This window comes from Enterobacter sp. ENT03 (genome assembly GCF_019218745.1).
GTDB lineage: Bacteria > Pseudomonadota > Gammaproteobacteria > Enterobacterales > Enterobacteriaceae > Enterobacter_D.
This window is the reverse complement of record NZ_JAHUXA010000003.1, coordinates 111,220-223,721: the sequence shown is the minus strand read 5'-3', so window position 1 is coordinate 223,721 and position 112,502 is coordinate 111,220. Positions and strand designations below refer to the sequence as shown.

At 54.0% G+C, this 112,502-nt stretch carries 122 protein-coding genes, 3 pseudogenes and 1 riboswitch (2 of these 126 only partly in view); of the genes and pseudogenes, 33 read left to right on the top strand and 92 right to left on the bottom strand.

Annotation, left to right across the window (positions count from 1 at the left end):
- Positions 1-348: the 3' end of a SpoVR family protein gene (locus tag KW828_RS07815; RefSeq protein WP_218335849.1), read on the top strand. 1,185 nt of this gene lie to the left of the window's left edge; the window shows 348 of its 1,533 coding nt (coding positions 1,186-1,533); the start codon falls outside the window, past its left edge; it ends in the stop codon at positions 346-348.
- Between the two features lie 39 nt (positions 349-387).
- Here the strand turns inward: KW828_RS07815 and fadR are convergent, their stop codons facing one another.
- The gene (fadR, locus tag KW828_RS07810) at positions 388-1,107 is read right to left on the bottom strand and encodes a fatty acid metabolism transcriptional regulator FadR (RefSeq protein ID WP_218335848.1); all 720 of its coding nucleotides are present in this window, start codon (positions 1,105-1,107) and stop codon (positions 388-390) included.
- Positions 1,108-1,403: 296 nt separating this feature from the next.
- On the opposite strand from fadR, the gene dsbB reads away from it, so the two are divergent.
- Entirely contained in the window at positions 1,404-1,934 is a 531-nt protein-coding gene (dsbB, locus tag KW828_RS07805; RefSeq protein ID WP_218335847.1) for a disulfide bond formation protein DsbB, read from the top strand.
- A 61-nt stretch (positions 1,935-1,995) separates the two neighbouring features.
- Here dsbB and KW828_RS07800 read toward each other — a convergent pair whose 3' ends face one another.
- From KW828_RS07800 to KW828_RS07790, 3 genes are all read right to left on the bottom strand, one after another.
- The gene (locus KW828_RS07800; protein WP_218335846.1) at positions 1,996-2,442 is read right to left on the bottom strand and encodes a YcgN family cysteine cluster protein; all 447 of its coding nucleotides are present in this window, start codon (positions 2,440-2,442) and stop codon (positions 1,996-1,998) included.
- A gap of 94 nt (positions 2,443-2,536) precedes the next feature.
- Positions 2,537-3,196 carry a fumarylacetoacetate hydrolase family protein gene (locus KW828_RS07795; protein ID WP_218335845.1) on the bottom strand — a complete coding sequence of 220 codons (660 nt, stop codon included), beginning with the start codon at positions 3,194-3,196 and terminating at the stop codon, positions 2,537-2,539.
- A gap of 36 nt (positions 3,197-3,232) precedes the next feature.
- Positions 3,233-3,508, bottom strand: coding sequence for a YcgL domain-containing protein (locus tag KW828_RS07790; RefSeq protein ID WP_218335844.1), 276 nt, complete (start codon positions 3,506-3,508; stop codon positions 3,233-3,235).
- A 122-nt stretch (positions 3,509-3,630) separates the two neighbouring features.
- Between KW828_RS07790 and minC the strand changes: the two genes are divergently transcribed.
- The 3 genes from minC to minE are packed head-to-tail and all read left to right on the top strand — an operon-like array spanning position 3,631 to position 5,437.
- Positions 3,631-4,332 (top strand): septum site-determining protein MinC, encoded by a 702-nt coding sequence (minC, locus tag KW828_RS07785; protein WP_218335913.1) that lies wholly within the window; start codon positions 3,631-3,633, stop codon positions 4,330-4,332.
- 22 nt (positions 4,333-4,354) lie between these two features.
- On the top strand, positions 4,355-5,167 hold the full coding sequence (gene minD, locus KW828_RS07780; RefSeq protein ID WP_218335843.1) for a septum site-determining protein MinD: 813 nt from the start codon (positions 4,355-4,357) through the stop codon (positions 5,165-5,167).
- A 3-nt stretch (positions 5,168-5,170) separates the two neighbouring features.
- On the top strand, positions 5,171-5,437 hold the full coding sequence (gene minE / locus KW828_RS07775; protein WP_072568733.1) for a cell division topological specificity factor MinE: 267 nt from the start codon (positions 5,171-5,173) through the stop codon (positions 5,435-5,437).
- Between the two features lie 108 nt (positions 5,438-5,545).
- On the opposite strand, the gene rnd is transcribed toward minE, so the two are convergent.
- The 5 genes from rnd to KW828_RS07750 form a co-directional block, all read right to left on the bottom strand.
- Positions 5,546-6,673 (bottom strand): ribonuclease D, encoded by a 1,128-nt coding sequence (rnd, locus tag KW828_RS07770; RefSeq protein ID WP_218335912.1) that lies wholly within the window; start codon positions 6,671-6,673, stop codon positions 5,546-5,548.
- 69 nt (positions 6,674-6,742) lie between these two features.
- Positions 6,743-8,428, bottom strand: a complete 1,686-nt coding sequence (fadD, locus tag KW828_RS07765) for a long-chain-fatty-acid--CoA ligase FadD (protein ID WP_218335842.1) — start codon at positions 8,426-8,428, stop codon at positions 6,743-6,745.
- Between the two features lie 204 nt (positions 8,429-8,632).
- Complete coding sequence (locus tag KW828_RS07760) at positions 8,633-9,214, bottom strand: Slp family lipoprotein (protein ID WP_218335841.1); 582 nt, start codon at positions 9,212-9,214, stop codon at positions 8,633-8,635.
- 38 nt (positions 9,215-9,252) lie between these two features.
- The gene (tsaB, locus tag KW828_RS07755) at positions 9,253-9,948 is read right to left on the bottom strand and encodes a tRNA (adenosine(37)-N6)-threonylcarbamoyltransferase complex dimerization subunit type 1 TsaB (protein WP_218335840.1); all 696 of its coding nucleotides are present in this window, start codon (positions 9,946-9,948) and stop codon (positions 9,253-9,255) included.
- A 59-nt stretch (positions 9,949-10,007) separates the two neighbouring features.
- Positions 10,008-11,933, bottom strand: coding sequence for an ATP-dependent DNA helicase (locus KW828_RS07750; protein WP_218335839.1), 1,926 nt, complete (start codon positions 11,931-11,933; stop codon positions 10,008-10,010).
- Between the two features lie 124 nt (positions 11,934-12,057).
- On the opposite strand from KW828_RS07750, the gene KW828_RS07745 reads away from it, so the two are divergent.
- Complete coding sequence (locus KW828_RS07745; protein ID WP_088218737.1) at positions 12,058-12,402, top strand: RidA family protein; 345 nt, start codon at positions 12,058-12,060, stop codon at positions 12,400-12,402.
- 6 nt (positions 12,403-12,408) lie between these two features.
- Here KW828_RS07745 and KW828_RS07740 read toward each other — a convergent pair whose 3' ends face one another.
- Positions 12,409-12,594, bottom strand: a complete 186-nt coding sequence (locus KW828_RS07740; protein WP_218335838.1) for a YoaH family protein — start codon at positions 12,592-12,594, stop codon at positions 12,409-12,411.
- 82 nt (positions 12,595-12,676) lie between these two features.
- On the opposite strand from KW828_RS07740, the gene pabB reads away from it, so the two are divergent.
- From pabB to KW828_RS07720, 4 genes are all read left to right on the top strand, one after another.
- Positions 12,677-14,038 carry an aminodeoxychorismate synthase component 1 gene (gene pabB / locus KW828_RS07735; RefSeq protein ID WP_218335837.1) on the top strand — a complete coding sequence of 454 codons (1,362 nt, stop codon included), beginning with the start codon at positions 12,677-12,679 and terminating at the stop codon, positions 14,036-14,038.
- A 2-nt stretch (positions 14,039-14,040) separates the two neighbouring features.
- Complete coding sequence (locus KW828_RS07730; RefSeq protein ID WP_218335836.1) at positions 14,041-14,619, top strand: CoA pyrophosphatase; 579 nt, start codon at positions 14,041-14,043, stop codon at positions 14,617-14,619.
- Positions 14,620-14,803: 184 nt separating this feature from the next.
- A complete protein-coding gene (sdaA, locus tag KW828_RS07725; RefSeq protein WP_218335835.1) occupies positions 14,804-16,168 on the top strand; it encodes an L-serine ammonia-lyase in 1,365 nt (454 codons plus the stop codon).
- A 135-nt stretch (positions 16,169-16,303) separates the two neighbouring features.
- A complete protein-coding gene (locus tag KW828_RS07720; protein WP_218335834.1) occupies positions 16,304-17,902 on the top strand; it encodes an EAL domain-containing protein in 1,599 nt (532 codons plus the stop codon).
- Between the two features lie 2 nt (positions 17,903-17,904).
- On the opposite strand, the gene yoaE is transcribed toward KW828_RS07720, so the two are convergent.
- Positions 17,905-19,464, bottom strand: coding sequence for a CNNM family cation transport protein YoaE (gene yoaE, locus KW828_RS07715; protein ID WP_218335833.1), 1,560 nt, complete (start codon positions 19,462-19,464; stop codon positions 17,905-17,907).
- A 453-nt stretch (positions 19,465-19,917) separates the two neighbouring features.
- On the opposite strand from yoaE, the gene manX reads away from it, so the two are divergent.
- From manX to mntP, 5 genes are all read left to right on the top strand, one after another.
- A complete protein-coding gene (gene manX, locus KW828_RS07710) occupies positions 19,918-20,886 on the top strand; it encodes a PTS mannose transporter subunit IIAB (protein WP_218335832.1) in 969 nt (322 codons plus the stop codon).
- Between the two features lie 59 nt (positions 20,887-20,945).
- Positions 20,946-21,746, top strand: a complete 801-nt coding sequence (locus tag KW828_RS07705) for a PTS mannose/fructose/sorbose transporter subunit IIC (RefSeq protein ID WP_218335831.1) — start codon at positions 20,946-20,948, stop codon at positions 21,744-21,746.
- Positions 21,747-21,758: 12 nt separating this feature from the next.
- Positions 21,759-22,610, top strand: a complete 852-nt coding sequence (locus KW828_RS07700) for a PTS mannose transporter subunit IID (RefSeq protein WP_072568749.1) — start codon at positions 21,759-21,761, stop codon at positions 22,608-22,610.
- Between the two features lie 52 nt (positions 22,611-22,662).
- The gene (locus KW828_RS07695; RefSeq protein WP_218335830.1) at positions 22,663-23,121 is read left to right on the top strand and encodes a DUF986 family protein; all 459 of its coding nucleotides are present in this window, start codon (positions 22,663-22,665) and stop codon (positions 23,119-23,121) included.
- 198 nt (positions 23,122-23,319) lie between these two features.
- Positions 23,320-23,430: riboswitch (yybP-ykoY riboswitch) on the top strand.
- Positions 23,431-23,509: 79 nt separating this feature from the next.
- A complete protein-coding gene (gene mntP / locus KW828_RS07690; protein ID WP_218335829.1) occupies positions 23,510-24,073 on the top strand; it encodes a manganese efflux pump MntP in 564 nt (187 codons plus the stop codon).
- Here the strand turns inward: mntP and rlmA are convergent.
- From rlmA to mgrB, 7 genes and pseudogenes are all read right to left on the bottom strand, one after another.
- Positions 24,070-24,885 (bottom strand): 23S rRNA (guanine(745)-N(1))-methyltransferase, encoded by an 816-nt coding sequence (gene rlmA, locus KW828_RS07685; protein ID WP_218335828.1) that lies wholly within the window; start codon positions 24,883-24,885, stop codon positions 24,070-24,072. The genes mntP and rlmA overlap by 4 nt on opposite strands.
- 62 nt (positions 24,886-24,947) lie before the next feature.
- Positions 24,948-26,690, bottom strand: coding sequence for a peptidoglycan glycosyltransferase FtsI (ftsI, locus tag KW828_RS07680; RefSeq protein WP_218335827.1), 1,743 nt, complete (start codon positions 26,688-26,690; stop codon positions 24,948-24,950).
- A 212-nt stretch (positions 26,691-26,902) separates the two neighbouring features.
- A complete protein-coding gene (gene cspE, locus KW828_RS07675; RefSeq protein WP_001062678.1) occupies positions 26,903-27,112 on the bottom strand; it encodes a transcription antiterminator/RNA stability regulator CspE in 210 nt (69 codons plus the stop codon).
- A 21-nt stretch (positions 27,113-27,133) separates the two neighbouring features.
- A pseudogene (locus tag KW828_RS07670) lies at positions 27,134-27,269 on the bottom strand (DUF2627 domain-containing protein).
- A gap of 509 nt (positions 27,270-27,778) precedes the next feature.
- Entirely contained in the window at positions 27,779-28,783 is a 1,005-nt protein-coding gene (locus KW828_RS07665; RefSeq protein ID WP_218335825.1) for an MBL fold metallo-hydrolase, read from the bottom strand.
- A 20-nt stretch (positions 28,784-28,803) separates the two neighbouring features.
- The gene (locus KW828_RS07660) at positions 28,804-29,088 is read right to left on the bottom strand and encodes a YebO family protein (protein WP_218335824.1); all 285 of its coding nucleotides are present in this window, start codon (positions 29,086-29,088) and stop codon (positions 28,804-28,806) included.
- Positions 29,089-29,162: 74 nt separating this feature from the next.
- Positions 29,163-29,306, bottom strand: coding sequence for a PhoP/PhoQ regulator MgrB (mgrB, locus tag KW828_RS07655; protein WP_218335823.1), 144 nt, complete (start codon positions 29,304-29,306; stop codon positions 29,163-29,165).
- A gap of 157 nt (positions 29,307-29,463) precedes the next feature.
- On the opposite strand from mgrB, the gene KW828_RS07650 reads away from it, so the two are divergent.
- On the top strand, positions 29,464-29,697 hold the full coding sequence (locus KW828_RS07650) for a YobH family protein (protein ID WP_218335822.1): 234 nt from the start codon (positions 29,464-29,466) through the stop codon (positions 29,695-29,697).
- A gap of 43 nt (positions 29,698-29,740) precedes the next feature.
- On the opposite strand, the gene kdgR is transcribed toward KW828_RS07650, so the two are convergent.
- From kdgR to KW828_RS07625, 5 genes are all read right to left on the bottom strand, one after another.
- A complete protein-coding gene (kdgR, locus tag KW828_RS07645) occupies positions 29,741-30,532 on the bottom strand; it encodes a DNA-binding transcriptional regulator KdgR (RefSeq protein WP_218335821.1) in 792 nt (263 codons plus the stop codon).
- Positions 30,533-30,714: 182 nt separating this feature from the next.
- Complete coding sequence (gene htpX, locus KW828_RS07640; protein ID WP_218335820.1) at positions 30,715-31,596, bottom strand: protease HtpX; 882 nt, start codon at positions 31,594-31,596, stop codon at positions 30,715-30,717.
- 192 nt (positions 31,597-31,788) lie between these two features.
- Positions 31,789-33,837: a carboxy terminal-processing peptidase gene (prc, locus tag KW828_RS07635; protein ID WP_088218755.1), complete on the bottom strand. Its 2,049-nt coding sequence runs from the start codon at positions 33,835-33,837 to the stop codon at positions 31,789-31,791.
- Between the two features lie 19 nt (positions 33,838-33,856).
- Complete coding sequence (gene proQ / locus KW828_RS07630; protein WP_218335819.1) at positions 33,857-34,552, bottom strand: RNA chaperone ProQ; 696 nt, start codon at positions 34,550-34,552, stop codon at positions 33,857-33,859.
- A 97-nt stretch (positions 34,553-34,649) separates the two neighbouring features.
- Positions 34,650-35,147, bottom strand: a complete 498-nt coding sequence (locus KW828_RS07625) for a GAF domain-containing protein (RefSeq protein ID WP_218335818.1) — start codon at positions 35,145-35,147, stop codon at positions 34,650-34,652.
- A 130-nt stretch (positions 35,148-35,277) separates the two neighbouring features.
- Here KW828_RS07625 and yebS point away from each other — a divergent pair, with 130 nt between their 5' ends.
- From yebS to KW828_RS07595, 6 genes are all read left to right on the top strand, one after another.
- A complete protein-coding gene (gene yebS / locus KW828_RS07620) occupies positions 35,278-36,561 on the top strand; it encodes a membrane integrity lipid transport subunit YebS (protein WP_218335817.1) in 1,284 nt (427 codons plus the stop codon).
- A complete protein-coding gene (locus KW828_RS07615; protein WP_218335816.1) occupies positions 36,530-39,163 on the top strand; it encodes a PqiB family protein in 2,634 nt (877 codons plus the stop codon). Before yebS ends, KW828_RS07615 begins: the two co-directional genes overlap by 32 nt.
- Before the next feature lie 79 nt (positions 39,164-39,242).
- Entirely contained in the window at positions 39,243-40,682 is a 1,440-nt protein-coding gene (gene rsmF / locus KW828_RS07610; protein WP_218335815.1) for a 16S rRNA (cytosine(1407)-C(5))-methyltransferase RsmF, read from the top strand.
- 113 nt (positions 40,683-40,795) lie between these two features.
- On the top strand, positions 40,796-41,035 hold the full coding sequence (locus KW828_RS07605; protein ID WP_218335814.1) for a YebV family protein: 240 nt from the start codon (positions 40,796-40,798) through the stop codon (positions 41,033-41,035).
- Between the two features lie 102 nt (positions 41,036-41,137).
- On the top strand, positions 41,138-41,329 hold the full coding sequence (locus KW828_RS07600) for a YebW family protein (RefSeq protein ID WP_218335813.1): 192 nt from the start codon (positions 41,138-41,140) through the stop codon (positions 41,327-41,329).
- A 114-nt stretch (positions 41,330-41,443) separates the two neighbouring features.
- The gene (locus KW828_RS07595; protein WP_218335812.1) at positions 41,444-41,884 is read left to right on the top strand and encodes a hypothetical protein; all 441 of its coding nucleotides are present in this window, start codon (positions 41,444-41,446) and stop codon (positions 41,882-41,884) included.
- Positions 41,885-41,928: 44 nt separating this feature from the next.
- Here KW828_RS07595 and KW828_RS07590 read toward each other — a convergent pair whose 3' ends face one another.
- From KW828_RS07590 to yobA, 4 genes are all read right to left on the bottom strand, one after another.
- Positions 41,929-42,825: a diguanylate cyclase gene (locus KW828_RS07590; protein WP_218335811.1), complete on the bottom strand. Its 897-nt coding sequence runs from the start codon at positions 42,823-42,825 to the stop codon at positions 41,929-41,931.
- 513 nt (positions 42,826-43,338) lie between these two features.
- Positions 43,339-43,677, bottom strand: coding sequence for a YebY family protein (locus KW828_RS07585; RefSeq protein ID WP_088218766.1), 339 nt, complete (start codon positions 43,675-43,677; stop codon positions 43,339-43,341).
- 16 nt (positions 43,678-43,693) lie between these two features.
- Complete coding sequence (gene copD / locus KW828_RS07580; protein WP_218335810.1) at positions 43,694-44,563, bottom strand: copper homeostasis membrane protein CopD; 870 nt, start codon at positions 44,561-44,563, stop codon at positions 43,694-43,696.
- 3 nt (positions 44,564-44,566) lie between these two features.
- The gene (gene yobA, locus KW828_RS07575; RefSeq protein WP_218335809.1) at positions 44,567-44,941 is read right to left on the bottom strand and encodes a CopC domain-containing protein YobA; all 375 of its coding nucleotides are present in this window, start codon (positions 44,939-44,941) and stop codon (positions 44,567-44,569) included.
- Positions 44,942-45,077: 136 nt separating this feature from the next.
- Between yobA and KW828_RS07570 the strand changes: the two genes are divergently transcribed.
- Both KW828_RS07570 and exoX read left to right on the top strand, forming a co-directional pair.
- Complete coding sequence (locus KW828_RS07570) at positions 45,078-45,308, top strand: DNA polymerase III subunit theta (protein WP_072568775.1); 231 nt, start codon at positions 45,078-45,080, stop codon at positions 45,306-45,308.
- 29 nt (positions 45,309-45,337) lie between these two features.
- Positions 45,338-46,000, top strand: coding sequence for an exodeoxyribonuclease X (exoX, locus tag KW828_RS07565; protein ID WP_218335808.1), 663 nt, complete (start codon positions 45,338-45,340; stop codon positions 45,998-46,000).
- On the opposite strand, the gene ptrB is transcribed toward exoX, so the two are convergent.
- The 4 genes from ptrB to KW828_RS07545 form a co-directional block, all read right to left on the bottom strand.
- Entirely contained in the window at positions 45,987-48,053 is a 2,067-nt protein-coding gene (gene ptrB, locus KW828_RS07560; protein WP_218335807.1) for an oligopeptidase B, read from the bottom strand. The two genes, exoX and ptrB, sit on opposite strands and share 14 nt — an antisense overlap.
- Positions 48,054-48,144: 91 nt before the next feature.
- Entirely contained in the window at positions 48,145-48,801 is a 657-nt protein-coding gene (locus KW828_RS07555) for a tellurite resistance TerB family protein (RefSeq protein WP_218335806.1), read from the bottom strand.
- A gap of 96 nt (positions 48,802-48,897) precedes the next feature.
- Complete coding sequence (gene yebF / locus KW828_RS07550; protein WP_218335805.1) at positions 48,898-49,245, bottom strand: protein YebF; 348 nt, start codon at positions 49,243-49,245, stop codon at positions 48,898-48,900.
- 65 nt (positions 49,246-49,310) lie between these two features.
- Positions 49,311-49,613: a YebG family protein gene (locus tag KW828_RS07545; protein ID WP_218335804.1), complete on the bottom strand. Its 303-nt coding sequence runs from the start codon at positions 49,611-49,613 to the stop codon at positions 49,311-49,313.
- A 163-nt stretch (positions 49,614-49,776) separates the two neighbouring features.
- Here KW828_RS07545 and purT point away from each other — a divergent pair, with 163 nt between their 5' ends.
- Positions 49,777-50,955, top strand: coding sequence for a formate-dependent phosphoribosylglycinamide formyltransferase (gene purT / locus KW828_RS07540; RefSeq protein ID WP_218335803.1), 1,179 nt, complete (start codon positions 49,777-49,779; stop codon positions 50,953-50,955).
- Positions 50,956-51,001: 46 nt separating this feature from the next.
- Here purT and KW828_RS07535 read toward each other — a convergent pair whose 3' ends face one another.
- From KW828_RS07535 to zwf, 3 genes are all read right to left on the bottom strand, one after another.
- Entirely contained in the window at positions 51,002-51,643 is a 642-nt protein-coding gene (locus tag KW828_RS07535) for a bifunctional 4-hydroxy-2-oxoglutarate aldolase/2-dehydro-3-deoxy-phosphogluconate aldolase (RefSeq protein ID WP_218335802.1), read from the bottom strand.
- Between the two features lie 39 nt (positions 51,644-51,682).
- The gene (gene edd / locus KW828_RS07530; protein WP_218335801.1) at positions 51,683-53,494 is read right to left on the bottom strand and encodes a phosphogluconate dehydratase; all 1,812 of its coding nucleotides are present in this window, start codon (positions 53,492-53,494) and stop codon (positions 51,683-51,685) included.
- Between the two features lie 225 nt (positions 53,495-53,719).
- Positions 53,720-55,195 carry a glucose-6-phosphate dehydrogenase gene (gene zwf, locus KW828_RS07525; RefSeq protein ID WP_218335800.1) on the bottom strand — a complete coding sequence of 492 codons (1,476 nt, stop codon included), beginning with the start codon at positions 55,193-55,195 and terminating at the stop codon, positions 53,720-53,722.
- Positions 55,196-55,540: 345 nt separating this feature from the next.
- Here zwf and KW828_RS07520 point away from each other — a divergent pair, with 345 nt between their 5' ends.
- Both KW828_RS07520 and pyk read left to right on the top strand, forming a co-directional pair.
- Positions 55,541-56,416 carry a MurR/RpiR family transcriptional regulator gene (locus tag KW828_RS07520; protein ID WP_218335799.1) on the top strand — a complete coding sequence of 292 codons (876 nt, stop codon included), beginning with the start codon at positions 55,541-55,543 and terminating at the stop codon, positions 56,414-56,416.
- A 118-nt stretch (positions 56,417-56,534) separates the two neighbouring features.
- The gene (gene pyk, locus KW828_RS07515; protein ID WP_218335798.1) at positions 56,535-57,977 is read left to right on the top strand and encodes a pyruvate kinase; all 1,443 of its coding nucleotides are present in this window, start codon (positions 56,535-56,537) and stop codon (positions 57,975-57,977) included.
- A 339-nt stretch (positions 57,978-58,316) separates the two neighbouring features.
- On the opposite strand, the gene lpxM is transcribed toward pyk, so the two are convergent.
- From lpxM to znuA, 3 genes are all read right to left on the bottom strand, one after another.
- On the bottom strand, positions 58,317-59,288 hold the full coding sequence (gene lpxM / locus KW828_RS07510) for a lauroyl-Kdo(2)-lipid IV(A) myristoyltransferase (protein ID WP_218335797.1): 972 nt from the start codon (positions 59,286-59,288) through the stop codon (positions 58,317-58,319).
- 123 nt (positions 59,289-59,411) lie between these two features.
- Positions 59,412-60,740 carry a murein DD-endopeptidase MepM gene (mepM, locus tag KW828_RS07505; RefSeq protein ID WP_218335796.1) on the bottom strand — a complete coding sequence of 443 codons (1,329 nt, stop codon included), beginning with the start codon at positions 60,738-60,740 and terminating at the stop codon, positions 59,412-59,414.
- Between the two features lie 15 nt (positions 60,741-60,755).
- On the bottom strand, positions 60,756-61,700 hold the full coding sequence (gene znuA, locus KW828_RS07500) for a zinc ABC transporter substrate-binding protein ZnuA (RefSeq protein WP_218335795.1): 945 nt from the start codon (positions 61,698-61,700) through the stop codon (positions 60,756-60,758).
- Between the two features lie 78 nt (positions 61,701-61,778).
- Here znuA and znuC point away from each other — a divergent pair, with 78 nt between their 5' ends.
- Positions 61,779-62,534 (top strand): zinc ABC transporter ATP-binding protein ZnuC, encoded by a 756-nt coding sequence (gene znuC, locus KW828_RS07495; RefSeq protein ID WP_218335794.1) that lies wholly within the window; start codon positions 61,779-61,781, stop codon positions 62,532-62,534.
- Positions 62,531-63,316 (top strand): zinc ABC transporter permease subunit ZnuB, encoded by a 786-nt coding sequence (gene znuB, locus KW828_RS07490; RefSeq protein ID WP_218335793.1) that lies wholly within the window; start codon positions 62,531-62,533, stop codon positions 63,314-63,316. The genes znuC and znuB overlap by 4 nt, the downstream gene beginning before the upstream one ends.
- 167 nt (positions 63,317-63,483) lie before the next feature.
- Here znuB and cobO read toward each other — a convergent pair whose 3' ends face one another.
- The 14 genes from cobO to btuC all read right to left on the bottom strand — a co-directional run bounded on the left by cobO (position 63,484) and on the right by btuC (position 79,276).
- Entirely contained in the window at positions 63,484-64,080 is a 597-nt protein-coding gene (gene cobO / locus KW828_RS07485) for a cob(I)yrinic acid a,c-diamide adenosyltransferase (RefSeq protein ID WP_218335792.1), read from the bottom strand.
- Between the two features lie 6 nt (positions 64,081-64,086).
- The gene (locus tag KW828_RS07480) at positions 64,087-65,736 is read right to left on the bottom strand and encodes a FumA C-terminus/TtdB family hydratase beta subunit (RefSeq protein ID WP_218335791.1); all 1,650 of its coding nucleotides are present in this window, start codon (positions 65,734-65,736) and stop codon (positions 64,087-64,089) included.
- A 30-nt stretch (positions 65,737-65,766) separates the two neighbouring features.
- Positions 65,767-66,780 (bottom strand): glutaminase A, encoded by a 1,014-nt coding sequence (gene glsA / locus KW828_RS07475; RefSeq protein WP_218335790.1) that lies wholly within the window; start codon positions 66,778-66,780, stop codon positions 65,767-65,769.
- A 54-nt stretch (positions 66,781-66,834) separates the two neighbouring features.
- Positions 66,835-68,133 carry a dicarboxylate/amino acid:cation symporter gene (locus KW828_RS07470; RefSeq protein ID WP_218335789.1) on the bottom strand — a complete coding sequence of 433 codons (1,299 nt, stop codon included), beginning with the start codon at positions 68,131-68,133 and terminating at the stop codon, positions 66,835-66,837.
- A 55-nt stretch (positions 68,134-68,188) separates the two neighbouring features.
- Positions 68,189-68,509: a DUF4387 domain-containing protein gene (locus KW828_RS07465; RefSeq protein WP_218335788.1), complete on the bottom strand. Its 321-nt coding sequence runs from the start codon at positions 68,507-68,509 to the stop codon at positions 68,189-68,191.
- Entirely contained in the window at positions 68,509-69,870 is a 1,362-nt protein-coding gene (locus KW828_RS07460; protein ID WP_218335787.1) for an acyclic terpene utilization AtuA family protein, read from the bottom strand. Before KW828_RS07460 ends, KW828_RS07465 begins: the two co-directional genes overlap by 1 nt.
- Positions 69,863-71,113 carry a methylaspartate ammonia-lyase gene (locus KW828_RS07455; RefSeq protein WP_218335786.1) on the bottom strand — a complete coding sequence of 417 codons (1,251 nt, stop codon included), beginning with the start codon at positions 71,111-71,113 and terminating at the stop codon, positions 69,863-69,865. The genes KW828_RS07460 and KW828_RS07455 overlap by 8 nt, the downstream gene beginning before the upstream one ends.
- Positions 71,110-72,558, bottom strand: a complete 1,449-nt coding sequence (locus tag KW828_RS07450; RefSeq protein ID WP_218335785.1) for a methylaspartate mutase subunit E — start codon at positions 72,556-72,558, stop codon at positions 71,110-71,112. The genes KW828_RS07455 and KW828_RS07450 overlap by 4 nt, the downstream gene beginning before the upstream one ends.
- Positions 72,545-73,957 carry a methylaspartate mutase accessory protein GlmL gene (gene glmL, locus KW828_RS07445; protein WP_218335784.1) on the bottom strand — a complete coding sequence of 471 codons (1,413 nt, stop codon included), beginning with the start codon at positions 73,955-73,957 and terminating at the stop codon, positions 72,545-72,547. The genes KW828_RS07450 and glmL overlap by 14 nt, the downstream gene beginning before the upstream one ends.
- Positions 73,957-74,397: a methylaspartate mutase subunit S gene (gene glmS, locus KW828_RS07440; protein WP_218335783.1), complete on the bottom strand. Its 441-nt coding sequence runs from the start codon at positions 74,395-74,397 to the stop codon at positions 73,957-73,959. The genes glmL and glmS overlap by 1 nt, the downstream gene beginning before the upstream one ends.
- A gap of 298 nt (positions 74,398-74,695) precedes the next feature.
- Positions 74,696-75,517: a vitamin B12 ABC transporter substrate-binding protein BtuF gene (gene btuF, locus KW828_RS07435; RefSeq protein ID WP_218335782.1), complete on the bottom strand. Its 822-nt coding sequence runs from the start codon at positions 75,515-75,517 to the stop codon at positions 74,696-74,698.
- Positions 75,518-75,576: 59 nt separating this feature from the next.
- A complete protein-coding gene (locus KW828_RS07430) occupies positions 75,577-77,394 on the bottom strand; it encodes a TonB-dependent receptor domain-containing protein (protein WP_371316093.1) in 1,818 nt (605 codons plus the stop codon).
- A gap of 83 nt (positions 77,395-77,477) precedes the next feature.
- Positions 77,478-78,236, bottom strand: a complete 759-nt coding sequence (gene btuD, locus KW828_RS07425) for a vitamin B12 ABC transporter ATP-binding protein BtuD (protein WP_218335780.1) — start codon at positions 78,234-78,236, stop codon at positions 77,478-77,480.
- Positions 78,233-79,276: a vitamin B12 ABC transporter permease BtuC gene (gene btuC, locus KW828_RS07420; protein ID WP_218335779.1), complete on the bottom strand. Its 1,044-nt coding sequence runs from the start codon at positions 79,274-79,276 to the stop codon at positions 78,233-78,235. The genes btuD and btuC overlap by 4 nt, the downstream gene beginning before the upstream one ends.
- Before the next feature lie 223 nt (positions 79,277-79,499).
- On the opposite strand from btuC, the gene KW828_RS07415 reads away from it, so the two are divergent.
- The gene (locus tag KW828_RS07415; RefSeq protein WP_218335778.1) at positions 79,500-80,390 is read left to right on the top strand and encodes a LysR substrate-binding domain-containing protein; all 891 of its coding nucleotides are present in this window, start codon (positions 79,500-79,502) and stop codon (positions 80,388-80,390) included.
- Between the two features lie 194 nt (positions 80,391-80,584).
- Here the strand turns inward: KW828_RS07415 and ruvB are convergent, their stop codons facing one another.
- The 6 genes from ruvB to aspS all read right to left on the bottom strand — a co-directional run bounded on the left by ruvB (position 80,585) and on the right by aspS (position 85,851).
- Positions 80,585-81,595 carry a Holliday junction branch migration DNA helicase RuvB gene (gene ruvB / locus KW828_RS07410; RefSeq protein ID WP_218335777.1) on the bottom strand — a complete coding sequence of 337 codons (1,011 nt, stop codon included), beginning with the start codon at positions 81,593-81,595 and terminating at the stop codon, positions 80,585-80,587.
- Between the two features lie 11 nt (positions 81,596-81,606).
- Positions 81,607-82,218 (bottom strand): Holliday junction branch migration protein RuvA, encoded by a 612-nt coding sequence (gene ruvA, locus KW828_RS07405; protein ID WP_218335776.1) that lies wholly within the window; start codon positions 82,216-82,218, stop codon positions 81,607-81,609.
- 82 nt (positions 82,219-82,300) lie between these two features.
- Positions 82,301-82,822 (bottom strand): crossover junction endodeoxyribonuclease RuvC, encoded by a 522-nt coding sequence (ruvC, locus tag KW828_RS07400; protein WP_129362828.1) that lies wholly within the window; start codon positions 82,820-82,822, stop codon positions 82,301-82,303.
- A gap of 34 nt (positions 82,823-82,856) precedes the next feature.
- Positions 82,857-83,600: a YebC/PmpR family DNA-binding transcriptional regulator gene (locus tag KW828_RS07395; RefSeq protein ID WP_088218789.1), complete on the bottom strand. Its 744-nt coding sequence runs from the start codon at positions 83,598-83,600 to the stop codon at positions 82,857-82,859.
- 27 nt (positions 83,601-83,627) lie between these two features.
- A complete protein-coding gene (gene nudB / locus KW828_RS07390; protein WP_072568799.1) occupies positions 83,628-84,071 on the bottom strand; it encodes a dihydroneopterin triphosphate diphosphatase in 444 nt (147 codons plus the stop codon).
- A 1-nt stretch (position 84,072) separates the two neighbouring features.
- Positions 84,073-85,851 (bottom strand): aspartate--tRNA ligase, encoded by a 1,779-nt coding sequence (gene aspS, locus KW828_RS07385; protein WP_088218791.1) that lies wholly within the window; start codon positions 85,849-85,851, stop codon positions 84,073-84,075.
- Between the two features lie 266 nt (positions 85,852-86,117).
- On the opposite strand from aspS, the gene KW828_RS07380 reads away from it, so the two are divergent.
- Positions 86,118-86,684: a hydrolase gene (locus KW828_RS07380; RefSeq protein WP_088218792.1), complete on the top strand. Its 567-nt coding sequence runs from the start codon at positions 86,118-86,120 to the stop codon at positions 86,682-86,684.
- A pseudogene (locus KW828_RS21895) lies at positions 86,681-86,779 on the top strand (hypothetical protein); the annotation flags it as partial. The gene KW828_RS07380 and the pseudogene KW828_RS21895, both read left to right, overlap by 4 nt.
- Before the next feature lie 162 nt (positions 86,780-86,941).
- Here KW828_RS21895 and KW828_RS07375 read toward each other — a convergent pair.
- From KW828_RS07375 to KW828_RS07325, 11 genes and pseudogenes are all read right to left on the bottom strand, one after another.
- Positions 86,942-87,271, bottom strand: coding sequence for a hypothetical protein (locus tag KW828_RS07375; protein WP_218335775.1), 330 nt, complete (start codon positions 87,269-87,271; stop codon positions 86,942-86,944).
- Between the two features lies 1 nt (position 87,272).
- Complete coding sequence (locus KW828_RS07370; RefSeq protein ID WP_218335774.1) at positions 87,273-87,512, bottom strand: DNA polymerase V; 240 nt, start codon at positions 87,510-87,512, stop codon at positions 87,273-87,275.
- 176 nt (positions 87,513-87,688) lie between these two features.
- Positions 87,689-87,820 (bottom strand): annotated as a pseudogene (locus tag KW828_RS07365) (helix-turn-helix domain-containing protein); the annotation flags it as partial.
- Between the two features lie 24 nt (positions 87,821-87,844).
- Positions 87,845-89,107 carry a tail fiber domain-containing protein gene (locus tag KW828_RS07360; protein ID WP_218335773.1) on the bottom strand — a complete coding sequence of 421 codons (1,263 nt, stop codon included), beginning with the start codon at positions 89,105-89,107 and terminating at the stop codon, positions 87,845-87,847.
- Between the two features lie 56 nt (positions 89,108-89,163).
- Positions 89,164-89,394, bottom strand: coding sequence for a cor protein (locus KW828_RS07355; protein WP_218335772.1), 231 nt, complete (start codon positions 89,392-89,394; stop codon positions 89,164-89,166).
- Between the two features lie 107 nt (positions 89,395-89,501).
- Positions 89,502-90,152 carry a hypothetical protein gene (locus tag KW828_RS07350; RefSeq protein WP_218335771.1) on the bottom strand — a complete coding sequence of 217 codons (651 nt, stop codon included), beginning with the start codon at positions 90,150-90,152 and terminating at the stop codon, positions 89,502-89,504.
- Positions 90,152-90,463: a hypothetical protein gene (locus KW828_RS07345; protein WP_218335628.1), complete on the bottom strand. Its 312-nt coding sequence runs from the start codon at positions 90,461-90,463 to the stop codon at positions 90,152-90,154. The genes KW828_RS07350 and KW828_RS07345 overlap by 1 nt, the downstream gene beginning before the upstream one ends.
- A complete protein-coding gene (locus KW828_RS07340) occupies positions 90,463-94,029 on the bottom strand; it encodes a host specificity protein J (protein WP_218335770.1) in 3,567 nt (1,188 codons plus the stop codon). Before KW828_RS07340 ends, KW828_RS07345 begins: the two co-directional genes overlap by 1 nt.
- Before the next feature lie 13 nt (positions 94,030-94,042).
- Positions 94,043-94,657 (bottom strand): tail assembly protein, encoded by a 615-nt coding sequence (locus KW828_RS07335; protein WP_218335769.1) that lies wholly within the window; start codon positions 94,655-94,657, stop codon positions 94,043-94,045.
- Positions 94,635-95,366, bottom strand: coding sequence for a C40 family peptidase (locus KW828_RS07330; protein ID WP_218335768.1), 732 nt, complete (start codon positions 95,364-95,366; stop codon positions 94,635-94,637). The genes KW828_RS07335 and KW828_RS07330 overlap by 23 nt, the downstream gene beginning before the upstream one ends.
- 2 nt (positions 95,367-95,368) lie before the next feature.
- Complete coding sequence (locus KW828_RS07325; protein WP_218335767.1) at positions 95,369-96,106, bottom strand: phage minor tail protein L; 738 nt, start codon at positions 96,104-96,106, stop codon at positions 95,369-95,371.
- A 170-nt stretch (positions 96,107-96,276) separates the two neighbouring features.
- Here KW828_RS07325 and KW828_RS07320 point away from each other — a divergent pair, with 170 nt between their 5' ends.
- Positions 96,277-96,825 carry a hypothetical protein gene (locus KW828_RS07320; protein ID WP_218335766.1) on the top strand — a complete coding sequence of 183 codons (549 nt, stop codon included), beginning with the start codon at positions 96,277-96,279 and terminating at the stop codon, positions 96,823-96,825.
- 36 nt (positions 96,826-96,861) lie between these two features.
- On the opposite strand, the gene KW828_RS07315 is transcribed toward KW828_RS07320, so the two are convergent.
- From KW828_RS07315 to KW828_RS07200, 24 genes are all read right to left on the bottom strand, one after another.
- On the bottom strand, positions 96,862-97,203 hold the full coding sequence (locus KW828_RS07315) for a phage tail protein (RefSeq protein ID WP_218335765.1): 342 nt from the start codon (positions 97,201-97,203) through the stop codon (positions 96,862-96,864).
- A 25-nt stretch (positions 97,204-97,228) separates the two neighbouring features.
- Entirely contained in the window at positions 97,229-99,685 is a 2,457-nt protein-coding gene (locus KW828_RS07310; protein ID WP_256350068.1) for a phage tail tape measure protein, read from the bottom strand.
- Positions 99,686-99,726: 41 nt separating this feature from the next.
- Positions 99,727-100,194, bottom strand: a complete 468-nt coding sequence (locus KW828_RS07305) for an LPXTG cell wall anchor domain-containing protein (protein ID WP_218335764.1) — start codon at positions 100,192-100,194, stop codon at positions 99,727-99,729.
- Between the two features lie 67 nt (positions 100,195-100,261).
- The gene (locus KW828_RS07300; RefSeq protein ID WP_256350067.1) at positions 100,262-100,480 is read right to left on the bottom strand and encodes a phage tail protein; all 219 of its coding nucleotides are present in this window, start codon (positions 100,478-100,480) and stop codon (positions 100,262-100,264) included.
- A gap of 17 nt (positions 100,481-100,497) precedes the next feature.
- Positions 100,498-100,905 carry a phage tail assembly chaperone family protein, TAC gene (locus KW828_RS07295; protein WP_218335763.1) on the bottom strand — a complete coding sequence of 136 codons (408 nt, stop codon included), beginning with the start codon at positions 100,903-100,905 and terminating at the stop codon, positions 100,498-100,500.
- Between the two features lie 50 nt (positions 100,906-100,955).
- Positions 100,956-101,459 (bottom strand): phage tail tube protein, encoded by a 504-nt coding sequence (locus KW828_RS07290; RefSeq protein ID WP_218335762.1) that lies wholly within the window; start codon positions 101,457-101,459, stop codon positions 100,956-100,958.
- A 58-nt stretch (positions 101,460-101,517) separates the two neighbouring features.
- Complete coding sequence (locus KW828_RS07285; RefSeq protein ID WP_218335761.1) at positions 101,518-101,883, bottom strand: DUF3168 domain-containing protein; 366 nt, start codon at positions 101,881-101,883, stop codon at positions 101,518-101,520.
- Positions 101,880-102,365, bottom strand: coding sequence for an HK97-gp10 family putative phage morphogenesis protein (locus tag KW828_RS07280; protein ID WP_218335760.1), 486 nt, complete (start codon positions 102,363-102,365; stop codon positions 101,880-101,882). The genes KW828_RS07285 and KW828_RS07280 overlap by 4 nt, the downstream gene beginning before the upstream one ends.
- A complete protein-coding gene (locus KW828_RS07275; protein WP_218335759.1) occupies positions 102,358-102,690 on the bottom strand; it encodes a phage head closure protein in 333 nt (110 codons plus the stop codon). Before KW828_RS07275 ends, KW828_RS07280 begins: the two co-directional genes overlap by 8 nt.
- Positions 102,691-102,692: 2 nt before the next feature.
- A complete protein-coding gene (locus KW828_RS07270) occupies positions 102,693-102,878 on the bottom strand; it encodes a hypothetical protein (RefSeq protein WP_218335758.1) in 186 nt (61 codons plus the stop codon).
- 60 nt (positions 102,879-102,938) lie between these two features.
- Complete coding sequence (locus KW828_RS21890) at positions 102,939-103,448, bottom strand: head-tail connector protein (RefSeq protein ID WP_256350065.1); 510 nt, start codon at positions 103,446-103,448, stop codon at positions 102,939-102,941.
- 160 nt (positions 103,449-103,608) lie between these two features.
- Positions 103,609-104,772, bottom strand: coding sequence for a phage major capsid protein (locus KW828_RS07260; protein ID WP_218335757.1), 1,164 nt, complete (start codon positions 104,770-104,772; stop codon positions 103,609-103,611).
- Between the two features lie 11 nt (positions 104,773-104,783).
- Positions 104,784-105,452, bottom strand: coding sequence for an HK97 family phage prohead protease (locus KW828_RS07255; RefSeq protein WP_218335908.1), 669 nt, complete (start codon positions 105,450-105,452; stop codon positions 104,784-104,786).
- A gap of 17 nt (positions 105,453-105,469) precedes the next feature.
- Entirely contained in the window at positions 105,470-106,747 is a 1,278-nt protein-coding gene (locus KW828_RS07250) for a phage portal protein (protein WP_218335756.1), read from the bottom strand.
- Positions 106,748-106,749: 2 nt separating this feature from the next.
- The gene (locus KW828_RS07245) at positions 106,750-108,282 is read right to left on the bottom strand and encodes a terminase large subunit (protein ID WP_218335755.1); all 1,533 of its coding nucleotides are present in this window, start codon (positions 108,280-108,282) and stop codon (positions 106,750-106,752) included.
- A gap of 13 nt (positions 108,283-108,295) precedes the next feature.
- A complete protein-coding gene (locus KW828_RS07240; protein ID WP_218335754.1) occupies positions 108,296-108,730 on the bottom strand; it encodes a hypothetical protein in 435 nt (144 codons plus the stop codon).
- Positions 108,731-108,851: 121 nt separating this feature from the next.
- The gene (locus tag KW828_RS07235; RefSeq protein ID WP_218335753.1) at positions 108,852-109,061 is read right to left on the bottom strand and encodes a serine acetyltransferase; all 210 of its coding nucleotides are present in this window, start codon (positions 109,059-109,061) and stop codon (positions 108,852-108,854) included.
- A 12-nt stretch (positions 109,062-109,073) separates the two neighbouring features.
- Positions 109,074-109,364 carry an HNH endonuclease gene (locus tag KW828_RS07230; RefSeq protein ID WP_218335752.1) on the bottom strand — a complete coding sequence of 97 codons (291 nt, stop codon included), beginning with the start codon at positions 109,362-109,364 and terminating at the stop codon, positions 109,074-109,076.
- Between the two features lie 63 nt (positions 109,365-109,427).
- On the bottom strand, positions 109,428-109,631 hold the full coding sequence (locus tag KW828_RS07225) for a hypothetical protein (RefSeq protein ID WP_218335751.1): 204 nt from the start codon (positions 109,629-109,631) through the stop codon (positions 109,428-109,430).
- Positions 109,632-109,694: 63 nt separating this feature from the next.
- On the bottom strand, positions 109,695-110,753 hold the full coding sequence (locus KW828_RS07220; protein ID WP_218335750.1) for a RelA/SpoT domain-containing protein: 1,059 nt from the start codon (positions 110,751-110,753) through the stop codon (positions 109,695-109,697).
- 108 nt (positions 110,754-110,861) lie between these two features.
- On the bottom strand, positions 110,862-111,329 hold the full coding sequence (locus tag KW828_RS07215) for a lysis protein (protein ID WP_218335749.1): 468 nt from the start codon (positions 111,327-111,329) through the stop codon (positions 110,862-110,864).
- Positions 111,326-111,952 carry a glycoside hydrolase family 19 protein gene (locus KW828_RS07210; protein ID WP_218335748.1) on the bottom strand — a complete coding sequence of 209 codons (627 nt, stop codon included), beginning with the start codon at positions 111,950-111,952 and terminating at the stop codon, positions 111,326-111,328. The genes KW828_RS07215 and KW828_RS07210 overlap by 4 nt, the downstream gene beginning before the upstream one ends.
- Positions 111,949-112,233, bottom strand: coding sequence for a phage holin family protein (locus KW828_RS07205; RefSeq protein ID WP_072568830.1), 285 nt, complete (start codon positions 112,231-112,233; stop codon positions 111,949-111,951). The genes KW828_RS07210 and KW828_RS07205 overlap by 4 nt, the downstream gene beginning before the upstream one ends.
- Positions 112,220-112,502 carry the 3' portion of a phage holin family protein gene (locus KW828_RS07200; RefSeq protein ID WP_218335747.1) on the bottom strand. 98 nt of this gene lie beyond the right edge of the window, so 283 of the gene's 381 nt are visible here — the last part of the coding sequence; its start codon lies off the right edge, out of view; its stop codon occupies positions 112,220-112,222. Before KW828_RS07200 ends, KW828_RS07205 begins: the two co-directional genes overlap by 14 nt.

Sequence of the window (112,502 nt, the reverse complement as noted above, 5' to 3'; positions counted from 1 at the left end):
GATTTCCGCCTGTTCAGCGTGCTGGATGACGATCGCAATAATTATCTGGAGATTGCCGCTATCCATAACGAGGATGGCTACCGGGAGATCCGCTCGAAACTGTCAGCCCAGTACAATCTGAGCAATCTGGAGCCGAATATTCAGGTATGGAATGTGGATCTGCGCGGGGATCGCTCGCTGACGCTGCGTTATATTCCGCATAATCGCGCGCCGCTGGATAAGGGCCGCCGGGAAGTGTTAAAGCATGTGCATCGTCTATGGGGATTTGATGTCGCGCTGGAGCAGCAAAATGAGGATGGTAGCGTGGAGCTGTTAGACCGCTGCCCGCCGCGTCCGAACAGCCTGTAAAACAAAACCCCTCTCGGATGAGAGGGGTTTTTCTTCGTCTTAACGTCCGTGCATTGAGATGCCGCCAGGCAGCGTTTTTTGCATGCGGTGCCAGATCTCGCCGCTCTCGCGTCCATAGCGACGAACCGTGTCATACACCTGATCCAGTTCACCCTGCTCGCACACCTGCGCCAGCTTGTGATAAAAGCCGAGCGCCAGGCTGCGGGCTTCCGGATTGGCAAAGTAGTGACGGCCAATGCGCGTGTACAGGCCTTTCATGCCGTTGATGATCAAGCCGTAAATCGGGTTGCCTGAGGCAAACGCCAGCCCGCGAAAAATGTTGTAATCCAGCTCGGCAAACGCATCGGCGTGATCTTCAATGGCATTCGCCGTGGCAAGCACCTTCATCGCATCTTCAGGATGTTGACGGAAAGCCGTGCGGATAAAAATAGTCGCGATGTTGGTACGGACGGAAAGCAGGTTGTCGATCAGCTGAGGAACGCTTTCATGATCGAGGCGTGCCAGCGTTTCAAGGATATTCAGCCCCGATGTTTCCCAAAAATTGTTCACTTTGGTGGGTTTACCATGCTGAATGGTCAGCCAGCCATCACGGGCGAGACGCTGTAACACTTCACGCAGGGTGGTTCGAGTGACACCAATCAGTTCAGAAAGCTCACGCTCGGCAGGCAGAATGGTCCCTGGGGCGAAGCGGTTATTCCAGATACTTTCGATGATATATTCTTCAGCGAAACCCGCCGGGCTTTGCGCCTTAATGACCATAGTGAGATTTCCATTACGCAACGAAACAAAGGCACTCATCATACCAGAGCGATACAGGCGCAGATAGCGCCAGGGGTGAAGAAAAAGGGATCAGGACTTCATTTTTAGGATTTTATCAGGGGCGGTTTTCTGGTGATTAAATCCAGCAAACAGACTTAAAGGATGCACTTATCCTGGCGCGACCTGGCGGTGTTTTGCGGCAACCCGTTCCCGCAGTTATTTTTTTATTGGACGGGTGGCGTAGGGAGTGAATTCGTTTACACTGCGGTGTCCACGTTAGTCTCAGGGAAATGATTATGTTGCGATTTTTAAACAAGTGCTCTCACGGACGCGGTGCCTGGCTGTTAATGGCACTGACCGCGCTGGCGCTTGAAATGGTGGCGTTGTGGTTCCAGCATGTGATGCTGCTCAAACCTTGCGTCCTGTGTATTTATGAACGAAGCGCGCTGTTTGGCGTGATGGGCGCAGGGCTTGTGGGAGCCATCGCACCTAAAACGCCGCTGCGCTTTGTGGCTATGGGGATCTGGTTGTACAGCGCCTGGCGGGGGATCCAGCTGGCCTGGGAACACACTAACATCATGCTGCACCCGAATCCGTTTGCGACCTGTGATTTTGCCGCCCGCTTCCCGACCTGGCTGCCGCTCGATAAGTGGCTGCCGCAGGTGTTTGTGGCGTCCGGCGACTGCGCAGAGCGTCAGTGGTCGTTCCTGTCACTGGAAATGCCGCAATGGTTGCTCGGTATCTTTATCGCGTACTTTGCGGTTGCCGTGCTGGTCGTCATTGCACAGGCGTTCAAACCAAAGAAACGCGATCTGTTCGGGCGCTAGTCTTTACGCAGAACGTGACAGAAATCCGGAAATGCCTGGCGTTTCCGGATTTTTTTTGTTTTTAGTCCGCCCACTCGGGTTTATTCAAAATATGGTCCTGCCAGTCGTTTACCTCTGACTCTTTAACCGCAATGTGACGCACGGAAATACGTTCGGCATGCATGGCAGCTTTGGAGCCGGTACGCAGCGGGTGCCATACTGGCAGACTTTTTCCTTCCGCCAGCAGACGGTAGGCGCAGCTCGGCGGCAGCCATTCGAACGTCGGCAGGTTATCACGGGTCAGTTTGATGCAATCGGGTTCGTACTCAAAGCGGCGCTCATAATTACGACACTGGCAGGTTTTGATGTTCAGCTGACGGCAGGCGACGTTGGTGAAATAGATTTCATCCGTGTCTTCGTCCATCAGTTTGTGCAGGCAGCACTGCCCGCAGCCATCACACAGCGATTCCCACTCGGCGTCGGTCATCTGCTCAAGTGTTTTGCTTTGCCAGAAAGGAATGTCAGTCATAAGCGGATCCGCCAGTAGAAAATCAAGCTGCACCTTATAACCAGTCTGGCACGTCGATGCAAGCTTTGCCGCCCTTATGGACGGCATTTCGCACTCAGAGTATGCGGGTATTGATGGTTAGCCCGTTGAGGCTGACTTCCAGCGCATCACCACTGTGCAGCGGGCCAACGCCTTCCGGCGTACCGGTGAGGATAATATCGCCGGCGCGTAAGGTGAAAAAACGGCTCATGTAGGCAATCAGCGGCACGATCTTGTGGATCATATCGGCTGTGGTGCCCTGCTGGCGTACTTCACCATTGACCTTCAGGCTGAGCGGCGTGTTCTGCGGATCGCCCTGGAATTCGGATACCGGGATAAAACCGGAGATCGGACAAGAATTATCAAAGCCTTTCGCTTTCTCCCACGGCTGCCCCGCTTTCTTCATTTGCCCCTGAATATCGCGCAACGTCAGATCCAGCGCCACGCCGTAGCCAGCAATCGCCTGCGCAACGTGCTCTTCGCTCGCCTGACGCAGGGTGGCACCAATCAGCACGGCCAGTTCGACTTCATGATGCACCGAACCCAGGCCTTGTGGCAGGGCCAGCGGCTGATGCAGATCGCACAGTGCGGTTTCCGGCTTAATAAACAGCACCGGCTCCGTCGGCGTGGCGCTGCCCATTTCCTGGATATGCTTTGCGTAGTTACTGCCGACGCAGACAACCTTACTGACCGGCATTTCCAGCAGTGCGCCCTGCCAGTGGTGATGTTGATACATGAATCCCCCTGATTGACACGCAAATCGCGTATGAGGTTAACCTTTACCCGCGCTCGCCAGATGTTGTTTCAGCAAATCTTCCGGCGGTGGGGGCAGCTGTAAATAATAGCCCTGGGTTTTCAGCGCTTCTTTCACTTTTTCCAGATCGGCGTTGACCAGTTTTTTACGCCCGTCGAGGGGTAACAGCATCGCCAGTTGCGGTTTGCCAAATCCCTGCATCAGGGCGTCCGGCACACGGGAAAAATCGTCTTTTTTTTCAACGTAAAGGTAGGTCTGTTCACGTCGTGGGCTTTTATAGATCACACAAAACATTCTTTTGCTCTTATTTGTCGGGAGGTGACTTGCCTCAATATAATCCTGACTATAACATGCCTTCTGGTCTTCGGAATATTACCCGCTGTACGGGTGATAATAGCAAATTGAGTAAGGTCAGGATGTCAAACACGCCCATCGAGCTAAAAGGCAGTAGCTTCACCTTATCAGTGGTTCATTTGCATGATGCAAAGCCCGAGGTAATTCGTCAGGCGTTGAAAGACAAAATCGCGCAGGCTCCCGCTTTTTTACAGCACGCGCCGGTGGTGATCAATGTTGCTGATGTGGAAGGAAGTATTTCCTGGTCCACGCTGCAAAAAGTGATCGCCAGTACGGGTCTGCGTGTGGTCGGGATCAGCGGCTGTAAAGATGTCGCCCTGAAAGCCGAAATCGAACAAGCCGGTTTGCCGTTACTCACGGAAGGCAAGGAGCAGGCGGTACGTCAGGCCCCTGCCCCCGTCGCAGTAGTAGAAGAACCCGCTGCCACGCCGCACACCATCACACGATTAATCGATACGCCGGTGCGTTCAGGCCAGCGTATATATGCCCCGAACTCTGATTTGATCGTTACCAGTCATGTCAGTGCCGGTGCCGAATTGATTGCCGATGGCAATATTCATGTCTACGGCATGATGCGCGGACGTGCGCTGGCTGGTGCCAGCGGCGATCGTGAAGCACAAATTTTTTGTACCCATCTCACCGCGGAACTGGTGTCTATCGCGGGAGAATACTGGCTGAGCGAGAATATCCCGGCCGAATTTTATGGCAAAGCGGCGCGTCTGCTGATTGCAGAAAACGCTTTGACTGTTCAACCATTGAACTAAGCCCTTTTAACAAGGAATACCTATGGCACGCATTATTGTTGTTACTTCGGGTAAAGGGGGCGTCGGCAAGACCACCTCCAGCGCGGCCATCGCGACAGGTTTAGCCCAGAAGGGGAAGAAAACCGTCGTTATCGATTTTGACATCGGCCTGCGTAACCTGGATCTGATTATGGGTTGCGAGCGCCGCGTTGTGTATGATTTCGTTAACGTCATTCAGGGCGATGCTTCGTTAAATCAGGCGCTTATCAAAGATAAGCGTACTGAAAATCTCTTCATTCTGCCTGCTTCACAAACGCGAGACAAAGACGCGCTGACCCGCGAGGGCGTGGAAAAAGTTCTCGACGATCTGCAGAAAATGGACTTTGATTTTATTGTCTGTGACTCACCGGCAGGTATCGAAACTGGCGCGCTGATGGCGCTCTATTTCGCTGACGAAGCGGTGATCACCACCAACCCGGAAGTCTCTTCCGTGCGTGACTCTGACCGAATTCTGGGTATTCTCGCGTCAAAATCACGCCGTGCAGAACGCGGCCAGGATCCCATCAAAGAGCATTTGCTACTGACCCGCTACAACCCGGGCCGCGTCAGCAAAGGCGACATGTTGAGCATGGAAGACGTGCTGGAAATTCTGCGTATCAAGCTGGTCGGTGTGATCCCGGAAGATCAGTCGGTACTGCGCGCATCAAACCAGGGGGAGCCGGTGATCCTGGACGCCGCGTCAGACGCGGGCAAGGCCTATGCAGATACCGTGGATCGTCTGTTGGGGGAAGATCGTCCTTTCCGCTTCGTAGAAGAAGAGAAGAAAGGTTTCCTCAAACGCCTGTTCGGAGGATAAATTATGGCTTTACTCGACTTTTTTCTCTCACGAAAGAAAAGTACCGCCAACATCGCGAAAGAACGTTTACAGATTATCGTTGCTGAGCGTCGTCGTAGCGATGCTGAACCGCACTACCTGCCGCAACTGAGAAAGGACATTCTCGAAGTCATTTGCCGCTATGTGCAAATCGATCCGGAAATGGTTTCAGTGCAACTGGAACAGCGCGATGGCGATATTTCTATTCTGGAGCTGAACGTTACGCTGCCGGAAACCGAAGACAGTAAATAAACATTTCTTAGTCGTTAAAATATAAGAAATAAAAAAAGGCAGCCTCATCGCTGCCTTTTTATTTACCTGCAATTACCCCTGTAATTAATTACAGGGGTAAAAGTAAAATCACTGCGGGTATTCCACCAGCAATGCGTTAAGTTTTTGCGCCATTAAATCGCCGCGCCAGCCGGAAATTAATTCCGGCTGCACGTTCTGCGGTTTTAATTGCCAGTGCCAGTTGAGTAACTGATTAATCTGGCGACGGGACGCCAGCAGTTCGGCGCTGATACCGCTTGCAGCGCTCACCTCCTGCACCAGCGCTTTAATGGCTTTGAACGCTTTACGATAGCCCGGCATATCCACCAGATTGACCAGCGGCTCAGGCAGCGCCTCTTCCGGCAATTCCTGCGCTTTCGCCACCAGCGCCAGCAGCGTTTTGCCATGGAAACGGATCTCGCTGCCGGACAGACCAATGCTGTCCAGCTCGCCCATGCTGCCCGGCATATAGCGAGCCACGGCCCACAGGTGCTCTTCACGAACCACGAAGTTTACCGCCAGATCGCGTTCACGCGCTTTACGCAGACGCCAGTCGGCGAGCAGACGCAGACAGGCCAACTGGCGAGTGCGCAGTTGCCAGGCGTTGCTGATGTCACGCCAGGCGTCTTCCGGGGCCAGTACTTCCTGACGACGCTGCTGCATCAGGCGGCACTCGTCCAGCGCCGCCTGCAACCAGCCTGCGGCTTCCGCTTCTGCCATCAGCTTGTGGGCGATAGGTAACAGGTACCAGACATCCGCCGCCGCATAAATGCACTGGCGCTCGGTTAGCGGGCGCGCGAGCCAGTCGGTGCGGGATTCGCTCTTGTCGAGCGCCGTACCGGTGTACTCCTCGACCATCGCCGCAAAACCCCAGGACATCGGGCGTCCGCTGAAGGCAGCGAGGATCTGCGTGTCGATCAACGGCTCCGGCAGTTCGCCAAAGACGTTAAGGAACACCTCCAGATCTTCGCTGCCCGCATGCAGAAATTTGGTGATGCTGCGATCCTGTAACAACGCGCGGAACGGCGTCCAGTCGGTGATGGTCAGGGGATCGATCAGCGAAACCTGTTCGCCGTCAAACACCTGGATCAAACCCAGTTGTGGGTAATAGGTGCGGGTACGGACAAATTCGGTATCAAGGGCGATTGCGGGAAACGCACGCGCGGCCTCGCTCATGGCGGCCAGCGCGTCGTTGTTGGTGATCATCTGGTAATTCAAATCGGGTTCTCTCAGGTTTGCGCCCATAAAAAACGCCGGCTAACCGGCGTCGGGCGACTTACTCAAAGCTCAGACTTTATTGTCTACTTTGGCGCGAGCTTCGTCACGCAATTCTCGTCGCAAAATTTTGCCAACGTTCGATTTCGGCAGTTCATCGCGGAATTCCACCAGTTTTGGCACTTTATAGCCAGTTAACTGACGGCGGCAGAAGGCGATCAACGCCTCGCCGTTCAGGGCCGGATCTTTTTTGACCACAAACAGTTTCACCGTTTCGCCGCTGCTGCCGGACGGGACACCCACCGCCGCCACTTCCAGCACGCCAGGATGTTGCATTACCACGTCTTCGATTTCGTTAGGGTAAACGTTGAAGCCGGAAACCAGAATCATGTCTTTTTTACGATCGACAATGCGCAGGAAACCTTCGTCGTCCATTACCGCAATGTCGCCGGTGAGTAACCAGCCGTCTTTGAGGATCTGATCGGTATCGGCGGGACGCTGCCAGTAACCGAGCATCACCTGCGGGCCTTTCACGCACAGCTCGCCGGGCTGACCGTGTTCCACTTCATTGCCCTCATCGTCAATCAGTTTAGCTTCGGTAGAGGGCACCGGCAGACCGATGCTGCCGCTGTGGTAGTCAATATCGTGCGGGTTGACGCTCACCAGCGGCGAGCACTCCGTCAGCCCATAGCCTTCCAGCAGGTATTGCCCGGTCAGCTTCACCCAGCGTTCAGCCACCGCCTGTTGCACCGGCATGCCGCCACCGGCGGAGAGATGCAGCGAGGAGAAATCCAGTTGCTGGAACTCTTTGTTATTAAGCAGCGCGTTAAACAGCGTATTGACGCCGGTCATCGCGGTAAAAGGATATTTCGCCAGCTCTTTGACCAGCCCCGGAATATCGCGCGGATTGGTGATCAACAGGTTCTGCCCGCCCAGCTCGATAAACAGCAGGCAGTTCATGGTCAGCGCAAAGATGTGATACAGCGGCAGTGCAGTGACCACCAGCTCTTTGCCGCGATGGAGCAACGGGCCGTAGGTGGCGTTCACCTGTTCGAGGTTCGCGAGCATGTTACGGTGCGTCAGCATCGCGCCTTTCGCCACGCCGGTGGTGCCGCCGGTATACTGTAAAAAGGCCAGATCGTCAGTCACCACGTCCGGCTTAATGTACTGCATGCGGTAGCCGTTATGCAGCGCCTGACGAAACGAAATCGCATCCGGCAGGTGATATTTCGGCACCAGCTTTTTGATGTATTTGACGACGAAGTTCACCAGCGTGCCCTTTGCCGGCGAGAGCTGGTCGCCCATGCGCGTGAGGATCACATGCTGGACCTGGGTTTTTTCCACCACTTTTTCCAGCGTGTGGGCAAAGTTGGAGACGATGATAATTGCCGCCGCGCCGCTGTCATTGAGCTGATGCTCCAGCTCACGCGGGGTATAGAGCGGATTGACGTTAACCACCACCATGCCTGCCCGCAAAATTCCAAACAGCGCGATCGGATATTGCAGCAGGTTGGGCATCATCAGCGCCACGCGGTCGCCCTTTTTCAGCCCCAGGCCCTGCTGGAGATAAGCGGCAAACGCCCGGCTGCGCTCTTCGAGTTTGCGGAAGGTCATCACCTCCCCCATGTTCACGAATGCTGGCTGATCGGCATAGCGCGCCGCGGAGTGCTCAAACAGCTCTACCAGCGACTGGTAGCGGTCGGGGTTGATCTCTGCTGGCACGTCGGCGGGATAACGGTTAAGCCAAACCTTCTTCAATGCATCACCTCTGAATTGAGTATTTGTTGTCATCGCAACCCCGGTTAATAAACAAGTCGTTAACATTATATTAACTCAGCGTACCAGTTTAATAATTAAACGGATTTAAGGTTGCGAAGCGCGTCACTATTTATTTTTCTTATGATCGTCAAAACGCAGAAACAGCGGACCGGCCGCTGTTTCTTCTCTTTTCGTAACAGGGAGTTACTCGGTTACGATCGTCTGAACCTGTGCCGGGCCGGGGTTATACCATCCACCGTAACCGTAGCGCCACGGATGCGGGCCAGGCCCCCAGAACCAGGGATCGATAGGCTGCGGCGGCATCATGACCTGCTGGGTAATACGCCAGCGTTTGTAGCCGTTAGCCTGCATCACCATATATTTATACGGCGTGTCGCCCACTTTGCCGTCGGCAGTGCCGGTGATCGGCCCGACGACGGTGACCAATTGACCACGGAAATCAACCGGGTCGAGGAAACCGCTGACATCGGCATAAATGCGCCCACGGGACGGCTCGCCCAGCACCGGACGCGCGGCGCTGTCCAGCGGCACGGCGGCGATCTCAAGGCGGGTTTTACCCTGCTCGTTTTTCACGTCGATCACTTTGCCGCCAAAACGGGCTTCCTGACCCACATAGAGCTGCGGCGCGTTCATCACGCGAACCAGATCCTGCTGCGGCGTCGGGCTGGTGCCCTTAATGGCATCCGGTACGGTGACGCAGCCACTAAGCGCGACGGCCACCAGCGCGGCGACGGCCCCGCGTACAACTCGTTTATTCAGTGCCATGTTGTGACTCCCGTTATTAACGTCCTGTAATCTAAGATTCACTCGCGGCCAGGAAGTTTCTTCCACGCCACCTCGTTTCGTAAATAAACAGGTTCGGCTGTGTCGGCGGTGACGGTTTTTCCCGCCGCCAGCAGCTGACAGGCGAGCGGCAGCATATCTTCCGCAGCCGGTAACAGTACCTCACCGTCCGTTAACGTGAGATCGCTGCCTGCGGCCAGATCGGGCCATGCCGGCCAGCCGGTGCCCACGGTAGCCCATGCACCGTCCAGCTGTGCCAGTCGCTCACGCACGGCATCGGGTTTCAGTACCGCTTCCGCCTCTTCGCCATGCCAGACGCCATTCTCATCGCGCTCGTACTGCGCCCAGTAAACTTCGCCCATGCGGGCGTCAATGGCAGCCAGCACGCGCGTTGCGCCGGTTTTACGATATGCGCCCTGCGCCATGGTAGCGAGGGTGGAGACGCCGATCATCGGCAGTTCTGCGCCCAGCGCCAGCCCCTGCGCGATGCCAATGCCGATACGGACGCCGGTGAAACTTCCCGGCCCGCGGCCAAACGCCAGCGCGTCGAGATCGCGCAGCGCCACGCCGCTGTCGTTCAGGATCTGCTGAACCAGCGGCAGAATGCGCTGCGTGTGCTCTCGCGGGCAGAGTTCAAAATGGGCATGGGTGGTGTCGTTATGCAGCAGCGCAACTGAACAAGCTTCAGTTGCGGTATCGATAGCCAGAATTCGCATGGGTCTTCGCGCGCTCTCGGTAGAAAAATGGCGCGCATAATACCACACTCTGCGGCAAATTACTGCGTCGGCGGGACGGCGAGAAAGCGCACCGCGCGGGAGATGTCGCGCGTGCGTGGTGTGGGCGGCAGACTGGCGAGGAACGTCGCGCCGTAGGGCCGCATCACCAGCCGGTTGTCGCAGATCACCAGCACACCGCGATCGTCAATGTCGCGGATCAGGCGGCCGACGCCCTGTTTCAGGGTGATCACCGCATCCGGCAGCTGGACTTCATCGAAGGGATCGCCGCCGCGCAGACGGCAATCTTCCATGCGCGCTTTCAGCAGCGGATCGTCCGGGGAGGTAAACGGCAGTTTGTCGATGATCACCAGCGACAACGTGTCGCCGCGCACATCCACACCTTCCCAGAAGCTGCTGGTCGCCACCAGCAACGCATTGCCTGCGGTGACGAACTGCTGCAACAGCTGGCCTTTGCTGGTTTCACCCTGAAGCAGCACCGGCAATGACAGCGTGGCGCGGAACTGCTCCGCCAGATCGCGCATCATGGCGTGGGAGGTGCAGAGCATAAAGCAGCGGCCATTGTTAGCTTCGATAAGCGGCCGCAGCATCGCCGCCAGCTGACGGGCCGCGCCCGGCTGATTGGTCTGCGGCAGATTGCGCGGCACGCACAGCAGTGCCTGGCGGGCATAATCGAACGGACTGGGTAGCAGCAGCGAGTGCGCGTCTTCAATGCCCAGCCGGGCGGTGAAGTGGTGCAGCTCGTCGTTCACCGACAGCGTAGCGGAGGTAAATACCCAGCTGCCCGGCTTTTGCGCCATGACTTCTTTGAATTTATCCGCCACCGACAGCGGCGTCAGCGCCAGCGTAAAATGCCGCGAGGTGCATTCGTACCAGTAGCTGAAGCCGGGCTGGTTGATCTCTTTTAAGCGTTTTAAGCGGGCGCGGTAGAGGGTGGCGCGCTCAAAGGCGGCATCCAACAGGGCTGAACGGCCAAGGGAAAGTTTTGCCACGTCGTAACACAGCTCAAGGGTGTCATCGAGCAGCAGAAAAGCGCGCTGAATGTGGCTGTCTGCCAGCAGTTCGCGCAGATTACCGCGATAGCCCGGCTCGCCCAGTTGCAGACGAAAATCCTGGGCGCTTTGCGCCAGCCGGTCGGCACATTTTTGCAGCTGTTGGGTATCGCGCAGCTCGGTGCGATAAGCGATAGTGAAATCTTTCGCCAGGTCGATCAGCTGACGACTGGAGAGGGACTGGCCAAAATACTGGCTGGCGATGTCCGGCAGCTGGTGCGCTTCATCAAAAATCATCACCTCAGCTTCGGGGATCAGTTCACCAAATCCGCTGTCTTTCACTACCATATCCGCCAGAAACAGGTGATGGTTCACCACCACCACATCAGCATCCATGGCTTTTTTACGCGCCTTCACCACAAAACAGTCTTTATACAGGGGGCAGTCACTGCCAAGGCAGTTGTCGTTGGTGCTGGTGACCAGCGGCCAGGCGGGAGAATCTTCCGCCACGCTGGCACAGGTGCTGATGTCGCCATCAATGGTCTGATTTGACCATGAGCGCAGCAGAATGACATCGCTCAGTGTCTGGACGGGTAAATCGCCACCGGCCAGCGCCTGCTGCTCCAGACGTTCGATGCACAAATAGTTGGAGCGCCCTTTCAGCAAGGCCAGTTTACCGGTGTACTCCAGCGCGCGGGAAACAGTGGGCAGATCGCGGCTGTAAAGCTGATCCTGGAGCGCTTTCGAGCCGGTGGAAATAATCACTTTTTTACCGGCGCGCAGCGCGGGGGCAAGGTAAGCGTAGGTTTTGCCGGTGCCGGTCCCCGCTTCCACCACCAGCGGCTGGGTTTGCGCAATGGCCTCAGCCACCGCCTGCGCCATCTGCCGCTGCGGTTCACGCGGGTTAAATCCCGGTATCGCTTTTGCTAACTGACCGTCGATTGCAAAATCGTCCGTCTCACTGTTTTTCGCCACACTACCCCCTGGTTAAATCGCCAGTGATTATGTCAGGGGCGATGGCTTTTAGCCAGCCGAAGTCGTGACAGGTTAAAAACTCTGTGGCAGTCTTGGCGCGCCAATGGAAATTAAGGAGATGGTCATGACAATCGTGCGTATTGATGCCGCAGCCCGCTGGTCCGATGCGGTGATCCACAATCAGACGCTGTATTACACCGGCGTGCCGGAAAATTTGCAGGCGGATGCCTTTGAACAAACCGCCAACACGCTGGCGCAAATTGATGCCATGCTGGAAAGCCAGGGCAGCGATAAATCACGCATTCTGGATGCCACCATTTTTCTGGCGGATAGCAAAGATTTTGCAGCGATGAATAAAGCGTGGGATGCGTGGGTGGTTGCGGGTCATGCGCCGGTGCGCTGTACAGTGCAGGCCACGCTAATGAACCCGCAATATAAAGTCGAAATTAAAATTATTGCCGCCGTATAAGGGCGATTACTCTTCTTCCTCGTCGTCCTCAAAGCGTGCCAGAACCCGTTCGCCTTTGTGGCTGGCGCGCAGTTCGGCGGCGACCAGGGCAATGGCTTCACCGCTGCTCATGCCTTCAGACATCAGCGTATGAATACGATCGACGGCCTGTTGTTGTTGCTCATGCGTGAGGGAAGGTAAACCTGCAAACATAGTGAACTCCTGCTAAATTGTTCGCGCTGATCAAACATGCTACCCCATAAGCCGGTTACCGGATAGCAAAGAGTCTGGATTGATGAAGACGTTATTACCCGCCGTTATTTCGCTGCCGTGGCACCCCGAGGCCGCCAGCCACTGGTTTACCCCACTCAACACCCAGCCATGGGCCATGCTGCTGCATTCCGGTCAGGCGGATCATGCCCATAACCGCTTTGATATTCTGGTGGCGCAACCCTGCTGTACGCTGGTGACGCACGGCGACATCACCACCGTCACCCGCGAGGGTGTGAGTACCGCGTCCACCGCGGATCCGCTGGCGCTGCTGCAAAGTGAGCTGGACGCCATGCAACTGGCCCCGCCCTGCGATGCCGATCTGCCGTTTACCGGCGGCGCGCTGGGCCTGTTTGGTTATGATCTCGGACGGCGTTTTGAAACGCTGCCGTCGCAGGCCGAACAGGATCTCGCTTTGCCGGATATGGCCGTCGGGCTGTACGACTGGGCGCTGATTGTCGATCATCATCAACAAAAAGTCACCCTGCTCAGCTACGGTGACGTAGCGGCGCGGCTGGCCTGGCTGGAGGCGCAGCAGCCCGCCGGGACGCAGCCGTTTCGCCTGACCTCTGCCTGGCGCTCGAACATGACCCGCGCGCAGTATGGCGAGAAATTCCGCGCGGTACAGGCATTTTTGCACAGCGGCGACTGCTATCAGGTTAACCTCGCCCAGCGTTTTCAGGCGCATTACACCGGCGATGAGTGGCAGGCGTTCATGCAGCTGAACCGCGCCAACCGCGCGCCGTTCAGCGCCTTCCTGCGATTGCCGCAGGGAGCCATTCTCAGCCTGTCGCCGGAACGCTTTATTCAGATCGATAACGGCACCATCCAGACCCGCCCCATCAAAGGCACCCTGCCGCGCTTGCGCGAGGCGGATGCCGATGCCCGACAGGCCACCCGGCTGGCGCAGTCGCCGAAAGATCGCGCCGAAAACCTGATGATTGTCGATTTGATGCGCAATGACCTTGGCCGCGTCGCCGAACCGGGATCGGTACGGGTGCCGGAGCTGTTCGTGGTGGAACCCTTCCCGGCGGTACATCACCTGGTAAGTACCATCACCGCCCGCCTTCCCACCTCACGCACCGCCTGCGATGTGCTGCGCGCCGCGTTTCCGGGCGGCTCCATCACCGGTGCGCCAAAAGTGCGCGCTATGGAGATTATCGATGCCCTGGAACCGCATCGCCGGAACGCCTGGTGTGGCAGCATCGGCTATATCAGTCTGTGCGGGAATATGGACACCAGCATTACCATCCGCACGCTGAGCGCCTGTGACGGCCAGCTATACTGTTCTGCGGGCGGCGGGATCGTCGCTGACAGCGAGGAGCAGGCGGAATATCAGGAAACCTTTGATAAAGTTAATCGTATTCTGCATCAACTGGAGAGCTGATTTTGGATTTACAGGCGCTGACACTGGATGACTTTTTATCGCGATTTCAACTTTTACGTCCGCAGGCGAGCCGCACCTCGCTGAACGCCCGTCAAGCGGCGGTACTGATCCCGGTGGTTCGCCGTGAACAACCTGGTCTGCTGCTGACCCAGCGCTCGGCGCAGATGCGCAAACATGCCGGTCAGGTGGCGTTTCCCGGCGGCGCGGTGGACAGCACCGACGCGTCGCTGATCGCCGCCGCACTCCGTGAAGCCCATGAAGAAGTGGCGATCCCGCCCGAGGCGGTAGATGTGATTGGCGTGTTGCCCCCCGTCGACAGCGTGACGGGTTTCCAGGTAACGCCGGTGGTGGGCATTATTCCCCCTGACCTGCACTATCATGCCAGCGAAGATGAAGTGGCAGCGGTGTTTGAGATGCCGCTGGCGGAAGCCCTGCGTCTGGGGCGCTATCATCCATTAGATATCCATCGTCGCGGCAACGATCATCGCGTCTGGCTGTCGTGGTATGAACACTATTTCGTCTGGGGAATGACGGCGGGCATCATTCGTGAACTGGCGTTACAGATTGGCATTAAGCCCTGAATATTCTTTATGCAATGTCCCTGTTTGCCGAAGTGAGATCCCCGTCCCGTCATTAGTAATTTGATAGTCAGGCATTAGTTTAATTCATGCGAATACTCCAGCCGATCCTGTGGTTCCCTCATACACTATGCGCAATTATTACATCGTTATCGGAAAGTCCGATAACCCTGTCAGGAGTGTTAATGTGATTAGTCTATTCGACATGTTTAAGGTGGGGATTGGTCCCTCCTCTTCCCACACAGTTGGCCCGATGAAGGCTGGCAAACAGTTCGTCGATGACCTGGTCGAAAAGGGATTGCTTGAGAGCGTAACCCGCGTGGCAGTAGACGTTTACGGTTCGCTGTCACTGACCGGTAAAGGTCATCATACTGACATCGCTATTATTATGGGTCTGGCGGGCAATGCCCCGGCGACGGTCGATATTGACGCTATTCCGGCGTTTATCCGCGACGTTGAAACCCGTGGACGCCTGCCGCTGGCGCAGGGTCGTCATGAAGTGGATTTCCCGAAAGACAACGGGATGCGCTTCCAGAGCAATAACCTGCCGTTGCATGAAAACGCCATGCAGATCCATGCGTATAACGGCGACACGACGATCTACAGCAAAACTTACTATTCCATCGGCGGCGGATTTATCGTCGATGAAGAGCATTTCGGCAAAGACGCCAGCGATGAAGTGAGCGTGCCTTATCCGTTCACTTCCGCGAAAGAGATGCTCGATTACTGCCATGAAACCGGCCTGTCGTTATCCGGCATGGTCATGCAGAACGAACTGGCGCTGCACAGCAAGCAGGAAATTGAAGATTACTTCGCGGATGTCTGGCAGACCATGCGTGCCTGTATCGATCGCGGTATCAATACCGAAGGCGTACTGCCTGGTCCACTGCGTGTGCCGCGTCGTGCCTCGGCCCTGCGCCGTCTGCTGGTCGCCAGTGATAAGCTGTCGAACGATCCGATGAACGTCATCGACTGGGTGAATATGTTTGCCCTGGCGGTAAACGAAGAAAACGCCGCCGGTGGCCGTGTGGTGACCGCCCCGACCAATGGCGCCTGCGGTATCGTTCCGGCGGTACTTGCCTACTACGATCACTTTATTGAGCCGGTGACGCCGGATATTTATATCCGCTACTTTATGGCCTGCGGGGCCATTGGCGCGCTCTACAAAATGAACGCGTCTATCTCTGGCGCGGAAGTCGGCTGTCAGGGCGAAGTGGGCGTGGCCTGTTCGATGGCCGCTGCCGGTCTGGCGGAACTGCTGGGCGCCAGCCCGGAGCAGGTCTGCGTGGCAGCGGAAATCGGCATGGAGCATAACCTCGGTCTGACCTGCGATCCGGTGGCCGGTCAGGTACAGGTGCCGTGCATTGAGCGTAATGCCATCGCGTCGGTGAAAGCCATTAACGCTTCACGTATGGCGATGCGCCGCACCAGCGCGCCGCGCGTGTCGCTGGATAAGGTTATCGAAACCATGTACGAAACGGGTAAAGACATGAACGCCAAATACCGCGAAACCTCGCGCGGTGGCCTGGCGATCAAGGTGCAGTGCGACTAATACTTCCCCCCGCCCTTCTGCAACAGAAGGGCTAAATTTTGTGCAATTCTCGTCCGTTTATTTTTTCCACACTACACTTGCTGTGGTGCCGTTGCCTTTCGCAATCAACGGTATAAATAACCGGACGATGACTTCATGCAGACTGCGCAACGGATCATAAGGAACTACCGGCGAAAACGCATTCTGGTTTGCGTGCTGGTGGCTATCTCAATGCTGCTGTTGACGCTCGGCGCACGATATATGTCGGAGCGCGATCTCAATCAACAGCGTCTGTTGTCTTTTACGTCCCATGCCGTTTCCTCTCTCGAAAAAGTGCTCGCCGCGGTTGAACTCCAGCGCCCTGTGCTGGTGCCACTTGTGGGAAAACCTTGCGACGATGTGCATCTGACGCTGCGCACGGAAGCCGCCGCATTGCAGACCCTTCGATCTATTGGTCTGGTAGATAACGGCATACTGTACTGCTCAAGTATTTTTGGGTTTCGCAATGTCCCGATGCGCCAGTTACAGCCCCTGTTGCCTGACAGCCAGCCGCGGCTGATCCTCTCCACCGACCAGTCGTTACTAAAAGGCAGTCCGGTACTGATCCAGTGGTTTCCGACCGGTGAAGGCAAAGACAGCGGCGTGATGGCGATCCTGAATATCACGCTGCTCACGAATCTGATGCTGGAGCCGCAGAAGCCGCTCATCACCGGCGCCAGTCTGACGGTGAATCACCGCCATTTGTTGTACGGCGCGGGCGTGGTGGAGTCCCTGCCTGCGCTTACAGACGAGAAGCGTTTTTCGCAATCTTCTGAACGTTATCCTTTTACCGTCAATGTGCGCGGGCCGGGCGCGAGCGAGCTGGCGCTGCGGCATCTGCCGTCACAGTTCCCGCTGGCGCTGTTGCTGAGTTTGCTGGTGGGGTATATCGCCTGGGTGGCGACAGCGAACCGCATGAGTTTTGCCTGGGAGATCCATCTGGGGCTGGCGGAAAACGAATTTGAACTGTTTTGTCAGCCGCTGCTGGATGCGCAAACCCAGCAGTGCGTGGGGGTGGAAATTTTACTGCGCTGGAATAACCGCCGTCAGGGGTGGATCTCGCCGGATGTGTTTATCCCCATCGCCGAAAATCAGGGGCTGATCGCGCCGCTGACGCGCTATGTACTGACCGAAACGCATCGTCAGTTGGCGCTGTTTCCGCCTTCGCCGCAGTTTCAGATCGGCATTAACGTTGCCGCCAGCCATTTCGGACACGGGGAGCTGATTGCCGATCTCAACCGTCGCTGGTTTAACGTCCGTCCTGTTCAGCAACTGGTCATTGAACTCACCGAGCGGGACAGCCTGAGCGAGGCAGATTTTCGCATCGTGCGTGAGCTGCATCGCATGGGCGTAAAAGTGGCGATTGACGATTTTGGCACCGGCAATACGTCCTTGTCCTGGCTGGAAAAACTCAATCCCGACATCCTGAAAATTGATAAATCCTTTATCGCGGCGATTGGCACCGATGCGGTGAACTCGACGGTGACGGACATGATCATCGCGCTGGGAAAAAGGCTGAAGCTGGAAATGGTGGCGGAGGGGGTGGAAACCCCGCAACAGGCGGCACATTTACGCCTGCGCGGGGTGCATGTTTTGCAGGGATTTCTCTATGCGAAGCCGATGCCGCTGAAAGATTTCCCGGACTGGCTGGCGGGAAGTACCCCGCCGCCAGCCCGGCATAACGGCCAGATGATGCCGTCATTGCCGGTGCAGTAGCGTTACTCTTCTTCGTCGTGTTCCGGACGCTCTTTAACAACCCGTACCAGATCGACACGGTAGTCGTTGGCTTCCAGCACGGTGATGGTCAACGGTGCCAGTTGCAGCACGTCACCCGCGCGCGGGATCTGGCCGTTAATGGCGATTACAAGACCCGCAACGGTGGCGATGTCTTCGCTGTCGTTAACCAGGTTATCCAGCCCCAGCGCATGTTGCAGCGCATGCAGGTCGGTAGTGCCTTTGACCAGCCAGCCATCGGCATCCGCGATGATTTCCGGGGTTTCGTCGGCATCCGGGAATTCACCGGCAATGGCCTCCAGAACGTCGAGCGGCGTCACCAGACCCTGTACCACACCAAATTCGTTGGTGACGATAACAAAGCTGCCGCGCGCGCGGCGCAGCACGCCAAGCAGTTTGATCGGATCCAGGGTTTCCGGCACCACAATCGCCGGGGATGCAGAGGCAATGGCCGCGACGTCACCGCCCTCTTCCACCGCCACCAGCATCTCTTTGGCGCGCACGATACCGATCACTTCATCCAGTTCGCCCCGGCAGACCGGGAACAGGCTGTGCGGTGATGAGAGCAGTTGCTGGCGAATGGCCTCTTTATCAAGACTGGCATCGACCCAGCTGATGTCGCCGCGCGGCGTCATAATGCTGCGCAGCGAGCGCGAGGCCAGCGTCAGCACGCCGTTGATCATATAACGCTCTTCATCCGCAAAGGCCCCTTCCGGGATCTGCACCGGCGTTTCGCTGTCCGGCTCATGTTGCTGGCTGTCTTTGCGGCGACCGCCCATCAGACGCAAAATAGCATCGGCGGTACGGGCACGCAGCGGTAACGTGGACTGATGGCGAATAAAGTTACGGCGCGCAATCTGGTTAAAGAACTCGATGATGATTGAGAAACCGATCGCGGCATACAGGTAGCCTTTCGGAATATGGAAGCCAAAGCCTTCTGCCACCAGACTCAGACCGATCATCAGCAGGAAGCTCAGACAGAGCACTACTACCGTCGGGTGCTGGTTAACAAAGCGCGTCAGCGGTTTTGACGCCAGCAGCATCACCGCCATGGCAATGACCACCGCCGCCATCATCACCGGCAGATGGTTCACCATACCGACCGCGGTGATCACCGCGTCCAGTGAGAACACCGCATCAAGGATGACGATCTGGACCACGACCACCCAGAAGCTGGCGTAACCTTTCGTTTGTCCGCTGTCGTGTTCCCGGTTTTCAAGTCGCTCGTGTAATTCTGTTGTCGCTTTGAACAGCAAGAATAGTCCCCCGAGCAGCATGATTAAGTCACGGCCGGAGAAGCTTAAATCCATCACCGTAAACAGAGGCTTTGTGAGCGTGACCATCCACGAGATCACCGACAGCAGAGCCAGTCGCATGATCAGCGCCAGCGACAGGCCGATCAGACGGGCTTTATCGCGCTGTTTGGGCGGCAATTTATCGGCAAGGATGGCGATAAACACCAGGTTGTCGATACCAAGAACAATTTCAAGAACAACCAGCGTCAACAACCCCACCCATATCGAGGGGTCCATTAAGAATTCCATGACAGGCTCCTGTTTACGGAATGGCAAAACGGTGCATTAAGCACAGGCGTGATGACAGCAGATGAGAATGAAAGGTGGCGGAAAACGCCGGATTGCGTGGCACGAAGCGGCCATTGGGTTAACTGACGTCGGTGACGGTCCATACACGGGGCTACTGCCCTGTACTCCTTGATTGTTAAACGGAGGGTAAACATAGCAGAGAGAATTAATGTTTTGCAAAGATTTACCGGAATTTGCAATTGGAATTTTGTGGTTATTTCGCAGGCCGAAATTTCTAAATGGCGAAAGCTAAATTACGGATGCGCATCACAAAAATTATTTTTTCGATGTCTAAAATAATTCACGGAAGTTTTAACTTTTCTTTCAAACCCTTATCTGAATCGATTCGGTACGCGGGAATGATTCACAACATATCTGTTACAGGTGTGTTAACGATAATAACGGAGGTAGCAAGTGACCATTGCTATTGTAATAGGCACACATGGCTGGGCGGCTGAGCAGTTGCTTAAAACAGCCGAAATGCTGTTGGGTGAGCAGGAAAACGTGGGCTGGATCGATTTCGTTCCCGGTGAAAACGCCGAAACGTTAATCGAAAAATACAATGCTCAGTTAGCAAAACTCGACGTAAGTCAAGGCGTGCTGTTTCTCGTCGATACATGGGGCGGCAGCCCGTTTAACGCTGCCAGTCGCATTGTCGTCGATAAAGAGCATTACGAAGTGGTTGCCGGCGTCAACATTCCGATGCTGGTGGAAACCCTGATGGGACGCGATGACAACCCAACGTTTGATAATCTGGTAGCGCTGGCGGTCGAAACCGGCCGTGAAGGGGTGAAAGCACTGAAGGCAAAAACACCGGAAGTCGCCGCACCCGCCGCGCCTGCCGCCGTGGCGAAACCCGCCGCGCCGGTGAAGCCGATGGGCGCGGATGATTACATGGTGATCGGCCTTGCGCGCATCGATGACCGTTTGATCCACGGCCAGGTGGCAACACGCTGGACCAAAGAAACCAACGTACAGCGCATTATCGTGGTCAGCGACGAAGTGGCCGCTGATACCGTGCGTAAAACGCTGCTGACGCAGGTTGCGCCGCCCGGCGTGACGGCGCACGTGGTGGATGTGGCTAAGATGATCCGCGTTTATAACAACCCGAAATACGCGGGTGAACGCATCATGCTGCTGTTTACCAATCCTACCGATGTGGAACGTCTGGTTGAAGCCGGGGTGAAGATCACCTCTGTCAATATCGGCGGTATGGCTTATCGTCAGGGCAAAACCCAGGTAAACAACGCCGTTTCGGTTGATGAGCAAGATATTGAAGCATTCAAAAAACTGAATGCCCGCGGTATCGAACTCGAAGTTCGCAAAGTCTCAAACGATCCGAAACTGAAAATGATGGATTTGATCAGCAAAGTGGCGAAGTAGCCAGCACAGGCTGAATTACTCAGTTTTCACAACTACGTCTTAGTTATAGGAGAAGTACAATGGAGATCACCCTTCTTCAGATTGTGCTGGTGTTTGTCGTGGCCTGTATTGCCGGTATGGAATCGGTGCTCGACGAGTTTCAGTTCCACCGTCCGCTGGTGGCCTGTACGTTAATCGGTATCGTGCTTGGTGATATGCAAAAAGGCATCATCATCGGTGGTACGCTGGAAATGATCGCCCTCGGCTGGATGAACATCGGCGCCGCGGTGGCACCAGATGCTGCGCTGGCGTCGATAATCTCTACCGTGCTGGTCATTGCCGGTGGTCAGAGCATTGGTGCCGGTATCGCCCTGGCCATCCCGCTGGCCGCTGCAGGCCAGGTGTTAACCATCATCGTGCGTACCATTACCGTGGCTTTCCAGCACGCGGCGGATAAGGCGGCCGACAACGGCAACCTCACGGCGCTCTCCTGGATCCACGTTTCTTCCCTGTTCCTGCAGGCAATGCGTATCGCCATTCCGGCGGTGATCGTCGCGGTTTCTGTGGGTACCAGCGAAGTGCAGAACATGCTGAACGCCATCCCTGAGGTGGTCACCAGCGGCCTGAACATCGCCGGTGGCATGATCGTCGTGGTGGGTTATGCGATGGTTATCAACATGATGCGCGCGGGCTACCTGATGCCGTTCTTCTACCTGGGCTTCGTCACGGCTGCCTTCACCAACTTCAACCTGGTCGCGCTGGGTGTGATTGGTGCGGTAATGGCCATCCTTTACATCCAGCTGAGCCCGAAATACAACCGTTCAGCAGGTGGCCCGGTACCGGCCGCGGGTGCAAACGATCTTGATAACGAACTGGACTAGCAGGTGAGCGACATGGTTGATATGACAAAAACTACCGCGGTGAAAAAACTCACTCCGGGTGATATTCGTGGCGTGTTCATTCGTTCTAACCTGTTCCAGGGGTCGTGGAACTTCGAACGTATGCAGGCGCTGGGCTTTTGTTTCTCGATGGTGCCGGCGATCAAACGTCTGTATCCGGAAAACAACGAAGCGCGTCGCCAGGCGATTAAACGCCACCTGGAGTTCTTCAATACCCATCCTTATGTAGCGGCGCCCGTACTGGGCGTGACGCTGGCGATGGAAGAACAGCGTGCCAACGGCGCAGAAATTGACGACGGTGCCATCAACGGTATTAAAGTCGGTTTGATGGGGCCACTGGCTGGTGTCGGTGACCCGATCTTCTGGGGTACGGTGCGTCCGGTCTTCGCCGCGCTGGGAGCCGGGATCGCAATGAGCGGTAGCCTGCTCGGGCCACTGCTGTTCTTCATCCTGTTTAACGCTGTGCGTCTGGCAACCCGTTATTACGGCGTGGCCTATGGCTACCGTAAAGGGGTGGACATCGTAAAAGACATGGGCGGCGGCTTCCTGCAGAAACTGACCGAGGGGGCGTCAATTCTCGGCCTGTTTGTCATGGGGGCGTTAGTTAACAAGTGGACGCACGTAAATATTCCGCTGGTGGTGTCGGAGATCACTGACCAGACCGGGAAAACCAACGTCACCACCGTGCAGACCATTCTTGACCAGTTGATGCCGGGTCTGGTGCCGCTGCTGCTGACCTTTGCCTGTATGTGGTTGCTGCGTAAGAAAGTGAACCCGCTGTGGATCATCGTCGGTTTCTTTGTTATCGGTATTGCCGGTTACGCTGTCGGCCTGCTGGGTCTGTAAGTTTTATGCTGTGCGCCGGGGCATTTGCCCCGGCTTTTTTTCGGGAGGATGAATGACGATCACGGCTATCGTATTGATTTTGTTTGTTGCGGCACTGTTAGCTTACGCACTTTATGATGAATTCATTATGCCCCGCCGCCACGGCGAGACGCTGCTTAGCGTTCCCCTGCTACGACCTAACCGGATAGATGGCTTCATTTTCGCCGGACTGCTGGTGATCCTTATTTATAATAACATCGTCAATAACGGTGCTGTTTTAACCACATGGTTATTATGTGCACTGGCGCTGATGGCTATTTATCTGTTCTGGGTTCGCGCCCCAAAGATCATTTTCAAGAAAGAGGGATTTTTCTTCGCCAATGTCTGGATTGCGTATCACCGGATTAAGGAGATGAATTTATCCGAAGATGGTGTGCTGGTAATGCAATTAGAGCAGCGGCGACTCTTGATCCGTGTACGAAATATCAAAGATTTGGAACGGATCTACCACGTAATGCTTAAAACTCAATAACTTAAAATATAGCGCAGGCTATATTTTTGCCCATAAAATCAGCGCAGATATAGCCCCTGCTATATTATTTTCCGGCCCTGTAACTTATATTTCTTAACGTTAACTTTACCAATAAAGACAAATGCAAATCGTTATCATCTGATAATAAAAGCGATAAATTTCTGTGATTGTTCTGTCGCTAAAAAATATGGTAAGGTTGCGCCCGTCGTTGGGGAGTAGCCGATTTCCATTCACCCCGGAAATGTGCGCGTCAACATACTCGTTGAAAAACGTGGCGCGTACGAATCAAACCGAGTAGTCGTTTGATTTGGCGAGACCATTGACACATCAACTGCTGATTACTGGGGGCAGTGATGTGTTATATGGATACCCCGGTCAGGACGCTCTAATGAATATCTCCGCTACACTGCTGCTCGCTTTTGGTATGTCGATGGATGCCTTCGCCGCCTCAATCGGTAAAGGTGCCACGCTACACAAACCTAAATTTTCTGATGCACTGCGTACAGGTCTGATCTTCGGCGTGATTGAAACGCTGACGCCGCTGATCGGCTGGGGTCTGGGCATGCTCGCCAGCCAGTTTGTGCTGGAGTGGAACCACTGGATCGCCTTTATCCTGCTGGTGTTTCTGGGCGGCAGGATGGTGCTGGAAGGGCTACGCGGAAACGACAATGACGATACGCCGATCCAGCGTCACGGTTTCTGGCTGCTGGTGACCACCGCGATCGCCACCAGTCTTGATGCCATGGCAGTCGGCGTCGGGCTGGCCTTTCTGCACGTCAATATTATTACCACCGCCCTCGCCATCGGCTGCGCTACGCTGGTGATGTCCACCCTGGGGATAATGATTGGCCGGTTTATCGGCCCGCTATTGGGTAAACGGGCCGAAATTCTTGGCGGGATAGTGCTGATTGGTATCGGCTCGCAGATCCTCTGGAGCCACTTCGCCGGTTAGCGGTGACGTTGCCAGCACTGAATGCTGAAATCCGTCTGGCAAGTAAACTGCGCCCTGTTCGCCAGTGCGTCCCAGACCGCCGACTTTGCCCGCCAGGCAAAAGGCGTCATCTGTAACAGCGCCACGGCTTCTGCCCCACTCAACGTCATGCTGTAACCCAGCGATTGTTGATGCACCAGTGTAAAGCCGTCGATCTGCTCGTTTTGCGGTGCATGTAGCTGTACCTCGTCGTAGATCAGCCCTTTCAGCTCCTGTAAATGGTGCGGACCGGGCGCAGCAGTTATCACCCAACCATCCACTTTCACCACTCTTGCCAGCTCCTGCGCTTTGCAAGGGGCATAAATTCGCACCACCGCGTCCAGCGTACAATCTTCAAACGGCAGACGGTGGCTTGACGCCACACAGAACATCACCTGCGGATAGCGTTTTGCTGCCGCGCGGATGGCAGGCTTTGACACATCCAGCCCGAAGGTCTGCGCCCCGTGTCGGGCGGCGATCTGCGCGAACGCATCGGTGTAATACCCTTCGCCACAGCCAATATCCAGCAGCCCACTCGCCTGCGATGGTAAACGCGCATCCAGTTGCTGACTGATGGCATCACGCAGGGGTTGATAATGTCCGGCATCCAGAAAGGCGCGGCGCGCCTGCATCATCTCCGCACTGTCACCCGGCTCGCGGGAGCGTTTATGCTGAACGGGCAGCAAATTGACGTAGCCCTCTTTCGCCCGATCAAACTGATGCCGTTGCGGGCAGACAAAGCTATTTTCCTGGCGGCGCAACGGCGCATGGCAAAGGGGGCAACTGAACGACATAACAACTCCGGGCGGTCATAAAGGGCGAAAGTGTAACGCCAATCGCCCCGACGGGAAATGATTTAGCGTGTGGCGTCGGCTCCGGTTGGAGAATTAAGCACCAGCAGATGAGCATCGCCGGGGCGCAGGCCATCGGGTTCGACGTTCTCGATGCGCAGCACGCGGGTCATAATCTCGCTGAATACCGGCGCTGAGACCGCACCGCCGTAATAAGCACCGTTTTTCGGATCGTCAATCACCACCACCAGCGCATATTTCGGCTGGCTGGCGGGGGCAACCCCGGCAGTATAAGCAACGTATTTATCAACGTATTTGCCGTCATCGCCAATTTTCTTCGCGGTACCGGTTTTTACCGCCACCCGGTAATCGCGAACCGCCGCTTTGGTGCCACCGCCGCCTGGCAGCGCGACGCTCTCCATCATGTGTTCCACTTGATGAACGATGTTAGCGGGCATCACCTGCCTGCCCATTACCGGCGGATCGACGCGGGTAATCGATAACGGTCGCGCCAGGCCAAAGCTGCCAATAGTGGCGTAGACATGCGCCAGTTGTAATGGCGTAACCATCAGGCCATAACCGAAGGAAAAGGTGGCACGATCCAGCTGTCCCCAGTAACGATGTACCGGCAGGCTACCGCGACTTTCACCGGTCAGGCCGAGTCCGGTGGGCATACCAAAGCCAAAATTTTTATAGGTATCGAGCAGCTTTTGGATCGGCATCGCCAGCGACAGGCGTGACACGCCGGTATCGCTCGATTTTTGCAGTATGCCGGTCAGGGTCAGTTCCGGGTAATAGCCCACGTCGTGGATACGGTGCCCGTCAATGACATACGGGTGAGTATCCACCACGCTGTCGGGCTGCACGATCCCCTGTTGCAGGGCGGTCATCAACACCATTGGCTTTACGGTGGAGCCAGGCTCGAAGGTGTCACTGATGGCACGATTGCGAAAATCGTTCAGCGTCGCGCCGCTGCGGTTGTTGGGGTTGAAATCCGGGTAGTTCGCCATCGCCAGCACTTCACCCGTTTGCACCTTCACCAGCACGGCCGCACCGGACTCGGCTTTATTCCAGCTGACGGCGTTATCCAGCGCATCTTCCGCCAGCGTTTGCAGGCGTTTATCGATGCTCAGCGTCAGGGTCTGTGCCGGTACTGCGGGTGTTTCGGTGATGTTTTCGATCACATGCCCATAGCGATCTTTACGCACTTCCCGCAGACCCGGCTTGCCGGTGAGCTGCGCGTTAAAGCTTTTCTCAACGCCCTCAATACCCTGCCCGTCGATATTCGTAAAACCAATGAGATTGGCGGCAACCTGTCCTCCAGGATAAAAACGGCGCGATTCCGTTTGCAGATTAATCCCTGGTAAATTGAGATGATCTATCCACTGCGCCTGCTGCGGATCCAACTGTCGTGCCAGATAAACAAAACGCGACTGGGCGTATCGGGCGAGGAGCGTCGAAGACAATTCACCGAGCGGCATATGCAGCGCGTTCGCCAGCGCCTGCCAGCGCCCGTCATCCTTCACGCCGCCCTTTTCGTGGATAACTTTCGGATCGGCCCAGATGGCATCAACGGGCACGCTGACGGCCAGCGGCAGACCATTACGATCGACGATCATGCCGCGAGGCGATGAAACCTTCACTTCCCGCAAAGAACGCATGTCTTCCTGCCTGACCAGCTTGTCCGGGGCGATGATTTGCAGCCAGGCGGTTCGTCCCAACAGTATGCCAAGCGAAAAGAGAATGGCGATGCACAGCAGAGTAAAACGCAGGGGGGTAAAATTGCGGGTGACGCTGTTCTTTTTCACCGTGGCTCCTGAAATAAATTAACCCGCTGATTTAACGGGAAACAGGCGCTGAAAGGGAAAAAACTGTGCTAATAACGGTATGGGTTTGCTACAAAAGAATAATGAGCAGGCAGAGAGTAACACTTTGAAATGAAGACATTAAAAAGCCCCGCACCGGGCGAGGCTTTATGCTGACATTGACGCGCCCGCGGCGCTCAAGTCGGTGGCAGAAATCAGATAGCGGTAACGTTAACTGCTGCCGGGCCTTTCTGGCCATCCTGAATTTCGAACTCAACGTTCTGGCCTTCAGCCAGCGTTTTGAAGCCGTTACCCTGGATTGCAGAGAAGTGTACGAACACATCTTTGCTGCCGTCAGCAGGAGTAATGAAGCCAAAACCTTTAGATTCGTTGAACCACTTAACTTGACCTTTAATCTTTGCCATTTGCAAAATTCCTTAGAGTGTTTACTTAGCCCGCAGGCATTACTTGAGATAAAACTGAGACATTACTGCTTGAGGCACTAATATAAGGTTCGGCAGAGAAGCGGTATTCAACGACAACGTGTTTACTCAGGACTTCTTTACTGAAAATGCCACACATAAACAGAACTGTACCTCGTTCGACTCACAATGTGTTATCACATACAACATCAAATATGGCAAGCCATTTTTAAACATGTCTGGATCCGCCGCACAAATTCAGTAGTAGCCGTAACTACATTTGCGCGATAAGGCCTAAAACTTAACGCCTGCGATACCTATAAGGCGCTGCGGCACGTTGAGTGAGGCTGTCAAATCCACGACTTTAGAACCATAGCGTATTAGGTTCATTTGATCCAGATATGGCTAACCGGTTGATATAATATAAAATATATCGTTATAGTTTTTTCTTCTGACATAGAAATTTAACATGAAAATGTCAATCCAAAACTAATTATGTATGGTTATACAAAGGACTTAAAAGAGCGGATAGAAGTTAAGCAAATAATGTCAATGTTGCACCATAATAATGAAATTTTAATGACGTTGCCTCATGTTAAAGCAGGAAAAACGTTTCGCTGGTGCAAAAAATAATAACGATTAAGGGCCATAGTAGTAATAAGTAAAAGCTTATGAAGATATTTTCGCAGGAAAGGATAAATACTGACCAATTTTCAGGATGTGGAAGTTATCGCCTTTTCCTCCCGCTTCGTTTAATTCGTGGCGTAGCTCACGAACCGGATCATCAAGCGCCTCATCCGCCAGTTCAAACACGCCCCAGTGAACCGGAAACGCCAGTGGCTCACCGGCCATCTTCCAGAGCTGTATTGCTTGCTGTGGATCCATATGATGCGACGCCATAAACCAGCGTGGTGCATAGGCCCCTGCCGGTAGCGCCACCATATCGAAGGGTCCAAGGCGGCGCGGAATTTCCGCCAGTGTCGGGGTAAAGCCGGTGTCGCCAGTAAACCAGAAACGCTGTGCGGAGGAAGCCACCACCCAGCCGCACCAGAGTGAACGATTACGATCCCACGGTGTGCGCATACTCCAGTGCTGAGCAGGGGTCGCGCTGAGGGTCAGCCCTCTGAATTCGCGCTCCTCCCACCAGTCCAGTTCAATCACATGGCGCACGCCGCGACGGCGACACCAGTCGCCAAGACCAAGCGGAACGAAGAGCGTGACGTCAGGAAAGCGCTTTACCAGCGCGCGAATTGTGCGTTTATCAAGGTGATCATAATGGTTGTGGGAGATCAGGATGGCATCAAGGGCGGATAAATCGCTGACGTTCAGCGACGGCGGGGTTTTTCGCTGTGGCCCGCTAAAGCTTACCGGTGAGGCACGATGTGAAAATACCGGGTCGATCAACAGTGAAATTCCATCGAGTCGTAACAGCATACTGGTATGACCCAGCCACCAGACGCGATCGTCTTCGCCGGAAATAACCGCACGTTGCCACCAGGTATCAATAAATGCGGGATAGCCGCCCTGCGGCGCTAAAGGTAACCCGGCAGCGCGGCGTTCTTTACGCCAGCGTTCTACATCGCCAGGTTGATGCCCGGTGTCGGACAGATTACGAAAGCCATCAGGGGAGTGATGCGGCAAATCAGGATTGTACCAGGGGTTTTTCCATACCATGCTGCACCCTCCCCCGACTGTCAGCGCTCGGCGACCAGGCGAATAAAGTCGTCGCCATCAGGCTGCACGTTGACTGCTTTTTCCGCGACCTCTTTTTCAGGTTCATTCGCTTCGCACAGACGGCGCAGCAAGGCGGTTTGCCGCTTTTGCTGATCGAGCAACGCTTCAAGCAATTCGATCTGCTCACTGGTGCGTGAGCTCAGACGATTAACGAAAAACCACAGGATAAGCCCTGCGACCAACACCACCAGCGATACAACCACAGACGCAAGATTCAACGCGCCCGAATTCAGTACTTCGTTCATTTCACCACCTCAATGTTAACGCGCTATCTTACCACTGGCATTAAGGAAGGAAATCATTCACTGAAAAAATGCTGTCACCAGGGTATAAATTTATTGATAACGCAGATACCGCTGAAAAACTGCACATCCTGATCGCATAACACATTAAGCATCTGGGTCCACAGCAACAGGCAGGCAACCAGTGCGGCGATCACGATAAGCCACCGAAATTTTCTCACTACACTCTCCGACTTAATACCTTATCCCAAAGGTTATCACGCGTTTATTAAACCGCGGGTAACTGTAGCGCTATCCGGCGTTTTTAGGAATGCGTGACTTGTTTCATTGCGTAAAAACTATCAGGATTTCAGGCATACGAGAATAAAAGGAGTTTATATGCGCATGACCGTTCGCATCATTATGATCATCGCCCTGCTGTGGATTGGCGTACTGCTGAGTGGATACGGCGTGCTGGTGGGTAGCAAAGAAAACGCCGCTGGGCTGGGTCTGCAATGTCGCTACCTGACGGCCCAGGGCTTCAGCACAGCGCAGTACATTCATACCGACAGCGGAATCATTGGTTTTACGAATTGCCCGATACTGCGTAAAAGCAACACCGTGATCGATTAAGCGATTGCCCGGTAAAATCATGCTACCGGGCAATTATCAGGGATCAGAATGGGTAGTCGTTATAGCCCATCTGTTCGGAGATTTTACGTGCGGCGGTGTGCAGCATCGCCACGTAATCGTGCAAATGCTCTTCAGAGAAACGCAGCGTCGGGAACGAAATACTCAGACCCGCAATCACCACGCCAAAACGGTCGAATACCGGTACGCCGATGCAGCGCAGGCCTTCTTCCTGTTCTTCATTATCTTCGCCATACCCCTGCTCACGCACGATATCCAGCATCGGCAGCAAATCTTCGGTCGAGGTGATGGTGCGATCGGTACTGCGTTTGTATTCCACCCCCTCCAGGATCTGCTTAACTTCTTCACGGTCACGCCATGCGAGTAGCACTTTACCAATCGCGGTACTGTACAGCGGGTTGCGGCGGCCAATACGGGAATACATGCGCAGGTTGTACATGGAATCGATTTTATGAATGTAGACAATACTGTCTTCATCCAGTGCGCCCAGGTGGATTGTCTCTTTGGTCAGACGGGACAGTTCACGCATCTGAATATCCGCGCTGCGGATCAAATCAACATTCTGCAGCGCACGTGCGCCCAGCTCAAAAAGCTTTAACGTCAGCGAATACTTTTCTGACTCCCCTTCCTGCGCCACATAACCCAGCGATTTCATGGTCTGCAAAAAGCGATAAACAGTGCTTTTTGACATCATGACCCGCTGCGAGAGTTCGGTAATACCAATTTCGCGCTCTTCGCCGAGCGCCTGCAGGATGCCAAAAACCTTCAGAACTGAAGAGACAGAATCTGGCTGTTTATCCAAATCTGCGATTGCCATTAATCACCTCATCGCCAGTGTTTTATAAAAAATAGAACCGGTTTTTATTATAAATTCGCGGGCGTCCTCCCGCAATGCGCGTTTCGCATCTTCTTTACAAATCTGCGACATAAAACCGAATATCCTGCCGGAAGGCACAAAAAAGCGCGCCGGATGGCGCGCTTGCAGTGTCAATTGACGTCTTATTTCAGGTAAGCACCGCTACGCAGCGCTTCTATGCGTTTATCCAGCGGCGGGTGCGTCATAAACAGCTCGCTGAGCGATTTAGATTTACCGTTGATACAGAAGGCCATCATGGTACTGGCTTCCTGCGGCTCATAGCTGGTTTTCAGACGTTGCAGCGCGGCGATCATTTTTTCGCGGCCAACCAGACGGGCGGAGCCCGCATCCGCATGGAATTCACGATGGCGAGAGAACCACATGGTGATAATGCTGGCCAGAATACCGAACACCAGCTCCAGCACCATCGCCACTACAAAATAGATCATCGGGTTGCCGTTGCTCTCTTCACCCTCTTCGCGGTTACCGCCAAGAAAGCCCGCCGCCAGCTGCGCCAGAATACGGGAGATGAAGATCACAAAGGTGTTCACCACACCCTGCACCAGCGTCATGGTCACCATGTCGCCATTCGCCACGTGGCTGATTTCATGGGCGATAACCGCTTCTGCTTCATCGCGGCTCATGTTCTGCAACAGGCCCGTGCTCACCGCTACCAGCGAGGCATTACGGCTGTGTCCGGTGGCAAAAGCGTTAATGTCCGGCGCATGGTAGATAGCGACCTGTGGCATCGCGATCCCCGCCTGGCGGGATTGCTGCTCAACGGTTTGCATCAGCCAGCGTTCCATATCGTTACGCGGCTGCTCAATGACTTCCCCACCCACCGATTTCAGCGCCATCCATTTCGACATCATCAGTGAAATGATGGATCCGCCAAAACCGAAAAGCAGCGCCATGATTAACAAGCCCTGAATACTGCTGGACTGAATGCCTGTCAGGCTAAGCACCAGCCCGAAAACCACCATCACGGCCAGGTTGGTCAGCAGGAAAAGCGCGATCCGCATCATAATTTTCTTTTAACCCCAGTTTAACAAAACGCACTATGCGATTACCCACATCGTATGGGTATACGCGGCATTTTCAAGGATCCCGGCTTCGTAAGTCACCAGAAAGACACAACTTTACATTGAGTATGGCAATGCTGACGTGAACAGATGTTTGTTAAAAAAAACAGGCACAATTTCTTGTGCCTGTGATTTTTATTTTGCGGGAGCGGGCTTCGCCGCCGGTTGATCTTTAGTGAGATGGGCAAGATCAAGAGCGATATGCACCGTTTCATCCAGATACGGATCCGGCTCTTTGTAGTCCTTTGGCAGGTCATCCAGCTTCTTGAGCAACGGCTTACCTTCGCGTTTAAAGCGATCGTTCAGACGCGCCAGACGAATGGCGTCATCCTCAGCGTTCTCTTTCTCGCGCTGTGCCTCATTGAGCGACACAATATCCCGTTTTTCCTTCATGGCATTGAAACGGGCAATGTCTTTCATGATGTACTGGAACTCAGGATCTTTCGCGATACGCTCGTTGTGCTCTTTCAGCAACGGCTGCCCGTATGGCGTTAAATCGCCATACTTCACAAAGGTCGCGGCGTTGATGCTGTCCCACGGCAGGGCATTATCTTCAAACTTCTCACCGGTTTCCGTCTCTTCATTGCCGGTTGGCATGATGATGTCCGGCGTTACGCCTTTACGCTGCGTACTGCCGCCGTTCACGCGGTAGAATTTCTGGATGGTGTACTGCACCGAGCCCAGCGCTGGCCACTCCGGACGCAGCATCTGATCGTAAATGCGGTTCAGCGAGCGATATTGCTGCACGGTCCCTTTACCGAAGGTCGGTTCCCCGACAATCAGTGCACGACCATAGTCCTGCATGGCAGCGGCAAAAATCTCCGATGCCGAGGCGCTGAAGCGGTCAACCAGCACCACCAGCGGGCCTTTATAGTAGACAATGCCGTCGTTATCGCTGTCTTCACGCACTTTACCGTTGTTATCACGCACCTGCACCATCGGGCCAGATGGGATAAACAGACCTGAGAGCGATACCGCTTCAGTCAGTGCGCCACCGCCGTTAGTACGCAGATCGATGATCACGCTGCTGACATTCTGTTTTTCCAGCTTCTGCAGTTGCACCTTGACGTCATCCGTCAGGCCAACGTAGAAGCCCGGAATATCCAGCACGCCGACTTTTTCTTTGCCAACGGTTTTCACAGACATTTTCACGGCGCGATCTTCGAGGCGGATGCGTTCGCGGGTCAACGTCACAATGCGCGTTTTGGTACCCTTGCCAGCCGGCAGGATCTCCAGACGCACTTTGCTGCCCTTCGGCCCTTTGATCAGCGCCACGACATCATCAAGACGCCAGCCAATCACATCCACCATGTTTTGCCCGGTCTGACCGACGCCCACAATGCGATCGCCAACGGTAATGGCTTTGCTTTTCGCTGCCGGACCACCTGCCACCATCGAGTTAATGACGGTGTAGTCATCGTCCATTTGCAGCACAGCGCCGATCCCCTCAAGCGAGAGGCTCATTTCCGTGTTGAACTGTTCGGTGTTACGCGGCGAGAGATAGTTAGTGTGCGGATCGATTTCATGCGCGAACGCGGTCATCGCCAGTGAGAACACATCTTCACTGTTGGTCTGCACCAGACGGCGGATCGCAAATTTATAGCGACGCGTCAGGGTTTCACGGATCTCTTTTTCGTTTTTACCTGTGAGCTTAAGGCTCAGCTCGTCAAACTTAACCTTGCCGTCCCACAGAGCGTTCAGCTCGGCTTCGTCTTTCGGCCACGGCGCTTTGCTGCGATCAACGTTAAAGCTGTCGTTGCCGGTAAAGTCCATAGGACGTTCCAGCACCTTCAGCGCGTATTGATAACGCTCAAAGCGACGCTTCTGCGCCAGATTGTAGAGATCGTAGAAAACGTCAAGTTTACCGGTGCGTAACTCATCGCCAATCACGCCTTTCTTTTGCGCAAACTGAGCGACGTCGCTGGCTAACAGCACGTTATGGCTGTAATCAAGCAGGTTCAGATAACGATCGAAGATTTTGGCGGAAAACGCCTGGTCCAGATCGAACTGACGGTAATGGGAACGGGTGAAACGCGAGGTCACACGCTCACTGACCGTTGCATGCTGCGTCTCTTCCTTTAGTACCGGGATTTGATCAGCACGCGTAATATCTTCGACGGCGAAAGCCTGCCCTGTAATCAGGAGCAGGCCAGCCAACGCGGTGCGCTTAAACAAAGTGTTCATGCCAGGCCTGGCCTCCGTTTCAGAACAACAAGTGTTCTGCGCGTACAATCATTGACATACCAGAAGTCAGCTGCACACGAACGCCATCTTTGGTGATTTCCGTTACGGTGGCATCCATAGCATTGTTGCCCGCTTTCACCTTGAGATTCTGCCCAACACTCAGTGCAGTAATATCTGACACCGGGGTGTGCTTCGGCTCTTCACGCGGTGCGCGCTGTGGCTTGGCTGCTGGCTTATCGGCACGCGGTTTACGCTCACCGCCTTCAGTGCGACGTGGCGTCGCCGGGCGCGGTTTACGTTCACGACGCGGTGCGTTTTCTTCCGGAGTACCGGAAGCGGCGGCAGCTTCGCGTTTTTTCGCCTGCTGCTCGGCACGTTGTGCCTGCACACGGGCTTTGGCTTCTTCCAGCTGCTTGCGAGCGTGCTCTACGTGCTGCTCATCCAGCACACCACAAGGGTTGCCGTCGAGATCGACACGTGCTGCACCCGCTTTGATACCGTACAGGTAGCGCCAGCTGGAGGTGTAAAGACGCAATGCGGAGCGAAGCTGAGTTTTGCTGAGGTTCATCTCACCATCAACACGCTCGACTAAATCCTGAAAAATACCAATTTTCAGGGGGCGCGCTTCGCCTTCTGCACTGAAACAGAGCGGAAAACGTTCGGCCAAAAATGCGATAACTTCTTTACTACTGTTCAACTTAGGTTGATTTTCCATGAAATTTCCTGATTACAACGGACGTAGCCAACTAGCCGCAGGCATGAACAGGCGTCATTATAATGACGCTATCAGTAAATGCTACGTTATCCGTTGATTATCCTGCGACGGTCGCAAAGAATTTACTGTAATCGGTCGCCGCCAGTACCGTTTCAAGCTGTGATACCAGCTGGCGAAGGCCTTCTTCGTCCTCAGCAGTAAAGCGGGAAAAGACGGTACTGTCGATGTCGAGCACGCCCAGTATCTGATTATTTACTACCACCGGCAGCACAATTTCAGCATTACTGGCGGAATCGCAGGCAATGTGACCATCAAACGCATGAACATCATCCACACGCTGCACACAATTTTGCGCCACCGCCGTGCCGCACACCCCGCGACCAACAGGAATTCGCACGCAGGCGATTTTTCCCTGGAACGGGCCTAACACCAGCGTCTCACCTTCAAGCAGATAAAAACCTGCCCAGTTAACCCCTTCCAGACGCTCAAACAGCAGCGCGCTGGTATTAGCAAGGGTGGCTAAGAAGCTGCTTTCACCTGTCATTAATGCCTGAAAATCGCGGTTCAAATCCGCATAGAAATCTGCTTTGGTCATTATTTAATCACTTGGTTGTCTTACAAAATTCCTGCATAGCCTAATAAAATAAGCATTAAATGCGTTCTTGCTCAAGATGATTCCATTCATGAGTTAATATAGATGCATTCCCTCACTGGCTACTGAAACCATGGCTTTAAAAATCTCGCAGGTAATACCGGACAAAAAAATCACCGTTCATTCGGTTGGTGATGCTTTGCCTCGTGCACATTATCAGCGTTGCCCGCAGTGCGATACGCTTTTTGCGTTACCGGTGATGAAATCGCACCAGAGCGCCTGGTGTCCGCGGTGTGACGCTAAGATCCGCGACGGGCGCGACTGGTCACTCACCCGGCTGGCAGCGATGGCTGTCACCATGCTGTTGCTGATGCCCTTCGCCTGGAGCGAGCCATTACTGCGTTTCTATCTGCTGGGTACGCGCATTGATGCCAACCTGCTGATGGGGATCTGGCAGATGACGGCCCAGGGCGATCCATTGACCGCAGCAATGGTTTTCTTCTGTGCCGTGGGTGCGCCGCTGGTGCTGGTCGCCGCCATTGCCTATTTGTGGTTCGGCAATATTCTAGGCATGAACCTGCGCCCGGTACTGCTGATGATCGAGCGCCTCAAAGAGTGGGTGATGCTGGATATTTATCTGGTCGGCATCGGCGTTGCCTCCATCAAGGTGCAGGATTACGCCTTTCTGCAACCGGGCGTCGGGCTGCTGGCGTTTATCGCACTGGTGATCCTCAGCATTCTGACCATTATTCATCTTAACGTGGAGCAGTTATGGGAGCGTTTTTACCCCCAGCGCCCCGCCACCCGTCCACATGAGAATCTGCGCGTCTGCCTCGGCTGTCATTTTACCGGGCTGCCGGATGCCCGTGGACGCTGCCCACGCTGCCATATTCCGTTACGCTTTCGCCGTCGGCAGAGTGTTCAAAAATGCTGGGCAGCGCTGCTGGCGTCTATGGTCTTTCTGTTACCGGCGAATCTGTTGCCCATTTCGGTGGTTTACATTAACGGCGCGCGCCAGGAAGACACCATTATGTCGGGGATTATTTCACTGGCCAGCAGCAATATCGCCGTCGCCGCGGTCGTCTTCATCGCCAGTATTCTGGTGCCCTTCACCAAGGTTCTGGTGATGCTGACACTGCTTATCAGCATCCATTTTAAATGCGAGCAAGGTTTACGGACTCGTGTATTGTTATTGCGGCTGGTGACCTGGATTGGGCGCTGGTCGATGCTGGATTTGTTTGTCATTTCTCTCACCATGTCTTTGATTAATCGCGATCAGCTGCTCGCGTTTACGATGGGGCCAGCTGCGTTTTATTTCGGCGCAGCGGTAATTTTGACTATTCTTGCTGTGGAATGGCTGGACAGCCGCTTACTTTGGGATGCACATGAGTCAGGAAACCCCCGCTTCACCGACTGAAGCGCGAATTAAAACTAAACGTCGTATTTCACCTTTCTGGCTGCTGCCGGTCATTGCCTTACTGATCGCTGGCTGGCTCGTCTGGAGCAGTTTCGAGGATCGCGGTAATACCATTACCATCGACTTCGTTTCTGCCGATGGCATTGTGGCGGGACGCACACCGGTCCGTTATCAGGGGGTTGAGGTTGGCACAGTGCAGGACATTCGCCTGAGCGAAAAACTCAATAAAATTGAGGTACGGGCGAGTATCAAATCCGATATGAAAGACGCGCTGCGTAACGATACGCAGTTCTGGCTGGTGACGCCAAAAGCCTCGCTGGCAGGGATTTCGGGTCTGGATGCGCTGGTAGGCGGCAACTATATCGGCATGATGCCGGGCAAAGGCGAACCGCAGGATCACTTTACCGCGCTGGATACGCAGCCTAAATACCGTCTTAATAACGGTGAGCTGATGATCCATCTGCATGCGCCGGATCTTGGCTCGCTGAACAGCGGCTCGCTGGTCTATTTCCGTAAAATCCCGGTAGGCCGCGTCTATGATTACGCCATTAATAAAGATAAACAGGGCGTCACCATCGACGTACTGATCGAGCGCCGCTTTACGAATCTGGTGAAAAAAGGCAGCCGCTTCTGGAACGTTTCCGGCGTCAAAGCGGATGTGGGCCTCAGCGGTGCGAAGGTGGAGCTGGAAAGCCTCGCCTCGCTGGTCAACGGTGCCATTGCCTTTGACTCGCCGGACAGTTCAAAACTGGCAGAGCCTGATGATGAATTCGGGCTTTACGAAGACTTAGCCCACAGCCAGCGCGGCGTGCTGATCAAACTCGATCTGCCGGGCGGCCAGGGGCTGAAAGAAAACTCCACGGCGCTGATGTATCAGGGTCTGGAAGTGGGCCAGTTGACCAAAATCAACCTCAATCCGGGCGGTGGGGTGACCGGCGAAATGACGGTGGATCCCAGCGTCGTCAACCTGCTGCGTGATAACACGCGAATCGAAATGCGCAGCCCGAAAATTTCGCTTAACGACACCAGCCTCAGCTCGCTGCTGACCGGCAACACGCTGGAGCTGGTGCCGGGAGAAGGCGAGCCGCGGGATCACTTTGTGGTGCTGCCCGCCGATAAAACCCTGCTACAGGAGCCAGGCGTCATTACTACCACGCTCACCGCACCGGAAAGCTACGGCATCGACGCCGGTCAGCCGGTGGTTCTGCACGGCGTCCAGGTGGGCCAGGTACTGGAGCGTAATCTGACCGCGAAAGGCGTTACCTTCGCGGTGGCGCTGGATCCGCAATACCGCGATCTGCTGCACGGCGACAGTAAGTTTGTGGTGAACAGCCGCGTGGACGTGAAACTCGGACTGGACGGCGTGGAGTTTCTCGCCGCCAGCGCCAGCGAATGGATCAGCGGTGGGATCCGCATCCTGCCCGGCAATAAAGGCGAGATGAAATCCACCTATCCGCTGTTCGCCAACCTCGACAAAGCGCTGGAAAACAGCCTTGGCGATCTGCCAACCACGACCCTGACGCTCTCCGCCGAAACCCTGCCAGACGTACAGGCCGGATCGGTGGTGCTGTACCGTAAATTTGAAGTGGGCGAAGTCATTACCGTCACGCCGCGCGCCAACGCCTTCGACATTCAGCTGCATATCAAGCCTGAATACCGCTCGTTGCTGACCAGCAATAGCGTGTTCTGGGCAGAGGGTGGTGCGAAAGTGCAGCTCAATGGCAGTGGTCTGACGGTACAGGCCTCACCGCTGTCCCGTGCGCTGAAAGGCGCAATCAGCTTCGATAACCTGCCCGGTGCCAGTGCCTCAACGCGTAAAGGTGACAAGCGGGTGCTGTTCCCGTCCGAAACCGCCGCGCGCGCCGTCGGCGGGCAGATCACGCTGCACGCGTTTGATGCCGGAAAACTCTCTGCGGGTATGCCGATCAAATATCTGGGCATTGATATTGGTCAGGTGCAGGATCTGAAACTGATCACCGAGCGCAATGAAGTCCAGGCTAAAGCGGTGCTCTATCCAGAATATGTGCAGACCTTTGCCCGTACCGGAACGCGCTTCTCGGTGATCACGCCGCAGATTTCCGCCGCTGGCGTTGAACATCTGGATACCATTTTGCAGCCTTATATCAACGTTGAACCAGGGCGCGGCAACGCGCGTCGTGATTTCGAACTTCAGGAAGCGACCATTGCCGATTCCCGTTATCTCGACGGACTGAGTATCGTGGTGGAAGTACCGGAAGCAGGCGGGCTGAATATCGGGACGCCGGTGCTGTTCCGCGGCATGGAAGTGGGTACGGTGACGGGCCTGACGCTGGGTACGCTGTCCGATCGCGTGATGGTCGGTCTGCGTATCAGTAAGCGCTATGAGCATCTGGTGCGTAACAACTCCGTCTTCTGGCTGGCCTCCGGTTATTCGCTGGACTTTGGCCTGACCGGCGGCGTGGTGAAAACCGGTACCTTCAACCAGTTCATTCGCGGCGGGATTGCCTTTGCGACGCCGCCGGGAACGCCGCTGGCACCGAAAGCGCAGGTCGGTAAACACTTCCTGTTACAGGACAGTGAACCGAAAGAGTGGCGTCAGTGGGGCACCGCCCTGCCACGCTAATCACCTTCAGGCTCCGGCGTGTCTGCGTCGGGGCCTTTGTGCTACACTGCGCGCCTGTTTTTTTGCTGGTGATACGCGCGTGGCCCACAATTCTGTTTACCTTCCTGAAGATTTTCTTACGCAAATGCGCCAGGCCATGCCGTCGCATCTCTCCTTCGACGACTTTCTTGCCGCCTGTCAGCGCCCGTTGCGCCGCAGCATTCGCGTCAATACCTTAAAGATCAGCGTGACGGATTTTCTGGCGCTGGTGGCCCCGTATGACTGGCATCTGACGCCGGTGCCCTGGTGTGCAGAAGGGTTCTGGATCGAACGGGAAGATGAAGATGCCGTGCCGCTCGGCAGCACTGCGGAACACCTGAGCGGCCTGTTTTATATTCAGGAGGCCAGTTCTATGTTGCCGGTCGCCGCGCTCTTCGCCGGAGATGCACAGCCAACATGCGTGATGGATGTTGCCGCCGCGCCGGGTTCCAAAACGACGCAAATCGCCGCCCGTATGCATAATCGCGGGGCGATCCTCGCCAACGAGTATTCCGCCAGCCGCGTAAAAGTCTTGCATGCCAATATCAGCCGCTGCGGCATTCATAACGTCGCCCTCACCCATTTCGACGGCCGTGTCTTTGGTGCCGCGCTGCCAGAGGCCTTTGATGCCATTTTGCTGGATGCGCCCTGCTCCGGCGAAGGCGTCGTGCGCAAAGATCCTGATGCGCTGAAAAACTGGTCGGTTGTCAGCAATCTGGAGATCGCCGCCACCCAGCGCGAGCTGATAGACAGCGCCTTCCATGCGCTTCGCCCAGGCGGGACGCTGGTGTACTCCACCTGTACGCTGAATACCGATGAAAATGAAGCTATCTGTCAGTGGCTGAAAGCGCGCTACCCGGACGCCGTGGAGTTTGAATCGCTGGCCACGCTGTTTCCCAATGCAGAAGCGGCCCTTACTGCTGAAGGTTTCCTGCACGTATTTCCGCAGATTTACGACTGTGAAGGCTTCTTCGTGGCGCGACTGCGTAAAACGGCCTCCGTGCCGCCTTTACCGGCCCCGACTTACAAAGTGGGTAATTTCCCTTTCGCGCCGATGAAAACCCGCGAGAGCGCGAATGTCGTGCAGGCGGCAGGCCACATCGGGCTGCACTGGGACGAGCAACTGCGGCTGTGGCAGCGCGACAAAGAGATCTGGTTATTCCCGGCGGCCATCGAACCGATGATTGGCAAAGTGCGCTTCTCCCGTCTCGGTATCAAACTTGCCGAGGTGCATAACAAGGGTTTCCGCTGGCAGCACGAGGCGATTATCGCCCTCGCTGGCACTGCTAACCCGCTGGCCTTCGAACTGACGCATCAGGAGGCCGAGGAGTGGTACCGCGGGCGGGATGTCTATCCGCAAACCACACCGCCCCAGGATGATGTGATCGTGACTTTCCAGGGGCAACCGCTGGGGCTGGCAAAAAAAATCGGCTCGCGGCTGAAAAACAGTTATCCCCGTGAACTGGTGCGCGACGGGCGTTTGTTTGCGGCGAAACCGTAGCCTACAGAAAAAATTAAGCACATTCTGACTGGCGTATTTCGTGTATGTGAACCAGGCTAAAAAATGGGTGACTTTACTGGTCGTACCACTATAGCAACGTAACGGAGAGCATTATGACGAAAACCAGCGTGCGAATTGGCACCTTTGAAATCGATGATGCTGAGCTGCAAGGCGAACAGCAGGGCCAACGAACATTGCGCATTCCATGCAGTTCCGACCCGGACCTGTGCATGCAACTTGATGCCTGGGATGCGGATACCAGCATTCCGGCGCTGCTGGATGGCGAACATTCGGTCCTTTACCGCGAACATTACGATGAGCAGTCAGATACCTGGATTATGCGCCTTGCCTGATCCGAAGAACCCGTCTTTGGGACGGGTTATTTACTCCGCTTATTTCCCCCGCTTACGTTCATCCCCTACACTTACCTTACGTTAGCCCGATCTGAGGATGGAATGTTCGCACTGGTTTTATTTGTTTGTTACCTGGATGGTGGGTGTGATGACATTGTGATTGATGTCTTTAACACCGAACAACAGTGCCTGGTGGCCATGGACGAGCAACGTTTGCGGCACGGCGGCTGCTATCCTGTTGAAGATTTCATTGATGGCTTCTGGCGTCCGGCTCAGGAGTACAGCGATTTTTAATGGCTACCCTGCACCTGCTGACGCCTCAGGCAGCGACCAGTGCGCGTTTCTGGCGGCGTCGCAGCCTCTCTGTTATTGTCGTACGGCTGTTAACATTTTTAACAAGGTAGCGGTATGCAAAAGTTTGATGAGTTATGGAGTGCCATTGAAAAGCGGGTGCGTGAGAATAACGATATTCCCTTTGCCGAAATGGAAAACGACGACAGTCACCTGGGGAATGCCACCCGGCAGCGTATCGCACAGATATTCATCCTCGAAGTGCTGCTCGCCCGTCATCGCGATAAATATGCCAGCGTCTACGTGCCGCTGTCCGGCGAAGAAGCGCTGTACCACCTGATTTTTAAGCGCACCGGCTGGAAGCCTTTCGAAATTAAACAGCTATCATTTAACGATGCCATGTTTGTGATCGCTGAATTGTTCCGTGAGGAAAGCCTGCCGGTTGAAGCGCGGGAAATGCTGCTCGCGCAGGGGGTGCGGGATGCCACCTTCCCGGTATTTGATTTTTCAGAAAAAGACTGGTCACCGCGAGAAAACGCCCTCTTCCTGCAACGTTAAAATATCCCTTCTCGCATCGCTGCGGGGAGGGATTATTTATTTGTTTAAACCTCAATTCTTGCCATTGTTTTTTCACGGTCAATATAAATACAGCGGTTCCGTCCGGTTTCTTTGCCGTGATATAACGCTTTATCCGATCTTTCCAGCACTTCGCGTAATGCTTCGTCTTCATTAATTCTGGTCAGTCCGGCAGTAAAGGTGATGGTAATTTTGTGGCCAGAAACGCTCATGATTTTAGTGGCGATCAGTTGGCGGATACGTTCGGCGGCAATACAGGCTTCTTTATGCGTGTCTGCGTGCAAAATAATAATAAATTCTTCGCCGCCATAGCGGTATACCGTCTCGCTTTTTCTGACGTTATCTTCCAGCGTCAGCGCCAGACAACGTAAAACACCATCGCCTACCAAATGCCCGTAGTTATCATTTATTTTTTTGAAATGATCGATGTCGAGTAATAACGCATAAAGTCCGGTCTGACTAAATTGATCCACCATGCCGGCAAAAGATTCATCCAGCGTACGGCGTAACGGCAGCCCCGTCAGCGCATCGTAACTGCTGCGCAACTGCAACAGATGGGTTTTATAGTCCATCAGCGCGGCGTTGAAATCTAACAGCGATGTTTCAAATCGCTCGAAACGCGCAGGTGTTGCCTCGCCACGACGCACCGCCTCCACCAGCGCCCGGCAGGTGAAGTGAATATCGGTATGCGAGCGATCAATATTAAGAAGAAAACTTCTGTCATTGCGTTCTTCCGCCAGCCGTTCATTGAGCCATTGACCAAAATCACAAATCTTATGCGCATCGCAGCAGGTCAGTTCAGGCATTACTGCCGTTTTATTGGTAATAAAATGTAAAACCTTCACCAGCCATTTAAAATGTGCTTCCGATGAATTATTCAGACCAAGAATATCTGAATCAATATAGCTGTGTTTCTGGTTCATATATAACCCTGATAAATGTTTTGCGCGCAGATATGATTTTATAAGCGCGAGAGAATACTACAGATCAATTAAATGAACTTAACCTTCGTGTGCCCCGCTAACATCAGGGTGACTAAGGTATCTCACACAGAGGCCGAAAAGCGCTAAAAAGGGGTTGGATACGCTCCAAAAAACGTTTACCTTGTGACAGTGCGACAGACATCCAGCACTGAACCGGCTGCTGATGTCTAAGTCTCTGATGTGAAAAAGGAATAAAAAAAGACCGAATACGATTCCTGTATTCGGTCCAGGGAAATGGCTCTTGGGAGAGAGCCGTGCGCTAAAAGTTGGCATTAATGCAGGCAAACTACGCCTGGCACTTTAAGAATAGATGACAGCGCCAGCTTTTCCAGTCGCCATCAATGGTGCTCTGGTAAAACCGGTGACAGTCACGTCATAAAAGTAAAAAACCGCAGCACTTTTATATCAGGGCTGCGGTTTTTTTATTGGAAATCAAAAAGATATTTTTGGCATTTAACAGAGTTTTTCAGCGCGTTCGATGAACGGCGCGAGGCTCATTTTCTCACCGCTTTTGTGCGGATTATCGACCTGGATCACACTAATAGAGGTGCCCTTGGCCTGGCCGCTGTCCACCTGCTTTTGCGCCGCGTCATTCAGCGGATATTGCACCAGCGTTGACGGATTTATCGCAAACAGCGCGTGGCCCGGTCGGCAGGTTAACATCACCTCTTCGCGATTAAAGGCCCATTTGTCTTTGCCGACTTCAAAACGGCTTACCGTGATCACTGTCGGGGCGGCCAGCGCCGCGGCGGAACAGGTAAGTAATAACAGAGAGAGAATACTTTTCTTCATTGTCTTCGCCAGTTATTCAAAAAGGTTCAAGCGTTGCGAACAGGCTGACCAGGGCCAGCACCAGCGTTCCCAGGATCACTTCAGCCTGGGTCATGCGAATAAACAGGTTCTGCGCCTGACGGCCATGCGTAGGGAAGCGTGGCACCAGAACATAACGATTCACGACCGCAATTACCAGCATCACCAGCACCAGAGCACATTTGCACAAAAGCAGGCGACCATAATCGCTCTGCCAGGGTAACGCAAGGCCCTGGATCAGCAGCGCATTGAGGACGCCACTGACAATAACCAGTGCCACCGCCAGATGGGTGGCGCGGGAAAAGCGCATCAGCGTAATGATCGCCGCGTCGCGCCGGTGTCCCTCGGCCTGTCGCGTGCAGAAAATGACCGGCAGCAGACCGCCAAACCAGGCCGTCGCACATAGCAGATGCAGGGCATGGGTCGCGCGTTGTGCCATGCCGGTCAATCCGTCGTGCATTGCCGCATGGCCGACCGCGGCCTGCAACAGCAGTTGCGCGATGAGCAGACCCAATAATCGCCCCTGACTGCGCGGCTGCACCAGCACGACGGCCAGCGTCCCCACCGCCAGCAGCATTTGCCACAGCCAGACGCTGCCAAACTGCGTCTGCGCTACCGCCAGCCAGATGTCTGGCCGCAGCGTATCCGGAAAGCCTTCGCCCATCATGCCGCCCTGCACGGCAAACATCAGCAGCGCGCTAATAGCGCTCAGGGTCAGCGTGATGCGTTGCAGACGCTTAAAGCGCTTAGTGATGACCGGTTGCAGCGCGGCAGGCGCCAGCACGGCGCTGAACCAGGCGCTGCCGGTGGCCAGCATCAGGGTCGCAAAATGGATAAATCGCAGCGCGATATAGAGAAATGCCAGCATCGCTTATCTGACGCTGAAGTGATAATTACCCGTGGTTTTGTGTCCGTCTACCGACACAACGTGCCAGTCTACGGTATACTCTCCCGGCGTCAGCGCCTGCTCAATGGGTACTATTAACTGCGTCTTGTCTTTCTCATTGCGCTTCACCGGGCCGGTTTTCACATCCTGCTGTTTTGCCCCGGTAATTTTCACGCCGCTGAATTTTGGCTCTATCCCTTCCGAGAAGTTGAGCGTCAGTGCCTGCGGTGCCGCATCGACGTTAGCATTCGCTGCCGGGTACTGATGTTTCAGGTGAGCATGCGCAAAAACAGCGGGTGCGGTGAGAATTCCGCCCACCAGCACCAGGGCAGAACAGAGACGGGATACCATGAAAGTCATTTATACCATTCCTTTTTGTTATATCTCAGCAACGAGAATAACCCCGATGTATGTATGAGTCGAGTCTGGTTGCTGGCTGGCTTGCCTTTCTGTAGCAGGCTTAGTAAGTTTTGCGCCGAACCCTCAGGAGAAGTCTATGAACAAGAATCTCGCTACCCTTCCTCAGGATGAGATGGATAAAGTGAATGTCGATCTGGCGGCGGCAGGCGTGGCCTTTAAAGAGCGCTATAACATGCCGGTGATTGCCGAAGCGGTAGAGCGCGAGCAGCCTGCGCACCTGCGTGACTGGTTCCGCGAGCGCCTGATTGCCCATCGCCTGGCCTCGGTGTCGCTGTCACGGCTGCCTTATGAGCCGAAAATGAAATAAATGTGCTTCACCAGTTAAGGGAAACCGTCATGTTACGCGTGATAGATACCGAAACCTGCGATTTGCAGGGCGGGATTGTAGAGATAGCCTCCGTCGATATTATTGACGGACAGATAATGAATCCGATGAGCCATCTGGTGCGCCCGGATCGTCCCATCAGCCCACAGGCGATGGCTATCCACCGCATCACGGAAGCGATGGTGGCGGATCAGCCGTGGATTGAAGAGGTGATCCCGCATTATCTGGGCAGTGAATGGTACGTGGCGCATAACGCCAGTTTTGACCGGCGTGTGCTGCCGGAAATGCCCGGAGAATGGATTTGTACTATGAAGCTGGCGCGCCGCCTGTGGCCGGGGATCAAATACAGCAATATGGCGCTGTACAAGTCCCGTAAGCTAAGCGTCCAGACGCCGGCCGGGCTGCATCATCACCGGGCGCTGTATGACTGCTATATCACCGCCGCATTGCTTATCGACATCATGAATACGTCAGGCTGGACGCCGGATCAGATGGCGACCATCACGGGCCGCCCGGCGCTGATGACTACCTTTACCTTTGGTAAATACCGGGGTAAAGCGGTGTCCGAAGTAGCGGAGCGCGATCCGGGCTACCTGCGCTGGCTGTTTAACAACCTGGACCGCATGAGTCCGGAACTGCGTCTGACGCTGAAGCACTACCTTAACGAGCAGTAGCCTGGCGTCCCGGTAAAGTGCCCTGCGCCAGGGCGATGAGAAAGGCATATTCCAGCGCCACCCCTTCATATGACTTGAAGCGGCCTGATTTCCCGCCGTGCCCGGAATCCATATCCGTGCACAGTAACAGCAGGTTATCATCGGTTTTCATCTCACGCAGCCGGGCGACCCATTTTGCCGGCTCCCAGTACTGCACTTGCGAATCATGCAGCCCGGTGGTCACCAGCAGATGCGGATAGGCCTGACGCTGTATGTTGTCATACGGACTGTAGCTTTTCATATAGGTGTAATATTCGGGATCCTGCGGGTTGCCCCACTCCTCAAATTCACCCGTGGTCAACGGGATGGATTCATCCAGCATAGTGGTCAGCACATCGACAAACGGCACCTGGGCTATCACCCCGTGGAACAACCCTGGCCGCTGGTTAATGACCACGCCCATTAACATGCCCCCCGCACTGCCGCCCATGCCATAACAATAGCGCGGTGATCCATAGCCCTGCGCAAGCAGCGCATCACAGACGTCAATGTAATCGTTGAAGGTATTTTTCTTGTGCAGGAATTTACCGTCTTCATACCACGACTGCCCCAGTTCACCGCCGCCACGCACGTGAGCGATAGCGTAGACAAAGCCGCGATCCAGCAGGCTCAGACGACTGCTGCTGAAATCCGCGTCCATACTGGAGCCGTACGAGCCGTAACCGTAAATCAGGATCGGGTTCTGCCCTTTGCGAAAATGCTTACGGTGATAAACCAGCGATACCGGCACTTCAACGCCGTCGCGGGCTTTGACCCACAGGTGTTCGCTGCGGTAGTCGCTGGCCTCAAATCCGTGAACTTCCGTCTGCTTAAGGACGCGCCGTTCGCCGGTATCCATGTCCAGCTCAAACAGCGTGTCCGGTGTAGTGAGGGATGAATAGCCATAACGCAGGCGTGAAGTTTCCGGCTCCGGGTTATACGCAAGCCAGGTGACGTAGGCCGGATCGTCAAAGGCAATGCCGGTGACTTCACGGGTTTTACGGTTGATCTGCCGCAGACTGGTCAGCCCCCGCTGGCGCTCTTCCACCACCAGCCAGTCGGTGAACAGGGTAAACCCCTCCAGCATAATGGCGTCCCGCGGCGGGATCAGCACTTCCCATTTATTCTCGCTGCGCACTTTGGTGCGATAAAGACCGAAGTTTTTGCCTTCCCGGTTAGAGCGCAGATAAAAGGTGTGCTGATAATGATCGAGATTGTACTCATGATCTTTACGGCGCGGCAGGAAGCGCAGCGGCTGGGCGTCCGGCAGCTCCGCGTCCAGCAGTAATGATTCGCTGGTGGTGGCGCTTGACAGCGAGATCACCACATAGTGCTGTGAGGTGGTTTTGTGCAGGCTGACGTAAAAGGTATCGTCCTGCTCTTCATAGACCAGCTCATCCTGACAGACGGGGGAACCGACGGTATGCCGCCAGACCTGATACGGCAGCAGCGTGGTCGGATGTTTTCGCACGTAGTACAGCGTTTCTGAGTCATTGACCCACACAAAGTCCGGCGTGACGTTGGCGAGCATCTCCGGATACCAGTTGCCGGTCTGCAGATTGCGAAAGCGAATACCATACTGGCGACGCGAAAGGTAATCTTCCGCCAGCGCCATAATGTTGTTATCCGGCGAGATCGCCAGCCCGCCGAGCGTATAGAACTCACTGTGTGCAGCGCGTTGGTTGGCATCCAGCAACACCTGCCACTCATCCCATTCGGAACTAAGTACCGACTGACGCTGATAGATGGCGTATTCACAGCCGGGTTCGTAGACATGGCGGTAACGGTAGCCATTGCGGGTAAATGGCGCGGAGACTTCACGCTGGGGGATACGATCGACGATTTCGGCCAGCAGGCGATCCTGCAATGCCTGCTGAGACGCCATGACCTCACGGCCATAGTCGTTTTCCTGATGGAGATAATCCAGCACCTCGGGCTGCGAGCGTGAATCATCCCGCAGCCAGTAGTAATCGTCGATGCGTGTGTCGCCATGCGCGGTCATGGCGTGGGGAATTTTTCTGGCTTTTGGTGGCATAGATAGCATCTGTCTTTTGCAGTTTACACCCTATAAGGGTGGCAAAAGACGCGCATGTTGCAAGCGTAGCGGGCCACCGGGGCGCAAAGCGTTAGCCGGGAAGCGCCTGTTTTTGCGCTTTCAGATCCTGTTCAATCCCTTCACGAACGTCCTGGGGGATCTTCAGGGCATCGCCCAGCGCGTTAAGATAGCTGCGTTCCATAAAGTGGTCGACATCAATCGCCGCACAGCTCAGGAAATAGACTTCCAGCGCTTCCTCTTCATTTTTGATACCACGCGCCAGCCGTTCCGGATCCAGCGGCTGTTCGATGGCCTGGGTAACCAGCGCTCTGCCCTGCTCCTCAACGCCCGCTTCACGCATCTGCGCGTCGATGGCGGCCCGTTCTTTGTCGTCGATGTGCCCGTCGCTTTTCGCGGCGAACACCAGCGCGAGGAGCAGACGTTCAGTACGCACGTCCAGCGGCGAGGTTTGCATGCCGAACTGCGGCTCATCCTGATGGGCCGCTCGCACTTTATCTTTATATTTGTTCCACAGCACACTTCCGGCGACAGCACCGCCGCCCACCAGCAGCGCGCTGGTACCGTATTTAGTTAACAGCTTGCGGGACGATTTGCTGGCGACCAGCAGCCCCGCCAGACCGCCAAGCGCGCCGGGCAGCATTTTGCTGTAGCCCTGATCGCCCGATGACGACATCGACGCGCCTTTTTGCTTGAGCAGCGACTGTAATTGATCCATCCAGTTAGCCATGATTCCCCTCGAATAGCTGATAATAATTGCCACAGCGTAAGCGAGGGGTTGTCAGGAAACGTCTAAATCAGCAAAAGATGCGCAAATTAACGGGCGTTATTGCGCCTGATAATCTGCCTGCCCGGCTTTGCAGTCCACCTTCACGCGATAGTGAATATCGGCGCTTTTACCGCGCACGGTAAGCGGTACATTCCAGACATCGTCCTTGCCGGAAACCTCTTTGACGTTAATCCACGCCACCGGATCCGCCTGCCCGAGTTTTTCCTGATCGTCCGCCCAGCGCGCAATGCGATTTTGCAAATAGTCGCGCTTCACGGCAGCGGCAATGCCATCTTCCTTCAGCCCTTCGCATCCCGGAAAGTTCACCGTTTTGTCGTTCGCTGCCTGCGCCGTAACGCTGCCTGCCAGCAATACCAGACCGAATACTACCCCTGCTGTTTTCATGCTTTTCTCCTGTGAGTCTAACCCACTCAAAGCATGGTACAAATTACCGGCAGTGCAAGCGCGGATCAGGCCGCTTTTGTGCGTTTTGGTGTCGGAATATCCGTAACGTTTTCGTCAGCCGCTGCCTCGTCGTTGTGCAGCTTGCCGGATTTAAGGATGGCGTTCAGCGTGTCTTTTTGTTCCGCCATCCACATCCCCAATTGCTCACGCTGATCGTCGTCAAGGGTTACCGGCCCCTGCTCCAGCCAGCTCTCCAGCACTTCCGCCAGATCGAGCATTTTGTCATAAGCATCGGCTTCCTTTTTGCTGGCAAAAGACATTTTTTCCTCACCTTCACGAATGACTACGTATTTAACTTCAACCGCCATGATGCAGCCTCCCATTACTGGTTATTTATACAGTGCATGATAACTGAACGCCCGGCTTATGGCAAGCCGGGATGGAAGGAAAGGTCGCGGCTTTGTCATCAGGATGACGCACGCAAACGATTTCGTTTATACTGCAGCCAACTTTTTTAACGGTAGAATTGCTATGACTTTATTAGGTACTGCGCTGCGCCCCGCAGCCACACGCGTAATGTTACTGGGTTCCGGTGAACTGGGAAAAGAGGTGGCGATTGAATGCCAGCGGCTGGGCATCGAGGTGATTGCCGTAGACCGTTATGCCGATGCCCCCGCCATGCACGTCGCTCATCGCGCCCATGTGATTAATATGCTGGACGGCGCGGCGTTAAAGGCGCTGGTCGCGCAGGAACAACCGAACTTTATCGTGCCGGAAATCGAAGCTATCGCCACCGATATGCTGGTGGAGCTTGAAGCCCAGGGGCAGCGCGTGGTGCCCTGCGCCCGGGCGGCACAGTTAACCATGGATCGCGAAGGCATTCGTCGCCTGGCGGCAGAAACGTTAAAACTGCCGACCTCCCGCTATCGTTTTGCCGATAGTGAAGCCGCGTTTCTGGAAGCCGTAAACGAGATCGGCCTGCCGTGCATCATCAAACCGGTAATGAGCTCCTCCGGTAAAGGCCAGAGCCTGATCCGCCGCGCCGATCAGCTTGCCGATGCCTGGGCTTATGCCCAACGGGGTGGACGCGCGGGCGCGGGGCGGGTGATTGTCGAAGGTGTAGTGGATTTTGATTTTGAAATTACCCTGCTGACGGTGAGCGCCGTGGATGGCGTCCACTTCTGTGCGCCGATTGGTCATCGTCAGGAAGATGGCGACTATCGCGAGTCCTGGCAGCCACAGCAGATGAGCGACCTGGCGCAGCAACGCGCCGAAGCCGTGGCGCGCGAGGTGGTGCTGGCGCTGGGCGGCTACGGATTGTTTGGCGTCGAGCTGTTTGTCTGCGGCGATGAGGTGATTTTCAGCGAAGTGTCACCGCGTCCACACGATACTGGCATGGTCACGCTGATTTCGCAGGAGCTCTCTGAGTTTGCCCTGCACGTCCGCGCGTTTCTTGGTTTGCCGGTTGGCGGCATTCGTCAGTATGGCCCGTCAGCCTCGGCGGTGATCCTGCCCACGCTGTCCAGCCAGAATATCACCTTTGATAACGTTGACGCCGCCACGGGCGCAGGGTTGCAGGTGCGTTTGTTTGGCAAACCGGACATTGACGGTTCGCGTCGTTTAGGCGTGGTATTAGCGACGGCGGAGAATGTGGATGATGCGGTGGCGCGTGCCAAAACAGCAGCAGCGGGTGTGACGGTGAAAGGATAACGTGTCTGTATGCCCGGCAGCTTGCGCCGCCGGGCCTAACGCTCTATTACAGCGCAGCACCTTCAACGGCTTCGCGTGCAAGTTTGGTGATGCGATCGTAATCACCGGCTTCCAGCGCGTCCGCCGGCACCAGCCAGGAACCACCAATACAGAGCACGCTTTTCAGCGCCAGGTAGTCACGGTAGTTGGCCGGAGAGATGCCGCCAGTCGGGCAGAAACGTACCTGCGAGAACGGCCCTGCAATAGCCTGCAGCGCTTTGGTGCCGCCGTTCGCTTCTGCCGGGAAGAATTTAAATTCTTTCAGACCATAATCCAGACCCAGCATCAGTTCGGACACGGTGCTGATACCCGGGATCAGCGGGATAGAGCCTTCGGTAGCCGCTTTCAGCAGCGGTTCTGTCAGACCTGGGCTGATGGCAAACTGCGCGCCAGCTGCCGTCACTTCCGCCAGCTGCGCCGGGTTCAGTACGGTGCCTGCGCCGATGATAGCGTCCGGGACTTCTTTGGCGATGGCGCGGATAGCGTCCATGGCGCAGTCGGTACGCAGCGTCACTTCCAGCACGCGCACGCCACCGGCTACCAGCGCTTTCGCCATCGGTACCGCGTGTTCCAGTTTATTAATCACGATCACCGGCACTACCGGGCCCGTTTTCAGGATTGCTTCTGCACTCGTTTTCCAGTTTTTCATCAGAGTTTTTTCTCTCGCCAGATCTACAATTTTTAAGTCTTAGAAAGTGATACAGGTCGCGCCCTGCTCCGCACCGGAGAGATTCTCGCGCAATGCGCTGAACATCTCGCGCCCTGTTCCCACACGCGACGCGCGAAGGTCAGGAATGTGTGGCTGACGTGCGGCCAGTTCATTCTCATCCACCAGCAGAGTTAATTCCCCCGTCTGTCCATTCACGCGGATGAGGTCGCCATCACGTACTTTTGCCAGCAATCCGCCATCGTAGGCTTCCGGGGTGACATGAATTGCTGACGGCACTTTACCTGATGCACCAGAGAGCCGTCCATCAGTAACTAACGCAATTTTGAAACGGCGGTCCAATAATACACCAAGTGGTGGCATCAGTTTATGTAATTCTGGCATCCCGTTGGCTTTTGGCCCCTGATGACGGACAACCACCACGCAGTCACGATCCAGTAAACCGGCTTCAAACGCGGGCAGCACGTCGTGCTGGCTTTCGAAAACAACAGCCGGGGCTTCGATGATCTGATTTTCCAGCGGCACAGCGGAGGTTTTCATCACCGCGCGGCCCAGGTTACCGCTCAGCACTTTGGTGCCGCCGTGGTGAGAGAAGGGTTTGTCGATGGTGGCGATCACGTTTTCATCCAGCGAGGCGCTGGCCCCGTCGCGCCAGTCCAGCTCGCCATTGTTCAGCCACGGCTCCATGGTGTAACGGGACAGACCGAAACCGGCAACGGTATTCACATCTTCATGCAGCAGGCCGCCTTTCAACAGTTCGCGCATCAGCAGCGGCACACCGCCCGCCGCCTGGAAGTGGTTAATATCCGCCGGGCCGTTCGGGTAGAGGCGCGCCAGCAGCGGCACGATGTCAGAGAGGTCGGAGAAATCATCCCAGTTGATGATAATGCCAGCCGCGCGCGCCATCGCCACCAGGTGCATGGTGTGGTTGGTGGAGCCGCCGGTCGCCAGCAGCGCCACGATGCCATTGACCACCACTTTCTCGTCGATCATTTTGCCGAGCGGCATCCATTCGTTTCCGTTGCCGGTCAGACGAGTGACCTGACGTGCAGCGGCGGCGGTCAGCGCTTCACGCAGCGGCGCGTCCGGATGCACGAACGAGGAGCCCGGCAGCTGCATGCCCATAAACTCTACCACCATCTGGTTAGTGTTGGCGGTGCCGTAAAAAGTACAGGTACCCGGCGCGTGATAGGACGCGGCTTCGGATTCCAGCAGCGCCATGCGATCCACTTTGCCTTCGGCGTACAGCTGACGAATACGGACTTTCTCTTTGTTCGGCAGACCGCTGCTCATCGGGCCAGACGGCACAAAAATAGCCGGCAGATGCCCAAACGACAGCGCCGCCATCGCAAGGCCGGGAACGATCTTATCGCAGACGCCCAGATAGAGCGCGCCGTCAAACATATTGTGCGACAGCCCTACCGCCGCCGACATGGCGATCACTTCGCGGCTCAGCAGCGACAGTTCCATGCCGTCCTGGCCCTGGGTAACGCCATCGCACATCGCCGGGACCCCGCCCGCCACCTGGCCGACGGCGTTCACGCTATGCAGCGCTTTACGGATGACATCCGGATATTTTTCATAGGGCTGATGCGCGGAAAGCATGTCGTTATAAGAGGTAATGATGGCGATATTGTTGCGCAGCATGCTTTTCAGCGACGCTTTATCGTCCGGCTGACAGGCGGCAAAACCGTGCGCCAGATTGCCACAGGCCAGTGATGAACGGTGCACCGTGTCGCTTTTCGCCTGCTCGATGCGGGCAAGGTAAGCAGCACGCGTCTCGCGGGAACGTTCAATAATTCGCTCCGTTACCCGTAACATTTTTGCATTCATAGAAACTCCTGAAGTTATCTGTCATGGGCGGGGGTGAACATTCGATATGTTCCGGCAATAATAACGCTGGTACGCCGTCGCCCGGTGGCAAAATCGCTTCAGCTAGTGTAATAAAAAAAGCCCCGCGGGTGAATCCACGCGGGGCTTAAAAGCTGAAATATTGTTCAGGAGTCTGAGTCAGATCATGTTACCGGTAAAATAAGAGACATCCGGTACGTGAAATCGTTATTCAAACTCGTTCCATGAACGGCCATCACGGGTGATCATCGCCACAGACGCCACCGGCCCCCAGGTACCCGCCTGATACGGTTTCGGCGCATCGTTATCCATCGCCCAGGCTTCGGTGATGGAGTCCACCCATTTCCAGGCTTCTTCTACTTCATCACGACGCACGAACAGCGCCTGGATGCCACGCATGGTTTCCAGCAGCAGACGTTCGTAGGCATCCGCAAGATGCGTCTGGTTGAAGGTTTCGGAGTAGCTCAGATCAAGCTTGGTGGTTTGCAGGTTGTGCTTGTGATCCAGACCCGGCACTTTGTTGAGGATCTGAATATCCACGCCTTCGTCCGGCTGTAAACGGATGGTCAGCTTGTTCTGCGGCAGATCCTGCCAGGAGTCTTTAAACAGGTTCAGCTGCGGGGTGGTGAAATAGACCACGACTTCGGAACACTTCGTCGGCAGACGTTTACCGGTACGCAGGTAGAACGGTACGCCGGCCCAGCGCCAGTCATCGATGTCCACACGGATCGCCACAAAGGTTTCGGTGTTACTGGATTTATTCGCGCCCTCTTCTTCCAGATAGCCCGGCACTTTTTTGCCCTGGGCGAACCCGGCGGTGTACTGACCACGCACAGTTTTTTCCCGCACGTTCGAGCGATCGATACGGCGCAGGGATTTCAGCACTTTCACCTTCGCGTCACGGATGCTGTCGGCAGACAGATCCGACGGCGGAGACATGGCGATCATACACAGAATTTGCAGCAGGTGGTTCTGGATCATGTCGCGCATCTGACCGGCCTGATCGAAGTAACCCCAACGGCCCTCGATACCCACTTCCTCGGCCACGGTAATTTCCACGTGATCGATAGTGCGATTATCCCAGTTGTTCACAAACAGGGAGTTAGCGAAACGCAGCGCCAGCAGGTTAAGCACCGTCTCTTTACCGAGATAGTGGTCAATACGGTACACCTGGCACTCTTCGAAATACTCGCCGACCTGGTCGTTGATTTCACGGGAGGTGTCCAGCGAGGTGCCGAGCGGTTTTTCCATTACCACACGCGCCGGTTTGGCGTTCAGCTTCGCCTCGCCAAGACCTTTACAGATCGCGCCGAAGGTGCTGGGCGGCATGGCGAAATAGTTGATGGTGACGCGATTTTCCTGATCCAGCATACCGCCGAGGCGCTTAAAGGATTTGGTGTCATTAACATCAAGATTGCAGAAATCGAGGCGTCCGCTCAACGTGTCCCACAAACTTTCATCAATCTTCTCTTTCATGAAAGTTTCCAGCGCTTCACGCACGACTTTGGTGTACGCCGCTTTGTCCCAGTCGGCACGCCCGACGCCCAGGATGCGCGTTTCAGGATGGATCTGACCCGCTTTCTCCAGTTGATACAGGGAAGGCAGCAATTTCCGGCGTGCGAGATCGCCTTTCGCGCCGAAAATGACCAGGTCACATGCCTGGGCTGTTTGCGTTACCGCCATGTCATTCTCCTCAGTTAGCTATCCTGGTGCTTCTGCCAGGCCTTAGTTGTAATTTTATTACAGTGCACTGTACTGCTTTTACGTAATTACCGAAACCGTTAACGTTTTGCCGCTTGTGCGCTAAAGGTATCTGCCGGTCCAGAACGGGGAATCGCCCTGAAATAGCAGGGGTTTTTCCTGCGCAGCTGTCGCTAAAATCCGACTCTGATCAAGTAATGAAAAAAAACAACAACTTTTTCTGTTGTTATTTACCCTTAATGACGTCACAAGGGTAATATCGAGTAACACGCATCGCGGTTTCATCACTGTCTGCAATCGATTTTACCCAAGAGCGCCCTGTTAAACATGAATATGCTGGAAAAGATCCAGTCTCAACTGGAACACCTTAGCAAATCCGAACGCAAAGTGGCGGAAGTGATCCTCGCCTCCCCCGATCAGGCTATCCATTCCAGTATCGCTGCCCTCGCCCAACAGGCGTCCGTCAGCGAACCTACCGTCAACCGGTTCTGCCGTAGTCTGGACACGCGCGGCTTTCCTGATTTTAAGCTACATCTGGCGCAAAGTCTGGCAAATGGTACGCCTTATGTGAACCGGAATGTCGACGAGGATGACAGCGTTGAAGCCTACACCGGTAAAATTTTCGAATCAGCGATGGCGACGCTGGATCATGTGCGGCAGTCGCTGGAGATGGCAGCGGTTAACCGGGCGGTGGATTTACTGACGCAGGCAAAAAAAATCGCCTTCTTCGGCCTCGGTTCTTCTGCGGCGGTCGCCCATGATGCGATGAATAAGTTTTTCCGCTTCAACGTACCGGTGGTTTATACCGATGATATTGTCCTGCAACGTATGAGCTGCATGAACTGCAGTGAGGACGACGTGGTGGTGCTTATCTCCCACACCGGGCGCACTAAAAGTCTGGTGGAACTGGCCCAGCTGGCGCGTGAAAACGACGCGATGGTGATCGCCATTACCTCTGCCGGTACGCCGCTGTCGCGGGAAGCCACACTTTCCATCACCCTGGACGTGCCTGAAGACACTGACATTTATATGCCAATGGTTTCCAGACTGGCGCAGTTGACGGTCATTGATGTGCTGGCAACAGGTTTTACACTGCGCCGCGGCGCAAAATTCAGAGATAACTTGAAACGAGTCAAAGAAGCGCTTAAAGAATCGCGCTTTGATAAGGACCTCCTCGGAAGAGGGGAAAACATTAAAAGTTGATAACAAAGTTGTAACTTATTACGCCATTCGGGTAAGTTCATAGCGGCCCTCAGAGGCGCAAGACGTCACCGAATTTTAATTCACGCAACACCGGTTGTTTCAGTCAACGGAGTAATACATGTCCAGAAGGCTTCGCAGAACCAAAATCGTTACCACCCTGGGTCCAGCTACCGATCGTGATAATAACCTTGAGAAAATTATCGCCGCGGGCGCCAACGTGGTGCGCATGAACTTCTCACATGGCACGGCGGAAGATCATAAATTGCGTGCCGATAAAGTGCGCGAGATTGCGGCAAAACTGGGACGTCACGTTGCTATTCTTGGCGATTTGCAGGGTCCAAAAATCCGTGTTTCCACCTTCAAAGAAGGCAAAGTTTTCCTCAATATTGGCGATAAATTCCTCCTCGACGCTAACCTTAGCAAAGGCGAAGGCGATAAAGAGCGCGTCGGAATCGACTATAAAGGCTTACCCGCTGACGTGGTGCCGGGCGATATTCTGCTGCTCGACGACGGCCGCGTGCAGTTAAAAGTCCTTGAAGTTCAGGGCATGAAAGTATTCACCGAAGTGACTGTCGGCGGTCCGCTGTCGAACAACAAAGGCATCAATAAACTGGGCGGCGGCTTGTCTGCTGAAGCCCTGACGGACAAAGACAAAGCCGACATCGTGACCGCCGCGCAAATCGGCGTTGATTACCTGGCCGTCTCCTTCCCGCGCTGCGGCGAAGATCTGAACTATGCCCGTCGCCTCGCCCGTGATGCAGGTTGCGACGCGAAAATCGTCGCCAAAGTGGAACGTGCCGAAGCGGTATGCAGCCAGGACGCGATGGACGATGTGATCCTGGCCTCCGACGTGGTAATGGTCGCCCGTGGCGATCTCGGCGTTGAAATTGGCGACCCGGAACTGGTGGGGATCCAGAAAGCGCTGATCCGTCGCGCCCGCCAGCTGAACCGTGCGGTGATCACCGCCACCCAGATGATGGAATCGATGATCACTAACCCGATGCCAACCCGAGCGGAAGTGATGGACGTGGCTAACGCCGTGCTGGATGGCACCGATGCAGTGATGCTGTCAGCAGAAACGGCAGCCGGTCAGTATCCGGCGGAAACAGTTGCCGCCATGGCGCGCGTTTGTCTGGGCGCGGAGAAGATCCCCAGCATCAACGTCTCCAAGCACCGTCTGGACATTCAGTTTGATAACGTTGAAGAAGCGATTGCTATGTCGGCGATGTACGCCGCAAACCACCTCAAAGGCGTGACGGCGATCATTTCCATGACGGAGTCAGGCCGGACGGCGTTAATGACGTCGCGAATCTCTTCCGGGCTGCCGATTTTCGCTATGTCCCGTCATGAGCGTACGCTGAACCTGACCGCCCTGTACCGTGGCGTGACGCCGGTGTACTTCGACAGCAGCGCCGATGGCGTGGTGGCGGCGAACGAAGCCGTGAACCTGCTGCGGGATAAAGGCTATCTGGTTTCCGGCGATCTGGTGATTATGACGCAGGGTGACGTGATGAGCACCGTGGGCACCACCAATACCACCCGTATTCTGACCGTCGAATAAGCAACCTTGCCCGGCGGCGCTTCGCTTGCCGGGCCTACTTTACTCCAGCACCGTAACCCCATATCAGCGCAGCGCCGCCGGGCATACATCATTCCAGCTCCGTAACCCCATATCAGCGCAGCGCCGCCGGACAAACATCATTCCAGCGCCGTAAATCCGTGCAAGCGCAGCGCCGCCGGGCATACACCATTCCAGCGCCGTAAATCCATGCAAGCGAAGCGCCGCCGGGCATACATCATTTCAGCCCCGTAGGCCCGTGCAAGCGCAGCGCCGCCGGGCATGCATCATTTCAGCCCCGTAGGCCCGTGCAAGCGCAGCGCCGCCGGGCATTTAAAACGGCTACTTCTTCGGAAAAAGTTCTTTACGACGGTACGGCTCGGTTTCACCGGATCGGCGCGTTTTCAACAGCTTTAAGATCCAGGTGTACTGCTCTGGATGCGGGCGAACAAAAATTTCCACTTCTTCATTCATGCGCCGGGCGATAGTGGTATCGTCTGCGGTCATCAGATCGTCCATCGGCGGACGCACCTGAATGGTCAGTCGGTGCGTGGTGCTGTCATACACCGGGAACAGCGGTACGACCCTCGCGCGACAGACCTTCATTAACCGCCCAATTGCGGGCAGCGTGGCTTTGTAGGTCGCAAAGAAATCAACGAACTCGCTGTGCTCAGCCCCATGATCCTGATCGGGAAGATAGTAGCCCCAGTATCCCTGACGTACCGACTGAATAAAGGGCTTAATGCCATCGTTACGCGCGTGAAGACGCCCACCAAAGCGGCGACGCACGGTATTCCACACGTAATCAAAAACTTTATTGCCCTGGTTATGGAACATAGCAGCCATCGGCTGTCCGGTAGCCGCCATCAGCATCGCCGGAATGTCTACCGCCCAGCCATGGGGGACCAGGAAAATCACTTTTTCATTGTTACGGTGCATCTCATCAATGATCTCCCGCCCCTGCCAGTCGATACGCGGCAGAATTTTTTCCGGCCCGCGCAGCGCCAGCTCGGCCATCAGCACCATAGACTGCGGCGCAGTGGCAAACATCTCATCGATCAGCGCTTCGCGTTGCGCGTCGCTCAGATCCGGAAAGCAGTACAGCAGATTGATCTGCGCGCGGCGACGGGCGCCCTTGCCCATTCGTCCACCAAACCGGCCCAGTTTTGCCAGCAACGGATCGCGCACGGACGGCGGGATCATCGCCACACCGGCGAAAGCCATCACGCCCAGCCATGCGCCCCAATAGCGCGGATGTAAAAATTCCCTTTCGAATTCGGGGAGGTATTCACTGTTATTTTTTTTCGTTTCCATGCATCTTCCAGGGTCAGGGACTCGGGTAAGAAAAAGATAATGCGTAAGTGTAGCGAGGTGGGTCTTTCTGCACAAAAGAAAAAGCCGGGCATGAACCATCACCCGGCTTATTACTTACGTGAATTAATCGAAGCGAAGCTGCGGTATGACCTCTTTGACCTGCGCAAGATAATCGCGACGATCCGAGCCGGTCAGCCCTTCGGTACGTGGCAGTTTCGCCGTCAGCGGGTTTACCGCCTGCTGGTTGATCCACACTTCATAATGCAGGTGCGGGCCAGTGGATCGGCCGGTGTTACCGGAGAGCGCAATGCGGTCGCCGCGTTTCACTTTCTGCCCCTCTTTCACCAGCAGTTTACGCAGGTGCATATAACGCGTGGTGTAGGTGCGACCATGACGAATAGCCACGTAATAACCTGCCGCCCCGCTACGTTTTGCTACCACCACTTCACCGTCACCAACGGACAACACCGGCGTGCCCTGCGGCATGGCGAAATCGACGCCTTTATGCGGCGCCACGCGCCCGGTAACCGGGTTTAACCGACGTGGATTGAAGTTTGAGGACACGCGGAACTGTTTGGAGGTCGGGAAGCGCATAAAGCCCTTCGCCAGCCCGGTACCGTTACGGTCGTAGAATTTACCGTCTTCGGCACGAATGGCGTAATAATCTTTCCCTTCGGAACGCAGACGCACGCCCAGCAGCTGGCTCTGTTCACGTTTGCCGTCCAGCATTTCGCGGGACATCAGGACGGAGAAGTCATCACCTTTTTTCAGCTTACGGAAGTCCATCTGCCACTGCATGGCTTTGATGACCGCGCTGATTTCTGCGCTGGTCAGGCCAGCATCTTTCGCGCTGCCGACAAAGCTGCCGCCAACGGTGCCGTTCATGGTGGCATTGACCCAGTCGCCCTTCTGAATTTCGGCACTCATTTTAAAGCCGCCGTCAACGCGGTCGTAAGTACGGGTTTCGCGACGCGACATTTCCCACGTCATGCGTTGCAGCTCACCGGCATCGTTAAGCGTCCAGGAGATCTGCTGACCAATTTTCAGGTTACGCAGCTCTTTATCCGCCGTCGCGAGCAGGCTGATGTCGCCCATATCGATACCGTACTGATTCAGAATGCTGCTCAGGGTATCGCCGGTGGAAACGACATATTCATGCACACCCGCTTCGTTCGCCGTTTTATCGTCCAGCTCATCCTGTGGAATGGCTTCCACTTCATCCGGCATGGTCTGATCGATAGGTTCACTGGCTTCCGGGAGTAACGATCGTATTTCACTTTTTTCCAGCGCGATGGTTTTTACAATGGGCGCGGACTGGGATTGGGGATGATAGACATAGGGTCGCCAGACGGCGACCGCTAATGTGAGAACAGTAAGAGACCCCAGCATAACGCGATGGGGCCGTGGCAGATTATTAAACGCCAGGCTGACCGCGCGGGCTATCTGTTGCACGTATTCACTTCCTCGTTATTCTCCTTTCAGGCAGCCCGAATACTGGTTGGCGAGTTGAGTCAGGAACTGGGGATAGCTCGCTTTACTCAATTTGATACTGGTTCCAAGCGGATCCAGGGTCCCCATGCGAACTGAGGTACCTCTCGCAACAGCTTCAATTACGGCTGGCCTGAACTGTGGCTCAGCAAAAACGCAGGTTGCTTTTTGCTCAACCAACTGTGTTCTGATTTCATGTAAACGCTGAGCACCTGGCTGAATTTCCGGGTTCACGGTGAAATGGCCGAGCGACGTCAGACCATAATGTTTTTCGAAGTAGCCGTAGGCGTCATGAAAAACGAAGTACCCTTTACCCTTCACCGGTGCCAGCTCTTTACCTACCTGCTCATCGGTTTGGGCTAATTGTGCCTCAAAATCCTTCAGGTTGGCGTCAAGTTTGGCTCGACTTTGCGGCATAACTTCCACTAATTTTTGATGGATTGCAACCGCTGCCAGCCGCGCTACGTCTGGTGAAAGCCAAATATGCATGTTGTATTCACCATGGTGGTGATGGTGGTCACCTTTTTCATTGTGCTCATGGCCGCCGTCATGATCGTCCTCATCTTCATCGGCGCCTTTCATCAGCAACGGCTTCACACCTGGCAGCTCCGCCATCACCACTTGTTTCGCGGCCGGGATCTTCTGTGTGGTCTTCTGCATGAAGGCTTCCATGTCAGGACCAACCCAGACAACTAAGTCCGCGCTCTGTAAGCGTTTTACATCCGACGGTCGCAGCGCATAATCATGCTCTGAGGCGCCATCCGGAAGTAAGACTTCTGTCGTCGTGACGCCATCAGCAATGGCAGATGCAATAAATCCGATTGGCTTGAGCGAGGTGACCACAGCGGCGTTTGCGCCAGTGCTCAGGCCAGCCCATAAAGCAGCGGAAACCGCTGCGCAAAGAAGCGTATTTTTATGTAACATAATGCGACTTATCATCGTAATGAATTGGTGGAATGTGATATTATAACATTCTGTCACTTGTGCAAGCCTTTAAACGCTATGACGAATTTAGTTTCACTGGAAAAAGTATCGGTTTCTTTCGGTCAACGCCGCGTGCTGTCTGACATTTCGCTTGAACTGAAACCGGGGAAGATTTTAACGCTGCTGGGGCCAAATGGCGCCGGTAAATCGACGCTCGTGCGCGTGGTATTAGGCCTTGTAGCAGCGGAGGCGGGGGTAATCAAACGCGATAAGCAACTGCGCATTGGCTACGTACCGCAAAAACTGCATCTGGATGCCACGCTGCCGTTAACCGTCAGCCGCTTTTTGCGCTTGCGTCCGGCGACCCGCAAAGCCGACATTTTGCCCGCCCTGAAACGCGTGCAGGCCGGGCATCTCATTGACGCGCCGATGCAAAAACTCTCCGGCGGCGAAACTCAGCGGGTGCTGCTGGCGCGCGCGCTGTTAAACCGACCGCAATTGCTGGTGCTGGATGAACCCACCCAGGGCGTGGACGTCAACGGCCAGGTGGCGCTGTACGATCTCATCGATCAGTTGCGTCGCGAACTGGATTGCGCCGTGTTAATGGTCTCCCACGATCTGCACCTCGTGATGGCGAAAACCGATGAAGTGCTGTGCCTGAACCACCACATCTGCTGTTCCGGCACGCCGGAAGTGGTTTCCATGCACCCGGAATTTATTTCGATGTTTGGCCCGCGTGGCGCGGAACAGCTCGGCATTTACCGCCATAACCATAATCATCGTCACGATTTGCAGGGCCGTATTGTGCTGCGTCGGGGGAATGGACACTCATGATTGAATTATTACTCCCCGGCTGGCTGGCCGGTATTATGCTCGCCTGCGCCGCCGGACCGCTTGGTTCGTTCGTTGTATGGCGTCGGATGTCCTATTTTGGCGATACGCTGGCACATGCGTCACTGCTCGGTGTGGCTTTTGGACTGATGCTCGACGTCAATCCCTTCTACGCGGTGATTGCCGTCACGCTGCTGATTGCGGCCGGTCTGGTGTGGCTGGAAAAGCGTCCGCACCTCGCCATTGATACATTGCTGGGAATTATGGCTCACAGCGCACTGTCGCTGGGTCTGGTGGTGGTGAGCCTGATGTCGAATATTCGCGTTGACCTGATGGCCTATCTGTTTGGCGATCTGCTTGCCGTCACGCCGGAAGATCTGATCTCCATTGCCCTCGGCGTCAGCGTGGTGATCGCCATTCTGCTCAGCCAGTGGCGTAACCTGCTGTCGATGACCGTCAGCCCGGATCTGGCGTTTGTAGATGGCGTGAAGTTGCAACGGGTGAAATTACTGCTGATGCTGGTCACTGCCCTGACTATCGGGGTCGCGATGAAGTTTGTCGGCGCGCTGATTATTACGTCGCTGCTGATCATCCCGGCTGCCACTGCTCGTCGGTTCGCACGTACGCCGGAACAGATGGCAGGTGTGGCCGTAGGGATGGGCGTGATTGCTGTAACGGGTGGCCTGACCTTCTCCGCCTTTTACGATACGCCAGCGGGTCCGTCAGTGGTGCTGTGCGCCGCGGTGCTGTTTATTCTCAGCATGCTGAAAAAGCCCGCCATGTAATTTTCTTATCACCCTCTTCTTCAGGGAGAGGGTTAAAAATGAAATTCTGTGCGGTGAATAGCCAGTCTGACAAAGGCTCAGACTGGCTTCCGGTCCCGGTATGTGCGGAAAGCATCACCCACGCGGCATCCTGTTAGAGGCTACCCGCTTGCGCCTACCGACAGACATTACCAGTCAATCCCTTTCTGCGCCTTAATCCCCTGGTCAAAGCCGTGCTTTAAAGCGACCATCTCGGTCACGGTATCAGCCAGGACCATCAGCTTTTTATGGCAGTCACGTCCGGTAAGGATAACGCTCTGAGATTCAGGACGGCTCTGCAGCGACGCGATGAGTTCTTGCAGCGGAATATAGTGATAGGCGGTCATGTAAGTAATTTCATCCATGACAACCAGGTCATAGGTCGGGTCAGCTAACATGCGCTTAGCCTCTTTCCAGACCATCTCCGCCGCGGCAGTATCCTTCTCCCGATCCTGCGTCTCCCAGGTAAACCCTGTCCCCATCATAAAGAAATCAATATTGTGGGCTTTTAAGAAGTTATATTCCCCATTTTCCCACTTTCCTTTGATGAACTGCACCACGCCAACTTTTTTGCCGTGCCCGATAGCACGTATCACTGTCCCCATCGCCGCCGTGGTTTTACCTTTACCATTGCCGGTATAAATTATCATCACCCCTTTGCTGATGGTTGCCTGCTTTACGCGCTCATCCACTAAGCTTTTCAGCACCCTCTGACTCTGTTTGTGTTCTTCATAATCTGCACGCATATTCCTTTACAGCTCCTTTAAGCAGGGGTGGCACGAAGGCTGGTCTACAAACTGATAAAAGTTGTTCCCTTTATCATCTACCATGATAAAAGCAGGCATGTTCTTCACCTCCATCATGTAAATCGCTTCCATTCCTAATTCCGGATACTCCAGGCACTCCAGAGACATCACATGCTCTTTAGCCAGCAGTGCAGCGGCGCCACCTACGCTGCCCAGGCTAAAGCCGCCGTATTTTTTACATGCATCCGTCACCTGCTGGCTACGGTTACCCTTGGTGAGCATAACCAGACTCCCACCTGCCGACTGGAACGCTTCGGTGTAACAGTCCATGCGGCCACCCGTTGTTGGCCCCAGCGCACCACAGATATGATTTGGCGGCGTTTTCGCAGGCCCGGCGTAATACACCACGTGTCTGGTCAGGTACTCAGGCATTGGCTCACCGTTATCCAGCCGCTCCTGTATTTTGGCGTGGCCAATGTCTCTGACGACGACGATCGGCCCGCTCAGGCTCAGGCGTGTCGACACCGGAAGACGGCTCAGGGTGGCAAGTGTCTCATTAAACGGACGGGTTAAATCGAGGTGCACCTCCTCAGCCCCGACGTGCATGTCTTGCAGGTTCAGCAGATAGCGCGCCGGATTGCGCTCAAGTTTCTCCATCCAGATGCCCGCTTTGTTTATCTTCGCCTTCACCTGACGATCGGCGGAGCAGGAGAGCGCCATGGCGATGGGACAGGATCCGCCGTGGCGTGGCAGGCGAACAACGCGAATATCGTGGGCAAAGTATTTGCCGCCGAACTGTGCCCCAGTCCCGGTCTCCTGCGCGACTTTAAGCAGCTCCGCTTCCAGCGTGTGATCACGGAAGGCCTGACCATACTGGTTTCCCTCCGCCGGTAGGCCATCGTAGTATTTAGTCGACGCAAGTTTGGCTGTTTTCAGCGCCTGCTCAGGGGACAGTCCACCCACCACAAATGCAATGTGATATGGCGGGCATGCAGAAGAACCGAGGGCGATCATTTTCTCCGCCAGGAAGCGCTTTAACGAGGTCGGGTTAAGTATTGATTTGGTTGCCTGAAACAACGCGGCTTTATTCGACGAACCCCCACCCTTGTTCATGAACATAAAGCGATACTCATTGCCCATTACCGCCGCAATATCAATGAGCGCCGGCAAGTTGGTCCGGGTATTCACCTCGGTGTACATATCGAGGGGTGCGTTTTGTGAATAGCGCAGGCTGTTCTCCTGGAAGGCGTGGAATACCCCTTCACTCAAGGCTTCCCGATCATTGCCATCCACCCAAACCTGCTGACCTTTCTCCGCAATAATGGTGGACGTTCCCGTGTCCTGGCATAGCGGTAATTCTTCCTCCGCGGTTATCGCCGCATTACGCAATAACTGCAATGCCACATAACGGTCGTTATCACTGGCTTCTGGATCGTCCAGAATACTGGCGACCTGTTGCATATGAGAAGCACGTAAATAAAATGAGGCCGCATGAAAAGCATGACGAGCAAGCCAGGTTAACCCTTCCTTTGAAACGGAAAGAATTTCCCGCTCGCCAACCTGAATGGTTGAAACAAAATCCTGGCTGATCAACTCATATTCCGTCCTATCCTCAGACAGCGGAAAATCAGGTTGATATTTGAAAAGTGTGGTCATGAATACTCCGTATCAAGCTAAGTAAACGGATCAAAGTGTGGATTTTGGGGTAACGAAAATATTAGCCTGCGTGGCATCGGCGATATATTTAATCGCGGCCTGTGCACGCACACTATTACCTGCCTCGTCCAGTGGCGGGGAATACACGGCAATGGAATATTTACCCGGCACAACGGCGAGAATTCCGCCCCCTACACCGCTCTTCGCCGGAATACCAACCTGATACAGCCATTTGCCGCTGCCGTCATACAGTCCGGCAATCGCCATCTCTGCCAGCACATAGGGTATATACTGCCGGCTAATCAGTTGCTGGCCGTTAAAAGGCGATTTACCATTATTTGCCAGCACTGCCCCCATGCGCCCCAGTTGCAGGGTAGTGACATCTATCGAACACTGGCGGGTATAAATCTCAACCGCGCCGTCAATATCGCTATAAAAACGGTTATAAGAATTCGCCAGATAAGCCAGCGCTTTATTGTGCTGATTGGTGTCCATTTCGGATTTAAACACCGCTTCATTCACCACTAAATTCGCGTTGGCGAAAGCATCAAGATTAGATTTTATTTTGCCCCAGCGTTCGGCGTTGTTTTCGGCGCGAACAAGGCTAACCGCGCTCATCGCGCCAATATTCACCATCGGGTTTTCCAGCGCGCCTTTGCTGGCTTCAAGGGCTACGCCAGAGTTAAACGGCAGACCAGTCGCATTCGCACCGAGCTTATTTAAAACCGTCTCCGGATTGCTCTGCTGCATCACCAGCCCCATGGTAAAGACTTTCGATATGGACTGGATCGGGAACGCTTTATTCACATCTCCGGCCTGATAGATTTTGCCGTCAACTGTCGCCAGCACGATGGCAAAATTTTTCGGGTTGTAGCTTGCCAGCGCCGGAATATAATCCGCGACTTTGCCGTCATTGAGGTTTTTGTATTTCGCGTGTGCCTGTTCAACCAACTGGGCATAATCCGGGGTGGTCGTTGCCTGCGCAGGCACACCCATCAGCAGAGTAAAGCTCACCACGCCGATGCCAATTAACTTCATCTTCATTATTATTTTCCTGTGCATAGAGAATCGGTCGACTGAAATCGACCGAAGCAGGGATTACGCTTTTTGCTCAACGGGCTTCACGTTTTCCAGTGCAATGGCATTTGGATCCATCGGTGCACCACGGCAACCTTCGCCAAAGTGTTCACCTTCCCAGCGAGATACCAAAGCCGCGCCCATCGCGTTACTCATCACGTTGGTTGCAGAACGCCCCATATCCAGGAAAGGATCGACCCCCATCAGTAAAATCAGACCGGCTTCCGGAATATTGAACTGGTTCAACGTTGCGGCGATGACCACCAGCGATGCACGCGGTACACCCGCCATCCCTTTCGACGTGAGCATCAATATCAACAGCATGGTTATCTGTTCAGTCAGATTGAGGTGAATATTGCAGGCCTGCGCGATAAAGATGGTCGCGAAGGAGCAGTACGCCATCGAACCCACCAGGTTGAAGGAGTAACCGATAGGCAGCACGAAGCTGGCGATTTTTGGGCTTACACCGAAGTTCTCCAGCGCTTTCAGGGTACCCGGGAAAGCCGCTTCAGAACTTGAGGTGGTAAACGCCAGTACCGCTGGCTGACCAATTCCGCGCACCAGACGTTTGATACAAGGCCCGATCAGCATCCAGGAAACACCAATGAGGATCACCCACAGCAGGCCCAGCGTAAAATAGAACTCCCCCATGAAAATCCCGGTAGTGACGAGGATCCCAAGACCCCGTTCAGCAATCATGCCGGAAATCGCGGCAAAAACGGTTAGCGGCGCAAATAGCATCACGTAACCGGTCAGTTTCAACATCGCGTGAACCAGCGCGTCCAGACCACGGACAATCGCTGCGGCTGGCTCCCCTACCGAGGCTAACGCCACGCCGAGGAAAATCGAGAACACCACAATTTGCAGCACTTCGTTTTTCGCCATCGCGTCAAAAATGCTCGACGGGAACGCATGAAGAATAAAGGATTTGAAGGTAAAGGCCTGTGCCTGAACGACTTGTTCTGTACCGGTCGCGACAAAGTTGATGCCGTGGCCTGGCCCAAAGATGTTAACGATAATCAGGCCAAGGGCGATAGAGATCAGCGCGGCCAAAATAAACAGCGTCAGGGTTTTGGAAAAAATACGCCCCAGTGTTTTCGCATCGCCCATTTTGGCAATCCCCACGACCAGCGTAGAAATAATGAGCGGTGCAATAATCATCTTAATTAAGTGTAAAAATATGGCGGTCAGAATATTAATATCTTCCGCATAAATCTTTGCCGTTTCCGGCGCAGCCATTTCATTGATCATGACACCGACAATACTACCCAGTATTAAGGCGATGACAATCATTGTCGTCAGATTGAGTTTTTTAAACATATTATAATTATCCTAATCAGAAGACCGGGGAGGATGATCTCCCCGGCTAATGGGTTTAATCCATATTGAAGTTAATGGCTAATAGCGGTGCGTGCTGCTGTGCGCCATAAACATCTGAATCACCAATACCACCGGAAATAATAAGCCGTGGCAAAACGACTTTTACGGCATTGGCAGGGTCAAACCAGACAATATTAAGAACTTCTTCCGGTTTCATTTTATAAAGACCGGAAACGACTTCAGCGGTAAACTGCCCGGTCCGTTTTACCTTCAGATAGTCCTCGCGATTTTTGAATAAAATATCGAGAACCAGCTCGTAGGGTCCGGCGTTCTTGGAGCGGATCACCAGCGCCATATCGGTAATGGGTGTCATCATTAGCATCCCTCCGGTGATACCGTTTCCATAGTGAAGGCAAAATTCAGACCTTCTGCATCCATCAGGTGATATAGCGAGAATTCATACACCTCACCGGTCGGAATATCTGACGGTGAGAACGGGAAGGCCAGGTTGCCCGCCGTCGCCACACGATTCTCGTAGCCATAGTGCAGCAACGTTGAACGCACCAGCGAGCATACGCTGTTGGCCATCTCCTGCGTTGGCGCAACGATGTCGAGCAAAACGCCTATCTCATGCGGTGTCTGCTGGCACGGCTCTTGTTTCCCCATCACCGCATTTTTGCCGTAGAGATGGAAGTTGAGCCTGATGGTATCTTCTGCCACCTTCAGGTTCTTGATGGCCTGGGTCTTCACTTTCTCCAGAATGCCGTCGATACCTGCAATCATGATGGGATCGCGCGTCCCGGCAATCGTGATACAGCGGTAACCGACCCGGCGCGCACCTTCCAGCTTCAACTGGTAGGGGGTGGCTTCAAAGCGCGAACCTGTTACATAAACCTCATCCTCGCTGACACTGGTGAATTCGCAACGCTCCAGGTTCAGTACCCCGCCCGGTCCAGGCAGGATGTAAGGATTCGATTTTTCATACAGCGTATGCGCCGCCGCCGAGGTCGCGGTGAACTTACGCAGCGGGTTGAAAACCTTAAGGGTGAAGCCCACGTCGTCGATGATACCCATCGCACAGTCAGACCCGCTACCCGGGGTTGCGGCGATAGCTGCACACTCGAGAATTTTGCCACAATGCATTGCCAGGCCTTCGTCGAAACCAAGCATCACCGGCAGCGCCGCAAAGCAGGCCGGGTCGTAAGCACGCCCCGCCAGCACCACCTGCGCACCCGCCGCAAGCGCGTCCTGGAAAGGTTGCAGACCTATTTGCGCCACGATTGCGGTGGTGTCGTCGATCGCCTCGTGTGTCAATTCCGGTACGCAGTCCAGTGCGTGGATCCTGCCCTTGTCCAGCGCTTCATGCACTGTTGCCTTGTCAATATCGGTCGGAATAGTCGCGAGTGTAAAGGTTAGCCCCTCTTCCTGAGCGATTTCACGAACAATATCGCGGCACCATGACAGGTGTGAGATTGCCCCGGATCCGCCTGCGGTGCCGACGACGACCGGAATATTGTTGGTCACCCCAGCGCGGATCATGTAACGCAGATCGCGCTTCACCCCTTCGCGATCGGTGAATGCTTTTCCCGAGCCCAGATAATGTGGACCCGGATCCGACGATCCGCCATCAACCGCGATCAAATCCGGTTTTTCCAGCATCGCGCGGTTAAAACTCTCTTCCGGAAAGCCATAGCCGAGAATGGCTGTCGGCGACAGGATTTTAAACGTCTTAGGCATAAGTCTCTTCCGCCTTCAGCAACGCTATGGTGCGATGCATTTCGTTGTAAACGATGTTCATACCTTCATCGAAGCCCATGCCCGGCTTAACAAGCATACGGACTGGACGTGCCGCCATGGCGACGTGCACGCAGGTGCGGGCGCTGTTAATGGTTTCGTTGCAGGTACCGCCCTGGTAGGCTTCCATATCGTGATCGTTGCAATACAGCACGGCATCGACCACGTTGTGGATGCTGCCGAGATCCGGGGTTTTGATCTGCACCATGTGGCAGGATTTCGCGTTGGTGAAATCAACGATGTCTTCAAAGGTGTTGCACCATTCGTCGGCGACGATTTTTACGCCAGATTTAAGGCGCGCCAGTTCCTGGGTTATCTCAGTCAGTTGGCGGATCTGATCCGGTTTGTTACCCGCATCAACCGGGCCTTCGATATAGAGCGGCAGGCCTTGTGCTTCCGGCTCCAGACTTGCAATGTACGCCGCGCATTTAATCGGATCGTTGTTGAAAATAAGGCCGATGGTGCCGTACACGTCGATGTGCAGCGTCGGTTTGTAATCTGCCGAAGTCCGTAACGTCATGATGCGGTCAGACAGCCAGCGCACATATTCACGCAGCTTCTCACCTTCACGACCAAGCTTGCTGTCAACGTGGTTGATAAGCGCATGCGGCAGGACATCCACGCTTTTGAGCACCATTTTGTCGACGGCGTGGTAGCGATCGTCGCCAGACTGGGCAAACAGGGGAATAGCATCGGCGATCACCGGCAGATCCCACTCTTTGCAAACCACTTCGGCTTTCAGGCAGTTGTTAGCCAGCGCGGTGGCATCAAGCAGCGCCTGAGAAAGCCCATAACGGATCGCGGTGTGCAGCGGCTTGCCGTCGATTTTGAGCGTGTCGAAATACTGCGCATTCTTGCGAAACTCGCTCACCTCGCGCCCCATCAGCAGAGGCTTGATGTCATTTTCAAGTTGCGGAATAAAGTTTTTCGCAATAAACAGCGGATCGCGACCACCGGCACCGGAGTACTGCACGGCTGCGCAATCGCCCACGGCTACTGCACCGTTTTCCAGAATCAGCTGGATGCACACGCACTCACCCGCCTGGCGAATAGCATTGAAACCTTCCGTGACAGGCTTTCCGGTATAGGTAAAGCCATCGTGTTCCGCGCCGTTTTTAATTGCCTGCTGGTCGTCAAAATAAAAAGATGAATAGCCTGGGGTAAAAATCACATTTTTAATTTTCATTGCGGACGTCCTATTAACTGGGAATCGGAAACTGCCATGATGTCGTCAACGATCATCTGGAAGCAGGGTTTGCGTTTTTCAGCGGTGGCGCGCTCGGCGATAAAGTCGCGGTGCAGCGTCAGAATGTCGTCTGGCAGCGGAATATTGCCGTGTTCAAACAGGCGAATAGCGCCTTTGTTATCACGGACCGGCAGGATCTTGCCCTGGTTGTACATTGATGGCGCGAACGGGACATCCAGCACCCCGGCTTCGAAGGCTAGCACGGTACCGCGAGCCAGATCCCCCTCGCCCAGCGCGAAGACTTTGTTCATGACGGCGCGCACTTCCGCTTTAATGAGGTCCACTTCACGCTGCACGTCGCCGCACTGCGGGAAGCTCTGATCGCGCACCAGATTCAGCATCTGGCGGGAAGCCTGCAGGCCCTGAATGTTGGCGGCAGCGGTCGGAATACCAAAGGCTTCATGCGGCGACTTGGTGATCACTTTGGTCGCACCGGCAAGGCCAGCAACCAGCGCACCGAAGGAGATCAAGCCAAACGCATTCGGCTCCTGCTCCGGAAAACCGCCCATCCACTGGTGGAACACCGTGGATAGCTCGTAATCGGAGTAGCCATGTTCGGTAAAGTACTCATGGCCCAGCTCGCGCAGAGACTGAACGGCCGCCACGTCCTGCACCATGTTACCCACCTGACCGTAACCGAGCGTGATCGATTTCACGCCCTGCTCCAGCGCCAGCAGACCTTCAATCAGCGCGATGGCATGAGACATGAACGGCGGCACCAGCGTGCCGGTCAGCGGGCCGAACGGTTCGCGGTTGATGGTGATGCCATTTTCCTGGTAGATGCCGCACAGGCGATCGACGTACTGCCAGTCGCGCAGCGATTTTTCGATAGTGACACGCTTGGTGTACGGCACGTTGTAGGAGATACCGCCGCCTTCAAAAGAGGTAAATCCCGAGGCCATACTGATTTCCATCAGCAGGCGAGCATCCGGCGTGCCATGGCGCACCTGAACCGGTTTCACCAGCGCTTCGGTTAAGCGACGGCATTCGGCCACACCGTGATTAACGACCGGCAGGCCGTTTAACTTCGAGGTGCCTGCTTCGATGGAGTGCCTGATACCAATGGCCGCTTCTTCATAACGGTTGTGGCGGGTGTAGGCATCAATGGTGGATGGCAGTAAGTCACAGTCTGGCTCCAGTTTTTTCAGCAGCGCAATGTGCTCATCCATCAGCGCCACACCGGCACGCGGTTGGCTCAGGGTGATCCCCGCCTGATCGGCTTTGAGCAGCGTTAACGCAAAATTTTTGGAATCTGGAATGGTTTGCTGATACGCCATGCCGTCTTCAATGCTCTGAACGTCTTTACCGGTTTCCCAGGTGGTTAACACGGTTTTACGCTCTTTCATAAAATCATCGAGCGCTATTTTTTTATTATGAATGTCCATATTTACGGCCTCGGTTGTCAGTTAAATTTTTAATACTGGTCATTGCAGCATGTTCGGGATATTCACGGGCAACGTTTGCCAGTAAGGGAATTAATCCCTGGCTATCCCGGTAATATTCAAATTCAGTGGGTAAAAGGATCTTTTTGCCTTGCGCATCCATATCGCGGTATTTGATCCATTGGTGAATATCGAAGTCCTGCGCACGCGATAACCACCCGCCTGTACCAATAATTTTACGAACAGGGGTTAAATCCCGACCAATTTGCAGTTCGCGATTGCCCGCGACGGTTGCCACCGTCCGTTTGGTACCGGCATGGCGTTCACTGGCATATCCCACGTTCAACCCGGCAAGCACGGTGTCAAACCCGGCTTCCGTGGCGTTGCGAGGGGTATGTTCCGGCTGCGCATTAACCCGGCGCAGATAGTCATAAAACGCTGCTTTCTCGTCTGGCTTATTTGCAAAGAGTGTTTCAACCAGCGCTCGCGCACTGTCGCCTGCCGTGACAGACGACACGCGCATACCGAGATCGCCTTCTACCGTGCGTTTTAAAAACGGCTCTTCAAGACCGTGCTTAAACGTATCCGGCGTCAGGATGTTATCGCAGGTGGAATAGACGTCGGTCGTGGCTCCGCCCATGTCAAATAACATAAACTCGCGCCAGTCTGCGGAAGACTGACTAATATGATCCACCAGCTCATACACGGTGTACGGTGTCGGTAGCGGCTCTTTGCCTATGACATCGACAATCTTGTCCAGCCCCTTACCTTTCACAATGCGTTTTAAAAAAACGTCGCAAATAGCTTTGCGCGCCGGTTCAGGATTTGGGGTATTAAGATCGGGCAGCACGTTGTCGACAATCGTAAGATCCTTGTCGCGCAATAGATGGCGCACCTCATCCTGAATGTCGCGGTTACCGGCAAAGATGATCGCGCAGTCGAGACGTGATTCAGCCAGCATGCGGGCATTGACCAGACCATATTTTTCTTCGCCGCCGTCGGTTCCGCCGGTAAACAGCAAAATGTCAGGCGGTGAGCTTTCCAGCTCGTGAATATCGTGACGGGTCAGCTTGTAGGAGTAATAGTGAACAATCTTAGCGCCCGCTGAATGTGCAGTGACCTTCGCAGATTCAAGCGTAATGCAGGGCACCAGACCCAGGGCCGCCACCGCAAGTCCACCTTTCGCCGACGAAGAGTAATTGACCGACAGTTCGCCCCGGCTCAGTAAGCCGCGCACATCTTCCTGTAAGATATTTTCCACGCAGCTGAAAAAGCCGTCGGCTAAATTTGCGGTGGTCGTGGGTACCAGACCTTTATTAATTAACGTCAGCTCGCGATCTTCTACGGCAAATAGCGCCGCTTTGGTCCAGGTTGAGCCAATATCAATTGATAACGTTCGCATCAGCAAACCTCGAGGGCTAATTTCTCGTTTTGAGATTTAACGTCCGAAACGATCTGGTCGCACAGAGGTTCCAGTTCCTGATGCGGTGGCATCACGAAATCAAAACCCATCGCCTTAAACTTAGGTTCCACTTCGTTAAAGTCGTATTTTCCCACCACCAGGTTGCCGCCGACGTACAGCAAAATATCGCCAATACCACGCTCAATACAGCGATCGCGCATACCCAGACAGTCGGTATCTCCGTGACCATAAATAGAGGAAACAATAATTGCGTCAGCACCCGTTTCAATCGCAGCATCAATATATTCGTCCTGACTCACCATCACACCCAAATTTGTGACGTGGAATCCAAACTCAGTGAAAACACGCTCCATGATTTTATTTCCAACAGAATGGCAATCTGCCCCAATTACGCCGATAACTAACGTTGGTTTCTTCATTTAACTATCCTTTATGTTGAAGGGGGTAAGACGGTAATAAATCCCTTTTGCTGACGGCAATATGCATTGGGTGTTTTATTTCTGCAATTGATAAAATCTGAAGACAACTTGACGTTGTTTATTCGATAAAAACCATGCGATAAAATCCAATAATAACAATGCGTTAAACAGATAAAAATACACTCAGCACTGATTGCTACCACTATGGTAAATATCGGCTTCGTAAAATTGTGATCGTGCAGGAATTTTTCACTACTTTATTTAATTCAAGGTTCTGTGATTTCAATCACAGCCAGATTTAAAATCTACCGTTTTTTATTTTCTGACACAGATCTTGTGCCGCCAATAAAATGCGAGGGCCACTACGGTTAAACCAGTCAGGGTTTAAATTAATGACCGGATAACCCGTTTTTTGTTGCCAAAAATACATTTCCTGCTCATCGCCTTCCTGATGGGTACCGGTAATCAGTAATCGTGGCTGACGGGAGATAATTTGCTCACGACTGACCACCGGCCAGGCCACCCGGCTGTCGGCAAAAATGTTCTTAACGCCGCATACCCGCAGCACGTCATTTTGTATCGATTCACCGTTCGCGGTCATCAACGGGCTAAGGCCAAAGAGCAGCGCGGCGGGGATCTTGTCTTCTCTTGCATACTCTCTGCTGAGCGCCGCCAGTTTCTGGCGAAAATCACGGGCATTACGCGCCCCGGTTTCCGGATTAGCGCTAAAACGCGCCAGACGCTCAATGTCCTGTGGGATCTCCTCCAGCCGGTGCGAATCAATGAACTCCACCGGGATCCCATACTTTTGCAGCTTCTCAAGTTCACGCTGCGGGTTAGTTTCGCGGGAAGCCAGCACCAGGTCAGGCTTGAGCAGCAAAATACGTTCAAATTTAATGTCGTTACCGGAGGCTACGCGCTCCAGTTTTTGCGCGGCATCGGGGTAGTCGGAATAGTCGCTGGCGGCGATCAGAGAAGGCCCCAGACCAGCGGCCCAAGCCATCTCGGTGGTATGCGGCGCAAGGCTTACCACGCGTAATGCCCAGGCTTGTGTGGAACAGAGCAGACAAAAAGCGATCGCCAGAAAATGCGACCTTTTCGCAGACGGGTAAGATTTCATGCGGGGTCCTCGGTTTGCCTCGCAAGCCAGAGTATGGCTCGCGTGGCAGGCTTGATGACTTAGAACCGGTAGCTTGCGCTTAGGGTGTATTCGCGGCCCGGCATATTATAGCTGTTGGCCGTCTGCCAGGTTTTGTCGAAGATATTATTCACATTACCGTTCAGAGTGAGCTGACGCGTTAACGGCCAGGACAGGCCCACGTCCCACAGCGACGATCCACCCACGTCGATGGTGCTGTAATCCTTGCTACTGGTGTCTTTCCGTTTGCCCACGTAGTTGTACACCACGTTCCAGCCCAGCGACGCCACTTCACCGCTCATCTCGTACTTCACCTGCTCTTTTGCCCGACGCAGCAGCTGTTGTCCGGTTACATCATTCTTCGGATCGATAAATTGCAGCGTCACGTTGTGGTCAATGGGTCCGGTTGCAAACTGCCCGGTTAACTCGATTCCCTTAATGATGGCCTTGTTGACGTTATAGTAGACACCGCTCGACCCCATATCGTCGCCGCCCATCTTGTAATCGATGAGGTTGGTAATTTGGTTGTAATAGGCCGAAACCCTCCAGTCGAGCGGGCCGGTCAGACCTTCAAGACCCATCTCCCACTGCCGTGACTCTTCGGGTTTCAGATCCGGGTTAGAGACGATATTAAAGCGCGTGGCACCATATTGCTGGCCTAAGGACGGCGCGAGGAAAGCGGTGCCGTAAGAGAGCGTTGTCTGGTAGTTTTCAGCAAACTGCCACCCGATGGCGGTTTGCCAGGTACCGTTCCAGCCAAACTGTTCATCGTGATCCTCACGTCCGGAAAGCTCGAGCGTCACGTCCTGAAACTGTTGCACGCCCACCATGTACAACCCCGTGTTATCGCGCGAATAGTTCTGGCTGGAAAATACCGGTTTGAGACCGAACGTTTCGCCGGTGGTAGTCAATTTTTCGCGCTTCCAGTCGACACCGGCACTCACCATGCCGTGGCCGACCACGATGTTATTTCCCCATTGCAAATAGTACTGCTCAATATCATCCAGCGTGGCGGGAGAAATATAAGGACCTGCGGCATCGTTGTAGTTGTAGTCTTTAATCCGCTGGTAGCTTGCTGTTAGTTGTGATGCGTAAATACCGGATTGGTAATGCAGTGCGCCATCCCAGGATTGCGTGTCGTTTTTAAGATGATTATTACCGCCATCGTAGCCATAATCCCCCTGAGAATAAGCGGTGTTACCAGAATGACCGTAACCGCGGAGGGAGCCGTTGAGGGTGTCGCTAAATTCGGTTGAGACGCTGCCAAAAAGGAATTTGTCGTGGTGGCCTTTATTCTCATGATCGCCTGCATAGGCGGAGTCCGGCATGACTTCATAACCTTTCGTTCGCGCATAATTACCCGCAAGCGTCAGCACCGTTTTATCGATTTTTTTATTGATGGTGGCGCCATATTGCTGGTAGCCGTTAGAGCCGATCCCGCTATCGAGCTGGATTTTATCGTCATCATGTTGAGTAATGATATTGATAACGCCGCCCATTGCGCCGGAGCCGTATATCGCCGAGCGAGCACCGCGAATATATTCGATACGCTGTACCATGGCGACCGGGATCTGCGAGAAGTCGGGATCGTTGGCAATACCGGAACGTGGTACAGGGATCCCATCTATCAGTACGAGCACATGGCGGGCTTCAGTTCCGCGAATATAGAGCGCAGAGGTATGCCCCATGCCGCCATTTTGCGCCAGGTCGACCCCAGGCAGATGGCGAATAACGTCGGAGACGGATTTAGACTGCCACTTTTGTATCTCTTTTTTGGTGACAACGTTCATTGGGGCAAGAACGGTGCTGACGGGTTGTAAAAAGCGGTTGGCGGTGACAGTCATGGTTTGTTCCGCCATGACGGGGAATGCAAATAATAGCGGCATTCCCCAGCCGCATCGGCGAAGTTGATCTATTCCTGCGGTAGGCATTAAATTTACTCCTAAGTTGATGAATATCGTAAATTGTCGGTATCGTTTTTTCCCCAATGAAATCTGGCGTCAAATAAATGGTTGAGCTGAGGGAGCTGCATAATCTCTTTGCACTGGCCACGCATGACCATCTGACCTTTTTTTATCATCCAGACCTCATTGGCATGATGCAGGGTGTGATTTAATTCATGGGAACTTGAAATCACTAATATTCCGTGAGCGCACATCTCTTCGATAAGCCTGTCGAGCGCAATTTGCTGCACAATATCCAGACTGGTGGCCGGCTCATCGAGAATAAGTAATTTTCCAGCGGGGTTAAGCGTTGGCCACAGCTGTAAAAAAACCGATGCCAGCCGTACTCGCTGCCACTCTCCACCAGAAAGTTGATTAACCGGGCGAGTCAGTTTGTCGCTTAAAAAGAGTCTTTCACACAGCGTGTGAACGGCAGCATCAACAGCGTCTGGCAATGCGCCTTTAGGAATAAAAAAGCCCAGATAAGCAAAAACAGGGATTAACAAATCCGGGAGATCCTGTTGGATTAAACAGGCGCGGTACATCGAGAGTTCGTGAGCGGTCATCGCCGAGAAAGGGATCGTGCCTAAATGTATAGACCCGCCGCCGTTGATAAGCCCGGCGAGGCGCAGCAGGAGCGAGCTTTTCCCCGCACCGTTGGGACCGATAAGGTGCACCAGTTGTCCAAGGCTTACGCAGGCATCGAAAGGGGCAAGGCGGCCCTGCACCGAGAGCTGGCTGATATTAAGGTACGTCATTTTACCCCTCCGCCCGGTGTGCGAAGCAGCATCCAGATAAAGACGGGGGCGCCGAGAGTGGCAGTGACTACGCCGGTTGGAATTTCGGCCGACGCGAGCGCCAGTCTGGCAAAAGTATCAGAGGCGAGAAGTACCAACGCGCCCGCCAGCACGCAGCCCGGCAGCAAACGCCGATGGTTTGTGATCCCCCACAGCCGCAGCAAATGCGGCACCACGAAGCCGATAAAGCCGATCATACCGGCCAGCGCCACGCTGACGCCCACCAGCCAGCCAATAAATACCACCAGCAAGAGACGCCAGTGCTTAACGTTTACCCCTAATTGCTTCGCGGTTAACTCATTCAGCGCGATAATATTGATGGTCTTTCCCTGACAGGAGAGCCAGCCAACAGGCGGGATCAGCGCCAGCGTCAGCCAGGCTTCACTCCAGTCGATGCCGCCAAATCCTCCCAGCGTCCAGGAGATGATTTTGCGCATATCGATATTATTGCTGAAGTAAAAAGCCCAGGTCATAAAAGCGCTACAGCCAATGCCCAGCGCCATCCCAAAAAGCAGCAATCGGGTGTTATTTATCCCCTGCTTCATGGAAAATAGAATCAGCAGCAGGGTAATAGCCATGGCACCGCAAATGGCGAATCCGCTGAGCAGGCCTAAATGCAGGCTGTTACCGGCTAAAAAGAGCGCCATCACCACCGCGACGCCTGCGCCATTAGAGACGCCAAGCAACCCCGGATCGGCGAGAGAATTGTTAAATAATGCCTGCATCACCGCCCCACTTAGCGCCAGTGCCGCACCAACGCCGATAACGCTCAACACGCGCGGAAACCGTAGATTCCAGACAAACATTTTGGCTTCAGGGCTAAGCCAGTGTGCTGGAGTTAACCAAACATCACCCGCACACAAGCTGAAAATTAACATTAACGTTAAAAAAGAAGCGATTATAATTAACTTTAAATTATCGGACGCTTTTTCATTACTATTAAGCTGAATAAAAGATGCATATTTTTCGTCTTCAACTTGAATCTGTGACATATATCTCATCTCTTATTTTTTTAATTGTGAATTAATCTTGCAAGGGCAGAATATATATAGGGTGGGCAACTTGATAAGGCAATTGAAAAAAAATGAAGATAACTTGAAATTCGCGCCAAAACCCATTTCATTAACTGTACGTTTAAGTTATTTGCTAACCCCAACAATTAACTTAAATAAAGCGGACATCATGGTTATTTTTTTGTAATAACTGCGCGAGTGTAGGAATTTTATGAAAAAGAAGATCCCGAAATCAGAATTATTAGTCACATTCGAAGTTGTCGCCAGGCATCAGAGTTTTGCCAGGGCGGCAGAAGAGTTATCATTAACACAAGGTGCGCTTTTCCGACAAATAGCAACGCTTGAGGAGTTCATGCAGGTACCGCTATTTTCACGTTGTAAAAAAAAGCTGTTTTTAAGCGACGCCGGGCGCCATTACCTGCCACTGGTACGAGACGTACTGGTCAAACTGGAAACTGACACTCATCACATTCGCCGATTCCATCAAAAGAAACAATCGCTGGAAATTGCGACAACCCCCACACTTAGCACGGAATGGTTAATTCCTAACCTGCAGGAGTTTTCCGCGCTGAATGATAACATTGTCGTGAATATGACTGCACTTTCCTGCGTCAATGATTTTCTGAATTGTAAAAGTGATATTGCGATCATGCGCGAGAATTTTTGTACGCCGTGGGCGTTTGTGGAACCGCTATTTGAAGAAGAATTACTCCCGGTGTGCAGTAAAACGCTTTTAAGTGATAACAACAAAAAAATAAGCGTCGAGAATTTACTTTCGGAGTTCACCTTATTACACCAGAACTCCCGCCCGGAAGGGTGGCAGGAATGGTTCGCGGAGTTTAATATCACTAACCCGGATGTGAACAAAGGACCAAGTTTCGATTTGCTGTCGATGCTTATTACCGCCGTGCGTTCCAGTTTAGGCATTGCGCTATTACCACGATTTGCCATAAAGAAAGATTTATTACAGGGAAACCTCATCATTCCCTGTGAAGCACCTCTTTTTACCGGGAACCGGTATATCATGACATGGAAACAGGAGGCGATGAATTCTGTAAAAGTTAAGCTGTTCCGGGACTGGGTGAAGCACTTGATGGCATAAAGTTCACAGAGGGGAATATTGCCGGGCACTCCTGCCAGATGGCATTTCCGGCAGTTCGGGTGATCTCATCGCAAACCCTGCGCTTTATGAATTGCAGTGCCCCGCAGTATTCATGCCCCGCGCCTGCCCGCTGCGCGTGGTTCGGGCGATATTCAGTTCGTGGCATACCGGCCCGACTCCGAAGGGTGATCCGTCTAAGGCAAAGCCGGGGGCGTAATGCCGAAGTGATCCCAGGCTCTGATTGTCGCCATGCGTCCGCGCGGTGTACGCTGTAAAAAGCCCTGCTGGATAAGAAACGGCTCCAGCACGTCTTCGATAGTTTCCCGCTCTTCGCCAATGGCTGCCGCCAGGTTATCCAGCCCGACCGGGCCGCCAAAGAACTTATCGATCACTGCCAGCAGCAGTTTGCGGTCCATATAATCAAAACCTTCGGCATCGACATTGAGCATGTCCAGCGCCTGTGCAGCGATCTCAAGCGAAATGGTGCCGTCGTACTTCACCTCTGCAAAGTCGCGCACGCGACGCAGCAGACGGTTGGCGATACGCGGTGTGCCACGGGAACGCTTCGCCACTTCATACGCGCCCTCTTCGCTCAGCTCCAGCCCCATATAGCGCGCGCTACGCCCGACGATATGCTGTAAATCGGCCACCTGATAAAACTCCAGTCGCTGCACGATACCGAAACGGTCACGCAGCGGAGAGGTCAGGGAGCCAGCGCGGGTCGTCGCGCCAATCAGCGTAAAGGGCGGTAAGTCGATTTTGATCGAGCGCGCTGCCGGGCCTTCGCCGATCATAATATCCAGCTGATAGTCTTCCATCGCCGGATAAAGCACCTCTTCCACCACCGGCGACAGGCGGTGGATCTCATCGATAAACAGCACATCGTGAGGTTCAAGGTTGGTCAACATGGCGGCCAGATCGCCGGCTTTTTCCAGTACCGGCCCGGAGGTCGTGCGCAGGTTGACGCCCATTTCATTGGCGACAATATTTGCCAGCGTGGTTTTCCCAAGCCCAGGCGGGCCGAAAATCAGCAGATGATCCAGCGCATCACCGCGCAGCTTCGCCGCCTGAATAAAGATCTCCATCTGCGAGCGTACCTGCGGCTGACCGATATACTCGTCGAGCAGTTTTGGGCGGATCGCACGATCCACCGCTTCTTCGGGCGTCAGGTTTACGGCCGAAACGAGACGGTCTGCTTCAATCATCCTTTACTACCTCACATTGCAGCGCGGAGCGCTTCACGGATCAGGTGCTCACTGCTCGCACCCGGCTGAGCAATTTTACTCACCATGCGGCTGGCTTCCTGTGGTTTATAGCCCAGCGCCACCAGCGCAGCAACTGCTTCCTGCTCCGCATCGTCTTCCGCAGGACCGGCTGGCGATGCCAGCACCAGATCGCTGGCGGGAGTGAACAGATCGCCATGCAGCCCTTTAAAGCGGTCTTTCATTTCGACAATCAGGCGTTCCGCGGTTTTCTTACCGACACCCGGTAACTTGGTCAGCGCCACGGGATCTTCGCGCTCTACGGCATTCACGAACTGCTGGGCAGACATGCCTGAGAGGATCGCCAGCGCCAGCTTCGGGCCGACGCCGTTAGTTTTGATCAGCTCACGAAACAGTGTACGTTCCTGCTTGTTGTTAAAACCGTACAGCAGTTGCGCGTCTTCGCGTACCACAAACTGCGTAAAGACAATGGCTTCCTGCCCGGCATCCGGCAGTTCATAAAAGCAGGTCATTGGCATATGCACTTCATAGCCTACGCCACCCGTCTCAAGCAGTACCAGCGGGGGTTGTTTTTCGAGAATAATGCCTCTGAGTCTGCCTATCACATTGCGCTCCTGCGTTAATGAGCAAAGTTATTGGGGGCTATCATATAAAAAAGGCTGGATAAATATCCAGCCTGATTTGCAATTATCGCAATCGCCCGCGCGCCAGGTTGAGCCGGGTGTCGCTGATTTGCACCGCGTTCTGGCTGACGTGACAATGCGTGATGGCAATCGCCAGTGCATCGGCGGCGTCGGCCTGAGGATTCGCCGGCAGTTTCAGAAGGGTACGAACCATATGCTGAACCTGGCTTTTCTCGGCGCTGCCGGTCCCCACCACCGTCTGTTTTACCTGCCTTGCGGCATATTCAAACACCGGCAGATCCTGGTTTACGGCAGCGACAATCGCCACGCCACGCGCCTGCCCCAGCTTCAGCGCCGAGTCGGCGTTTTTCGCCATGAACACCTGTTCGATAGCGAAATAGTCCGGCTGGAACTGGGTAATGATTTCCGTCACGCCCGCGTAAATCAGCTTCAGACGGGACGGTAAATCATCGACTTTGGTCCGAATACAGCCGCTGCCGAGATAGGTCAGCTGCCTGCCGACCTGACGGATAACGCCATAACCGGTGATGCGTGAGCCGGGGTCAATACCGAGAATAATCGACATCACGCACCTCCGTCATCACGGCCTGCCAGGCACGTCATTCTAACGTTGCCGCAACCTCATCAGAGATCTCGCCGTTATGGTAGACTTCCTGCACGTCATCGCAGTCTTCCAGCATGTCGATCAGGCGCAGCAGTTTCGGCGCCGTTTCGGCATCCATATCCGCTTTGGTGGACGGGATCATGGAGACTTCTGCCGCGTCGGCTTTCAGGCCAGCCGCTTCCAGCGCATCTTTCACCGCACCCATCTCTTCCCAGGCGGTATAAACGTCGATAGCGCCGTCGTCGAAGGTCATCACGTCTTCCGCACCGGCTTCCAGCGCTGCTTCCATGATGGTGTCTTCATCGCCCTTTTCGAAGGAGATGACGCCTTTCTTGCTGAACAGGTAGGCTACGGAGCCGTCAGTGCCGAGGTTACCGCCGCATTTGTTGAACGCGTGACGCACTTCCGCCACCGTACGGTTACGGTTATCAGAGAGGCATTCAACCATGACCGCCGTGCCGCCAGGACCGTAACCTTCATAAATGATGGTTTCCATGTTGTTGTCTTCATCACCGCCCACACCACGCGCGATGGCGCGGTTTAAGGTGTCACGGGTCATGTTGTTCGACAACGCTTTATCGATAGCAGCACGCAGACGCGGGTTTGATCCTGGATCGCCCCCACCCAGACGGGCAGCGGTAACCAGCTCGCGAATAATTTTGGTAAAGATCTTACCGCGTTTGGCATCCTGTGCCGCTTTGCGGTGTTTGGTGTTGGCCCATTTACTATGACCTGCCATAAAAATATCTCCAAAAGCCTCGCCCTTTCAGGCGGCGTTAATTACAAATTCTTCAATCGCCTGCCGGTTGCTCCATGATTTGGTTAATGCCGCCGCAGCGGGCGCATCAAGCCAGCGGTAGGTCAGGTGTTCCGTAAACACAATCTGCCGTTCATGGGGCAGCGCAAGACAGAACCAGGATTCTGTGTTGCGCTCAATACCCGGCGCGTAGCGATGACGCAAATGAGTAAAGATCTCAAACTCCACCGTGCGCTGACAGTCGACTAAGGTCAGTTGCTCTTGCACAACGTCAATGACGACCTCTTCCTTTACTTCACGCAGGGCGGCCTGCGACGCGGTTTCCCCCTCTTCCAGGCTGCCGGTTACCGACTGCCAGAAATCCGGATCGTCGCGTCGCTGCAACATCAGCACCCGTTTCGTGTCCTGCGCGTAAATCACCACCAGCACGGAAACGGGACGCTTATATTGCATACTATTTATTCTCCGGGGACTCTTTTTTAATGACCTGAATACCCAGTTCGGTCAGGGACGCGTCGTTAGCGAAACTCGGCGCTTCCGTCATCAGACAGGCTGCGGCGGTGGTTTTCGGGAACGCGATCACATCACGAATGTTGTCAGTACCGGTGAGCAGCATGGTCAGGCGATCCAGACCAAAAGCCAGGCCCGCATGTGGCGGTGTACCGTATTTCAGGGCGTCCAGCAGGAAGCCGAATTTCTCGCGCTGCTCCTGCTCGGTGATGCCCAGAATGCCAAACACAGTCTGCTGCATTTCACTGCGGTGAATACGCACGGAACCACCACCCACTTCGTAGCCGTTGATCACCATGTCATAAGCGTTGGCGATAGCCGTTTCCGGTGCCGCTTTCAGCTCTTCCGGCGTCATATTGCTTGGCGCGGTGAACGGATGGTGCATCGCCGTCAGGCCGCCTTCGCCGTCGTCTTCAAACATCGGGAAGTCGATAACCCACAGCGGTGCCCACTTGGACTCGTCGGTGAGGTTCAGATCTTTGCCGAGTTTCAGACGCAGCGCGCCCAGCGCATCGGCAACCACTTTCTTGTTGTCGGCGCCGAAGAAAATCATGTCACCATCCTGCGCGTCAGTGCGGGCAAGGATCGCTTCCACAATCTCAGCGTTAAGGAATTTCGCCACCGGGCTGGTAATGCCTTCCAGACCTTTCGCCCGCTCGGTCACTTTAATATAGGCCAGGCCTTTCGCGCCGTAGATCTTAATGAAATTGCCGTAGTCGTCGATCTGTTTGCGGCTAAGGGCAGCGCCACCGGGTACACGCAGAGCAGCTACGCGGCCTTTAGCGTCATTCGCCGGGCCTGCGAAGACCGCAAATTCCACGTCTTTCAGCAGATCGGCTACGTCCACCAGTTCCATCGGGTTACGCAGATCCGGTTTATCGGAACCGTAACGACGCTCAGCTTCGGCGAAGGTCATCTGCGGGAACTCGCCGAGATCGACGCCTTTAATTTCCAGCCACAGCTGGCGGATCAGGGCTTCCATCACTTCGCGCACCTGCGGTGCAGTCATGAAGGAGGTTTCCACGTCGATCTGGGTAAATTCAGGCTGGCGGTCAGCACGTAAATCTTCGTCGCGGAAGCATTTCACGATCTGATAGTAGCGATCAAAACCGGACATCATCAGCAGCTGTTTAAACAGCTGTGGGGATTGCGGCAGCGCGTAGAACTTGCCTTTGTGCACACGTGAAGGCACTAAATAGTCGCGCGCGCCTTCCGGCGTGGCTTTGGTCAGCATCGGGGTTTCGATGTCGAGGAAGCCGTGATCGTCCATAAAGCGGCGCACGAAGCTGGTGATTTTGGCGCGCGTTTTCAGACGGGTCGCCATTTCCGGGCGACGCAGGTCCAGGTAACGGAATTTCAGACGCGCTTCTTCGGTGTTGACGTGATTGGAGTCCAGCGGCAGCGATTCTGAACGGTTGATGATCTCCAGATCGGTCGCCAGCACTTCGATTTCGCCGGTCGCCATGTCGCTGTTAATGTTTTTCTCGTCACGGCGGCGTACGGTGCCGGTGACCTTAATGCAGAACTCATTACGCAGTTCGGAAGCCAGCTTTAATGCGTCCGCGCGATCCGGATCGAAAAACACCTGCACGATACCTTCGCGGTCGCGCATATCGATAAAGATCAGGCTGCCGAGATCACGACGACGGTTGACCCAACCACACAGAGTCACCTGCTGCCCCTCGTGGGACAGTCGAAGCTGTCCGCAATATTCTGTACGCATGAGATATCCCTTAACTTTGCCGCAGGCCGATTGTCGCCTGCCGTGCAGGCCACGTTGTCGCAGCGTTAGCCTAATGTCACAACTGGATGAAAAAAGGGGGTTATTATACTGGAAATTCTGGCGGACGATAAGTGCCACGCCGTGCGGACGCGCGATTGCTGCGCGCTTATTGCGTAATCTCACAAAAATTAACAATATTTGCCAGCCGCGCTACCCTTTTATACGGGTAAGGTACTTGCGATGTCATTCAATAAACGGGAGTTATTATGCTGGAACTGAACGCCGCCACCACCGCACTGGTCGTTATTGATTTGCAGGAAGGGATCCTGCCGTTCGCCGGTGGTCCGCATAGCGCCGGGGATGTGGTAGCCCGCGCCGCGCGACTGGCGGATAAATGTCGCGTCAAAGGCGCGCCGGTGGTGATGGTACGCGTTGGCTGGTCTGCGGATTTTGCCGAAGCGCTGAAACAGCCCGTCGATGCAGCGCTCCCGGCGCACAGCCTGCCGGATAACTGGTGGGATTACCCGATCGCGCTGGGTAAAAAAGAGAGCGATCTGGAGGTCATTAAACGTCAGTGGGGGGCATTCTACGGTACCGATCTGGAAATGCAGCTGCGCCGCCGTGGCATCGACACCATTATCCTGTGCGGTATTTCCACGAATATCGGCGTCGAATCCACCGCCCGCAACGCCTGGGAGATGGGCTTTAAGCTGGTGATCGTGGAAGACGCCTGTAGCGCCGCCAGCAGCGAGCAGCACCTTGGCAGCATGACCCACATCTTCCCGCGCATCGGTCGTGTACGTAGCACCGAAGAGGTGCTGGCGGCGTTATGATCTACATCGGGCTGCCCCAATGGTCGCACCCGAAATGGGCGCGGCTTGGCATTCAGGGACTCGAAGAGTATGCCCGACACTTTAACTGCGTGGAGCGGGAAGAATAAAAAACACTAAAGAACGCCCAAGAGCATGTGTTTTCTTTAGCCTATTCATAACGTTATAAAAAAATTCATATGTAATTCGGTAAAGTTCATGCATAAATAAATGCCCCACTGATGCCCCATTACAGGATTTTTTGCCCCACGCATGCCCCATCACATCACCGGGCAGTCATCATCCAGCCCATTCCGCGTGTCGGTAATGAAATGGGTGACGACGCCGATCACCTGAAGGTCATCAAGACACTCCCCTTCTATCACATCACCATCATGTGTGATGAATGCCTGCCCCCATATCTTCCCGAAGTAGCTCCTCCCCTCCAGGCTGGCGAGAAGTACGTCGCCCTGCCGTACCGGCAGACCACGGTCAATTACTGCGAGGCCGGAATCCGTCTGGATAACCAGGCTGTTCGAGGTCAGTCCGCAAATACTGTCGGCTGTTACGGTAGTCTGCACGTAATCAGCCGCCGGTGAAGGAAATCCCATGTCAAAGCCCTCCGTTAGGATTGAACTGGAACCACAATTTATCCTCGCCCTCTTCCGTCGATGCGTCTCGGAACGTGCGCGCGTTCATCCTGACCCACCGGTTCGCCTCATCGAGTGACAGGTCGTGATTCAGCGCGGCAAGGTTGCGCACGAATGCACTGGTCTTGACGATCTTGCGCCCTGATGGCTCTCGGTTGATCGACCTGGTGAATGCGGTAATTTTATCGTCGTAACGCGGCATGACTTCCCTCCTTAAACCAACACTGTTTATATATACAGTAGTTTTATTCCGAAAGAAACGCAAGAGTCTACCTGGGTGCCACCCGCTCAAAGCCTCACGGCTTCGAGTGGAAGTTTTTCTCGTCTATCGAATTGTGGTATTTGTAAATTTTCTTTGCATACTTGATGTGCGCGCAGTTAAACCTGTTTTGACACCGGGAATTTTTTATACAAAGTGCACACTGCCACGTCATAGATGATCGCCACCTGCTTTCTGTTCACGCCGTTTTCTATAAGCCTCCCGGCCTGCGCCCACTGCTCGATTGTTAATATCGCTGAACAGCCGATAAGTTGTTATGAACCAGATTTAAGTTCCTGAATCTCACTCTGAAGCTTTTCAATCAGCCCGGACTGGTGCTGAATAGCCATAGTCAGTTTCATCAGCATGGCATCATGATCCAGATAAAATGCGTTATAGGGGTTGATGCCATCATAGGAATCATCAAGACCATGCCCGTCTACACACTCGGGGCTAATCTCTACGAGGTCATTCGCGATAATCCCGAGTTTAGTATCCGACTCGGGGATCAGCTCACCGCGAGCTTTGAACCTGTAGGTCGCCGGACGCCATTGCATTACCTGTTCATAGGCGGCGATATTGTCCGAGTCGTCCTGGTAAACAACCTCTTTTTTTAGTCGCTTATCAGAAACGGATGACGTGTTGACGCTGCCTATCAGGGTCTGATCGATGTAAAGCAGGGTCCCGCCTGAGAAGTCGAAGTTAAAGCAATTCGGGCGGGAGACGCCGGTCAACCCGGCGCGACACACAATCCCGCCCTCGACCCTTAATCTGGCTATGCCGCCTCCAGCCTGCAACGCCATTACGCCTGCCGAGGCTTCGATGAATCGCGATGTGTAAGTCGCGGCGTTCCCGTAATAAAATGCAACATTGGGAAGTGATGAGGCGTAAAGATCAAGGCTGCCGGCACCAATAAATGACCGTGGACCGGTTAAATCCCCCGATACAGGCGTGACAGTCGTGCCACCCTTAATAACGCCACCGGTCTTGCCATCGATGGTATTAAATCGCGAGTCATCCCCGGCAGCAACAGTGCCTGCTGTGGTGCCATATCCTAAACCGAGGTTTGAGCGAGCGCCTGCGGCGTCATTTGCGCCGGTACCGCCGTCTTTAACCGCCAGCGCGCCATTGCTTCCTTTTTGCAATAGCTTACCCACCGCAGGAATAGTGATGCTCTGGCCGTTGATGGTGACTGTGACACTCTGATTTGCGCTCGTACTGGCAAAAGCCTCCCATGCGCCGATGTTCTCATCATATTCATTAATGAGGAGTGAGATGCTTTGAGCCAGTCCATCAACCGAAAGGCTGTCTGTGACCAGAATAGCGTACTTCTGACCAGAAACTGCCGGTGCCGCTGCCGGAGTAACGGTCAGGGATGTGGCGCTGTTGATTGCCGTTATCTGAACGAGCTGCACGGGGTTGGATGCAATCAGCAGCGTCTGCCCGATACGGATCTGGCTGGCTGGCGCAGTGAAGCTGGTCCCGTTACCTGTAACCGTATTCCCGCTGAATGAAATCGTACCTGCGTTATAAATCATGTTTTTCTCCGGGCAATAAAAAACCCGCCGAGGCGGGCTTGTGAATTGGACTTGTATTATTTGCAGTTGGTGTTCGTAAAGTTAGAAAGATTAACCCACTGCCAGTTAAATGGATAACCTGCCTTCAAAAGCGTCTGACCATTTTGCTTGCGCACTCCGTAGATATTAACGCTATATTCCTGGCCGCCGGTTATAGCGGTGGACTGACAAATCGGTTTTTGTGAAGGCAAGGAGCCAGCACAGGCGGATAGCAGAAAAGGAATGGCGATAATGATTTTTTTAAACATGTGCAGCTACCTTATATAAATAATAAAGGACGCTACCAGCTGATTTTGAATAAATGAAACGCATAAATCAGATCGTTTATCGATTATTGATCGACTAAATCTATAAACTACTCATAGCGTGACACATCGATAGCTCTCACAGCTGTCTTCATATCTAAGGGGGTGCCGAGCTGGCCGCCAGCAGGCACAGTTGATCCCATAATACCCGTGATTACAGTATTAGAACCATTGTATCTCGCCGTAAAACCTACCCCTATCTGAAATGGCCGCTGCTGAATGACCCCAACATAGAATCCTGCCACCTCCGGAATTATTGCCCACTTTCCGGCCCTTGTGCTGGTCAGGTTCATCCCTGAACTGGAACCACCTTTTGTCCCAATATTAACCACATCGGTAAGAACCTTTGTTTCACTTGTTAAAATACATTTTCCGTTCTTATTCCATATTGCCACACCCCATGCAGGAAGGGGCTGAGCGCGGGTGGTAAAGACATAGCATGTGAAAGAAAATGGAGAGGAATTAGAGTCATTTGTTTGCGCAGTAACGTTCAGTATTGAGCCGTTAATTCCATAGGTAAAGTAAGCATCTCCGGTTGCCAGGCAAAACGGCAATACTACATCGTCGGTGTTAACGGGTATTGATTGCGTAACCGTCCTGCTTCCGGATGCTGTGTATATACCCTGAAGAGAGATAGGCGTTGATTCATCAGTAATAAATGCCGTACCGTCATCAGCGGTAATAAGCGCCCCCCAGTTCATTATACTTTCCTCAGATAAAGAACAATAATAGCGGCCTGAGCTGACTCAGTTCCCGCGCCGAAACTCGATTGCGCGGCCTGACCAACAGTAATCGTACCGCCATTAATCGTTATCGAACGCCTGACCTGTGTATAACCAAAGCTGACAGGGGCCTGAATATAGTCCAGTACATAACCAGCAGGAACCGTGTAAGACGCCGATCCGCTGACCTGCTCAAAGGTGACCGACAACCGGCCGACTACGGTTACCGGCACCAGACCGTAGTTATTGGGCTTCCCGCTGGCATCCCACGTCTGAAACCCCCACGCCATTAAAATACCCCCGTAATTTTACCGAACTGGCAGCGCAGTCGACCGTTTTCATCCCTGACGCTGATTGTGACGTTTGTCTGCTTCATAGCACCAGTGCCGTCCGTTCCGTAATTCTCCCAGGTGCCGCCCTTATCAAGTCTCCAGCCAGCAGAACCAGCCACATAGTTACTAGACTGAATGAAGTTACCTATCTTGGCATTGGATATAGTACCGTCCTGGATGAAGGTATCCCTGATGAAGGTCTGCCCGTTCTGGATGACAAAAGGCAGCGACACTACCCCGCCAGCCTGGCTCATAACGGCGAAACGGTCAGACAGGATGATCACCTGGGACTGCATGCCTGAAGGGGTGTTCTGAACCCCGATCCCCATCCCGGCAGCGTACTGGACGCCGTTGGAGTCGACGCCAACCTTGATGCTGTACATCGCATTCAGATTACCTGACAGATCAGCCGTAGCCTGAGCATTTTGCGTAATCGCTGCTGTCTGCCCGTTTACAGTCACCGTCAGCGAATTAATCTTCGTTGCGGATGCCTGAGTGAAGTTGGCCAGCGTTTCGGTCAGGTCAGTGGCATTGGCGACATTACCGGCAGCAGAAGAATCAAGGGTGACAAGCGCCCGCGCCACCGACTCACTGGTGCTGGCAATTGTGGTATCAATCCGGTCAATTTTTGCGACATTGCCATTATTGGTGGCAGTCTGGGAGCGACGCGCCGTCACCTGCGCCAGGCTGTTTCGGATCACGGCAATTGATGAGTTTTTGACGCCGCCAGTCATGCCGTCCATCGATACGCTGATATTGTCGATCCGCTGACCGAGCGCTGCGTCAGCCGTAGCCACAGACTGTGACAGCTGAGTGACGCTCGATGTCACGCCATCCACCTTCGTGTCAAGAGACGAAACTGACTGCTCCAGCTGGCCAGTCTTCTCAGCGTTTTGCGCAATTAACGTTGCCTGATTCGCTAAATCATCGGCATTTTGCTGAATATCTGTCACCATTCCGGCAATCGTTTCATTGCTCTCTACGGCGTTCTCAATCAGTTCCTTAAGTACTTCCGAGTCCTTCATATCATTCAGAATGTCATCGGTGATGGCACTGACATCAATGGAAGAGGTACCCATGACCCATGCCGTCCAGTCGCCGACATTCCCGATACGGTCTACGAGTCGCGCCCTGTACCATTGTCGTACTCCGGCAGGCATAGGACCGTGCTGGTAACTGACTGCCGGGTATGGCACCAGCGCCAGCAGCTCAGGGTTGGCTTTGTCGTCCGTCGTGGCGCGTTGCAGCTCGGTATATGCCGTGTCTCCCGATCCATCCGGGAAGGACCACGTTACATCTATCGCCCACACAACATCATCTGTTGCCATCAGATTCTGCGGTGTGCCGGGCTTCCCGGTCTTACCGGTCAGATAAGTGGTGTCAGCGTAGCCCCATGGAGATGATGACTCCTGCGCATTCATGGCGCGAACCCGCACATCGTAGCTGCCGGTATAAATACCCTGAATTGAAAAGCCCTGCGCACTGGTGACGGCGACGTTGATCCAGTCCCCGTTATCCTTGCGCCACTGGGCCATATAGCGAATAGCGCCGACAACCTTGTCCCAGGTGACGTTCATCGTGGCGACATTCAGCCCCTGGGCCACATGGTCCACCTCAGTGATGATGATGTTTTTCGGCGCGGGTATTACACTGATCGGGGTGACCGTGATCGGCGCCGGGTCGATGCGCACACCGTCATCGATGTAGCGGTATTTGTTCGGGTCGTGCTGTACGGCAGTAATGGTAAAGCCGCCGTTACTGTCATCATTCGCACTGACAGAGGTCACGCGGAAATACTGAATCGCCAGGCTGTCGCTGTCGATGGCCCAGACAGCCCCCACCGCCGGTGGCTGGCTGAATGAGGTATTAACAGTCACTGTTTTCTTGTCACTGCTGACAGCGCCAATGGTACGTGTCTGCGCCGTACCGTCAGGAAGGTTAACCACCAGACGATCACCTGCCGCGTATTCAACGGCCCGGTCAAGGGTGATGTTTCGTCCATTCACCGCGCTGATGCGCCCGCCGTTCTGTTTTCCAGCGCGGAACGGATCAGCCACGCCGATGATCTCCGCCGGTAACGGAATGTAGCCATCCAGCCCCACTCCGAAAGAAATAGTACCGTCACGCGCGTTCGACAGAATTGCCCAGCGGCCCCGGCGGTGCGCTTCACTCTGTGACGTGCAGCCAATCGCAGTAAGTGACATCTGGTTGACGTTGTAACGCTCTACCAGTTGTTCGTCATAAACACCTTCAACGGTATCGCTGTAATGATTCTGCGGATCTGACCAGGACACCAGTGCAGATGAATAGCGGTTCTTATAACTGCCGCTACCGTAGGTGAAAAGACCGTCAGTCACATTTGATGCGTGGTAAACAAAATCCACATCGTCCTGCGGCACATCCGCGCGCACGAATATCTGATCGTTGCCCCAGAAGGTTATCCCGCGGAACACAGCGGCCAGATCGCTCAGTACGGTATATGCATCCTGCTGGCTCTGGATGAACACGTTACAGGTGAAGCGAGGTTCTGTGCCGCCAGCACCATTCGACACCTTCTCATCGCAATACTGAGAAATGGCATAAAGTGCCCACTTATCAATCATGCTGGCATCAACGCGGTTACCCATGCCGTAAATTTCATCCAGCACCAGATCATAGAAAATCCACGCCGGGTTGTTGGTGTAGGCCAGCTTAAAACCGCCAGACCACGTCCCGCTGTAGGTGCGGGTCACCGGATCGTAAGTGTCCGGAACGCGGATTAATTTGCCCTTCGGCCTGCACGTTACTTTCGGTGCGCCGCCGGAAAACTGGCTGCTGTCGACCTCGATATAAAGCAGGGCACTGTTCGGATAACGAAGCTTGCTGTCGATCACTTCAGCAAAAGAGAATACCTTGAAACCGTTCACCAGTTTGGAAGACGTGGAATCTGCTGTAATGCGGCGTACCCTGATTGACCATCCCGTGGTTGCCTCCGGGAGGTCGATACGGTGATCGCGCTGATATTCAGATGTGGTTTTACCGTCAAATTTCCCGTCTACTACGGTGCGCCATGCAGCGCCATCCGTCGACAGGTCAATGGCGTACTGAGTGACGGTGCCGACCATATCGCCATTGTCTTTGTACATGTACTGCGCGGGGAGACTGAGTTTGATTCGCACAGCATCAAGCGTCAGATTGCTGAATTGTCGGGTCCATGGCACGGTGGTGGTCACCGCCACGTTAGCTGACAGCTCGTTATCCACCTCCGGCAGTCCCTGGATATAAGGCTGGTCCTGTGTGCCCTTGCGATATTCCCATTTGACGCCGGTGAAGTTATAGCTGCCGTCGTCGTTTGCCAGCGCCGTATCGTTCAGGTAAATCTTTTGCGCGGTCAGGTCGCCCTGAATCTCACCCTCAGACAGCACGACCAGCATTTTGAGTTTTGCATCCGACAGCAGATCGTCCGGCTGTTCAACTGGCGTATGCTGTTTACCGCCCCCGCCGCCCTTCCTGCCCTGAATGGTTTCGTTTTCCAGTAAACGCATATCTCACCTGTTGTTATTGCTGATCGCTGGAGAAAATTCCCGCACTGATAATGGCCCCGCCAATCTCACGCTCACCGAACAAAACCGGTACGGGGTAGCCCATTGCCACGGTGTTCACCGGCGCGCCGAATGCGTAGTTGGGTTTGTTATCCGTGCTGGAAGATGCGCCGACGTTGTATTTTGGTTGCGGGGTGAGCAGCTGAACCACACCGCCCAGCATCATGCTCAGACCCAGGCCAGTTAATGCCGTAGTGGTCGCCGTCGCGGCGGCTGCACTCATGCCAAGTGCGACAAGGCTGCCGCCTGCGGTAAAGTAAGCCGCCACCAGAGCAACGGCACCGATGACAATCTGCAATACGCCGCCGCGCTTTGAACCTTCGGTGATAGCCGTAATCCGGTACATCTCCGATCCATTAGTCATATCGAATTCATCAAGGCCGATGTTGTGCTTACCGTTGAAGAAGGCGAAGCGAATTCCATGCATATGCCCTTCTGACAGGTAGCGCTTAAAGCCCCGCACCTGGCTGCACATCGCGCGCAGCATTTCCGGCAGATCCACCACATCAAATTTGTGTACGCGCCCGAATTTCTTCGCCATGCGCCCGTCAAGGATCAATGTTTTCAGCATTTATCAGCTCCTTATGACGCACCACCCGAACGGTGCGGTCGCGGTAATATTTTCCGTATGGCACCCGGGCCGAAAGTTGCCCGGTGATATGATGCAGGATGAGATTGTCGCCGAGGTATACCGCGGCGTGATTGGTGACCTGCGCCTGTACGCGCATCATGATCATGTCGCCCGGTTGAATAGCCGTCGGGTCAACTTCGACAAAACCCTCAGCCTGCCAGTTATCGTCGTAGCGGTTTTCGCCCTGCTCCCACCATTCGTAAGGCACCGAGTAATTGCCCAGGGCAATGCCGTACTCACGCTGGTACCACTCACGAATAAGCAACCAGCAGTCAGCAAAGCCAAGCACCCAGCGCCGCCCGGTGTAATCCCGGTCTTCTCTTGGCGAGAGCGTGCAAAAATCACCGTCAGGCCATGACATGATCCCCCACTCCACGCCGGACCAGTCGCACTGGATACGGTCGTGCTCCGACGGCACCAGTTGCACTACGTCCGGATGCGAGTGAACGATCATGATGATTTCGCCCTGCTCCTGCGCCGCCAGTTTGTCTTCCGGTGCCAGGGTAAATGACTCAGTCGGATTTTCTGCAATGTTGCGACACGGAATGTAGTTCTGCGCCCGTCCGGACTGCACCACGACGCCACACGCTTCATTCGGATATTCCGCTGCTACATGATCAGCAATGGCTTTCATTAACTTTTTGCGCATGCTTATTTCCCCTGAAGGTTTGCCGCCGGGAATCCGCCGAACGATAACGGATTACCTTCCCCGAACCTGGCCTCACAGTCAGGCAGCCGGCCACCGCAGACGTCCAGCGCCGGATTGTTCGTTGGTGTTCCGTCTTTCAGGAAATACCGGTTTCCGGCGTAATCGCAGCCGTTGCCGGTTCGGTACCAGCCCCGCATGCACCAGGTGCAGACAGGCGTAATTTGCCGGGTGGGTAGTTGCAGGTTCTGAACATCGAAGGGTGAACACAATTCGAAATCCACCTGCATCCGCGTTTCTGCGGTTTTGGCGTTGACGTAAAACAGCTGCACCCGCTCATCTGCCGGGCTGGCGTTCGGGTTGCCCGCTGTCCAGTTTGCTGCATCGAGGTATTTCGCCAGGGTGGTGTGTATTTTCACCTTTGCTTTGACCATGTCGTCGTATTCCAGACACAGCGCGGTGACGTAGTTACCGATATTCGACACGGATAGCGTGGGCGTCGGCTGTGCGCCGGTGCTGGACAACTCCATGCCCTTTAGCTCATACGGGTACGGATCGTACTGCTGGCCCTGCCAGATGATGGCGGGAAGATTATCAGCGGCGAATGCAGCCCAGCCTGTGGATTCAATGTTGTGCGCGTGAAAGCGCAGCACGGTATCCATGCCAAAAGCGGTACCGTCAATCTCAATTAGCCGGATAAGCTGGCCCGGCTCCAGTTGCTGGATGTCACCTGAGAAACTCATATTAGGCCCATAAAAAAGCCACCCGGAGGTGGCTACTGATCGAATATCAGGATGTTGCTAAGTAACATCCCCGCGTATGTTGGTTATTCAGCTCGCCCATGTAGCCGCATGGGTGCATTCAGCAAATGAGGAATGGCTGATTACCCTTGCACAGCAATTTAAAGCTAAAAATGGATAAGGTAGAGCGCGTCAATTTCATCCGTTTCCCTTACCGGAGAGATATAAGAGAGAACGGTGACATCAATAATGGTGGTTTTGATCTGATTCAGTTCCCTGAAAAAATTAACGACATCCATGAGATTACAGATTACCCATGGTTTAAAGAATTTACTAAATGCGTAAATAAGACATCAGGTCTATTCATGACTCTGGGGTGCGCAATCGGCTACATAAATGACAGTTTATATGGCTATGTAGATTTTACGTGTCGGCCAGATACTACAGAGGCAATAAAGGAGGATTTGATTAATCTTGATGATCAATATTATTCCTATCTTTCACAGGCCATACCGGATGAGGAAACCCGCCTGCGGGCCATTCAATATGTTCAGGGCATTCTCCTTTGGCTTTCATCTCCTCTTGAAATCTACGGTGAATCTTACTCACAAGTAAACGTGACGTTCCGGGAGCGCGAGCAGGACGGTCTGAAGTGGGCATTTGATCACCTCTCTTATTTTCTGACAGAATATTACCCGGCTAAATTCAAGCCCGCCGAGTAGCCTTATTAAGCGGCAGCCATTTTTCGGCTGCCTGATTTACGGCGCGAAGGCCTGCTCAAACACAAACGATATTTCAACAAAACCACCGTTCGGGAATGTGGGACTGACAGAATCGGCTTTTACCCGATAGAGTTTTTTCTCCCCCCATGGATTCACCCACCAGAAAGATTTCGTGACATGGTTCAGGAGAAACTCCCGCACCGGCTTCATGGCAGATAATTTTCCGCTACACGTCAAATTCCATGTCTCGGCAGCCGTATTAATTCCGGCGCTGGCAACCTGTTTATAGCCATCACCAAATTGCGCCTGCAACGTGGCCACATTGGTTGTGCCACTTGCATCGGTGCGGACGCACCAGGTAAACGTATCGATTGCCATATGTTTTCCGAAATGAACCGGAATATCACGTCCGGCGATAAAGGATACCGCCTGGCGATATTTCTTTTCGCAGGCGATCAGTCAGGGTCTTCTGCACAATACCTTCAAGCTGTCTGGCGGTGCTGGCTGTGCTTGCGTTATTCACCTCGTCACGCGAATCACCCTGGGTGATAGAGACAGGGGCATTAATGTTGAACATCGTGCCACCACCACCCACTGCGCCCAGAGCCCGGACGCCGAGCGATCCATCAGATGCACGGGTAAGTGGCATGATAGCCTCCGGCCCGGCCTCGCCCATCAGACCAGCACCTTTGGCGAACGCAAACATGGTCGGGCTGCTTACGATGCTATTACTGAACTTGCTGAGATCTGTTGATTCATAAACGCCACCTTTAGCATTGAGCTTAATTCCCGCCGCGGCTGAGTTGTATGCTCCTGAGGGAGTCGAGCTGGCAGATGAAGCCCCGAAACTGAACAGGGAGCCAATTGAGCTAACAGCACTGGCTACTGCCATGTTAACCATTACCTGCTCAATCACCTTGAGCACACTGACACCCCAGTCTTTCCAGCTGGCCTTGTTGTCGTTAAGCATGTCGACAATATTGCTGCTGATCCCGGACATAGCGCTTTGCATGGCGCCTGCAGCCAGTGAAGCATAATTTGTGGAGTCATCAACCCAGTTAGCCAATCCGTCACGCGCGCCGGTTACCCAGTCTGTATTAAGCCGATCAATCTGCTGGTAGTAGCCTTCATATCCTTCCAGCCGCTGTGAAAGCGCCTTTTCAAGCTCGGCGGTATAGCGATCGTATTCTGCCTGGCTTTTAATGTCCCCACTCTGGTAACGCTGCTGAAGATCGGCCCGCTTTTCGTTGAACTCACGCTCCACATCCAGCCGTTCTCGCAGGCGCTCCCGCACTTTGTCGCCCTGCCCAGCTCCAATAATATCCGCATTTAACGAGGCTGCAGAGTTAGCATTTTCTCGCTGAAGATTAGCCACATATTCAGCGACCTTCAGGTTTTCCTCATTGGCCTTCTTCACTCCATTCAGGCGATCAACTTCTGTTGCCAGAAGTTCAAGGCGCTGGCGCTGCGTGTCGTTAAGCCCGGACAGTTTGCCATCGGCGATGTCGAACTGAAGCTTCTGCCGCTCGGTCACTTCGGCTGATTTTTTGCCGGTTGTGTCGATCAGCGAAATCTGGCGAAGGTAACTCAGCTCTGTGACTTTGAATGCGTTTTCGAGTTTTTTAGCACCAGCATCAGGGGTTGTTTTGCCGTTTGTTTCATTATTCCCAAGTGCAAATGATTTGCCATCAACCACGGTCGCTTTACCAGTTGGTGGCGCATTGACTTTATTATTCTGCTGGATTAGTTTTTCTCGCTGCGCTACGAGCTTTTTAACCTCATCATTTAGTGTTGCAACGCTATCATCACCCCCGGTTAACCAAGAAAAAAATGATTCACCTTGTGAGTAAATGCCTTTCCTGTTAGATAAATTATTTTGGAGGTAGCTTATACGTTCGTTTATCTGATCAATATTCGTTAGATCAACATTGCCTCCGAGCGCCGCAATGCGGTTAGAAGAATAGGCAGCTAACTTTCCCGTCTCGGCAGCAGCTTTCGCCATGAGTCCCGCCAACTCTGCTATTTCACTAACAAGGGACACTAATCCTTGTAATACTTTTGGATCGGTAAAAGTGGATTTTATTTTATCAAGAGAGTTACTTAAACCAGAGAGATCGACTTTAGCCAAGCCACTGGCAATTTCAATCTTTAGTCCTTTAACTTGCGATTCTATGTCTTGAAAAACCTCATTTACTTTAATCAAGTCATTGATTGATTCTGGTTTGGGCGCAACACCATAATCTTTAGCTTGCTGAATAAACGCTTTAAGTTTTTCATTATTGTTATCAAATAAGGGCAGCAACTTCGACAAGTCATTCCCTAAACTCTCAAGAATAGTTGTCTTTTCGGCGTTTGTTCCTACCTTACTTAGGGCTTCACCTATAGCCAAAAGTTGCTCGTCTGGAGCTGCCTTTGATAGCCTTTCCGCTGATAGCCCTAAAGCATTAAGTGCGTCTACAGCTTCGCCTGATTTATTAAGAACAGCATCACCAATTTTATCACCAATGTCCTTGAAAATATCGGCCATGTTATCGCCCGACACTCCGGCTTTTTCGGCGGCAAATTGCCAAGCCAATAATTCTTGAGTTGAAATGCGAAGGGATTTAGCCCATCGATCAGTTTCAGTAATTTGCTCAGACGTTGATTTTAATAAAGCAATCCCTGCCGCTCCAACTCCAATAGCAGCTGTTGCTGTTGCTGCACCTAATGTAGCAATGGAAGATCCAGCAGCCTTAACATCCTGCTCAACCTGTTTTCTCCACTTTGATGAAGAACGCTCCGCCTTGTCCATGCCAGCAACAAAACCACCAACTTTTGCTACGAGATCGATCGTCAAAGTTCCAAGTGATTTACCAGCCATGCTTGCTCCAAGAATAATAAACCCGCCTTAGCGGGTTCTATTTAACTATTTTCTTTAAGTCTTTCCATTAATTTACGACGAAACTCTTTGCGTAAATTTTCCGGTAGGTTGCCCTCCATCCTATCTAACGTTGGGCCGTTCATGAACAGTATTTCATTAACACTGCTTCTTCCATGTTTTTTCAATAGCATTAAAGATAATTTATCTATTGAATTTAAATCAAGATGTTGACCATCCCCAGCCTCTTGCAAGAAGAATTCACCAGTAATATTGTTGATTTGAGAATAATCTATATCAGGAACATCTTTTCTCTTTTTCAAAGCAGAAATCAAAACACCCGCTATAAATAACACTCCAGCTATCACTATTAGATTTTGCTGTTGCGCCAGCAAGCCAATGTTATTTACGCGTGTACCATCACCTACTGGAACACTTACGTCCATAAAGAATAAAGCGTACAATGCCAAGATCACTCCGCTTATTGACAATAGCCATCCAGCGTTTTTCATTTCGTGCCCTCTAAGATGTTTTTTAAAAGGGTAGCAGGAATAGCGGAATGACAAAACCATGATAATGTTAAATCCAGGTCTTCATAGCATCTTCCAGAGAAACCGCGGGCTCACCGATGTGAGGTGCAAAATCGCTTATACGAAACGGCGGATCATCTTTACCCCGGTTAACGTTAGCGAGCACGGAGGCGACCAGCGCTGCGCCCCATTCCATTCGCATCATCGGGTTCAGGTTGCCATACTGGTGGCGGTACTTCACCCACATCTGAAACTCACGGAAGCTCAATTGCTCCCGCGCCTCCGCTATTGTTCGTCCGCCGATCCCGTTGAGGACGAGCTCGCACCAGATTTCGTCTTCGCCGGTGAGGTCGGCTTTCCCAGATCGTTAACTTCCTGGATGGCCACCAGCAGAGCAATAGTCAGCGCACCGTCCAGCGCGCCGCGCTCCGGGTCTGCTTCGCCAGTAATATCCGCCGGAGTGAATACCGGCTTACCTTCTTCGTCACAGATTGATGCAGCGATGCGCCCGGCCACACCATCAAGACGCCCGTTAGCCGCCATCACGTCGGTCATGGCGGTGTGGTAACCCAGCGGGCGGATATAAACTGTTGCGGTAAAATCCTGATCTCCCTGCGTCCATGTGATCTCTTTTTCTACCGGGCGGCCGGTAAACGCACCCGCCTGTTTCAGTGAATCAATACTGAGTTTCATATCTTATCCTGTTAAATGTGAAACCTGGCGGGACGCATGCCCGCCGGTTATCAGCTGCCTGCCTGTACTTTCGGGATCCATACGGCAGAGCCGGAACGCTGGATAGAGGCAGAAGTGGAGACAACCGTATTGGCTGCAAAATCAAACGGGAAGTCGCTTACGTAGCCCTTGAACACAAACCAGGTGCGATCGTCCGGCAGAACCAGACCATCAACCGCCCCGGCGGTGCCGGATGCCGCCGCCGTCGGCGAAGATTCCCCGTCAGACCAGCCGATCGCAAATGTCAGTTCCTGGTCTTCTTCATCATCAGAAATGGACAGGTTGTAGAGCATGATGTGACTGGCGTTTTTAGGATCGGCATTAAGCGTTAGTGAAGCCTGGCCAGGCGTGCGCAGACCGCGCTTGTACGTGCGATCGTTCTTTTCAGAAAGACAGGTGTCTTCGATCTGATCGGCAGGGTTGCTGCCAGGTGAAAAAGCGGTGATGCATTCGACTTCACTCACTGCGCCTTTAGTAAGCACAAAGAGCTGCGTGCCTTGCGTTAATACAGACATGGGTTATCTCCGGTCATAAAAAAACCGGCTCAGGGCCGGCAGGTTAAAGCGGGAATGGTTATCGCGGAACTATCCAGTCAACGTCGAAGGAATAGCGGTAGCGTTTTGTTTCGGGGTCTTTCTCCTGCCCGCCCCAGCGCGTGATGTATGCGTGCGGCTCTATGGCATCACGCAGCGCAGCGGCGACGGCGATCACCTCATCCACCGTGTCGGCATAGGCATCCACCTGCAACGTGAATGCGTCAGCATCAGGCCGCTGCGCCAGGTAGTTCTCAGGGGAGCCGGTGACGTTCTGCCAGACCGCATAAGGATAAACGGGGGCGTCGTCCTGCATGCCGAATGGATACACACGTAACGGATCAGCGCCCAACAATGCCCTGACGCGCGGACTGGCAGCGCAAACGGCGAATACGGGCGCGATCATGGTGGAACTCCTTTTTTCTGCGCGCGCCTGATTGCCCGGTCGAGCGCCTTTTCGTATTCAGTGGCAAAGGTGTCTGTCACTTCATTAAGGTTGCTTTCAGCTGCCGGGCGCATAAAAGGCTGAGCACGCATCTTTTCGGTACCGAACTCAATCAGTCGCCAGTGCGGCGTCGGGGCGTTCTCGCTCAGATCAGGGTGATTTTTAAGTACGGCGCCATGCTGCACGCCGATCCTGAAGCCCAGATCGCCGGTGCGCCGGAACAGGCGACCATTCCAGCGCTGCGTCACGTTTGCGGCAATGCTGCGCCCGGTTACCGGATCATCAATACGGCTGGCATTCTCTTTGGCTTTTTCGACAATTACGTTGCCTGCGCGCCGCAGCGCCGCCCGGCCACCTTTACGCCGCAGATCATCACTGACTGCATCAAGTTTCCCGAGCAGGGATTCAAGCCCGGTAATGCTGAAGTCAATACCATCAGCCATCGTTAACCCCCCGCGAACACGGCAGCGTCAGGTATTCCCGGCCGCTTTTGTCGTCCTCGAGTACGCCATGAATGTTGTAGATGCGCCCCCGGTGAACAATGCGGTGTTTATCTGTGACATCCTCCCGCCAGCGAATGGTGATCCGTGTAGTCACCTCACTTTGTGCGGCCTGCGCGGCCACAAAATCGCGCGCAGATAAATCAACAACACTGGCCCACAATTCGGTGACATCAGCCCAGCCACTGGTGACGGACCCAGTGACAGGACTTTGTGTTTTCACGGGCTTCTGGAGCATGACGCGCCTGTTAAGCTTTCCGGCCTGCATGCTTACCCCCTGGGTTTACTGCTGAGATAAGTGTGCACCGGGGAGTCGATCGTGGTCGTTTCAATCTCCCCGACCATTGACTGGTAAATCATCGCCGCCAGGGCCTCGTTTGACTCCGCCAGCCGCATCATTGCCGCGGTCTGGGCCGCCATCGCTGCCAGCAGATCTTTGTGTTGTTGCTCGTTCATAGGCAATTTTCATCCACTTTTTAAGCCACTCCCGGCGGGCAGCACAACCTGCACAGGCCATCAGTTCCACCTCCGGTGCCTGATCAACAACGCCTCTACGCCCAGTGGCACTTCTGTCAGGTTTTGTGCCGCTGCTTCGCGGTTCGCGTACCAGTGACCGATAAGAAGAAGCATCGCCGCCCAGATACCGGAAGTGAAAAGAACCTCGCGGGGAGGTTCTTTTCCTTCCTGGGCAAGAGTCAGCGATTCCACCAGCGCGCCGTCACAGAAGTGCTCAACGTAATCGACAGCTGCCGACGCATAGGCAGCAATCAGATCGTCCTCACCATCACTGTCAACTTTCAGATGCGTCTTTATCTGCGCCATCTGCTCCGCGCTTATTTCCACCTTTACCCCCGGTTTTGACTTTTTCAGGCTGTTCAGGCTGTTCAGGCTGTTCAGGCTGTTCAGGCTGTTCAGGCTGTTCAGGCTGTTCAGGCTGTTCAGGCTGTTCAGGCTGTTCAGGCTGTTCAGGCTGTTCAGGCTGTTCAGGCTGTTCAGGCATGGTGTGTTTTTTCGTCGCCGGTTCAACCTCTTCGGCCAGATGCAATTTCACCAGCATCTCGCCAGTTTCTTTTTTCACAATCCGGGTTTCGCCCTGTGAAAAAGTGCCGAGGTGGTAGTGCGAGAACATACGGAGAGCTTTAATTTTCATAGCGTTTACGCGGCCATTACTGACCGCGCCCTTCTGTTATTCGCCGGAAGAAACCGCAATATCGCCAGTGACGATAGCCGCGGGACGGTAGTGCGCCAGCGCCAGTCGCTCTTCGCACAGGATGGTCAGCATGTTTTTCACAAAGTTATCGCGATCCTGGTTGCTGATTTCGATGGTGGCATCCATGCGGTCCCAGACCTGCGAGGCCAGGCCAAAGGCACCCACGGTGAATTTACCTGCAGCCTGCGCCGTGGTGGACACTACCGGCAGCCCCCAGAGCAACTTCGAGGCAAACGCCTGTGGGCCGCCAAGGATGTAATTGCCGTTCGCGTCCTTCAGCAGCGCGATGCGATGCCAGTCTGCCGGGTTGAGAACGATACCGTTGGCTTCAAACTCGCTGAGCGATACCTGATAAATAGCGTGTGCCAGCACGTCAGCGCCCGTATCACCGGAGGCGTTCAGCGCGGTTTCATACTCGTTGGCGACCACGTTCAGGCCCTGCAGGTTGTCGCCGGTGCCATCCCCGTTCAGCATCTGGTTTTCTTCCACCAGCGCCAGGCCATACATCATGCGGGAGTTGATATAGGACTCCAGAGCCGGAGCATCGTCCATAATCTGACGGGATGCCTGGATCCAGTGGGCGATCGTCTTCACGTTCGCCATTTCTTTGGTAAAGGTGATATTGCTTTCTGGTTTCAGGGTACCTTCCGCCACTGGCGCGGCAGCGTTGGTAAACACGTTCTCGCGAACATATTCCAGCGCGTTACTGGTGATACGCCCCTGCGCCAGCAGATCACGCACGGTCAGGCGGCGCAGGCCAGGCATGAGAATGCCCGGCTGCTGCTGCGGAAGAACGAGGGAGCCGGCAGAGTTCGCCCCCGATCCGATGGCCTTATCGAAGCTGGTCACTTTCGCTTTGGTACGCGAGCCGTCCCATCCCTTCATCAGGTCTTCGGATACCCGCTCGGCAAAAGATTTCTTCGCGGTCTGATCCGGGGCGTTGCCGGCCAGCTTCTGCTCAAGATCGAACAGGCGCGTACCGGTGGTTTTCAGTTCATCCTGCGCCTTAGTCAGGTCGGCCTGGAGTTGTTTGTTAATCTCACCATTTTCATTAATGGATTTACGCTGCTCATCGATCAGTTGCTTCACTTCTTTCTGTGAATTCTCGATCGCTTTTTCCAGTACAGATAATTCAGACATGTGGTGCTCCGTTATGCGTTCCGCAGATTAGCGGCAAATGAGGTTATGCGCTGTGCAAGCGCGTCAATGTCGCCGCTACCGGACTCGCTCCGGCCTGCGGACTTAACACTGGCGAGAAACGCCTGTGCTTCTGCGCGCGACAGCCCTGCTGACTCCCTCAGGAAGGCTTCCGCGTCACGAATGGTTTTGATTGTCTCAATGCTTTTCATGGCGGAGATGCCCGCCAGCTCGTTGGCGGGAAACGTACAGACGCTAATCTCCCGCAGGTAAGAGATGTTTTTAAAAATCAGGCCCGTGGTACCGACGCTGTAATCGTCTTTCGATACGGAGAAACCGACTGACATACCCTCAACCGTGCCGTGCTGCATGGCGGCTTTCAGATCGGATGAAACACTGAGGCCTGGCGTGAGCTGCCCTTTCACATACAGGCCTTTCTCATCCTCCTGGAGTGTTTCCCATTTGCCGACCGGGATCTCGAAGGTGCGGTGATTAAAGAACATCGCCACCTTGCGGCTCTGCGTGGCAAGCGTGTTCCTGAATGCACCCGGTAAAATGATGTCGCCATCAGAGTCTGTGTTGTTAAACACGGAGGCGTAGCCTTCAAAAATGCCCTGGCTGCCATCGCCTGCGAATTTGATCTCTGCCTGGTTAAAGGACAGGGTTTTCTGGATGTCCGGCATTGAAGCCCCCATAAAAATTAAGCCCCTTCAGTGAGGGGCTTAGTGTTGGTTCCGAGATCTGTAATCGGGATGTTCTGCGACTGGCGCGTCGCCACATCGCCACCGGGAAGGGGCGGCAGGTTATCCAGCCGTCGCACTTCATTAACGGTACGGATCCCGGTATTAACCATGATCTGCATAAAGGATGCCCGGCTTGTAGAATCGCCGCGCAACAGCCCGTCAAGATTATGTTCGGCGTGGATACTACCCTGCTCTGTTTCTTTAACCAGCCAGCGCTCAATGCTGTATTCCCAGCGATCGAGATAAGGTTTAAGGGTGTACTGGAGAAAGCCGAGGTTTTGCTGCTCGATACCGGATCCCCATGAGGTGGTTTTATCAACATCACCGACCAGGTGCGGTGGCACGCCGTAGAACCGGGCCAGTTCGGCAACCTGAAATTTACGCGCTGCCAGTATTTCCGAGTCCTGAGGCGAAACCCCAATAGCCTGTGTCGTAAACCCACTCTCCAAGATCCACAGGCGCTTTTTAACCGGGCCGCCAGCAATCTCTTTGAAGTTTTCTTCCAGCTGACCGCGCTGCTCTTTGGTCAGTACCTTGCCGTCAGTCATGAGGATCTGCGGAGACTTCGCGCCGTTCGCGAAAAACTCCCGCTGATTATCCTCCATGGCAATGGCAACACCGGCAGACTTCGCGCTGAACGCCAGCGGGGACAGGCCGGTAAGTCCGTTGAAGCCAAATCCCTTGAGATGGAAGATTTCTTTCTGTGAAAAGTCGGCGTATTCCGTGTCACGGCGGTAGCGGTAGATAATGGATTTACTGTTCTCGCTGAGCCGGACCTCCATATTGGCGCTCATCAGCGGAACCATGCTGATAACGTCGCCGACGCTGTTTCGCTCCACATGTGCGTAGGCGTTGCCGTAGGCGCAAAGCTGCATGGTCATGGCTTCGCGAAACTCCAGCGCAGTCATGAAATTGTTAGGCCGGAATCGCAGCAGCTTTGCGAGAGGGTGAGTACCCGGCACTTTGCTGCGCTGATCATCTTTGGTCTGGTAGACATCAAGGGGTAACGATGCGGTGACGGTGGAGATAAGCCTGATACAGGCCCACACCGTACTGATTTGCATATTACGCTCGTCAGTCACCACAGAGTCACCAACCACACCGTGCGCAGATGTTCCCGCCATCTGTGAGCCTTTATCCGGAGTCACCAGTCGGCCGCCGGTCAGGATGGAAGCCATGCGCGCCCAGAATGGCGATCGCGTTCGCAGGTCAATGCTGTAATCGGTATCAGCCATGTTTACACGCTCAAGAAGTTGTAAATGAAATCGTTAACGTCACCCTGCTCTTCCACCTCGTCGCTGTTCTGTGCCCCGACGGACATTGCCAGCGCAACCATGCCATCTATGCGCCCGCTGGATTTGCCTTTTACGAACTTGCGGTTGCCCGCAGGGTCAGTGATGACGGTCGCGTTTTTGGCGCACATCTCCAGGATCGGATGATTGCCATGCTTCAGCTGCGCGCCGAGCAGTTTGGTTTCCAGCTCACGCAGCGCCGGTGACATAGATACAAAGCCCTGCCCGAATTCCACGAACCGTTCGAGTTCAGCTTCTGTGAATCCGGCGTCAATAAGGTGCGGACGAAGAAAGCGCATGTTGTAACGGTCAAAGGCCAGCGCCCTGACGTTGCAGGTATCGAAGATGTCGCGAAGTTCTTTTGCGATAAAGGCGTACTCAATGGCTTTGCCAGGTGTCGTATTGAGGTAACCCTGCCGCGCCCAGATGTCATAAGGCACACGATCATTACGGGCCTTATCAGCCAGGCCTTCCGCTGGCAGCCAGAACTTACAGTGCACATCGCCTCTGGCAGAATTCAGCACCAGTGCCGTAAGATCCGAGACGCTGGACAGGTCAAGCCCGCCCCAGACGGTGGAACCGGCCAGGCTGTCAGGTTCTTCTTTATTCATATGCCAGACGGTCTGACTGACGAACGGGCTTTTCGCCTCAACCCGCCGGTTAAGGACAAGGTTTTCAAACTCAGCCTGACGCGAAGGCAGACGTTTGGCGCTGGCGGCCATGTCCAGCACTTCCTGCTGATTCATGAACACGTCAAATGCCGGGTTTGCTGCTCTGATCGCCTCAACCGAAAACGGATCAATATCTTCTGGCGCGGTCTGTAAACGGACCACCGTTCGCGGGTCGGCGCCGGTCAGCCCGTCATCAATTAACAGGCTCAGGAGGTCGCTGGGATCCGGTGCCTGTGTGCTGATAATCACCGAGATCGGGTTTTCCTGCGCGGCGGTTGCTGTCTCCAGCGCCTCATAAAGCGGATCACGCGGGCCACGAACCTGGCCTAACTCATCGTGGGCGACAAAGCGCGGCGAGAATCCGTAAGCGGTGGTCGCTTCGGCGCTCAGCGCCCGGTAATAGGAGCCCAGTTCAGGGCAGTGGATCTCTTTGGCTGAGTCTTTAATCGCCACGTACTGCATCAGCACTGGGTTCATCCGGCACATTTTTGAGGCGAGGTTAAAGAGGATTGCAGCCTGATCGCGGGAACGGGCCGCTGAGTAAAGCTGGGAGTTGTGTGCCGCCTCCGGCCCCACCAGATAAAGCAGCATCAGCATGGCGGTTTCCACCGTCTTGGCGTTTTTACGCCCCCTGCTGATGATCGCGCGGCGGGTGCCATGCACGTTATCAAAGATTGCCCTGAAGTCATCCTTCATGAAGTCGGCCATCTTCAGCCGCTGTCCGACAAACTTGCCCTCAGGGATGAGGATGTTCTGCTCACACCACCGGATGTTTCGTTCAGCCCGTGTCAGGGTCTTTTTAACCATCAGCTACTCAGCCTTAATCAATTTCCCAGGGCTTTTTCTCCCGCGCCAGATTGTTATGCGCCCGCCCTACTGTTTTCGGGTCGGTGGTGGCCTGGCGCGTGATCCGCAGGCGGGTAGCCAGTGAAGATGCGGAACGGACTTCACGCTCACGCATAGTCAGCAACCGGTCGTAACGCTTAAGGCCATCTTCACGTGACAGCCATTCCAGCTCGAACGCTTCCAGCTGCGTGGTGATGATCCTGGCCTGAACGACATGGCGGCAGTACATCTCCATCATGTCGCGATGGGTTTCGGTGAACGAGCTGGCCGGATTGTCATTGACCAGACGGATCCAGACATTGATCTCCGGATCGCTGAGATGCAGCGACGGCTGTAATCTGCTTTCAGCCAGCGCCGGCAGCGAGACAGCAGACGTCGCAGCGAGAGACTTTCTGCCTCGCTGTGCCATCACTTTTTCCTTTTTTTCTGGACGTTTTTAATAAAAAGACTGAGGGCGCGGTCTTTAAGATTTTGCCATCAGAGTTTTACCCCTCCCCCAGCCCTTCCGGCCTAACAAATGAGAATTGCTCTCACTTCTCGATGATGCGCAGGTTTTCACGGGGCTGATAATGCGGCACCAGCCGTTCGCGGGTTCCGAGGGGAATGGTCAACGTAACCGTGGGCAGCGTCTCTCCTACCTCATGATGGAGGTTGATCGCTGTTAGTGAGCTGAAGCTGATGCCATCAATGCTCAGTTCAACCAGCCTAACTTCGCGGTATTCAACCCTGAGGTCCTGCATTGTATGCTCCTTTTACCAGATTACCCGCCCTTCACTGTCGAACTCTGTCACCGTTCCGCCCTTCTCCATCCGCTGCTTCACTGAGTCGTGACAACGTTTGCAAAGCGACTGAAGGTTGTCCGGGTCGTGAAAGAGTGTCTCGTCACCCTTATGCGGTGTGACGTGGTCAACGATTGAGGCTGACACTACCTGCTTGCGTTTGAGATGAAACTCGCACAGTGGCTGTTTCTGAAGCTGATGATAGCGCAGGCGGTACCAGCGCTTAGTATTGTAGAGGTTATGCCAGGGCGAACTGGAACACATATTCACTCCAATAAAAAAGCCACCAGCTGATGCCAATGGCTTTGGAATTAAGTGCATGCATTATCATTTTTTATTATCAATAGCTGCCTGAATAGAATCCGCTAATTGATTGATTTTATTGATTACATTATCTAAGTCAAATCCTGACTTAATACCGCTGTTAGCACCCGTAGCACCAACAGCAGCTTTGGCTATCTCAAGAGCGGCTTTAACAACTTCCACTCTATTTTGTTCAGTATCAGTAGCAGAAATATAGCGTTCTAACATTGCAAACTCCTTTTCATAGGTAGAGATGGGGTTAAGCGTGAAACTTCTTTTTGTAAAGTCTTATCAAAGGCACTCAGCTTTTATATGATTTACAATTCGTACAAACTCTTCTGCATCCAAGAAGTAGCTGGGATAAGCAGCTTTAAGGTTACTTACGTTTTCTGTAGAAACCAAAACCACTTGCATATATAAGTTACCTTCAGCCTTTTTTTCCCACTCTAAATATTCTGCTGTCGCTTCGTTTATACGTCTAATCCCGAAACTCTTTATTTGTACATTTTGTGATGCAGTATCCAAAATTAACAGATGATAGCTCCCACCATTTCTCGTGATATCCTCTACCGCTACTCTAAAGGCCAAAAGACGATCAACAACTGCTAACCGAGTAGTCATTTCCTCGACAAGTTTAAAAGTTTGCATTTTGTCAAGATGAGCATACTGAGGTACAGGATTACAACCTTCCATTAATGCAAAAGCACTACCAACCAACGAGAAATATTCATTCCATGCTTCATCTGCTTCGCTTGACTTTATAGATTGCCCTATAAAAGTCCCCATGGTTTCCACAGCAGTAGCCCATGCGTGTTGCATTTTTGTGCGTATTTGAATTTCAAGTAAGAGACCATTATGGTGTGGATTGGTAGCACCTTGATATTTATAGACTAAGTGAATACCCCTGTATCCTGAGCTTTTGGGCTCGTTAATGTAATCTTTATGAGATGTAAGAACGTGCCTGAAACGGTTATAAGAGTTATTTAAGTAGCTTTTTTCAAGTTCTCTCACCGCATCCATAGAGCACACAACAGCTCGTAAGCCACCAAGGTCTTGCATCCTAGCTAACTGCATTTTTGGGCTTCTTTTAAGCTTACCTATTATAGAGGGTATGCGTTTTAAGCGTTGGGATGCAATGGCAGTTGGATCAGCAACCTTCATCTTTCGGCGAAGAGTTGTCTGAAATGCATTTAGAGGATGAACACACATTTCTCTAAGATTGTTCAAGACTTCAAGAGCCCATATAAAATCATCGATACTGTATTCCTCTGAATCAGTAGAGCGCAGGATCGCCCCTGCTCTATTGATTTCTCCTTTTGAGTACTTTAACTCTGCCATTTTCATTCCCATGTTTTTTTCTTATCATCCCAGATAAACCACACAAATATTAATGATTTTTTTAATCATTTAGATAAAAGATTTTAATTGAAATTCGCACTTTTTTTAGTGCTTTCTATCTTAATTACACTGGGTTTTCACATACTCCTGCAATCCCTTAAGCTGGGTGGTTATCGTTTGGCTTCGTTGTCTGAGTAGAAAATAATCCCGTTCAGCGGCGTAAGCAAGTCTGGGGCCGGTGCCATCATCCACGCTGGTGGCGCTGGCCGCTCCGTTCTCTGGGCATGTGGCGTTGAGCCGCAGCCGCTTACGCCCAGCAGAAACATCACGCTCAAGCTGATCAATAGTTTCCTGGGCATCTGCCAGCTCCTTCGTGTATTTGGTATCGAGCGCAGCCACTTCACGCTGGCGAGTTTGCATGTCGGTAATGGTGTCCGTCGCCAGCTTCAGGTTGTGTTCGGCGGTATCGGCGCGGTGCTGCTGGTCAGCAGCTTTATCGTAATAATGGAAGGCAGCCACCAGCTGGAGAATGAACACCACCAGTACAACCAGCGGTTTCCACCCTGCCTTCAGGAAGGCGAGGTTCATGCCAGTGCCCGCCGCGCTACCTCATAACGCTTGGTGCGGTCATCAATGCCGTTTTGCCCACCGTTGATGATCTGCGTCACCCGCACCACATCGCCAGGATACCGCATGCAACCGCTGGTGGCAAAGAACCATGCCGCTGATCGGGCTGCGTGGCGGTCTTCCGCCAGCAGTTCAGGCGTAGTGACCAGATCAAGTTTCAGGGCGGCACCGCATTTGCGGTAATTCTCCAGCCCGGTGATCTGAATCAGACCGCGACCGCGATATTTCCAGCCATCCTGTGGACCTTTGTTGCCATTGCGTTTGTTGTAGACCAAATTTGCGATCGCCCGCTGTCGCTCCAGTGGCAAAGAGGATTCACCAGCGCGGCGGCCAAGCATATTCGCCTGGTCCTGCGTGATACGCCCTGCGCGGATGAAACCGGCCAGCCCTGCCACGCTGTAATTGAAGCTTTCTACCAGCGCGGTAAAGCCCGTTGATTCGTGGCCTACCTGCGCAATGAACATGGCCTGTTGCACCGGTTCGGTGATGCCGAATTCACGCATCGCCGCATCGATGTGCGGAAACCAGCGCGCGGCTAAACTGGCGCTGAGATTAGCCGCCCGTTGAAATTGTGTCTGGTTCATTCTGGCCTCAGTACCTGGAACAGCTGCGCCACATTACCCCGTGCCCTGAACACGGCGGCGCAGATGATTAAGTTGATAGTGACGGTCGCCCAGTGGGCGTGGAAATAGAAATCGAACAGGAAGCGGAACGGCACCGAGGCATACGCCAGGATAATCAGGTACGCCAGCCAGGACGCCCACCAGTTATGTTTTCCGCCCGGCTTACGGAACATCATCAGGCGCAGAACAATCGCGGTGCATGTCATTACGTTGGTCAGCACCAGAGGATCACTTATTACCATTGGTTCCTCCTCTCCACCTTTGCAATAACGTCAGCGGATCCTGCTCACTGAAAAACGTGAGTGTCTTGATAGCAACGGCGGACAGGAGAACAGCGCCCAGAGCATCAAGCGGCTTGTCGTTGTAACTGGTCATGCTGGCGAGCCAGGAGCCCACCAGCCCGGAACCATATACCCCGGCAAAATAGGAAACGATGAAGTATGCAGATCGGCGGAAAATCGTCAGGTCTGCCGCAGTGGCCACGTAGAAAACGGCACCAGCGAACGCGCCG

Excerpts from the sequence above, each read along its gene's own strand:
- KW828_RS07255 (WP_218335908.1), bottom strand. The coding sequence starts at position 105,452 with ATGCCGGACATCCAGAAAACCCTGTCCTTTAACCAGGCAGAGATCAAA.
- minD (WP_218335843.1), top strand. The coding sequence starts at position 4,355 with ATGGCACGCATTATTGTTGTTACTTCGGGTAAAGGGGGCGTCGGCAAG.
- KW828_RS07465 (WP_218335788.1), bottom strand. The coding sequence starts at position 68,509 with ATGATGACACCCATTACCGATATGGCGCTGGTGATCCGCTCCAAGAAC.
- KW828_RS07795 (WP_218335845.1), bottom strand. The coding sequence starts at position 3,196 with ATGTATCAACATCACCACTGGCAGGGCGCACTGCTGGAAATGCCGGTC.
- KW828_RS07280 (WP_218335760.1), bottom strand. The coding sequence starts at position 102,365 with ATGGCTGATGGTATTGACTTCAGCATTACCGGGCTTGAATCCCTGCTC.
- KW828_RS07760 (WP_218335841.1), bottom strand. The coding sequence starts at position 9,214 with ATGGCACTGAATAAACGAGTTGTACGCGGGGCCGTCGCCGCGCTGGTG.
- lpxM (WP_218335797.1), bottom strand. The coding sequence starts at position 59,288 with ATGGAAACGAAAAAAAATAACAGTGAATACCTCCCCGAATTCGAAAGG.
- KW828_RS07545 (WP_218335804.1), bottom strand. The coding sequence starts at position 49,613 with ATGGCGGTTGAAGTTAAATACGTAGTCATTCGTGAAGGTGAGGAAAAA.
- KW828_RS07740 (WP_218335838.1), bottom strand. The coding sequence starts at position 12,594 with ATGTTTGCAGGTTTACCTTCCCTCACGCATGAGCAACAACAACAGGCC.
- KW828_RS07480 (WP_218335791.1), bottom strand. The coding sequence starts at position 65,736 with ATGACCACACTTTTCAAATATCAACCTGATTTTCCGCTGTCTGAGGAT.
- KW828_RS07315 (WP_218335765.1), bottom strand. The coding sequence starts at position 97,203 with ATGGCAATCGATACGTTTACCTGGTGCGTCCGCACCGATGCAAGTGGC.
- KW828_RS07205 (WP_072568830.1), bottom strand. The coding sequence starts at position 112,233 with ATGGTAATAAGTGATCCTCTGGTGCTGACCAACGTAATGACATGCACC.
- KW828_RS07650 (WP_218335822.1), top strand. The coding sequence starts at position 29,464 with ATGCGCATGACCGTTCGCATCATTATGATCATCGCCCTGCTGTGGATT.
- yoaE (WP_218335833.1), bottom strand. The coding sequence starts at position 19,464 with ATGGAATTCTTAATGGACCCCTCGATATGGGTGGGGTTGTTGACGCTG.
- KW828_RS07455 (WP_218335786.1), bottom strand. The coding sequence starts at position 71,113 with ATGAAAATTAAAAATGTGATTTTTACCCCAGGCTATTCATCTTTTTAT.
- KW828_RS07800 (WP_218335846.1), bottom strand. The coding sequence starts at position 2,442 with ATGACTGACATTCCTTTCTGGCAAAGCAAAACACTTGAGCAGATGACC.
- KW828_RS07590 (WP_218335811.1), bottom strand. The coding sequence starts at position 42,825 with ATGAACCAGAAACACAGCTATATTGATTCAGATATTCTTGGTCTGAAT.
- btuC (WP_218335779.1), bottom strand. The coding sequence starts at position 79,276 with ATGAGATATATGTCACAGATTCAAGTTGAAGACGAAAAATATGCATCT.
- btuD (WP_218335780.1), bottom strand. The coding sequence starts at position 78,236 with ATGACGTACCTTAATATCAGCCAGCTCTCGGTGCAGGGCCGCCTTGCC.
- KW828_RS07285 (WP_218335761.1), bottom strand. The coding sequence starts at position 101,883 with ATGATCGCGCCCGTATTCGCCGTTTGCGCTGCCAGTCCGCGCGTCAGG.
- KW828_RS07350 (WP_218335771.1), bottom strand. The coding sequence starts at position 90,152 with ATGAACTGGGGGGCGCTTATTACCGCTGATGACGGTACGGCATTTATT.
- KW828_RS07250 (WP_218335756.1), bottom strand. The coding sequence starts at position 106,747 with ATGGCTGATACCGATTACAGCATTGACCTGCGAACGCGATCGCCATTC.
- rlmA (WP_218335828.1), bottom strand. The coding sequence starts at position 24,885 with ATGTCGTTCAGTTGCCCCCTTTGCCATGCGCCGTTGCGCCGCCAGGAA.
- KW828_RS07360 (WP_218335773.1), bottom strand. The coding sequence starts at position 89,107 with ATGATTTATAACGCAGGTACGATTTCATTCAGCGGGAATACGGTTACA.
- ruvB (WP_218335777.1), bottom strand. The coding sequence starts at position 81,595 with ATGATTGAAGCAGACCGTCTCGTTTCGGCCGTAAACCTGACGCCCGAA.
- KW828_RS07245 (WP_218335755.1), bottom strand. The coding sequence starts at position 108,282 with ATGGTTAAAAAGACCCTGACACGGGCTGAACGAAACATCCGGTGGTGT.
- KW828_RS07270 (WP_218335758.1), bottom strand. The coding sequence starts at position 102,878 with ATGAACGAGCAACAACACAAAGATCTGCTGGCAGCGATGGCGGCCCAG.
- glsA (WP_218335790.1), bottom strand. The coding sequence starts at position 66,780 with ATGAAGATGAAGTTAATTGGCATCGGCGTGGTGAGCTTTACTCTGCTG.
- KW828_RS07430 (WP_371316093.1), bottom strand. The coding sequence starts at position 77,394 with ATGGCGGAACAAACCATGACTGTCACCGCCAACCGCTTTTTACAACCC.
- aspS (WP_088218791.1), bottom strand. The coding sequence starts at position 85,851 with ATGCGTACAGAATATTGCGGACAGCTTCGACTGTCCCACGAGGGGCAG.
- yebS (WP_218335817.1), top strand. The coding sequence starts at position 35,278 with ATGGCTTTAAAAATCTCGCAGGTAATACCGGACAAAAAAATCACCGTT.
- mntP (WP_218335829.1), top strand. The coding sequence starts at position 23,510 with ATGAATATCTCCGCTACACTGCTGCTCGCTTTTGGTATGTCGATGGAT.
- KW828_RS07210 (WP_218335748.1), bottom strand. The coding sequence starts at position 111,952 with ATGAACCAGACACAATTTCAACGGGCGGCTAATCTCAGCGCCAGTTTA.
- znuC (WP_218335794.1), top strand. The coding sequence starts at position 61,779 with ATGACGAATTTAGTTTCACTGGAAAAAGTATCGGTTTCTTTCGGTCAA.
- cspE (WP_001062678.1), bottom strand. The coding sequence starts at position 27,112 with ATGGCAAAGATTAAAGGTCAAGTTAAGTGGTTCAACGAATCTAAAGGT.
- exoX (WP_218335808.1), top strand. The coding sequence starts at position 45,338 with ATGTTACGCGTGATAGATACCGAAACCTGCGATTTGCAGGGCGGGATT.
- pabB (WP_218335837.1), top strand. The coding sequence starts at position 12,677 with ATGAAGACGTTATTACCCGCCGTTATTTCGCTGCCGTGGCACCCCGAG.
- KW828_RS07220 (WP_218335750.1), bottom strand. The coding sequence starts at position 110,753 with ATGGGAATGAAAATGGCAGAGTTAAAGTACTCAAAAGGAGAAATCAAT.
- KW828_RS07605 (WP_218335814.1), top strand. The coding sequence starts at position 40,796 with ATGACGAAAACCAGCGTGCGAATTGGCACCTTTGAAATCGATGATGCT.
- yobA (WP_218335809.1), bottom strand. The coding sequence starts at position 44,941 with ATGACTTTCATGGTATCCCGTCTCTGTTCTGCCCTGGTGCTGGTGGGC.
- KW828_RS07745 (WP_088218737.1), top strand. The coding sequence starts at position 12,058 with ATGACAATCGTGCGTATTGATGCCGCAGCCCGCTGGTCCGATGCGGTG.
- KW828_RS07340 (WP_218335770.1), bottom strand. The coding sequence starts at position 94,029 with ATGCGTTTACTGGAAAACGAAACCATTCAGGGCAGGAAGGGCGGCGGG.
- znuB (WP_218335793.1), top strand. The coding sequence starts at position 62,531 with ATGATTGAATTATTACTCCCCGGCTGGCTGGCCGGTATTATGCTCGCC.
- KW828_RS07705 (WP_218335831.1), top strand. The coding sequence starts at position 20,946 with ATGGAGATCACCCTTCTTCAGATTGTGCTGGTGTTTGTCGTGGCCTGT.
- KW828_RS07215 (WP_218335749.1), bottom strand. The coding sequence starts at position 111,329 with ATGAACCTCGCCTTCCTGAAGGCAGGGTGGAAACCGCTGGTTGTACTG.
- KW828_RS07450 (WP_218335785.1), bottom strand. The coding sequence starts at position 72,558 with ATGGACATTCATAATAAAAAAATAGCGCTCGATGATTTTATGAAAGAG.
- prc (WP_088218755.1), bottom strand. The coding sequence starts at position 33,837 with ATGAACACTTTGTTTAAGCGCACCGCGTTGGCTGGCCTGCTCCTGATT.
- KW828_RS07570 (WP_072568775.1), top strand. The coding sequence starts at position 45,078 with ATGAACAAGAATCTCGCTACCCTTCCTCAGGATGAGATGGATAAAGTG.
- ruvC (WP_129362828.1), bottom strand. The coding sequence starts at position 82,822 with ATGTCGATTATTCTCGGTATTGACCCCGGCTCACGCATCACCGGTTAT.
- minC (WP_218335913.1), top strand. The coding sequence starts at position 3,631 with ATGTCAAACACGCCCATCGAGCTAAAAGGCAGTAGCTTCACCTTATCA.
- KW828_RS07345 (WP_218335628.1), bottom strand. The coding sequence starts at position 90,463 with ATGGCGTGGGGGTTTCAGACGTGGGATGCCAGCGGGAAGCCCAATAAC.
- ptrB (WP_218335807.1), bottom strand. The coding sequence starts at position 48,053 with ATGCCACCAAAAGCCAGAAAAATTCCCCACGCCATGACCGCGCATGGC.
- KW828_RS07225 (WP_218335751.1), bottom strand. The coding sequence starts at position 109,631 with ATGTTAGAACGCTATATTTCTGCTACTGATACTGAACAAAATAGAGTG.
- copD (WP_218335810.1), bottom strand. The coding sequence starts at position 44,563 with ATGCTGGCATTTCTCTATATCGCGCTGCGATTTATCCATTTTGCGACC.
- dsbB (WP_218335847.1), top strand. The coding sequence starts at position 1,404 with ATGTTGCGATTTTTAAACAAGTGCTCTCACGGACGCGGTGCCTGGCTG.
- glmS (WP_218335783.1), bottom strand. The coding sequence starts at position 74,397 with ATGAAGAAACCAACGTTAGTTATCGGCGTAATTGGGGCAGATTGCCAT.
- KW828_RS07665 (WP_218335825.1), bottom strand. The coding sequence starts at position 28,783 with ATGGTATGGAAAAACCCCTGGTACAATCCTGATTTGCCGCATCACTCC.
- KW828_RS07415 (WP_218335778.1), top strand. The coding sequence starts at position 79,500 with ATGAAAAAGAAGATCCCGAAATCAGAATTATTAGTCACATTCGAAGTT.
- KW828_RS07375 (WP_218335775.1), bottom strand. The coding sequence starts at position 87,271 with ATGGGATTTCCTTCACCGGCGGCTGATTACGTGCAGACTACCGTAACA.
- KW828_RS07625 (WP_218335818.1), bottom strand. The coding sequence starts at position 35,147 with ATGACCAAAGCAGATTTCTATGCGGATTTGAACCGCGATTTTCAGGCA.
- yebF (WP_218335805.1), bottom strand. The coding sequence starts at position 49,245 with ATGAAAACAGCAGGGGTAGTATTCGGTCTGGTATTGCTGGCAGGCAGC.
- KW828_RS07325 (WP_218335767.1), bottom strand. The coding sequence starts at position 96,106 with ATGAGTTTCTCAGGTGACATCCAGCAACTGGAGCCGGGCCAGCTTATC.
- KW828_RS07290 (WP_218335762.1), bottom strand. The coding sequence starts at position 101,459 with ATGTCTGTATTAACGCAAGGCACGCAGCTCTTTGTGCTTACTAAAGGC.
- zwf (WP_218335800.1), bottom strand. The coding sequence starts at position 55,195 with ATGGCGGTAACGCAAACAGCCCAGGCATGTGACCTGGTCATTTTCGGC.
- KW828_RS07695 (WP_218335830.1), top strand. The coding sequence starts at position 22,663 with ATGACGATCACGGCTATCGTATTGATTTTGTTTGTTGCGGCACTGTTA.
- KW828_RS07335 (WP_218335769.1), bottom strand. The coding sequence starts at position 94,657 with ATGCTGAAAACATTGATCCTTGACGGGCGCATGGCGAAGAAATTCGGG.
- cobO (WP_218335792.1), bottom strand. The coding sequence starts at position 64,080 with ATGCGTGCAGATTATGAAGAACACAAACAGAGTCAGAGGGTGCTGAAA.
- kdgR (WP_218335821.1), bottom strand. The coding sequence starts at position 30,532 with ATGGCAATCGCAGATTTGGATAAACAGCCAGATTCTGTCTCTTCAGTT.
- KW828_RS07615 (WP_218335816.1), top strand. The coding sequence starts at position 36,530 with ATGAGTCAGGAAACCCCCGCTTCACCGACTGAAGCGCGAATTAAAACT.
- KW828_RS07395 (WP_088218789.1), bottom strand. The coding sequence starts at position 83,600 with ATGGCAGGTCATAGTAAATGGGCCAACACCAAACACCGCAAAGCGGCA.
- KW828_RS07310 (WP_256350068.1), bottom strand. The coding sequence starts at position 99,685 with ATGGCTGGTAAATCACTTGGAACTTTGACGATCGATCTCGTAGCAAAA.
- KW828_RS07660 (WP_218335824.1), bottom strand. The coding sequence starts at position 29,088 with ATGAACGAAGTACTGAATTCGGGCGCGTTGAATCTTGCGTCTGTGGTT.
- tsaB (WP_218335840.1), bottom strand. The coding sequence starts at position 9,948 with ATGCGAATTCTGGCTATCGATACCGCAACTGAAGCTTGTTCAGTTGCG.
- nudB (WP_072568799.1), bottom strand. The coding sequence starts at position 84,071 with ATGCAATATAAGCGTCCCGTTTCCGTGCTGGTGGTGATTTACGCGCAG.
- purT (WP_218335803.1), top strand. The coding sequence starts at position 49,777 with ATGACTTTATTAGGTACTGCGCTGCGCCCCGCAGCCACACGCGTAATG.
- KW828_RS07260 (WP_218335757.1), bottom strand. The coding sequence starts at position 104,772 with ATGTCTGAATTATCTGTACTGGAAAAAGCGATCGAGAATTCACAGAAA.
- btuF (WP_218335782.1), bottom strand. The coding sequence starts at position 75,517 with ATGAAATCTTACCCGTCTGCGAAAAGGTCGCATTTTCTGGCGATCGCT.
- KW828_RS07535 (WP_218335802.1), bottom strand. The coding sequence starts at position 51,643 with ATGAAAAACTGGAAAACGAGTGCAGAAGCAATCCTGAAAACGGGCCCG.
- KW828_RS07470 (WP_218335789.1), bottom strand. The coding sequence starts at position 68,133 with ATGTTTAAAAAACTCAATCTGACGACAATGATTGTCATCGCCTTAATA.
- KW828_RS07235 (WP_218335753.1), bottom strand. The coding sequence starts at position 109,061 with ATGCAGGACCTCAGGGTTGAATACCGCGAAGTTAGGCTGGTTGAACTG.
- KW828_RS07320 (WP_218335766.1), top strand. The coding sequence starts at position 96,277 with ATGGATAAGGTAGAGCGCGTCAATTTCATCCGTTTCCCTTACCGGAGA.
- KW828_RS07380 (WP_088218792.1), top strand. The coding sequence starts at position 86,118 with ATGCTGGAACTGAACGCCGCCACCACCGCACTGGTCGTTATTGATTTG.
- edd (WP_218335801.1), bottom strand. The coding sequence starts at position 53,494 with ATGAATGCAAAAATGTTACGGGTAACGGAGCGAATTATTGAACGTTCC.
- KW828_RS07520 (WP_218335799.1), top strand. The coding sequence starts at position 55,541 with ATGAATATGCTGGAAAAGATCCAGTCTCAACTGGAACACCTTAGCAAA.
- KW828_RS07370 (WP_218335774.1), bottom strand. The coding sequence starts at position 87,512 with ATGCCGCGTTACGACGATAAAATTACCGCATTCACCAGGTCGATCAAC.
- znuA (WP_218335795.1), bottom strand. The coding sequence starts at position 61,700 with ATGTTACATAAAAATACGCTTCTTTGCGCAGCGGTTTCCGCTGCTTTA.
- KW828_RS07600 (WP_218335813.1), top strand. The coding sequence starts at position 41,138 with ATGTTCGCACTGGTTTTATTTGTTTGTTACCTGGATGGTGGGTGTGAT.
- proQ (WP_218335819.1), bottom strand. The coding sequence starts at position 34,552 with ATGGAAAATCAACCTAAGTTGAACAGTAGTAAAGAAGTTATCGCATTT.
- pyk (WP_218335798.1), top strand. The coding sequence starts at position 56,535 with ATGTCCAGAAGGCTTCGCAGAACCAAAATCGTTACCACCCTGGGTCCA.
- KW828_RS07790 (WP_218335844.1), bottom strand. The coding sequence starts at position 3,508 with ATGTTTTGTGTGATCTATAAAAGCCCACGACGTGAACAGACCTACCTT.
- KW828_RS07275 (WP_218335759.1), bottom strand. The coding sequence starts at position 102,690 with ATGCAGGCCGGAAAGCTTAACAGGCGCGTCATGCTCCAGAAGCCCGTG.
- KW828_RS07585 (WP_088218766.1), bottom strand. The coding sequence starts at position 43,677 with ATGAAGAAAAGTATTCTCTCTCTGTTATTACTTACCTGTTCCGCCGCG.
- KW828_RS07230 (WP_218335752.1), bottom strand. The coding sequence starts at position 109,364 with ATGTGTTCCAGTTCGCCCTGGCATAACCTCTACAATACTAAGCGCTGG.
- glmL (WP_218335784.1), bottom strand. The coding sequence starts at position 73,957 with ATGCGAACGTTATCAATTGATATTGGCTCAACCTGGACCAAAGCGGCG.
- KW828_RS07330 (WP_218335768.1), bottom strand. The coding sequence starts at position 95,366 with ATGCGCAAAAAGTTAATGAAAGCCATTGCTGATCATGTAGCAGCGGAA.
- KW828_RS07355 (WP_218335772.1), bottom strand. The coding sequence starts at position 89,394 with ATGTTTAAAAAAATCATTATCGCCATTCCTTTTCTGCTATCCGCCTGT.
- KW828_RS07305 (WP_218335764.1), bottom strand. The coding sequence starts at position 100,194 with ATGAAAAACGCTGGATGGCTATTGTCAATAAGCGGAGTGATCTTGGCA.
- KW828_RS07295 (WP_218335763.1), bottom strand. The coding sequence starts at position 100,905 with ATGAAACTCAGTATTGATTCACTGAAACAGGCGGGTGCGTTTACCGGC.
- minE (WP_072568733.1), top strand. The coding sequence starts at position 5,171 with ATGGCTTTACTCGACTTTTTTCTCTCACGAAAGAAAAGTACCGCCAAC.
- KW828_RS07555 (WP_218335806.1), bottom strand. The coding sequence starts at position 48,801 with ATGGCTAACTGGATGGATCAATTACAGTCGCTGCTCAAGCAAAAAGGC.
- KW828_RS07240 (WP_218335754.1), bottom strand. The coding sequence starts at position 108,730 with ATGGCACAGCGAGGCAGAAAGTCTCTCGCTGCGACGTCTGCTGTCTCG.
- fadR (WP_218335848.1), bottom strand. The coding sequence starts at position 1,107 with ATGGTCATTAAGGCGCAAAGCCCGGCGGGTTTCGCTGAAGAATATATC.
- KW828_RS07700 (WP_072568749.1), top strand. The coding sequence starts at position 21,759 with ATGGTTGATATGACAAAAACTACCGCGGTGAAAAAACTCACTCCGGGT.
- htpX (WP_218335820.1), bottom strand. The coding sequence starts at position 31,596 with ATGATGCGGATCGCGCTTTTCCTGCTGACCAACCTGGCCGTGATGGTG.
- KW828_RS07460 (WP_218335787.1), bottom strand. The coding sequence starts at position 69,870 with ATGCCTAAGACGTTTAAAATCCTGTCGCCGACAGCCATTCTCGGCTAT.
- KW828_RS07720 (WP_218335834.1), top strand. The coding sequence starts at position 16,304 with ATGCAGACTGCGCAACGGATCATAAGGAACTACCGGCGAAAACGCATT.
- KW828_RS07595 (WP_218335812.1), top strand. The coding sequence starts at position 41,444 with ATGCAAAAGTTTGATGAGTTATGGAGTGCCATTGAAAAGCGGGTGCGT.